This is a genomic window from Pseudomonas sp. 7SR1 (genome assembly GCF_900156465.1).
GTDB lineage: Bacteria > Pseudomonadota > Gammaproteobacteria > Pseudomonadales > Pseudomonadaceae > Aquipseudomonas.
Map to the genome: position 1 here is coordinate 5,948,015 of NZ_LT707064.1, position 115,343 is coordinate 6,063,357.

Annotated in this window: 93 protein-coding genes, 1 tRNA gene and 1 pseudogene (1 of these 95 cut by a window edge); 41 read left to right on the plus strand and 54 right to left on the minus strand. The window is 61.2% G+C overall.

Translation table 11 applies throughout. The annotated features are described in order from the left end of the window. Positions 1-297: 297 nt before the first annotated feature. The 4 genes from BW992_RS26135 to BW992_RS26150 all read left to right on the plus strand — a co-directional run bounded on the left by BW992_RS26135 (position 298) and on the right by BW992_RS26150 (position 7,272). Positions 298-885, plus strand: coding sequence for a UPF0149 family protein (locus tag BW992_RS26135; RefSeq protein WP_072389588.1), 588 nt, complete (start codon positions 298-300; stop codon positions 883-885). Positions 886-893: 8 nt separating this feature from the next. After that, positions 894-1,289: a YbaN family protein gene (locus BW992_RS26140; protein ID WP_072389590.1), complete on the plus strand. Its 396-nt coding sequence runs from the start codon at positions 894-896 to the stop codon at positions 1,287-1,289. Positions 1,290-1,500: 211 nt separating this feature from the next. Continuing rightward, entirely contained in the window at positions 1,501-4,083 is a 2,583-nt protein-coding gene (locus BW992_RS26145) for a hypothetical protein (RefSeq protein WP_076407278.1), read from the plus strand. Positions 4,084-4,353: 270 nt separating this feature from the next. Beyond that, the gene (locus tag BW992_RS26150) at positions 4,354-7,272 is read left to right on the plus strand and encodes an RCC1 domain-containing protein (RefSeq protein WP_076407279.1); all 2,919 of its coding nucleotides are present in this window, start codon (positions 4,354-4,356) and stop codon (positions 7,270-7,272) included. Between the two features lie 170 nt (positions 7,273-7,442). Here BW992_RS26150 and BW992_RS27665 read toward each other — a convergent pair whose 3' ends face one another. Further along, on the minus strand, positions 7,443-7,952 hold the full coding sequence (locus tag BW992_RS27665; protein ID WP_442961969.1) for a type I secretion C-terminal target domain-containing protein: 510 nt from the start codon (positions 7,950-7,952) through the stop codon (positions 7,443-7,445). Beyond that, positions 7,844-14,557, minus strand: a complete 6,714-nt coding sequence (locus BW992_RS26155) for a retention module-containing protein (protein WP_442961961.1) — start codon at positions 14,555-14,557, stop codon at positions 7,844-7,846. Before BW992_RS26155 ends, BW992_RS27665 begins: the two co-directional genes overlap by 109 nt. 450 nt (positions 14,558-15,007) lie before the next feature. Between BW992_RS26155 and BW992_RS26160 the strand changes: the two genes are divergently transcribed. The 3 genes from BW992_RS26160 to BW992_RS26170 all read left to right on the plus strand — a co-directional run bounded on the left by BW992_RS26160 (position 15,008) and on the right by BW992_RS26170 (position 19,991). Next, positions 15,008-16,366, plus strand: coding sequence for a TolC family outer membrane protein (locus tag BW992_RS26160; RefSeq protein ID WP_053154814.1), 1,359 nt, complete (start codon positions 15,008-15,010; stop codon positions 16,364-16,366). Positions 16,367-16,385: 19 nt separating this feature from the next. Further along, entirely contained in the window at positions 16,386-18,545 is a 2,160-nt protein-coding gene (locus tag BW992_RS26165) for a type I secretion system permease/ATPase (RefSeq protein WP_072399190.1), read from the plus strand. 81 nt (positions 18,546-18,626) lie between these two features. Beyond that, entirely contained in the window at positions 18,627-19,991 is a 1,365-nt protein-coding gene (locus BW992_RS26170) for an HlyD family type I secretion periplasmic adaptor subunit (RefSeq protein ID WP_072432316.1), read from the plus strand. A gap of 75 nt (positions 19,992-20,066) precedes the next feature. Here BW992_RS26170 and BW992_RS26175 read toward each other — a convergent pair whose 3' ends face one another. Continuing rightward, the gene (locus BW992_RS26175; RefSeq protein ID WP_072432317.1) at positions 20,067-20,663 is read right to left on the minus strand and encodes a tRNA-uridine aminocarboxypropyltransferase; all 597 of its coding nucleotides are present in this window, start codon (positions 20,661-20,663) and stop codon (positions 20,067-20,069) included. A gap of 7 nt (positions 20,664-20,670) precedes the next feature. Further along, a complete protein-coding gene (locus BW992_RS26180) occupies positions 20,671-21,564 on the minus strand; it encodes a LysR family transcriptional regulator (RefSeq protein WP_072399184.1) in 894 nt (297 codons plus the stop codon). 192 nt (positions 21,565-21,756) lie between these two features. On the opposite strand from BW992_RS26180, the gene speB reads away from it, so the two are divergent. From speB to BW992_RS26200, 4 genes are all read left to right on the plus strand, one after another. Next, positions 21,757-22,707 carry an agmatinase gene (gene speB, locus BW992_RS26185; RefSeq protein WP_072399182.1) on the plus strand — a complete coding sequence of 317 codons (951 nt, stop codon included), beginning with the start codon at positions 21,757-21,759 and terminating at the stop codon, positions 22,705-22,707. Between the two features lie 7 nt (positions 22,708-22,714). Next, positions 22,715-23,140, plus strand: coding sequence for a YybH family protein (locus tag BW992_RS26190; RefSeq protein ID WP_076407280.1), 426 nt, complete (start codon positions 22,715-22,717; stop codon positions 23,138-23,140). A 51-nt stretch (positions 23,141-23,191) separates the two neighbouring features. Next, the gene (locus BW992_RS26195; protein ID WP_231991150.1) at positions 23,192-24,748 is read left to right on the plus strand and encodes a purine-cytosine permease family protein; all 1,557 of its coding nucleotides are present in this window, start codon (positions 23,192-23,194) and stop codon (positions 24,746-24,748) included. A gap of 153 nt (positions 24,749-24,901) precedes the next feature. Beyond that, positions 24,902-26,290, plus strand: a complete 1,389-nt coding sequence (locus tag BW992_RS26200) for a sodium:solute symporter (protein ID WP_072432320.1) — start codon at positions 24,902-24,904, stop codon at positions 26,288-26,290. A 204-nt stretch (positions 26,291-26,494) separates the two neighbouring features. On the opposite strand, the gene BW992_RS27400 is transcribed toward BW992_RS26200, so the two are convergent. Next, a complete protein-coding gene (locus BW992_RS27400) occupies positions 26,495-26,623 on the minus strand; it encodes a PA1414 family protein (RefSeq protein ID WP_003184145.1) in 129 nt (42 codons plus the stop codon). 139 nt (positions 26,624-26,762) lie between these two features. Continuing rightward, complete coding sequence (gene ptrR, locus BW992_RS26205) at positions 26,763-27,656, minus strand: putrescine utilization regulator PtrR (protein ID WP_076407282.1); 894 nt, start codon at positions 27,654-27,656, stop codon at positions 26,763-26,765. A 103-nt stretch (positions 27,657-27,759) separates the two neighbouring features. Between ptrR and BW992_RS26210 the strand changes: the two genes are divergently transcribed. Beyond that, positions 27,760-28,932, plus strand: coding sequence for an MFS transporter (locus tag BW992_RS26210; RefSeq protein WP_076407283.1), 1,173 nt, complete (start codon positions 27,760-27,762; stop codon positions 28,930-28,932). On the opposite strand, the gene BW992_RS26215 is transcribed toward BW992_RS26210, so the two are convergent. Then, entirely contained in the window at positions 28,933-30,387 is a 1,455-nt protein-coding gene (locus BW992_RS26215) for an NCS1 family nucleobase:cation symporter-1 (RefSeq protein ID WP_076407284.1), read from the minus strand. It abuts the gene before it with no gap. Positions 30,388-30,692: 305 nt separating this feature from the next. After that, on the minus strand, positions 30,693-31,529 hold the full coding sequence (locus BW992_RS26220; protein ID WP_076407285.1) for a CvfB family protein: 837 nt from the start codon (positions 31,527-31,529) through the stop codon (positions 30,693-30,695). A 350-nt stretch (positions 31,530-31,879) separates the two neighbouring features. On the opposite strand from BW992_RS26220, the gene BW992_RS26225 reads away from it, so the two are divergent. The 3 genes from BW992_RS26225 (at position 31,880) to BW992_RS26235 (ending at position 33,919) form a co-directional block, all read left to right on the plus strand. After that, positions 31,880-32,068, plus strand: coding sequence for a hypothetical protein (locus BW992_RS26225; protein WP_016702300.1), 189 nt, complete (start codon positions 31,880-31,882; stop codon positions 32,066-32,068). A 186-nt stretch (positions 32,069-32,254) separates the two neighbouring features. Beyond that, positions 32,255-32,971 carry a TorF family putative porin gene (locus tag BW992_RS26230; protein WP_076407286.1) on the plus strand — a complete coding sequence of 239 codons (717 nt, stop codon included), beginning with the start codon at positions 32,255-32,257 and terminating at the stop codon, positions 32,969-32,971. A gap of 81 nt (positions 32,972-33,052) precedes the next feature. Continuing rightward, the gene (locus tag BW992_RS26235) at positions 33,053-33,919 is read left to right on the plus strand and encodes a DUF6279 family lipoprotein (protein WP_072432324.1); all 867 of its coding nucleotides are present in this window, start codon (positions 33,053-33,055) and stop codon (positions 33,917-33,919) included. Between the two features lie 139 nt (positions 33,920-34,058). Here the strand turns inward: BW992_RS26235 and BW992_RS26240 are convergent, their stop codons facing one another. Next, positions 34,059-34,451: a transcriptional regulator gene (locus tag BW992_RS26240; protein WP_072399162.1), complete on the minus strand. Its 393-nt coding sequence runs from the start codon at positions 34,449-34,451 to the stop codon at positions 34,059-34,061. A gap of 175 nt (positions 34,452-34,626) precedes the next feature. Between BW992_RS26240 and BW992_RS26245 the strand changes: the two genes are divergently transcribed. The 4 genes and pseudogenes from BW992_RS26245 (at position 34,627) to BW992_RS26260 (ending at position 36,476) form a co-directional block, all read left to right on the plus strand. Beyond that, positions 34,627-35,358 carry a DUF899 domain-containing protein gene (locus BW992_RS26245; RefSeq protein ID WP_076407287.1) on the plus strand — a complete coding sequence of 244 codons (732 nt, stop codon included), beginning with the start codon at positions 34,627-34,629 and terminating at the stop codon, positions 35,356-35,358. 256 nt (positions 35,359-35,614) lie between these two features. Then, positions 35,615-35,887, plus strand: a complete 273-nt coding sequence (locus BW992_RS26250; RefSeq protein ID WP_072459693.1) for a hypothetical protein — start codon at positions 35,615-35,617, stop codon at positions 35,885-35,887. Continuing rightward, positions 35,888-36,190 (plus strand): annotated as a pseudogene (locus tag BW992_RS26255) (type II toxin-antitoxin system RelE/ParE family toxin). It begins immediately after the preceding gene. Further along, a complete protein-coding gene (locus BW992_RS26260; protein WP_072459694.1) occupies positions 36,183-36,476 on the plus strand; it encodes an addiction module antidote protein in 294 nt (97 codons plus the stop codon). The pseudogene BW992_RS26255 and the gene BW992_RS26260 overlap by 8 nt, the downstream one beginning before the upstream one ends. A 158-nt stretch (positions 36,477-36,634) precedes the next feature. On the opposite strand, the gene BW992_RS26265 is transcribed toward BW992_RS26260, so the two are convergent. The 6 genes from BW992_RS26265 to BW992_RS26290 form a co-directional block, all read right to left on the minus strand. Next, the gene (locus BW992_RS26265) at positions 36,635-36,817 is read right to left on the minus strand and encodes a BrnA antitoxin family protein (RefSeq protein WP_072459695.1); all 183 of its coding nucleotides are present in this window, start codon (positions 36,815-36,817) and stop codon (positions 36,635-36,637) included. Between the two features lie 80 nt (positions 36,818-36,897). Beyond that, the gene (locus BW992_RS26270; protein WP_076407288.1) at positions 36,898-37,290 is read right to left on the minus strand and encodes a hypothetical protein; all 393 of its coding nucleotides are present in this window, start codon (positions 37,288-37,290) and stop codon (positions 36,898-36,900) included. 477 nt (positions 37,291-37,767) lie between these two features. Continuing rightward, the gene (locus BW992_RS26275) at positions 37,768-38,079 is read right to left on the minus strand and encodes a hypothetical protein (RefSeq protein WP_371304281.1); all 312 of its coding nucleotides are present in this window, start codon (positions 38,077-38,079) and stop codon (positions 37,768-37,770) included. Between the two features lie 591 nt (positions 38,080-38,670). Continuing rightward, on the minus strand, positions 38,671-38,934 hold the full coding sequence (locus BW992_RS26280; RefSeq protein WP_072399145.1) for a MafI family immunity protein: 264 nt from the start codon (positions 38,932-38,934) through the stop codon (positions 38,671-38,673). Between the two features lie 6 nt (positions 38,935-38,940). Further along, complete coding sequence (locus BW992_RS26285) at positions 38,941-51,597, minus strand: hemagglutinin repeat-containing protein (protein WP_076407289.1); 12,657 nt, start codon at positions 51,595-51,597, stop codon at positions 38,941-38,943. Positions 51,598-51,621: 24 nt separating this feature from the next. Then, entirely contained in the window at positions 51,622-53,328 is a 1,707-nt protein-coding gene (locus tag BW992_RS26290) for a ShlB/FhaC/HecB family hemolysin secretion/activation protein (protein ID WP_076407290.1), read from the minus strand. 285 nt (positions 53,329-53,613) lie between these two features. Between BW992_RS26290 and BW992_RS26295 the strand changes: the two genes are divergently transcribed. After that, complete coding sequence (locus tag BW992_RS26295; protein WP_072432381.1) at positions 53,614-53,889, plus strand: hypothetical protein; 276 nt, start codon at positions 53,614-53,616, stop codon at positions 53,887-53,889. Between the two features lie 241 nt (positions 53,890-54,130). Here BW992_RS26295 and BW992_RS26300 read toward each other — a convergent pair whose 3' ends face one another. Beyond that, a complete protein-coding gene (locus tag BW992_RS26300; RefSeq protein WP_072398747.1) occupies positions 54,131-55,477 on the minus strand; it encodes a DEAD/DEAH box helicase in 1,347 nt (448 codons plus the stop codon). 193 nt (positions 55,478-55,670) lie between these two features. Here BW992_RS26300 and BW992_RS26305 point away from each other — a divergent pair, with 193 nt between their 5' ends. Next, positions 55,671-56,969, plus strand: coding sequence for a mechanosensitive ion channel family protein (locus tag BW992_RS26305; RefSeq protein ID WP_072398746.1), 1,299 nt, complete (start codon positions 55,671-55,673; stop codon positions 56,967-56,969). A 107-nt stretch (positions 56,970-57,076) separates the two neighbouring features. Here the strand turns inward: BW992_RS26305 and BW992_RS26310 are convergent, their stop codons facing one another. Further along, a complete protein-coding gene (locus BW992_RS26310; RefSeq protein ID WP_008018228.1) occupies positions 57,077-57,721 on the minus strand; it encodes a hydrolase in 645 nt (214 codons plus the stop codon). A 156-nt stretch (positions 57,722-57,877) separates the two neighbouring features. On the opposite strand from BW992_RS26310, the gene BW992_RS26315 reads away from it, so the two are divergent. Beyond that, entirely contained in the window at positions 57,878-58,786 is a 909-nt protein-coding gene (locus BW992_RS26315) for a LysR family transcriptional regulator (RefSeq protein WP_072432382.1), read from the plus strand. A 13-nt stretch (positions 58,787-58,799) separates the two neighbouring features. Here BW992_RS26315 and BW992_RS26320 read toward each other — a convergent pair whose 3' ends face one another. From BW992_RS26320 to BW992_RS26335, 4 genes are all read right to left on the minus strand, one after another. Further along, positions 58,800-59,666 carry a carboxylate/amino acid/amine transporter gene (locus BW992_RS26320; RefSeq protein WP_072459275.1) on the minus strand — a complete coding sequence of 289 codons (867 nt, stop codon included), beginning with the start codon at positions 59,664-59,666 and terminating at the stop codon, positions 58,800-58,802. A gap of 65 nt (positions 59,667-59,731) precedes the next feature. After that, positions 59,732-61,600 carry an ATP-binding protein gene (locus BW992_RS26325; RefSeq protein ID WP_072398743.1) on the minus strand — a complete coding sequence of 623 codons (1,869 nt, stop codon included), beginning with the start codon at positions 61,598-61,600 and terminating at the stop codon, positions 59,732-59,734. A gap of 322 nt (positions 61,601-61,922) precedes the next feature. Next, positions 61,923-62,522 (minus strand): FMN-dependent NADH-azoreductase, encoded by a 600-nt coding sequence (locus BW992_RS26330; RefSeq protein ID WP_072432384.1) that lies wholly within the window; start codon positions 62,520-62,522, stop codon positions 61,923-61,925. 150 nt (positions 62,523-62,672) lie between these two features. Further along, entirely contained in the window at positions 62,673-62,987 is a 315-nt protein-coding gene (locus BW992_RS26335; RefSeq protein ID WP_072398741.1) for a 3-phosphoglycerate kinase, read from the minus strand. A gap of 50 nt (positions 62,988-63,037) precedes the next feature. Between BW992_RS26335 and BW992_RS26340 the strand changes: the two genes are divergently transcribed. The 4 genes from BW992_RS26340 to BW992_RS26355 all read left to right on the plus strand — a co-directional run bounded on the left by BW992_RS26340 (position 63,038) and on the right by BW992_RS26355 (position 67,264). Continuing rightward, complete coding sequence (locus BW992_RS26340) at positions 63,038-63,961, plus strand: LysR family transcriptional regulator (protein ID WP_072398740.1); 924 nt, start codon at positions 63,038-63,040, stop codon at positions 63,959-63,961. 14 nt (positions 63,962-63,975) lie between these two features. After that, on the plus strand, positions 63,976-64,779 hold the full coding sequence (locus tag BW992_RS26345) for an alpha/beta fold hydrolase (protein ID WP_072398739.1): 804 nt from the start codon (positions 63,976-63,978) through the stop codon (positions 64,777-64,779). Between the two features lie 4 nt (positions 64,780-64,783). Further along, a complete protein-coding gene (locus tag BW992_RS26350) occupies positions 64,784-65,350 on the plus strand; it encodes a peptidylprolyl isomerase (RefSeq protein WP_072398738.1) in 567 nt (188 codons plus the stop codon). Between the two features lie 81 nt (positions 65,351-65,431). After that, entirely contained in the window at positions 65,432-67,264 is a 1,833-nt protein-coding gene (locus BW992_RS26355) for an ABC transporter ATP-binding protein (protein WP_072432386.1), read from the plus strand. 197 nt (positions 67,265-67,461) lie between these two features. Here BW992_RS26355 and BW992_RS26360 read toward each other — a convergent pair whose 3' ends face one another. The 7 genes from BW992_RS26360 to aceK all read right to left on the minus strand — a co-directional run bounded on the left by BW992_RS26360 (position 67,462) and on the right by aceK (position 78,571). Beyond that, positions 67,462-68,586 (minus strand): GNAT family N-acetyltransferase, encoded by a 1,125-nt coding sequence (locus tag BW992_RS26360; RefSeq protein ID WP_072398736.1) that lies wholly within the window; start codon positions 68,584-68,586, stop codon positions 67,462-67,464. Positions 68,587-68,725: 139 nt separating this feature from the next. Continuing rightward, positions 68,726-70,036 (minus strand): OprO/OprP family phosphate-selective porin, encoded by a 1,311-nt coding sequence (locus BW992_RS26365; protein ID WP_072398735.1) that lies wholly within the window; start codon positions 70,034-70,036, stop codon positions 68,726-68,728. Between the two features lie 278 nt (positions 70,037-70,314). Continuing rightward, on the minus strand, positions 70,315-70,551 hold the full coding sequence (locus BW992_RS26370) for an anti-sigma factor family protein (RefSeq protein ID WP_072398734.1): 237 nt from the start codon (positions 70,549-70,551) through the stop codon (positions 70,315-70,317). Beyond that, positions 70,545-71,156 (minus strand): RNA polymerase sigma factor, encoded by a 612-nt coding sequence (locus BW992_RS26375; RefSeq protein ID WP_072398733.1) that lies wholly within the window; start codon positions 71,154-71,156, stop codon positions 70,545-70,547. The genes BW992_RS26370 and BW992_RS26375 overlap by 7 nt, the downstream gene beginning before the upstream one ends. 90 nt (positions 71,157-71,246) lie before the next feature. Then, positions 71,247-72,368, minus strand: a complete 1,122-nt coding sequence (locus BW992_RS26380) for a beta-ketoacyl-ACP synthase III (protein ID WP_076407291.1) — start codon at positions 72,366-72,368, stop codon at positions 71,247-71,249. 338 nt (positions 72,369-72,706) lie between these two features. Next, complete coding sequence (gene hrpA, locus BW992_RS26385) at positions 72,707-76,618, minus strand: ATP-dependent RNA helicase HrpA (protein ID WP_076407390.1); 3,912 nt, start codon at positions 76,616-76,618, stop codon at positions 72,707-72,709. Positions 76,619-76,849: 231 nt separating this feature from the next. After that, a complete protein-coding gene (aceK, locus tag BW992_RS26390) occupies positions 76,850-78,571 on the minus strand; it encodes a bifunctional isocitrate dehydrogenase kinase/phosphatase (protein WP_072398731.1) in 1,722 nt (573 codons plus the stop codon). A 131-nt stretch (positions 78,572-78,702) separates the two neighbouring features. Here aceK and BW992_RS26395 point away from each other — a divergent pair, with 131 nt between their 5' ends. Then, entirely contained in the window at positions 78,703-79,614 is a 912-nt protein-coding gene (locus BW992_RS26395) for a DMT family transporter (RefSeq protein WP_072398730.1), read from the plus strand. A 95-nt stretch (positions 79,615-79,709) separates the two neighbouring features. Here the strand turns inward: BW992_RS26395 and BW992_RS26400 are convergent, their stop codons facing one another. The 3 genes from BW992_RS26400 to cysK all read right to left on the minus strand — a co-directional run bounded on the left by BW992_RS26400 (position 79,710) and on the right by cysK (position 83,064). Further along, the gene (locus tag BW992_RS26400) at positions 79,710-80,573 is read right to left on the minus strand and encodes a DMT family transporter (protein ID WP_072398729.1); all 864 of its coding nucleotides are present in this window, start codon (positions 80,571-80,573) and stop codon (positions 79,710-79,712) included. 337 nt (positions 80,574-80,910) lie between these two features. Next, positions 80,911-81,849, minus strand: coding sequence for an aspartyl/asparaginyl beta-hydroxylase domain-containing protein (locus BW992_RS26405; RefSeq protein ID WP_072398728.1), 939 nt, complete (start codon positions 81,847-81,849; stop codon positions 80,911-80,913). A gap of 240 nt (positions 81,850-82,089) precedes the next feature. Further along, positions 82,090-83,064 (minus strand): cysteine synthase A, encoded by a 975-nt coding sequence (gene cysK, locus BW992_RS26410; protein WP_072398727.1) that lies wholly within the window; start codon positions 83,062-83,064, stop codon positions 82,090-82,092. 144 nt (positions 83,065-83,208) lie between these two features. On the opposite strand from cysK, the gene BW992_RS26415 reads away from it, so the two are divergent. From BW992_RS26415 to BW992_RS26425, 3 genes are all read left to right on the plus strand, one after another. Beyond that, complete coding sequence (locus BW992_RS26415; protein WP_072398726.1) at positions 83,209-84,285, plus strand: DUF748 domain-containing protein; 1,077 nt, start codon at positions 83,209-83,211, stop codon at positions 84,283-84,285. A gap of 193 nt (positions 84,286-84,478) precedes the next feature. Beyond that, complete coding sequence (locus BW992_RS26420) at positions 84,479-85,324, plus strand: AAA family ATPase (protein ID WP_053155966.1); 846 nt, start codon at positions 84,479-84,481, stop codon at positions 85,322-85,324. Between the two features lie 34 nt (positions 85,325-85,358). Continuing rightward, the gene (locus BW992_RS26425; protein WP_072398725.1) at positions 85,359-86,537 is read left to right on the plus strand and encodes a vWA domain-containing protein; all 1,179 of its coding nucleotides are present in this window, start codon (positions 85,359-85,361) and stop codon (positions 86,535-86,537) included. A 105-nt stretch (positions 86,538-86,642) separates the two neighbouring features. Here the strand turns inward: BW992_RS26425 and BW992_RS26430 are convergent, their stop codons facing one another. From BW992_RS26430 to BW992_RS26460, 7 genes are all read right to left on the minus strand, one after another. Further along, positions 86,643-87,563, minus strand: a complete 921-nt coding sequence (locus BW992_RS26430; protein ID WP_072431930.1) for a biotin-dependent carboxyltransferase family protein — start codon at positions 87,561-87,563, stop codon at positions 86,643-86,645. Continuing rightward, a complete protein-coding gene (pxpB, locus tag BW992_RS26435; protein WP_072398723.1) occupies positions 87,560-88,264 on the minus strand; it encodes a 5-oxoprolinase subunit PxpB in 705 nt (234 codons plus the stop codon). The genes BW992_RS26430 and pxpB overlap by 4 nt, the downstream gene beginning before the upstream one ends. Beyond that, complete coding sequence (locus BW992_RS26440; RefSeq protein ID WP_072398722.1) at positions 88,261-89,013, minus strand: 5-oxoprolinase subunit PxpA; 753 nt, start codon at positions 89,011-89,013, stop codon at positions 88,261-88,263. Before BW992_RS26440 ends, pxpB begins: the two co-directional genes overlap by 4 nt. Before the next feature lie 54 nt (positions 89,014-89,067). Then, on the minus strand, positions 89,068-90,354 hold the full coding sequence (locus BW992_RS26445; RefSeq protein ID WP_072398721.1) for an MFS transporter: 1,287 nt from the start codon (positions 90,352-90,354) through the stop codon (positions 89,068-89,070). A 336-nt stretch (positions 90,355-90,690) separates the two neighbouring features. Next, positions 90,691-91,233, minus strand: coding sequence for a DUF2937 family protein (locus tag BW992_RS26450; RefSeq protein ID WP_072398720.1), 543 nt, complete (start codon positions 91,231-91,233; stop codon positions 90,691-90,693). A gap of 12 nt (positions 91,234-91,245) precedes the next feature. Next, positions 91,246-92,022, minus strand: coding sequence for a class II glutamine amidotransferase (locus BW992_RS26455; RefSeq protein WP_072431928.1), 777 nt, complete (start codon positions 92,020-92,022; stop codon positions 91,246-91,248). A gap of 33 nt (positions 92,023-92,055) precedes the next feature. Continuing rightward, entirely contained in the window at positions 92,056-92,553 is a 498-nt protein-coding gene (locus BW992_RS26460; RefSeq protein WP_076407292.1) for an MFS transporter, read from the minus strand. Positions 92,554-92,708: 155 nt separating this feature from the next. Here BW992_RS26460 and BW992_RS26465 point away from each other — a divergent pair, with 155 nt between their 5' ends. Continuing rightward, positions 92,709-94,763 (plus strand): S9 family peptidase, encoded by a 2,055-nt coding sequence (locus BW992_RS26465; protein ID WP_076407293.1) that lies wholly within the window; start codon positions 92,709-92,711, stop codon positions 94,761-94,763. A 286-nt stretch (positions 94,764-95,049) separates the two neighbouring features. Continuing rightward, positions 95,050-95,523 carry a cyclic nucleotide-binding domain-containing protein gene (locus BW992_RS26470; RefSeq protein ID WP_072398716.1) on the plus strand — a complete coding sequence of 158 codons (474 nt, stop codon included), beginning with the start codon at positions 95,050-95,052 and terminating at the stop codon, positions 95,521-95,523. Between the two features lie 110 nt (positions 95,524-95,633). Here BW992_RS26470 and BW992_RS27325 read toward each other — a convergent pair whose 3' ends face one another. Beyond that, positions 95,634-95,921 carry a hypothetical protein gene (locus BW992_RS27325; protein WP_076407294.1) on the minus strand — a complete coding sequence of 96 codons (288 nt, stop codon included), beginning with the start codon at positions 95,919-95,921 and terminating at the stop codon, positions 95,634-95,636. 145 nt (positions 95,922-96,066) lie between these two features. Here BW992_RS27325 and BW992_RS26480 point away from each other — a divergent pair, with 145 nt between their 5' ends. The 3 genes from BW992_RS26480 to BW992_RS26490 all read left to right on the plus strand — a co-directional run bounded on the left by BW992_RS26480 (position 96,067) and on the right by BW992_RS26490 (position 97,581). After that, on the plus strand, positions 96,067-96,441 hold the full coding sequence (locus tag BW992_RS26480; RefSeq protein WP_003184246.1) for a YajD family HNH nuclease: 375 nt from the start codon (positions 96,067-96,069) through the stop codon (positions 96,439-96,441). 214 nt (positions 96,442-96,655) lie between these two features. Beyond that, on the plus strand, positions 96,656-97,126 hold the full coding sequence (locus BW992_RS26485; protein WP_072398714.1) for an RNA methyltransferase: 471 nt from the start codon (positions 96,656-96,658) through the stop codon (positions 97,124-97,126). Between the two features lie 77 nt (positions 97,127-97,203). After that, complete coding sequence (locus tag BW992_RS26490; protein WP_072398713.1) at positions 97,204-97,581, plus strand: YgaP family membrane protein; 378 nt, start codon at positions 97,204-97,206, stop codon at positions 97,579-97,581. A 127-nt stretch (positions 97,582-97,708) separates the two neighbouring features. Here BW992_RS26490 and BW992_RS26495 read toward each other — a convergent pair whose 3' ends face one another. Both BW992_RS26495 and BW992_RS26500 read right to left on the minus strand, forming a co-directional pair. Next, positions 97,709-98,938: a hypothetical protein gene (locus BW992_RS26495; RefSeq protein ID WP_076407295.1), complete on the minus strand. Its 1,230-nt coding sequence runs from the start codon at positions 98,936-98,938 to the stop codon at positions 97,709-97,711. 32 nt (positions 98,939-98,970) lie between these two features. Then, on the minus strand, positions 98,971-99,420 hold the full coding sequence (locus tag BW992_RS26500) for a YcgN family cysteine cluster protein (RefSeq protein WP_072398711.1): 450 nt from the start codon (positions 99,418-99,420) through the stop codon (positions 98,971-98,973). 159 nt (positions 99,421-99,579) lie between these two features. Here BW992_RS26500 and BW992_RS26505 point away from each other — a divergent pair, with 159 nt between their 5' ends. Next, positions 99,580-100,173, plus strand: coding sequence for a nitroreductase family protein (locus BW992_RS26505; protein WP_072398710.1), 594 nt, complete (start codon positions 99,580-99,582; stop codon positions 100,171-100,173). 50 nt (positions 100,174-100,223) lie between these two features. Here BW992_RS26505 and BW992_RS26510 read toward each other — a convergent pair whose 3' ends face one another. The 4 genes from BW992_RS26510 to BW992_RS26525 all read right to left on the minus strand — a co-directional run bounded on the left by BW992_RS26510 (position 100,224) and on the right by BW992_RS26525 (position 104,568). Next, on the minus strand, positions 100,224-101,156 hold the full coding sequence (locus BW992_RS26510; RefSeq protein ID WP_072431923.1) for a D-2-hydroxyacid dehydrogenase: 933 nt from the start codon (positions 101,154-101,156) through the stop codon (positions 100,224-100,226). Between the two features lie 122 nt (positions 101,157-101,278). Further along, complete coding sequence (locus tag BW992_RS26515; protein ID WP_053155846.1) at positions 101,279-101,572, minus strand: YcgL domain-containing protein; 294 nt, start codon at positions 101,570-101,572, stop codon at positions 101,279-101,281. Next, the gene (gene rnd, locus BW992_RS26520; protein ID WP_072398707.1) at positions 101,569-102,702 is read right to left on the minus strand and encodes a ribonuclease D; all 1,134 of its coding nucleotides are present in this window, start codon (positions 102,700-102,702) and stop codon (positions 101,569-101,571) included. The genes BW992_RS26515 and rnd overlap by 4 nt, the downstream gene beginning before the upstream one ends. Positions 102,703-102,918: 216 nt before the next feature. Then, positions 102,919-104,568: a phosphoethanolamine transferase gene (locus tag BW992_RS26525; protein WP_076407296.1), complete on the minus strand. Its 1,650-nt coding sequence runs from the start codon at positions 104,566-104,568 to the stop codon at positions 102,919-102,921. 341 nt (positions 104,569-104,909) lie between these two features. Between BW992_RS26525 and BW992_RS26530 the strand changes: the two genes are divergently transcribed. Further along, positions 104,910-105,842 carry a LysR family transcriptional regulator gene (locus BW992_RS26530; protein WP_072398705.1) on the plus strand — a complete coding sequence of 311 codons (933 nt, stop codon included), beginning with the start codon at positions 104,910-104,912 and terminating at the stop codon, positions 105,840-105,842. A 3-nt stretch (positions 105,843-105,845) separates the two neighbouring features. Here BW992_RS26530 and BW992_RS26535 read toward each other — a convergent pair whose 3' ends face one another. Beyond that, the gene (locus BW992_RS26535; RefSeq protein ID WP_072398704.1) at positions 105,846-106,211 is read right to left on the minus strand and encodes a 5-carboxymethyl-2-hydroxymuconate Delta-isomerase; all 366 of its coding nucleotides are present in this window, start codon (positions 106,209-106,211) and stop codon (positions 105,846-105,848) included. Positions 106,212-106,309: 98 nt separating this feature from the next. Further along, a complete protein-coding gene (locus BW992_RS26540) occupies positions 106,310-107,242 on the minus strand; it encodes a LysR family transcriptional regulator (protein ID WP_076407297.1) in 933 nt (310 codons plus the stop codon). A 147-nt stretch (positions 107,243-107,389) separates the two neighbouring features. Between BW992_RS26540 and BW992_RS26545 the strand changes: the two genes are divergently transcribed. Continuing rightward, complete coding sequence (locus tag BW992_RS26545; protein WP_041023896.1) at positions 107,390-107,581, plus strand: YegP family protein; 192 nt, start codon at positions 107,390-107,392, stop codon at positions 107,579-107,581. A 100-nt stretch (positions 107,582-107,681) separates the two neighbouring features. Continuing rightward, the gene (locus BW992_RS26550; protein WP_076407298.1) at positions 107,682-108,050 is read left to right on the plus strand and encodes a cupin domain-containing protein; all 369 of its coding nucleotides are present in this window, start codon (positions 107,682-107,684) and stop codon (positions 108,048-108,050) included. 18 nt (positions 108,051-108,068) lie between these two features. On the opposite strand, the gene BW992_RS26555 is transcribed toward BW992_RS26550, so the two are convergent. The 7 genes from BW992_RS26555 to dapA all read right to left on the minus strand — a co-directional run bounded on the left by BW992_RS26555 (position 108,069) and on the right by dapA (position 114,404). Beyond that, positions 108,069-108,839: a phytanoyl-CoA dioxygenase family protein gene (locus BW992_RS26555; protein WP_072398701.1), complete on the minus strand. Its 771-nt coding sequence runs from the start codon at positions 108,837-108,839 to the stop codon at positions 108,069-108,071. Positions 108,840-108,852: 13 nt separating this feature from the next. Continuing rightward, complete coding sequence (locus tag BW992_RS26560) at positions 108,853-110,487, minus strand: methyl-accepting chemotaxis protein (protein WP_072398700.1); 1,635 nt, start codon at positions 110,485-110,487, stop codon at positions 108,853-108,855. Between the two features lie 229 nt (positions 110,488-110,716). After that, positions 110,717-110,806 (minus strand) — tRNA-Ser (locus tag BW992_RS26565). An 83-nt stretch (positions 110,807-110,889) separates the two neighbouring features. Beyond that, entirely contained in the window at positions 110,890-111,603 is a 714-nt protein-coding gene (gene purC / locus BW992_RS26570) for a phosphoribosylaminoimidazolesuccinocarboxamide synthase (protein WP_016963914.1), read from the minus strand. 26 nt (positions 111,604-111,629) lie between these two features. Further along, positions 111,630-112,388 (minus strand): MBL fold metallo-hydrolase, encoded by a 759-nt coding sequence (locus BW992_RS26575; RefSeq protein ID WP_076407299.1) that lies wholly within the window; start codon positions 112,386-112,388, stop codon positions 111,630-111,632. 4 nt (positions 112,389-112,392) lie between these two features. Then, entirely contained in the window at positions 112,393-113,508 is a 1,116-nt protein-coding gene (bamC, locus tag BW992_RS26580; protein ID WP_076407300.1) for an outer membrane protein assembly factor BamC, read from the minus strand. 17 nt (positions 113,509-113,525) lie between these two features. Beyond that, positions 113,526-114,404 carry a 4-hydroxy-tetrahydrodipicolinate synthase gene (dapA, locus tag BW992_RS26585; RefSeq protein ID WP_072398697.1) on the minus strand — a complete coding sequence of 293 codons (879 nt, stop codon included), beginning with the start codon at positions 114,402-114,404 and terminating at the stop codon, positions 113,526-113,528. 317 nt (positions 114,405-114,721) lie between these two features. Between dapA and BW992_RS26590 the strand changes: the two genes are divergently transcribed. Together BW992_RS26590 and BW992_RS26595 are read left to right on the plus strand one after the other, a co-directional pair. Beyond that, positions 114,722-115,282: a glycine cleavage system protein R gene (locus tag BW992_RS26590; RefSeq protein ID WP_003184325.1), complete on the plus strand. Its 561-nt coding sequence runs from the start codon at positions 114,722-114,724 to the stop codon at positions 115,280-115,282. A gap of 10 nt (positions 115,283-115,292) precedes the next feature. Further along, positions 115,293-115,343: the beginning of a peroxiredoxin gene (locus tag BW992_RS26595; RefSeq protein ID WP_072398696.1), read on the plus strand. 423 nt of this gene lie beyond the right edge of the window; 51 of the gene's 474 nt are visible here — the first part of the coding sequence; it begins with the start codon at positions 115,293-115,295; its stop codon lies off the right edge, out of view.

Sequence of the window (115,343 nt, forward strand, 5' to 3'; positions counted from 1 at the left end):
GTATGTGTGGCAAGGGGCTTCATTCCCGCCGAGCTGCGCAGCAGCCCCTCTCGGTTTATCGATTGGATCGCACACTCAAGTGACATTGGGTCTGCTGCGCAGCCCAACGGGACGGTGCGACGTTTCGCTGAATCCCCTCGCCACAGGAGCCAGGCCGGGCCTTCCTTCTTCGGTATGTCCCCCGGCTTCTTGGGCAACCCAGCCCTTGCCGACAAGGCAAATGTGCCACGCGGCTGGCCTGGGCGCTCAAGAAGGCCTAGAATTCCCGCATTGTTTATTCCCCCAAGGTAGCCCGTAATGTCCTTCGCTGAGCAACTGACCCGCCTGCAAGTCTTCCTCGACGCCGATGAGCTGCACGACGAAGCGCTGGATTACGTGGCCGCTCATGGCTATCTGACCGCCCTCTCGATCTGCTCCGAGCAGGTGCCTGACCGGGAGTGGATCGACGCCCTGTTCGCCGAAGAGCCGCATTACACCGACGAAGCCCAGCGCATCGAGATCGAAGCCACCCTGGTGGGCCTCAAGGCCCATATCGCCCGCCAACTGGCCTCGGACGAAGAATTCGAACTGCCGTGCGAACTGGACCTGGGCGACGACCCGGACGACTCGGAACTGCGTGGCTGGTGCATCGGTTTCATGGAAGGCGTGTTCCTGCGCGAAGCGGCCTGGTTCGAAACCGCCGAAGAGGAAGTCAGCGAAATGCTGCTGCCGATCATGGTCGGTTCCGGCCTGTTCGACGAACAACCGGAGTTTTCCGACATCGCCGCCGATCCGAACCTGATGGACGACATGATCGTGCAGATCCCGGAAGCCCTCACCGCCCTGTACCTGCTGTGCAACGCCCCGGACGAGAAACCGGCGATCCTCAAGCCGCGCCATCACTGAGCGACCGGGTGCCCGCGCCCATCGGCAAGCGCCCGCTGATCCTGCGTTACGCTCTGCTGGCCATCGGCTGGTTGAGCGTGGTGCTGGGGGTCATCGGTATCTTCATTCCCGTGCTGCCCACCACCCCTTTCCTGCTGCTGGCCGCCGCGTGCTTTGCCCGCAGTTCGCCGCGCTTCTATCGCTGGCTGGTCGGCCATCCGCGACTCGGCCCCTGGATCGCGGATTACCTCAGCGGCAACGGCATTCCCCTCAAGGGCAAGGTCTACGCCATCGCGCTGATGTGGGCGAGCATCCTTTTGTCCTGCTACCTGGTGCCCTTGCCTTGGGCGCGAGGGTTCATGTTGACCAGTGCGGTGCTGGTGACGATCTACATCCTCAGGCAGAAGACGCTGCACAAACCCTGAAGCAAATGTACCCCGGTCCAGCCCCGACAATTAGCTGCTTGCCGCCCTTACCACAGAGGCTCGTTACCTTCCTTTACTAGCCGACCCAGGGCATCCCCCATCCGCCCGTCTTAAACCTGCTCTCACCTGTCAGTCCTGACAGTAGCCACCCTTCATGCATCGGCGCTCTCATATCACACGCCCTGACGCGGCACTTATGAGGACCCCGACCATGCCCCTTCCATCGACACCCGCCGACCAGACCGTCCTTCTGGAGAAACCCGACCTGCCGCGCGCCACTCGCCCCGTGGTGGGGGGCGATTTCGGGGTGCCCAAGCATATCTATGACCAGGAGCCCGCGGGCTGCAAGGTCGCGGTGTTGCCTTATACAAACCAGACAGGCGGGGAGAATGTCTCGATCAACCTCAATGGCGAGACGAACATCGACAACCGGAACACGCTGGGCACCGACGACACGGTGGAGCTGTACATTCCCCATGGAAAACTATTGGCCAACGCAGTCAATCGACTGACCTACACCATAAGGCGCCTCAGCGGTATCCCCGAAACCTCTGACCCTCCTGCAGAGATCCTCTACAACGAGTTCCGACCAGGCCTTTACGATCGCACGCCTGGTGATGGTGCGCATTCCGAGCTGGAATTGATCCTGCCGGATGAAATCAAGAACGGAGTAGGGCCGGGGTTCACCAGGGCGACGGTGTGCGTGAGCTACCCCTATTGCCGGGCACATGACCGTATCTGGCTCAACTGCAACGGCAAGCCCAAATACCATACGGTGCCTGATACCGAGGCCCCATTGCCGCCGGACCCCGGCTCGCCGACACCCACCACGATCTGCTTCGATGTCACCAGCGCCGACCTGGGCGATGACCATGCCCAGTTCATGTTCTCCTTCACGGTCACCGACCAGTTGGGCAACTCGCCGGATCTCAACTCGCCCTGGTCCGCTGTGCAGACGGTTGACGTAGACCAGGCCGGTCTTCGACTGCCGGTGCCGATCCCGCGGGAAATCGCCAGCGACACGGCTGACGACCCCGGCATCATCGATCTCGAAAAACTGGGTACGAACCCGCTGCTGTTGATCGTTCTGACCAGCGACCCTCGTTTCCTGCCGGGAGATACGATCGAGGCGACCTACCTTGCGAAAGTGGTGGGCCAGCCGGAGGTCACCCACAGCGAGACGGGAACGGTCGAAACCGATGGTTTTGGGCAGAAGGTGGCCTGTGTGCTGGAGATTCCCAACGACAAGGTTATTTCGGGCAGCACAGTGCAGGCGTCTTACAAACTGTTCAGGGGCACGACGCTGGTCGGTACCTCAAAAACGGCCCATGCGACCGTGATCGGAGCGGCGCAGAACCTGTTGCCTCCTTCGGTGAAAGAGGCCAATGGCCCCATCCTGAACCCGGTCCAGGCCAAGGACGCGCTCCACATCGTTGTACCGGCCAACGCCGCGCTGCTGCCCGACGACAAACTCAAAGTCACTTGGACCGGCGCAGCGGGCACGCCGGCAGGTGGTTCACACACCTCGGGCGAATGGCCGGTCAGGGATGGGTGGGAAGTACCGATTCCCAACAGCGTGGTGGCGTTCAACCTGGGCAAGGCGGTGACGGTGACCTACACGGTGATCCAGAACGGCGTGGAGTCGCCGCCGTCGGATCCGTTTGTGCTGAATGTGCAGGCGCTCAGCCAAGACGATCTGCTGGTCGCCAGACCAAGGATCCTGCAAGCCACCAACAATGGCGAAGGGGCGGAACTGGATGTAGCAACCTTTACAGGCAACGCCACCGTGCGTATCGACGCCTGGCCCCTTATTGCCCAAGGGCAGTACGTGTGGTTACGCCTGAAGGGCAAAAACAACGATGGCACGGATTATGAACGCGTGCTTTGGAGCAGCGCCCTGGGCAGCCGAGTTTCGGCAAGCTGGGTCTCGGATGGATTCGCGACCAACACCGTGCCATTCACTGAACTGCAGGGGCTGCGCAATGGCAGTACGCTCACGGTGGAGTTCAAGGCCACGTTAAACCAGAGTGCCGAGGAAGGTCTTGCCGATACTTTTCCGTTGCGTACTTATACGGTCACGGTGATGACGGCGTTAAGAGTTGTCTCTCTAACAGCTTCGCCTCGTGGCGCGGAGCATTTGTTTTTGCCTGAGAGCGGATTTCCGAAGACAGGTTTCAACCATGCTCGATTTACAATAAATGTGGATGGTGGGCAGCCTCCTTACTCGTTTTCTGCATCGAACTCCGCGTACGCGTCCATTCATGCCCAAACAGGCGAAGTTCAAAGAACAACTTATCATGAAGTTATTTTTACGATTACAGACGCGGCGCAACCGAACCCTAATCGCGCAACTTTTATAATGAAGCAGGCGGCGCTATGGTTTACAGGACTCTATGGTTATGAGACATGGTCCACCGCCGCTGACCGTGGCAGGCTGCCTCAGGTAGGGCACTTGACTTTAGGGCAGGGTGTTCGGGGAATAGGGACTCTCTTCGGGGAATGGGGGGATATGCAAGTTGGGTATAACTGGCCTAGTGGCGCGACAAACGAACATGGTGCTCCTGACCCAAACATTACGGAATATTGGACGCATGAAAACTCAGGGGATGGTAGCTATTACACTGTCAGCCTTAAACACGGTTATCCCTATAAACGCCCTCACAACTGGTTTATACCTCACATCGGAGTTGTAGCTCTAGGACCTGCCCCGCTACTCTTGGACGCCTTTGGGTTTCCTCCGGGGTTGCGTCCTCCAAAGGATTATCCCGATATTTGCGAACTGGAAAAGGCTTGACGACATAAGTCGCAGAATGCTGGGCAAAATCGACCACACCAACCAGCACAACAATGCCCATGACGAGAGAGTTCGCTCCCGCTGGACTGCGAAGCAGCCCCTTTGATGGGGCAGTCGCTGCGCAACCGAGCAGGAGCAGACTGCCATGAAAACAGCTCGCCGCCCGTCTTAAATCTGCTTTCACCTGTCAGTCCTGACAGTAGCCACCCTTCATGCATCGGCGCTCTCATATCACACGCCCCTGACGCGGCACTTATGAGGACCCCGACCATGCCCCTTCCATCGACACCCGCCGACCAGACCGTCCTTCTGGAGAAACCCGACCTGCCGCGCGCCACTCGCCCCGTGGTGGGGGGCGATTTCGGGGTGCCCAAGCATATCTATGACCAGGAGCCTGCGGGCTGCAAGGTTCTGGTGTTGCCCTATACGAATCAGACAGGTGGGGAGAACGTCTCGATCAACCTCAATGGCGAGACGAACATCGACAACCGGAACACGCTGGGCACCGACGACACGGTGGAGCTGTACATTCCCCATGGAAAACTATTGGCCAACGCAGTCAATCGACTGACCTACACCATAAGGCGCCTCAGCGGTGTCGTTGAAACCTCCGATCCTCCTGCGGAGATTCTGTATAACCAGATCCGCCCTGGTAACGAGGATCGCTCGCCCGGCGATGGTGCGCATTCCGAGCTGGAATTGATCCTGCCGGATGAAATCAAGAACGGCATAGGGCCGGGGTTCACCCGGGCGACGGTGTGCGTGAGTTACCCCTATTGCCGGGCGCACGACCGCATCCGGCTCAATTGCAACGGCAAGGATGTGATTCGTACCGTACTGGAAAGCGAGGCTCCTGCGCCGCCGGACCACGGCTCGGCAACGCCTACCACGATCTGCTTCGATGTCACCAGCGCCGACCTGGGCGAGGACCATCCCGAGTTCATGTTTTCCTTCACGGTCACCGACCAGTTGGGCAACTCACCGGACCTTGACTCGCCCTTTTCGGCAGTACAGATCGTGGACGTGGACCAGGCCGGCCTTCGACTGCCGGTGCCGATCCCGCGGGAAATCGGCAGCGACACGGGCGACGATCCCAGTACCATCGACCTCGACAAGCTGGGCACCAACCCGCTGTTGTTGATCATCTTGACCGGTGACTCACGCTTCCTGCCGGGGGATACGATCGAGGCGACCTACGTCGCGAAGGTGGCAGGCCAGCCGAATGTCACCCACAGCGAGACGGGAACGGTCGAGACCAATGGCTTGGGGCAGAAACAGGCCTGTGTGCTGGAGATTCCCAACGACAAGGTTATTTCGGGCAGCACGGTAGAAATGTCCTACAAGCTGTTCAGGGGCACGACCTTCATGGGCTCCTCAAAAATAGCAAAGGCGACCGTTGTCGGGTCACGACAAGACCCGCTTCCTCCAACCATCGACCAGGCCCTGGGAGACCAACTCGACCCTGCCAATACTCCCAATGGCGCCACGGTTCGGATACCGGCCGAGACTAATCTGCTGGACGGGGATTCGGGCGAAGTGCGTTGGGTAGGTCTGCCCGGTGCGGGCACTATCAACGTGCCTTATACCGTCTCGGCCAGCGAAGCGGGCCAGTCGAAGGCAGTGACCGTGCAACAGTCGGTGGTACTGGCGAACGTTGATCGAACCATCACGTTGGACTATACGTTGCGGCGTCAGGGTAGTTCGCCCATCCCCTCGCAACCGGCGGTCTACGATGTGCGGCGACAAGTGGGAACAGGACAGTTGCAGGTCATGGGCGCGCGCGGTACATCGAACTCGATGCACTGGTCCACGGTGGGGAGCAGCCGGCTGCTGACAGCGCTGAATGTCACCACCCAACAGCCGCTTGAAGCACTATGGCAATACGAGGGCGACGGTGGCGCCCCCATCCAGGCCGCGAGGTTCAATGACAACCAGCCCTGGCGGCTACTCCGTGTGCGCACCAGCCAGGATGAGGTCCGTATCAATCCTGCCAACCTGTTCGGAGCAGGCAACTTCAAAATCGCTGCTCCATCGCAACCATGGGGCGCATTCGTAGCTCGCCGCACCCAAGGCAACCTGGTTGGCTGGGGAGTGGTTGGGCATGGCGGCGACGTGCCGCCGGAGATTGCGACGATCACCGACATAGTCGGCGTTGCCCATGCCGCCTATGCCTTTGCCGCATGGCGCGCCAACGGCCAGGTGGTCGCCTGGGGCTGGGCAGAGCGAGGCGGTGAAGTACCACGGGATATCGGCAATCTGAGGGATATTGTCGAGGTGGTCGGGACAGGACACGCTTTTGCCGCGCGACGGGCAACGGGGCACCTGGTGGCATGGGGAGAGACCGGCTTGGGCGGTGATATTCCTGAAACCATCGCGCAGTTCGATGACTTCGTAGAAGTAGCCGCCACAGCCCATGCCTTTGCGGCACGGCGGGCCAACGGCACCGTCGTGGCGTGGGGAAGGCCGGACCTGGGGGCGGCGGTGCCGGATGATATTGCCTTGCTCACCGATATCGTGGACTTGAGCAGCGCCTACTACGTCTTCGCGGCGCGGCGAGCCAATGGATCCGTGGTGGCGTGGGGCACTCAACCTAACGCGGGGGGCATGGTGCCAGGCGATATTGCGCGCCTCACGAACATTGTCGAGGTCGTTGGCGCAAGCACAGCTCTGGCCGCCCGACTATCCGATGGATCAGTCGTGGCATGGGGAGACGCGAACGCCGGCGGTAGTATTCCGGGCCCGATTGCAAGACTCGACGACGTGGTTCAGGTTGTCTCGACTTCAAGTTCCTTTGCCGCACTCAGGGCCAGCGGTCATGTCGTGACCTGGGGACATCCGGATTACGGAGCACCAGTGCCTCCTACCATCGAAGTGTTCGATGACTTCGTTCAGGTCGCAGCCACCGCCGGGGCATTTGCCGCGCTGCGCCGAAACGGCACCGTAGTGGCTTGGGGGCACCCAGCGTGGGGAGGCGTGGTGAACGCAAGTGGGCTGACAAACGTGCGAGCACTTTATGCCAACAGCCAGGCTTTCATCGCACTCACGAGCGATGCGCGAGTGGTTACCTGGGGTCTTGCCGGTGCGGGAGGCAACAGCGACCCGGTCCAGGGATTGCTGAACGGCCATGTGTCCTACTACGCCACTGCCGCCACGCGCGGTGCTGCGCTGAGGCGGCCGGCCGCCGGGTGAGCCTCCATTGCTTGATCGGGTCGGAGGATGACTGGATGAGTGCGGAATGATTTCCTGCCCGGCCATTTCAGCCCAGCCCACTCGAGTCATCCGCTTATCAGGTCGCTGGAAGATATAAAACCCGCCATCCCCCTCCACGGGGATGGCGGGTTTCGTCGTTTCAACTCACCTTACACCGTATCCACCTTCAACGAATGATCGTTCAGCATCCCGTTGATGATGGTTGCCGTGTCCGCGCCGGCGATCATGCCGTCCACGCCAGGCGTGACACCGTAGTGGCTGGCGAGGTTGACGCCGGCCAGGTCGATGGTCTGGTTCGGCGCGGCGCCGGCGATGGCGCTGACGTCGATGCTGGTGGTGACCGATGCGCCGCTGCCCGTCACGCTGAAATGCAGGTAGTCGTCCAGTGAAGCGCTAGTGCCGTTTTCGCCCAATAGCAACTGGGACAGGTCGAGCTTGTCCACGCCCGGGGTAAAGTCCGTGATCACGTCATGGCCGCTATTGCCCGCCAGCCATTTGAAGGTGTCGGCGCCGCTGCCGCCGGCGAGGGTATTGTTGCCCAGGCCGCCGATCAGGATGTCGTCGCCGCCACCGCCATTGAGCACGTCATGGCCCAGCCCACCGTCGATGCGGTTGTTGGCGCCATCGCCACTGAGGGTGTCGTTGAAGTTCGATCCGATGAGGTGCTCGATCCCCCCAGGGTATCGGTACCGGCGCCGCCGGTGTCCTGCGCGGCCAGCAGGCCCAGGTCGACCGTGACGCCAGCCGTGGCGTGGGCGTAGCTGGCGGTGTCGTTACCCGTGCCACCGTCCAGCAGATCGTTGCCGGTGCCGCTGTAGAGCAGGTCGTCGCCGGCACCACCGTGCAAGGTGTCATTGCCCGAGCCCGCGCTGAGGATATCGTTGCCGTCACCGGCGTTGAGGATGTCGTCACCGGCACCGGCCATCAGCACATCGTCCCCCGCAGTGCCCGTCAGGGTGTGACCGGCCTGGTAACTGATGCTCACCGCCCCGCTGTCGCTGCCGCCATGGTTGTCGCTGGCGGTGTAGGTACCATGGTAATCCGGCGTACTCTCCTGGGCGCCGGCGTAGTTGACGGTCAAGGTCAGCTGGTAGTTTTCCGAGGCATTGACGTTGCCATTGCCGGGGTTGGGAATGTTGGTGACGTGGATCTGATAGTTGCCGTCCGCCGCGGCAGTGAACGAGGCACCGTCATTGACGGCAATGAACGGTCCGCCATTGAGGGAGTACTCCAGGGCGATGCGCCCGGACGCCAGATTATGATCCAGGGTGAGGGTCTCGCCCTGCTTGAGGCTGATATTGAGCCGGTCTTCATCGTTGGCATTGTTGTTGGACACCGCCCCCAGCGCCCCACTGACTACCAGCGCCGCGGTCATGGTCGCGGTGTTGGCGACGAAAGCGCTGCGGTTGAGGTTGATGGACTGCACGTTGTTACCGGTGAAACTGAGCGTGCCGGCGGTGCCGGTGAAGTCTGCTCCCCTGGCGACCCAGCCGGTATTGAAGCTGGTGGGCGACGCAGTCAGCGGATCGCCGTTGGCGTCGCTGTCGTTGCCCAGCAACAACTCTCCCGGCACTACGATATTGCCTGACAGCAGGTTGGTGATGATGTGGTCGTCCATCGCCACGGGAGGGCTGTTGGGCGTGACATTGACCACCAGGCTGGCGCTCGCCAGGTCGCCGTCGTTGTCGCTGACGACATAGCCGATGGTTTCGGTGATCAGGCTGCCGGTGGTGGTTTGGGAGGTGTAGCTGTATTCACCGGTGTCGAGGTTGACCACCAGGGTACCATCGTGGTCGGTGGCGATACTCAACGTATTGTTCAGGCTATTGAAAGTGCCGTGGTTGGACCCTCCGCTGGCAACCAGTGCCCCCTGCCCACCGTTGGCGGTCGGGTCATAGCTGTAGGTGGTGCCATCCACCAGCAGGCTCTTGATAAACCCGCCGTCGGCGCCGAACGAACCGCCCTCGCCTAGCAGATTGCCGGTCACCGGCACCCCTTGCACGGTACCGGAAAGCACCGAGCCGAGCTGGTTCAGATCGGTGACCACCACCGCGTTGGTGTCGGTGTGGGCGCTGCCGTCATAGGCCAGTGGGTCGAGATGGGCATTGCTGACGCCGCTGCCCAGGCCGATGGCGTAGTTCTTGATGCCGTTGGCGTCGAGGAAGGCTTTCCACGCGGCCTCGTCCGCCGCACCGGTTTCCTGGCCCGTGGTGGGCTTGCCATCGGAAAAGAAGTAACCGATGTTCTGTGCCCCGGTCAGTTGCCCGGAGGTGGCGAACGCCGTCTTGGCCGCCGCCACCGCAGCGTCGTAGTTGGTGCCGCCGTCCGCCGACAGGCCGCTGAGGAGCGACTTGGCGGTGGCCACGTCCACCCACACGGACGTCTGGTCGGTGGCGCTGCTGCTGAATGTCACCAGTTGGACTTTCACATCACCCAGGTCATCGTACTTATCCAGCAAGGCGCTGATGGCCTGCTTCGCCAGGTCCAGCCGCGAGAGGCCGGGCACACCGGAGGGATCGGCCATGCTGCCGGACACATCGAGCACGATCAGCAGGTTGGAATCGATTTCCACGGCGGTCACCGAGCGCTCGGTCGCGATGGCAGTAGGCACGTCATCGACGATGCTGACCACCAGGTTGCCGGTCACCTTGTTGCCCAGGGAATCCGTGGCCTGGTAGGTGAAGCTCTCGCTCAGGACATTCGGACCGTCGTTGGCATGGGGCGTCGTGCTGGCCGGGGACGTCAGCGTGTAGGTGTAGGAGCCGTCCGGATTGAGCAGCAGTTGGCCGTAGGCGCCAGTGGCATTGCCGACCAGGGCGAACGTCACGGCGCCAGTGGCACCGCTGACCGATCCCACGAGGCTGCCGCTGGCGGTTTCGCCGGTGGTGCCGGGGTCGCTGCCGGTGACCGTGCCGGGGGCCAGGTCCTGGCCGTCCTGATTCAGGTCGAGGGCTTTCTCGTAGACGGTAATGTCCTGATCGGGCTCGGCCACGAGGCAACTGTTGTGCACTTCGATGGTGATGGTGGTGGTGCTTTCATCGCCGTCGGCGTCGCGCACGGTGTAGGTGAACACATCGGTGGCGCCGGGTGCGCCAACGGCGTCCGGGTTGCTGTGATAGACCGCGTTGCCGCTGGCATCCAGGGTGAGGTAACCATAGGTGCCGTTGATCTGGATATTGAGGCCGCCCACCGCCGGGGACGAAGTATCGCTGCCAACGCGCACACCAATGACGGTACCGCCGTCGGCGCCGAGTACGTCGTTGTCCAGTACGTTGCCGCTGATCGTACCGCCCTCCACCACCGAAGCGGCGTCGCAATGCGCCTCGGGCATGTCATCGACGATGTTGATGACGATGGTGCTGGTGACCGAGTTGCCCAGGGAGTCCGTGGCTTGATAGGTGAAGCTTTCGCTCAGGACGTTCGGGCCGTCATTGGCGTTGGGCGTGGTCGTGGCCGGTGATGTCAGCGTATAGGTATAGGAGCCGTCCGGGTTGAGCAGCAGTTGCCCGTAGGCGCCAGTGGCGTTGCCGACCAAGGCGAACGTCACGGCGCCGATGGCACCGCTGACCGATCCCACCAGGCTGCCGCTGGCGGTTTCGCCAGTGGTGCCAGGGTCGCTGCCGGTGACCGTGCCGGGAGCCAGGTCCTGGCCGTCCTGGTTCAGGTCGAGGGCCTTTTCATGGACGCTGATGTCCTGGTCCGGCGTCGCGACGAGGCAGCTTTCATGCACGTCGATGGTGATGGTGGTGGTGCTTTCATCGCCGTCGGCGTCGCGCACGGTGTAGGTGAACACATCGGTGGCGCCAGGGGCGCTGACCGTGTTCGGGTAGCTGTGATAGACCGCGTTGCCGTTGGCATCCAGGGTGAGGTAACCGTAGCTGCCGTTGATCTGGGTATTGAGGCCGCCCACGGCCGGGGTCGAAGTATCGTCGCCGGCACGGACACCGATCACCGCGCCGCTGGTGGCCGGGCCGTCGGCACCGCCCACATCGTTGTTCAGTACGTTGCCACTGACCGTCCCTCCCTCGTCCACCGAAGCGGAGTCGGCGTGGGCAGTGGGCAGGTCATCGACGATGTTCACGTCCAGGTTGCCGGTGGCGGTGGTGCCGTTGTCGTCGGTAACCACCACGGCAAACTGCTCGCTCAGGCTGTTGGCGCCGCTGGCATTCGGGTGGGCCTCGTTATCCAGCAGGGTGTAGCTGTAGCTGACCACGCCGGTGACGGCGTTGAAGCCGGTGATGGTCAGGGTGTTGCCCAGCGCCGTGGTAATCGATTGAGGGAAACCGGCCGCCACGCCACCGCTGACCACGGTGATGCCGCCGACGCTCAGGTTCTGCACACCGTCCAGCGCTGTCACGGTGAACGTGCCGCTCTGGGTCAGGGCCGGTGCATCCGGGCTGGTGCCATCGGCCAGGTGTTGTTCCCGGACGGTCAGCTCGCCGCCTTCAGTGTCCAGCCCCTGGATGATCACCGGATCGTCGTTGTTATGGACCTGCAGCACCAGGTTGGCGGTGCTGGTATCGCCGTCGGCATCGGTCAGGGTGTAGGTGAAGGTTTCCGTGCCGCTGCCGCCGCCGTGCAACGCGACGAACTGCGGATCGCTGGTGTTCAACGTATAGGTGTACGACCCGTCGGCGTTGAGCACCAGGGTGCCGTAGGTACCGGTGAACGTGCCGGGGGTGATGGGGCCGGACGCCACGGTGTCGGCGCCTTGGCTGTCATTGGTCAGGACGCTGCCGCTCAGGGTCAGTTGGGTCTCCGAGGCGGTACCGGCGTTGCTGTCGTCCACGGCCTGAGGCAGGTCATCGACGATGTTCACGTCCAGGTTGCCGGTGGCGGTGGTGCCGTTGTCGTCGGTAACCACCACGGCAAACTGCTCGCTCAGGCTGTTGGCGCCGCTGGCATTCGGGTGGGCCTCGTTATCCAGCAGGGTGTAGCTGTAGCTGACCACGCCGGTGACGGCGTTGAAGCCGGTGATGGTCAGGGTGTTGCCCAGCGCCGTGGTAATCGATTGAGGGAAACCGGCCGCCACGCCACCACTGACCACGGTGATGCCACCGACGCTCAGGTTCTGCACACCGTCCAGCGCTGTCACGGTGAACGTGCCGCTCTGGGTCAGGGCCGGTGCATCCGGGCTGGTGCCATCGGCCAGGTGTTGTTCCCGGACGGTCAGCTCGCCGCCTTCAGTGTCCAGCCCCTGGATGATCACCGGATCGTCGTTGTTATGGACCTGCAGCACCAGGTTGGCGGTGCTGGTGTCGCCGTCGGCATCGGTCAGGGTGTAGGTGAAGGTTTCCGTGCCGCTGCCGCCGCCGTGCAACGCGACGAACTGCGGATCGCTGGTGTTCAACGTATAGGTGTACGACCCGTCGGCGTTGAGCACCAGAGTGCCGTAGGTACCGGTGAACGTGCCGGGGGTGATGGGGCCGGACGCCACGTTGTCGGCGCCTTGGCTGTCATTGGTCAGGACGCTGCCGCTCAGGGTCAGTTGGGTCTCCGAGGCGGTACCGGCGTTGCTGTCGTCCACGGCCTGAGGCAGGTCATCGACGATGTTCACGTCCAGGTTGCCGGTGGCGGTGGTGCCGTTGTCGTCGGTAACCACCACGGCAAACTGCTCGCTCAGGCTGTTGGCGCCGCTGGCATTCGGGTGGGCCTCGTTATCCAGCAGGGTGTAGCTGTAGCTGACCACGCCGGTGACGGCGTTGAAGCCGGTGATGGTCAGGGTGTTGCCCAGCGCCGTGGTAATCGATTGAGGGAAACCGGCCGCCACGCCACCGCTGACCACGGTGATGCCGCCGACGCTCAGGTTCTGCACACCGTCCAGCGCTGTCACGGTGAACGTGCCGCTCTGGGTCAGGGCCGGTGCATCCGGGCTGGTGCCATCGGCCAGGTGTTGTTCCCGGACGCTCAGCTCGCCGCCTTCAGTGTCCAGCCCCTGGATGATCACCGGATCGTCGTTGTTATGGACCTGCAGCACCAGGTTGGCGGTGCTGGTGTCGCCGTCGGCATCGGTCAGGGTGTAGGTGAAGGTTTCCGTGCCGCTGCCGCCGCCGTGCAACGCGACGAACTGCGGATCGCTGGTGTTCAACGTATAGGTGTAAGTGCCATTGGGGTTGAGCACCAGGGTGCCGTAGGTACCGGTGAACGTGCCGCCAATGATCGGCCCGCTGTCGGGGCCGGTGGGGATACGATCGGCCCCCTGATGGTCGTTGGGCAAGACGTTGCCGGTGAGGGTGACCAACGATTCCGACGCTGTGCTGACGTGGCTGTCGTCGATCGCCTGGGGCACATCGTCGGTGATATTGACGTCCAGGGTGCCGTTCGCGCTGTCACCGTCGTTGTCCACGGCCACGACCGGGAACTGTTCAGTGAGGGTATTGGGGCCGGCACCGGCAGGATGGGTTTCGTTGTCCGTGAGGGTGTAGCTGTAGCTGACGACACCGGTGGCGGGGTTGTAGCCCGTGATGGTCAGGGTGTTGCCCAGTGCCGTGGTGATCGATTGAGGAAAACCTGCCGGTACGCCGCCAGCGATGACGCTGATGCCCCCGATGCTCAGGCTGCTCAACCCGTCGGGGGCGTTGATGGTGAAGGTACCGCTTTGCACCAGCGCCGCCGGGTTGCTGGCCGAACCGTCGGACAGGCTGGCCTCGTCTGCCGTCAGCTCGCCGCCCTCCACGGTCAGCCCGTCGAGGGTCACCGGGTTATCAGACGTCTCGGGGGTCACTGGCGGTACGGTTCCATCGTCACCGTCATCCGCATCCCCCGCCAGGCGCAGCAGAGGAAATTCGGGAATCCCGTTGAATCCCGCCGTAGGGAATCCGATGCTCGGGTCAACCGCCCCGCCCACCTCTTCCAGCAGCACAAAACTGTGCCCGCCCCCAAGGCCGCCCGGGGCATTGCCAGCACCGGGGCCGGCAGCCGTGGCTTCGCCGGTCTGGGTCGGGTCGGCACCGGCGGCGATGGCTTGTTGCAGCTTCTGCACATCGGTCAGTTGCGCATCACTCGGTGCCGCGGCCTCAGGCGTCTCGACGCCAGGCGCCTGCCGGGCCAGCAACTGCGAGGTCAGGGTCAGGTCGCTTTCACGTCCGAGGGTCAACTCCTGGCCATTGGCAAGCTGCACGGCCACGGCCCCCTCGGCACCGGTCACCAGATGCTCACCGGCATACAGTCGATCTCCCTCCACCAGCGGGCGTCGCAGGCCCCCGGTCGCTTGCGCGAAAACCTGCCCGATTACCTTGCTGACGGTACCGATGAGCGCTGCCATGTGCATTCCTCCGTTGCCAACCCGCGGTCGGCATGTCTGGGTGAAGAAGCGATGCCTGATGAGCCCCCGGAAAATCTGGAAAATCTGCCAGGTTTCACAGGATCCGAAGGGCTAGCTCTTTGCCACAATGACAAAAAACCGTCGCAAAACATCACCCTTCATTCCGTTCTTTCGACCACTTCCCCACGTCGTTCAAAAATTTCCATGGAACTTTTATTGACGCCTAAAAGCCGTCAGAACCCGCATTTTCAAAGGCTTTCGCTTTGAACAATGTGCCGCTTTTTTCCAAGCACATAAGTTTTTTTCGGAATAAGCGCTATGAGAAATTCTTCTTAGGTTTCTCGCAGGATGTTCTTAGCTGTGTTGTTACAAGGTTGAAACGGTTTTGATCTTAAATACGTCAAGATTTTGGCGACACAGAAGCACAACAGACCTCAGGAGATGCACCCCATGCGCGTTCTATCCCCCCTCTGCAGCGCGGTTTTGCTGGCCATGGCCTGCTCTTCTCACGCCCAGGCCATGTCATTGACCGAAGCGATCCAGAGCACTATCGCGACTCATCCGGAACTGGCCCAACGAGTGGACAGCCGTCTGTCGGCCAATGAAGACGTCAAGGTCGCCAGGGGGGGCTTTTTCCCGTCGGTGGATTTGAATGCCGGCTACGGCCGGGGCTACAGCGACAACCCCAGCACTCGGGGACAAGGCGACCACCACACCAATGTCCTGACTTACACACAGTCGGAGTTGCGCCTGCGGCAGATGCTCTTTGACGGTTTCAACACCACCAACGAAGTGGAACGCACCAAAGGCGTGGTCAACTCCCGCGCCTATTACGCCCAGGGCACCGCCCAGGATCTGGCCCTGCGCACCATCGAGGTCTATCTGGAAGTGCTCAAGCGCCGCGAACTGGTGACCCTGGCCAAGAACAACCTGCAAGCCCACCTGCGAGTCAACGACCAGATCGGCCTGCGCACCGAGCGCGGGGTGGGCAGCACCGCCGATTCCGACCAGTCCAATGCCCGCCGCGCCCTGGCGGAAAACAACTACGACACCGCCCAGGTAGACCTGGCCGACGCCGAGGCGAACTTCTACAGCGTGGTCGGACGCATGCCCGACGAGCTGGAAACGCCCCCCTCGACCCGGGGCGAGATCCCCGCAGACCTGCGCCAGGCCCAGCAAAGCATGGTGGAGAACAACCCGTACCTGAAATCGGCCCAGGCCGACATACAGTCCGCCCAGAGCCAGTACGAGTCGGCCAAGTCGCCGTTCTACCCACGTTTCGACGCCGAAGCGGCGGTGGGTGCCAATAACAACATCGGTGGCGAAGAAGGCCATGACAACAACTGGCGGGTCGGCGTGGTGATGAACTACAACCTGTTCCGCGGCGGTAGCGACAAGGCACGCCTGGCCTCCAACTCCCATCAGATCAACCAGGCCATGGACATCCGCAACAACGCCCTGCGCCAGCTCAACGAAGACACGCGCCTGGCCTGGAACGCGATGAACAATGCCCGCAAGCAGACCCCCACCGCCCGGGAATACGCCGACACCACCGCCCGCGTACGCGCCGCGTACCAGGACCAGTTCGGGCTGGGCCAGCGGACCCTGCTCGACCTGCTCGACAGCGAGAACGAGCTGTACAACGCCAATCGCCGCTACACCGAAGTCCGGTACACCGAGGAGTACTCGATGTACCGCGTGCTGGCGAACATGGGCGTGCTGTTGAGCAAGCAGCGGGTGGTACTGCCCGCCGACGCCGTCGCCCAGACCGAGGTCAAGAACGAAGCGCGACTGCCTGAACTGAAGTAGTCCCGGGGGAACGATCACCATGACCAGCATGGCACCCGCAACACCCAGCGCCGATCCGCGCCTGAATGTCGATGACCCATTGCTGGATGGTCTGCTGATCCTTTGCAAACTCCATGGCGCGGCAGTCAGTCGCGCCAGCCTCAGCGCCGGGCTTCCAATGGCGCACCAACGGCTGAGCCCGGACCTGCTGCCACGCGCGGCGGCCCGGGCCGGTTTGCAGGCGCGGGTGCTGCGCCGCAAGCTGGCCGAGATTTCCCCCCTCAACCTGCCGGTGATGCTGATCCTGGCCGGTGGCCGTTGTGCGGTGCTGCGGCGTTGGCGCGAAGATGGCCAGGCGCTGATCCTGCCCAGCGAAGCCGATGGCGGCGAACAATGGGTCAGTGGCGAGGAACTGGCCCTCGATTACAGTGGCCAGGCCCTGTTCGCGCGGCCGCGACATGAACTCGAGGATTTGCGCGCGCCACTGGTGCCGAGGGTCGAGGCCTGGTTTCGCGACACCCTCAAGTTGTCCCGCTGGCTGTACAGCGACGCGATCCTGGCGAGCCTGCTCATCAACCTGCTGGGGCTGATGGTGCCGTTGTTCGTCATGCAGACCTACGATCGCGTGGTGCCGAACCAGGCGACCTCCACATTATGGGTGCTGGCCGTAGGGCTGTTGATCGGCACTGGCTTCGAACTGGTGCTGCGGGTCGTACGCGCCCACCTGCTGGACGCCGCCGGCAAGAAGACCGACGTGATTCTTTCCGCCACCCTGTTCGAACGCATCACCGGCATGGCGATGAAGGCCCGGCCGGTGACCATCGGCGGATTCGCCCAGAGCATCCACGACTTCCAGGGCCTGCGGGAATTTCTCACGGCCGTCACCTTGACCAGCCTGATCGACCTGCCCTTCGCCTTGCTGATGCTGGTGGTGATCGGCCTGCTGGGTGGATGGCTGGTGGTGATTCCGGTGGTGGCCTTTCCGATCACCATCGTCTTCGCGATGATCATCCAGGCGCGCCTGAGCGATACCGTACAGAAAAGCCTGGCCCTGGGCGCGCAGCGCCAGGCCTTGTTGATCGAAACCCTCGGCGGTTTGGAAACCCTCAAGGCCTGCAGCGCCGAAAGCGAGCGCCAGCATCAATGGGAAAGCACCCATGGCGCCCTCACCCGCCTGGACAGCCATGCGCGCAACCTCTCGGCCCTGGCCACCAACGGCACCCTGTTCCTGCAACAGCTGGCCGGCATGACCACCATCGTCGCCGGGGTCTACAGCATCATTGCCGGCAACCTCAGCGTCGGCGCGCTGGTGGCGACCTACATGCTGGGCAGCCGGGTGCTGGCGCCACTGGGACAGATCGCCGGGTTGATCACCCGCTACCAGCAGGCCCGGCTCACCATGCGCAGCACCGACGCCTTGATGGCCTTGCCCCAGGAGCGCGAAGCCGGGCAGCGACCGCTGGACCGCACCCAATTGCAGGGCGCGCTGGACGTCAACGGCGTGACGTTCCACTACAACGGTCAGGACACCCCGGCGCTGGCACACGTGAGTTTCAGCCTCAAGCCCGGTGAGCGGGTCGCAATCATCGGGCGCAGCGGCTCGGGCAAAAGCACCCTGGCACGCCTGGTGATGGGGTTCTATGCGCCCCAGGAGGGCCAGCTGTTGCTCGATGGCCTGGACCTGCGGCAGCTGGATGTCGCCGACCTGCGCCAACAGATCGGCTATGTCGCCCATGACCTGCCGTTGCTGGCCGGCAGCCTGCGGGACAACCTCACCCTCGGCGCCCGCTATGTCAGCGACGCGCGCATGCTGGAAGTGGCGGAACTGACCGGTGTCACCGAACTGGCCCGCCAGCATCCCCAAGGCTTCGACCGGCCGGTGGGCGAACGTGGCCAGTTGCTGTCCGGTGGCCAACGCCAAGCCGTGCTGCTGGCCCGGGCCTTGTTGCTCGACCCGCCGATCCTGCTGCTGGACGAACCCACCAGCGCCATGGACAACAGCAGCGAAGACGTCCTGCGGCAGAAGCTTCACACCCATGTACAGGGCAAGACGGTGCTGCTGGTCACTCACCGCACTTCGATGCTGAGCCTGGTGGACCGGTTGGTGGTCTTGGACAACGGACGGATCGTGGCGGATGGGCCGAAGGACGCAGTCATCGATGCCTTGCGCAAGGGACGGGTAGGCTCTGCGGCGGTTTAAGCGCAATACCGCTCCCACACAAGCTCGCTCTCACGGGTTCTTGGTTCGGCTTTATTTTCTCTCACTGAAGGGTATCGCCCCATGTCTGCTCAAACACCGGATTCAGCCGCCCGAAGCTACTTCGGCAGTTTCAGCAAAAGCGCCGAAAGCGAGTTCATGTCGGAAACCGCAGGCGCCGCGCTGCAGGACTCGCCCCGCCGTTTGCGCATTACCGTGTGGCTGGCCGCCGGGCTGATCGTCGCCGCGCTGGTGTGGGCCAGGCTTGCGGTCCTGCAGGAAGTCACGACCGGTGAAGGCAAGGCGATTCCATCGAGCAAGGTGCAAGTGATCCAGAACCTGGAGGGCGGTATCGTCAGCGAGATCTTCGTGCGCGAAGGCCAGATGGTGAACAAGGGCGATACCCTGCTGCGCCTGGACGACACGCGTTATCTGTCGAACAAGGGCGAAAGCGAGGCCGACCGGTATGCCTTGATGGCCCAGGTCGAGCGCCTGTCGGCGGAGGCCGAGGGCCGGCCGCTGCAGATGTCCGCCGAGGTGACTGGCAAGGCCCCGCAAGTGGCCGAGGATGAGCGCTCCCTGCACGAACAACGCCAGCGGCGCCTGGCCAGTGAACAACGGACCCTGACCGAACAACTGCGCCAGAAGACCCAGGAGCTGGCGGAGTTCCGCTCCAAGCAGAGCCAGTTCAGCTCAGCCCTGAGCCTGCTGCAGGAGGAAATGAACATGTCCGCGCCGCTGGTGCGCACCGGGGCGGTTTCACCGGTGGAAATCCTGCGGCTCAAGCGCAGCGCGGTGGAGATCCGCGGCTCGCTCAACGCCACCACCCTGGCGATTCCCCGGGCGGAATCGGCGATCAACGAGATCAAGAGCAAGATCGACGAATCGGAACAGACCTTCCGTTCCGAGGCGGCCAAGGAGCTCAACGAAAAACGCACCGAGCTGTCGAAAATCACCGCGTCGAGCATCGCCATCGACGACCGCGTGACCCGAACCACCGTGGTCTCGCCGGTGCATGGGGTGATCAAGCAACTCAAGGTGAACACCATCGGCGGCGTGGTGCAGCCGGGTAGCGACATGGTGGAAATCGTGCCTCTGGAGGACAACCTGCTGATCGAAGCCAAGGTCCGCCCGCAGGACGTGGCCTTCCTGCACCCTGGGCAGAAAGCCATGGTCAAGTTCAGCGCCTACGACTACACGATCTACGGCGGGCTGAGCGCCAGGCTCGAACTGATCGGTGCCGACACCATCACCGACGACAAGGGCAACAGCTTCTACCTGATCCAGGTGCGTACCGACAAAAACCACTTGGGCGGGGATGCCAAGCCGCTGCTGATCATTCCGGGAATGGTAGCGACGGTGGATATCATTACCGGCGAGAAAAGTGTTCTGGATTACTTGCTCAAGCCGGTGCTGAAGGCCAGGACTGAGGCGATGCGGGAGCGGTAGTTTCTGGCTGGGATTTCATCGACAGGGCTACCGCTATCGCGAGCCTGCTCGCGATGAGGCCAGTAAAAACCGCCACTATTTTCGGACATGGTTACGCTGGAAAACCTCCTCCCCCATCGCCGCAATCTGCCCCTCGATCAACGCCTCGAACGGCCTGAGCAACGGCTCGAAACTGTTCGGTGCTTCAAGCACCTGCAACGCCTGGACAATCGCCTCCACCGTCGACAACGCTCCCGGCCCCGGCGCCTTGCGCAGGCGATAACGGGACACGCCGCCTTCGGCCAGGGTCACCCTCGGCAGCGCCGCCAGCAACGGATTGAGGTGCAGCAACTTGCGCGCCTTGCGCCAGGTGCCATCCGGGACGACCAGCAGGATCGGCTCATCGGACGGGGTGCAGGTCTGCAACGGTAGCGCCTCGTCGCCAGGAAACAACAGCCGCGCCTGATAACCCGGTTGATTGAGCAGCCGTGGCAAATCCTCGAACACCTCACCCACCATCAGCTCGGCATTGGTCAGCCCCAGCGCCGCCAGCCGCGCGGTGTTCAGGGCGTGGTTCACTTCGCTGGGATGCTGCAACAACAACACCCGGGTACGGCTGTCGAGACTGGGGATCAACGGGCACAGGCAATGGCTCTGCGGCCGCTGGCACCGTGGGCAATGGATTCTGGGCATCGGCACCTCAGGCCTGGTTCAACTGCGCCTTGAGCAGGTCGCGGAATGTCTGGATCAGCGGCTCGCGACTGCGGCCACGGCGCATGATCATCGAAAACGGTGCCTGGTAGCCGAACGTGGCCGGCAACAGCACCCGCAGGTCACCCTTGTCGACCCAGGCCTGGGCATAGTGTTCGGGCAGGTAACCGATGTAGGCGCCGGACAGCACCAGGATCAGTTGCGCCTCCATGCTTTCCACCGTCGCCGCACTGTGCTTGAAGCCGTGGCGGGCCAGTTCGGCCTGGCTCCAGTAACCACGCCCCACCATGCGCTGCTGGGTGATGAGTTGTTCGGGAATGCGCCGCTCGCTGAACAGCGGGTGACGGCTGCTGCAGTACAACCAGTGTTGTTCGCGGTACAGCGGCATGTAGACCAGCCCGCTCATGCGCGTGGAAAACGCACCGATGGCCAGGTCCAGGCGATTGTCCTGGACCCCGAGTTGCAGCTCGTAGGGACTCATGACCGACAGATGCAGGTGCACCGCCGGGTGTTCCTGGCTGTAGGCACCGATGGCTTCGGCGAACGGCAGGGCCTTGTCACTGACGGTTGAGTCGATCACCCCCAGGTTCAGCGTGCCGCGCAACTCGCCTTTCAGCGCGGCGGCATATTGCTCGAAACCTTCGAGCTCACCCAGCAGGCGCAGGGTTTCCTGATGGAACAGCTCCCCCTTGCTGGTCAGGCTGAACCCACCCCGGCCACGGTGACAGAGCACCAGGCCCAGGGCCGATTCGAGCTGGCTCATGTAGGTGCTGATGGCCGATGTGGACAAGTTGAGCTCATGCTGTGCGTTGGCGAACCCCTGGTGCCGGACCACGCTGACAAAAATGCGCAGCAGTTTCAGGTCGGGTAAAGCGTTGGCCATCGGATGTCTCCATACAGGCGGGTCACTGCAAACTTTGTGGCGAGGGGATTGCGCTGGGCGAGAGTCTATCGCCCTGCCCCGCATTAGTTTAGAAAAATCTGAACTAAGTATTTGCCACCAGCGATTTTTCCCCACGCACGCTTTTCGCAGAATCGGCCCCTGATAACTAAAACAAACGATGAGGCCCTAGCCGTGGACAAGATTCTTCACCAACCACTGGGCGGCAACGAAATGCCGCGCTTCGGCGGCATCGCTACCATGATGCGACTGCCCCACGTGCCCACCGCCGCCGGCCTGGACGCTGCTTTCGTCGGTGTACCGCTGGACATCGGCACCTCCCTGCGCGCCGGTACCCGTTTCGGGCCCCGGGAGATCCGCGCCGAATCCGTGATGATCCGCCCCTACAACATGGCCACCGGCGCCGCGCCGTTCGATTCGCTGTCGGTGGCCGATATCGGCGACGTGGCGATCAACACGTTCAATCTGCTGGATGCCGTGCGAATCATCGAGCAGTCCTATCACAAGATCCTCGAACACAACGTCATTCCCCTGACCCTGGGCGGCGACCACACCATCACCCTGCCGATCCTGCGGGCCATCCACAAGAAACACGGCAAGGTCGGCCTGGTCCATATCGATGCCCATGCCGATGTGAACGACCACATGTTCGGCGAGAAAATCGCCCACGGCACCACCTTCCGCCGCGCAGTGGAAGAAGGCCTGCTGGATTGCGACCGCGTGGTACAGATCGGCCTGCGGGCCCAGGGCTATACCGCCGACGATTTCAACTGGAGCCGTCGCCAGGGTTTCCGGGTGGTCCAGGCCGAAGAGTGCTGGCACCATTCCCTGGCACCGCTGATGGCCGAGGTCCGCGAAAAAGTCGGCGGCGGCCCGGTGTACCTGAGCTTCGACATCGATGGCATCGACCCGGCCTGGGCGCCGGGTACCGGTACTCCGGAAATCGGTGGCCTGACCACCATCCAGGCGATCGAGATCGTGCGCGGTTGCCAGGGCCTCGACCTGGTGGGTTGTGACCTGGTGGAGGTCTCGCCGCCCTACGACACCACCGGCAACACCTCGCTGTTGGGCGCCAACCTGCTGTACGAGATGCTCTGCGTACTGCCTGGCGTGGCTCATCGCTGAGGTTGCCATGAACGAACGGGAGCAAGTGCTCGAGGCCGCCGCGCAGCTGGTGGCGGCCTTCGTCCGCAATGACCGCGACGCTTACTTCGGCGCCTTCACAGCCGATGCGAGCTTCGTGTTCCACACCCTCGAACAGCCCCTGCTGTCGCGCGATGCCTACCAGGCATTGTGGGATCGCTGGCGGTCCGAGGATGGCTTCGAGGTGCTCTCATGCACCTCGAGCAACGCCTTCGTCAGCCTGCAAGGAGACGTGGCGGTGTTTATCCATGACGTGGCCACCGAGCTGCGCATGCAAGGGGAGCGACACTTTAGCCAGGAACGCGAAACCATCCTGTTCCGCCGACAGGACGGACACCTACAAGAACAACAGGGCCTATGGCTGGCCTGTCACGAACATTTATCCGCCATGCCGGAAGGGCTGCCACCCCCTTAGCCAAACAGGCAGCGCTCACATCCGATGAGCGCGCCTCGATGATCGGAGCAGATCATGAATAACAATAACGATAAAAGCCTTACGCAAATCGAAACCTACGGGGTCGAGCAGATCCCGGACCATGAACGCACCGCCGGTCCGGGGGATCTGTTTCGACTGATCTTCGGCGGCGCCAATACCTTCGCCACCGCTGTGCTCGGCAGCTTCCCGGTGTTGTTCGGACTTTCGTTCCAGGCCGGGGTCTGGGCCATCGTGCTGGGGGTGTTGCTGGGCGCGATCATCCTCGCACCGATGGGCCTGTTCGGCCCGCTCAACGGCACCAACAACGCCGTTTCCTCCGGCGCACATTTTGGCGTGCACGGGCGGATCGTCGGTTCGTTCCTGTCGTTGCTGACGGCCATTGCGTTTTTCTCGCTGTCGGTATGGAGCTCGGGGGATGCGTTGATCGGCGGCGCCAAGCGCCTGGTGGGCGTACCGGAAACCGACCTGAGCCTGGGCCTGGCCTACGGCCTCTTCGCCCTGCTGGTGTTGACAGTGTGCATCTACGGCTTCCGCTTCATGCTGTGGGTCAACCGCATCGCGGTATGGGCGGCCAGCCTGCTGTTCCTGCTGGGCATCGTCGCCTTCGCCCCAACCTTCGACAGCCAGTACGCCGGCACGGTTGCCCTTGGCCAAGCGGGCTTCTGGGCGGCGTTCATCGGCGCGGCGCTGGTGGCCATGAGCAACCCGATCTCCTTCGGCGCGTTCCTGGGCGACTGGTCGCGCTACATTCCCCGCAATACGCCCAAGCGCCGCATCATGCTGGCAGTGATCGCCGCGCAGCTTGCCACGCTGATCCCGTTCCTGTTCGGCCTCGCCACCGCCACCATCGTGGCGGTCAAGGCGCCGGACTACATCGCGTCCAACAACTACGTGGGCGGCCTGCTGGCGGTGTCGCCGGGCTGGTTCTTCCTGCCGGTGTGCCTGATCGCGGTGATCGGCGGCATGTCCACCGGCACGACATCCCTGTATGGCACCGGGCTGGACATGTCCAGCGTGTTTCCGCGGGTGCTGTCGCGGGTCAAGGCGACGCTGCTGATCGGTGTGCTGTCGATTGCCTTCATCTTCATCGGACGCTTCGCTGCGAACCTGGTGCAGAGCGTGTCCACCTTCGCCGTGCTGATCATCACCTGCACCACCCCATGGATGGTGATCATGATCATCGGCCTGGTGGTGCGCCGCGGCTTCTACTGCCCGGATGACCTGCAAGTGTTCACCCGGGGCGAAACCGGCGGACGCTACTGGTTCACCCATGGCTGGAACTGGCGCGGCCTGGGCGCATGGATTCCCAGCGCACTGGTGGGGTTGTGCTTCGTCAACCTGCCCGGACAGTTCGTCGGGCCACTGGGCGAGCTGGCCGGTGGTATCGACATCAGCCTGCCGGTGACCCTCGGCCTGGCCTCGGTGGTGTACCTGGCGTTGCTGGGACTGTTTCCGGAACCGGCGGCGGTGTATGGGCCGGATGATCCGCGTGGCAAGGGTTTGGAGCCCGACACCGCGGAGTCGGGCCCCGAACCTGTGGCGAGGGGATTCGTATCGGCTGGAGCGCGAAGCGGTCCCACCCCCTGATACCTCGGTGTACCAGACAGATCGAATCGACTGTTCCGGGAGGGCTGCTTCGCAGCCCAGCGGGGCGGTGCGACGTTTCGCTAAACCTCCTCGCTACCAGGGCATGACTCATCCCGACTTTCTTATAAAAAATACAACCGGAGACACGCCACCATGGCTTTGGATTTAATCGTCGTCCTCATTTACGCCGCCGGCATGATCGCCCTGGGCTGGTACGGCATGCGCCGCGCCAGGACCCGTGACGACTATCTGGTCGCCGGTCGCAACCTCGGCCCGGGCTTTTACCTGGGCACCATGGCCGCCACGGTATTGGGCGGCGCGTCCACCATCGGTACCGTGCGCCTGGGTTATGTCCATGGGATTTCCGGCTTCTGGCTGTGCGGCGCCATCGGCCTGGGCATCGTCGGCCTGAGCCTGTTCCTGGCCAAGCCGTTGCTCAAGCTGAAGATCTACACCGTCACCCAGGTGCTGGAGCGTCGCTACAATCCGGCGGCGCGGCACGCCAGCGCGGTGATCATGCTGGTGTACGCACTGATGATCGGCGCCACGTCCACCATCGCCATCGGTACCGTGATGCAGGTGCTGTTCGGCCTGCCCTTCTGGGCTTCGATCCTGGTGGGCGGCGGCGTGGTGGTGCTGTATTCCACCATCGGCGGCATGTGGTCCCTGACCCTCACCGACATCGTGCAATTTCTGATCATGACCGTTGGCCTGGTGTTCCTGTTGATGCCGATGTCCATCGTCGATGCGGGTGGCTGGGACGCCATGGTAGCCAAGCTACCGGCCAGCTACTTCGATTTCACCGCCATTGGCTGGGACACCATCGTCACCTACTTCCTGATCTATTTCTTCGGCATCTTCATCGGCCAGGATATCTGGCAGCGGGTGTTCACCGCCCGCAGCGAAGGCGTGGCGAAGGTGGCCGGTACCGCCGCCGGCCTGTACTGCGTGCTGTACGGCCTGGCCGGCGCCCTGATCGGCATGGCCGCCAAGGTGCTGCTGCCGGACCTGGAGAACGTCAACAACGCCTTTGCCAGCGTCGTCCAGACCAGCCTGCCCAACGGTATCCGCGGGCTGGTGGTGGCCGCCGCGCTGGCGGCACTGATGTCCACCGCGGCGGCGGGGTTGCTCGCAGCCTCCACCACCGTGGTCCAGGACCTGCTGCCACGCCTGCGCCAGGGACGTGAAGGCGGCAGCGCCGATGTCCACGAAAACCGCATCGCGACGCTGTTGATGGGCGTGGTCGTGCTGGGCATCGCCCTGGTGGTCAGCGACGTGATCAGCGCCCTGACCCTGGCCTATAACCTGTTGGTAGGCGGCATGCTGATCCCGTTGATCGGCGCGATCTACTGGAAACGCGCCACCACCGCCGGCGCGATCACCAGCATGTCCCTGGGCTTCGTGACAGCGCTGTTCTTCATGTTCAAGGACGGCCTGGATGCCAATACGCCGATCTATTACAGCCTGGGCGTGGCGCTGGTGAGCTTTGTGCTGGTGAGCCTGTTGTCGCCACGGCCGAAGGTAGTGGCCAAGGCGGTTTGACCGCCAACGCTCGACAATGAGATCCCTGTGGGAGCGAGCCTGCTCGCGATGACGGCAGTACATTCAACAAAAATGCCGGTCCACCGCTATCGCGAGCAAGCTCGCTCCCACAGGTTCTGTCTTCAGAAATAAAAAGATCGCAGTTCCGGGCCATCTCACTTGAAATGGTCCGGAACTGCGATCTCTCCAGGCTCGGCGATGTATTTACCGACGACGCGGCTGGCGGCGGCGTTGCTCATCATCGGTGCGGATCGGAACCGGTTGCAGGGGTGGCTCGATCAAACCGAGTGCGACACCCAGGTCATGAAGCCAATTCTGGATTTTCTCTTTCATCGTGGTGCCCCCTCAGGGTGGTGCGAGCGGCAGATTTCTGTGGCCCCTTCGCACTGATAATAGTCCGATGTGCTACGCAATGCTCGTCACATATTGCAATGATCTGTTACTGGATTGATCCAAATCCGCTGCCGGTAGTTCAAGCCGATTGAGCCTCCCTCCTGGCCACTGGCGGCCAGGCTCGCTGTTGCAGTTCGATCCAGGCGTTGAGGTTCGCCCCGACCATCCCTTTTCGCCACATCAACCAGGTCGTTGCGCTGGCAAACGGCTCGGCCAGCGGGTGCACTGCCACCTGTTCGCGCCCCGGCAGGCTGGCCAGCATCGACTCGGACATCAGCGCCACGCCGGAGCCGGCAATCACGCATGCCAGCATCCCCTGGTAAGACTCGATCTCCATCGCCCTGCCCATGGTCGCATGGTCGTGGGCAAACCAGGCCTCCAGACGCATCCGATACGAGCAACCCCGTCGGAACGTGAAGACCGAACGGCCTTGTACATCCAGCGCACTGCGCACCGGCGGGTGATCGGCCTCGCTGATCAGCACCAGCCGTTCATCGCACAACGGCACACCGTCCAGCCCCGCCAGGTCCAGCGGGCCATCCACCAGCGCAGCATCGAGGCGGCCGGTCAGCAGGCCTTCGAGCAACTCACCGCTGGGCCCCGATTGCACCTGCAGGTTCACTGCCGGATACGTCCGGTGGTAGGTGGCCAACAGGTCCGGCAGGTAAATCGCCGCAGTGCTGTACATCGTACCCAGGACAAAATCCCCGGCCGGCTGCCCCCCTTGCACGGCAGCATGGGCTTCGTCATGCAAGGCAAACAGCTTGTTCGCATAGTCCAGCAGGACTTTTCCCGCGGGTGACAGCTGCAAACGCTGCCGTTCGCGCCGGAACAGATCCACCCCCAATTGCTCTTCCAACTGCCTCAGCCGAGTCGATAGATTCGACGGCACCCGATGCATGCGCTCGGCGGCCCGGGTGATGGAGCCCTCCTCGGCCACGGCCTGGAAGATCCGCAATTGGCTGAACTCCATGACATTCTCCAAAAAAGAACAAGTTACTCACTATTATTCAATTTTATTGAAAGTCAATCGATCCTAGCCTGACGGTCATTCGCCTCGATACCGGAGAACGACCATGTCGCCCTTTATCCGCCTGCTCGCCAGCTTCATTGCCCTGATGATGGCCATGGGCATCGGCCGCTTCGCCCTTACGCCCCAGTTACCTCATTTGATCGGCGAAGGACAGGTCGACTTGACTGCCGCCGGTCTGATTGCCGCCGCCAACTACCTGGGTTATTTCGTCGGCGCCCTGGACGCGATGTTCGCTCGGCGTCCGAAGCAGGTACGGCGGCGTTTACTCGGTGGGCTGTGGCTGTGCGTGCTGCTGACCCTGGCATCCTGCTGGGCCTGGGGATTCTGGCCGCACCTGGCGCTGCGTTTTGGCACCGGTGTCGCCAGTGCCTGGGCGCTGGTGATGATCACCGCGCTGAGCCAACCCCTGGCAGCCGCGGCGGGACGGCCACGGCTTGGCGCGCTGGTGTTCGCCGGGCCGGGCCTGGGAATCTTCCTTACCGGCTTGCTGGCCCTGGGCTCCAACCTGTTGGGCCAGACATCCGCGACTTTGTGGCTGGTGTACGCCGGTGTGGCGCTGGTCATGCTGTTGGTGATCCTGCCGATCCTGCCGCAACCCAGCCCAACCGCGACCGTCGTGGCCCCGGCCAGCCCGTCGTCGCCCCCGGGCATCGCCCGGCTCGGCGTGGTGTACGCGTTGTACGGCGTGGGTTACATCATTCCCGCGACGTTCCTGTCGCAAATGGCCTCGGCACGGTTCCAAGGGCAATGGCAAGCCGATCTGTTCTGGCCCTGCTTCGGCCTCGCCGCCGCTATCGGTGTGTTGTTGGTGAGCCTGCGCCGGCCCGCGCCAAACACCACCGGCCGCTGGTTGATCGGTACCTTGTGGCTGCAGGCTGCCGGTGTGTTTGCCTGCCTGTTGGGCAGCGGACCGGGGCTGGCGTTGGGAGTGATCCTGTGCGGCACGCCGTTCCTGGCCTGCATGCAACTGGTGATGTTGCGCTCCCGGGAACTGGCGCCCCATGCCACCCAACGCAACGCCGGTCTGTTGACCGCCTGTTTTGCCATGGGCCAACTCAGCGGGCCGTTGCTGGCGGCGTTGAGCAGTCATTTCAGCGGTGGCCTGCAGCCGGCGCTGATCATCGCCGGCAGCGGCCTGGTGCTGGCCGGAGCACTGTTGCTACGGCCCGCCAGCCAGGCCGCCCGAGTGCACTGCACCCAGAGCGCCCTGCGTTGATCAGGCTTGCCCGGCGGCGCTGAACGAAGGTTTCAGATGCGTGCTCAGCTCGCGCCGGGCCAGGGCGAAATACAACACGCCCCCCAGGAAGCAACCGGTGAACCAGGCGAAGTTGGCCATCGGCTGCAACATCGGGGTGAAGGTGATCGCCACGCCCATCAGCGTCGCAGGGATCAAGGCCTTGACCGCCGTCCAGTTGATGCCGCCGCTGTAGTAATAGCGCCCGCTCGGCCCGTCGTTGAACAGCGCATCCACATCGATCTGCTGTTTCTTGATCAGGTAGTAATCCACCAGCAGGATGCCGAACAGCGGCCCGATGAACGCCGCCAGCACGTCCAGGGTGTAGTGGATCACTTCAGGGTTGTTGAACAGGTTCCAGGGCGTGATGAAGACCGATGCCACCGCCGCGATCATGCCGCCGGCGCGCCAGCTGACCTTGCTGGGCGCGACGTTGGCGAAGTCAAAGGCCGGGGACACGAAGTTGGCCACGATATTGATACCGATGGTGGCCGTCACGAAGGCGAAGGCCCCCAGCAGGACCGCCACATCGTTGTCGATGCGCGCCACGGTAGCGATCGGGTCATGGAGCATTTCACCGAACACCGGCAAGGTGCCGGAAACGATCACCACGGTCACCAGCGAGAAGGCCAGGAAATTCACCGGCAGGCCCCAGAAGTTGCCTCGGCGCACGTCAGACATGCTCCGGCAATAGCGGCTGAAATCACCGAAGTTCAGGGTTGGGCCAGAAAAGTACGACACCACCAGGGCCGTCGCGACGATCACCTGGCCGAACGCCTGCCAGCCGGACAAGGACTTTTCCGCCAGGGTGAAACTGATGTTGCTCCAACCGGCCTTCCAGACGATCCAGCCGGCCAGCAGAAACATCACTGCGTAGACCACTGGCCCGGCCCAGTCGATAAAACGCCGGATCGACTCCATCCCGGCCCAGAACACCAAGGCCTGAACGCACCACAGGCTGAGGAAACCGAACCAACCGAGGTAGGACAGACCGGCAAAATGCGGCGTTGCGTAGACTTCCATCGACGGAAAGAACCGCAGCACCACGATGATCAGGGCGCTGGAGGCCAGATAGGTCTGGATGCCGTACCAGGCCACCGCGATCAACCCGCGGATGACGGCAGGAATGTTCGCGCCGAACACGCCGAACGCTAACCGACAGATCACCGGATACGGCACCGCCGCCTGTTGGCTCGGCCGGGCTACCAGATTGGCGATCAACTGCACGATACAGATCCCGCCCAGCAAGGCGATAAGCACCTGCCAGCTGGCCAGGCCCAACGCGAACAGGCTGGCGGCGAAAACGTAGCCGCCGACGCTGTGCACATCGCTCATCCAGAACGCGAAGATGTTGTACCAATTCCATTTCTGCGGCAGCGGGCCCAGGTCCGCGTTATAGAGACGGGGGCTGTAGCCGGTGGGCAATTGCTCGGACATTGCGGGGCTCCTTTTTTATGAAACCGGGCCCCCGAATAAACTGTTCACCATACTGCGCACGGGAGCCGGCATGGTTTGTATACGAAGCTCCACGCAGAATGCGTGCCATAGGGATTGAACATGAGACAAACCGCGGTGTGCGGCCAGGTTCAAGGCAAGCAAAAAGCTGCCACGCGCCCATGAACAGGGCGTGAATGCATGCTAAAGGTGCAAAAATCTTGTATACACGAGGTGGTTGAACAGCACCTCTGTGGTGAGGGGATTTATTCCCTCACCACAGGGTTTCTCACCTATAAGTAAAGGGTTCAGCTCAGCTCGATACGATCGGGATGAATGACGATCTGCCCATTCTTGTACAACGCACCAATGGCTTTCTTGAAGTTGCCCTTGCTCACGCCAAACAGGCTGCTGATCAGCGCTGGGTCGCTCTTGTCGCTCACGGCCAGCGTGCCGTTGTTTTCACGCAGCTTGGCCAGAATCTTCGCATTCAGACTGGTGGCGGCTTCCTGGCCCACCGGCTGCAGGCTCAGGCTGATCTTGCCGTCCGGGCGGACTTCCTTGATGAAGCCCTCTTCCTGTTTGCCGGCCCGCATGAACTTGAAGATTTCGTTCTTGTGGATCAAGCCCCAATGCTTGTTATTGATGATGGCCTTGAACCCCATGTCGGTGGCTTCGGCGACCAATAAATCTACTTCCTGGCCGGGCTTGTAGTTGGCCGGCGTCTTGTCCAGATAACGGTCCAGGCGCGCCGTGGCAGTGATGCGGCGAGTGTGCTTGTCGAGGTATACATGCACCACGCAGTAATCCCCGGCGCTCATCTGGCGCTTTTCTTCCGAGAACGGCAACAGCAGGTCCTTGGGCAGTCCCCAGTCAAGGAACACGCCGATGCTATTGACTTCAACCACTTTCAGGCTGGCGAATTCCCCCACCTGGACTTTGGGCTTTTCCGTAGTCGCGATCAGTTTGTCGTCACTGTCCAGATAAACGAAAACATTCAGCCAATCTTCATCTTCAGTGGGAATATCCTTGGGGATATAACGGTTGGGCAACAGAATTTCGCCATCGGCACCGCCGTCCAGATATAAACCGAAGTTAGTGTGTTTAACCACTTGCAAACTGTTGTAGCGCCCGACTAAAGCCATTTCCAATACCCTCATTGCGTGGGCGGCATTCTACCTGTTTTTACCGGACGATTCGTGGACGCTGGCGGGCCTGCTGGAAAAGACCTGCGCAAGCCTTGATTTTCCTGGGGTTTCGACCTGAGCAGGGCCATTCGTCAGACAATTGATGGCCGTTGCAAGCGTCTGGCCTCGCTTGTCCGACGATATATTTTGCGCACGGTTGTTATTTAAAACAGGAGGTTAGGCGTTTGATCACGGTATGAATCCGCCTTCGTGTCTGGCGTTGCCGGGATATTTGGCGCAAATATCAGCCAAGCAATGGCCAGGTATTTCCTGTACGATGCCTGGCCCAATTAATTATCTACAGGTTAATGGCCGCCATGCGCGTAAAAGCATCCAACAGCAAAGCAAAGCCAGCTCCAGCCGTTGAAACCAGCGAGTCGATCAACGACCAGATCGCTGCATTCCTCAAGTCCGGCGGCGAAATCCAGCAAATTGCCAAGGGCGTCAGCGGCCAGACCTTCGGCCCGTCCAAGCAGATCAGCCTGGGCAAGAAATAATCCCCGCACCGCCTGGTCCCAAAGCGCTTTGAGCTTCGAAGCGCTTGGACTGGAAGTCTTTTCTCCCCCCCTCGATAAGTAAAAATCGACGAACGGCCTTCGATGCCGGATATTCGTCGGTATGCTTGCGCCTCTCTATTTCAAGTGTTCCAGCTTGAATGCTCCTCGCTATTCATGGAGTGAAGCATGCGTATTCCCAATGCCCTGCTGATGATCGGCCTGCTGATCGGCCCCCTTGCCCATGGGCAGGTTTTCCAGCGCGAGCTCGGCGACTTCGACCTCAAGCTCGGCACCACGCCCAGCCGCAGCATGGCCCAGGGCCTCGTCACCCCTTCGAGCACCGGTTCGTTCCATGGCGGCCTGGACCTGAGCCATGACAGTGGCTGGTACTTCGGCCAGTGGTCCCCCAGCGCCGGGCTGACCCCATCCACCAACCTCGAAGTCGATTCCTACCTGGGCTTCAAACAGCCTTTCGACCAGACCCTGGGCTACGAAGTCGGCCTTATCCACTACAGCTACCCCACGGTCGACACCCTCGACAGCCAGGAGCTCTACGGCGGCCTGACCGTGCTGGGCAGCCGTTTCGGCGCGGCGTTGAGCAACGACCCGGACAAACAGAACAGCACCCTGTTCGCCGACCTGGGTGGCAACGTGCCGTTCGGCATCGGCATCAGTGCCAAATACACGACCCACCAGCTCAACACACCCGTTTCCGTGGGAGATGGCTACGTAGGCAGTTTCAGCGACTGGTCGCTGAAAATCTCCCGTCCGTGGCGAGGCATCGACCTGGACCTGATCTACAGCGACTCCAGCCTCAACGGCAGCGGTTGCTCGGCCTATTCCGGCCACAACAGCGAATGCGACGGGTTGGTGACCCTGAAGATGGCCCACCCATTTTACTAAGCGTTACGCTTTAATCGGCTGAACTGCCGCGCGCCTGCCATGCTCAAACAAGACACCTGATGGCTTCGCAAGGACTCGCCCATGTCGCGCTGGTTGACCCGCACCGCCATGTTCATCGCCCTGTTGCTGACACTCACCGCCTGTAGCCGTATCGGCCTGGCCTATCGCAACCTCGACCTGATCATCCCTTGGACGCTCAACGATTACCTGGAAATCAACGGCGAGCAAAAGGACTGGTTCAACGAGCGCCTCAAGGAGCACCTGAGCTGGCATTGCACCACGCAACTGCCCGGTTACCTCGATTGGCTGGACCGCTTGAAGACCATGGTGCAGACCGATCAGGTCACCGACGAAGCCCTGCAGCAACGCACCCGGGAAGCCAAGGCCGCCATCGCCGAAACCGCCCGGGCGATCACCCCGTCGGCCATCGAATTGCTGCAGGGGTTGAACGACGACCAGGTCGCGGACATGGACGCCGCGTTTATCAAGGACCAGCGTAAACGCCAGCAGCAGTATCTCAAGCCGACCTTGCAACAGCAGATCCAGGAACGCAGCGAACGCATGGAAAAGCGCCTGAACGACTGGCTCGGTCCCCTCAACATCGCCCAGCGCCAGCGGGTGGTGGCCTGGTCCACCGCCCTGGGCGACCAGAACCAGCAGTGGATCGCCAATCGCGCCCATTGGCAAAACCAGTTCAGCGCCGCCGTGGCCCAGCGCCACAGCCCGGACTTTGCAAAACGCATCGAGCAACTGCTGGTGGACCGCGAGAGCCTGTGGACACCGGCCTACCGTGAGGCCTACAACAAAACCGAAGCCCAGGCCCGCAGCCTGCTGATCGACCTGATGGCCGACAGCACGCCGCCCCAGCGCGAACGGCTGTTGAAGAAAATCGACGGAGTGAAAAAAGACTTCAGCGATTTGAAGTGCCTGAAGGCTGCACGATCTTGAAACCACTGAAGATCCAACGTGGGAGATCAAATGCGGGAGCGAGCTTGCTCGCGATAGCGATCGAACAGGCAATACATCCGTTGAATGCCAGACCGCCTATCGCGAGCAAGCTCGCTCCCACAAGGTTTGTGCCTGGTTCCTAGGCAATCTGCGCCTTCGAAGCCAAGTCATCAAACGTAAACTCATCCAGCGCATCTTCCTGCTCATCCAGTACCTGGCGCGGATGATCATTACCAGGGATGCTGCTGTCGATCAGGCTCAGCAACCGCGAGCCACGGGGCGTCAGCACGAAATTCTCACCGTTGCCGCCCTCCTCCTCCGGCCGGGGTTCGATGAAGCCCCGCTCCAGCAACACCTTCTCATACTCCCCGGCGACCGCTTTCAGATGATCGAGGTTCTCGATCTCCTCGCCCGCAGCCGCTTTCTGCGCCGCGTACTGCTCCGCATAAGGCCGGGGGGTGAAGCTGTGGCCGGCGCCGTTCTGCACTTCGTGCAACAACTTTTCGATCAAGTCCCAGTTATAAGTCGTCATCCTGGTCCATCCTCTGAAGAGTGAGATGCCTACTCAAGGTGTGACCGAGACGCTACGTCACCGTTCAGCCGGGGTTCCGGGCGGGTCATTTCACACGCCGACCAACGGTCTGTCGAATCCGGCCAGGGCCAAACGACCACTTGCTGAAGCGCCTTTGCCTACAGGAGAAATCGCCATGAACGTAGAAAATCATCCCGTCGTCTCGCGCGAAGAATGGCTCACCGCCCGCCGCGAACACCTGGCCCACGAAAAAGCCTTCACCCGCGAACGGGACAAACTCAGCGCCGAACGCCGCGCCCTGCCCTGGGTCAAGATCGACAAACCCTACCGCTTCCAGGGCCCTCACGGCGAACTGAGCCTGGCCAACCTGTTCGGCGGTCGCAGCCAACTGATCATCTACCACTTCATGTTCGGCCCCGGCTGGACAGAAGGCTGCCAGGGCTGCTCGTTCCTCTCCGACCACATCGACGGCGCCAACCAGCACCTGGCCCACCACGACGTCGCGGTGGTCGCCGTTTCCCGCGCCCCGTTCGCCGAATTCCAACCGTTCAAACGCCGCATGGGCTGGGCCTTCGACTGGGTCTCTTCAAACGGCTGCGACTTCAACTACGACTTCGGTGTCAGCTTCAAAGCCGAAGACACCGCCGGAGGGAAAGCCACCTACAACTACGAAACAACCGACACCAGCGAAGGCGAACTCCCAGGCCTGAGCGTCTTCTATCGCAATGAAGCCGGCGACATCTTCCACACCTACTCCACCTATGCCCGCGGCCTGGACATGCTGGTCGGCACCTACCACTACCTAGATCTAACGCCCAAGGGCCGCAATGAAGACGAACTCATGGATTGGGTGCGGCATCACGATAAGTATGACGAGGCCAAGCCTCATAGCTGCTGCCACAGCTAAAATCCAAGTCAAACACCGCCCCCTGTGGCCAGGGGGCTTGCTCTCGATCGACTGCGCAGCAGGCGCCTACATTGCCTACGCCGCCGCAGTCACAAAGTCGAGCGCAAGCAGGTCAAACGTCCTACATGAAACTCGGAAAGCGGTAGCTTGTGGCTCAAGAACGGCGGGGCCTATAGTCCATCTTCGCCAAAGCGGCGAACAGGTTTGGCGACCTGACTTACAGAGAGACTCATTAATTTTTCGCGAGGCTCTGACCATGACCCGATACATGCCCATCACCGGCATCGACTGCACCCCCGCCACCCTGCTCATCGACACCGAAGCCCCCCTCGACGTCCTCTTCGAAACCGCCGACTACCGCATCCGCACCGTGACCCAGGTACTGGAAAACATTGCCTTTCGTTCGGATATCGACTCGGAGACGGTGGTACTGACCGACTTCTGCAAGATGCTGACGATAGCGCTGCGTGATGGGTGTGATGTGATGGATGTGATTGGGAGGCGGTTGCGGGCACAGGCTGGGGAATAAATGGAAACGGGCGGCCTGCGAGTCGCCCGTTTCACATTTCTAGTGGACAAGGATGAAACCGGTAGAGCGCGTATCACAGCGCGGATCAATTGACTGATGGAGGGATTACCCGGCGATGTCGCGCCAGTCGGGCACGGCGTCAGCGAGCTACGAATTTACTATGGGCCTGGCGATAGGGTGTATTTTCACCAACAGGGCGACCTGTTGGTAATTCTGCTGTGCGGCGGCAACAAAAGCAGCCAGGGCCGCGACATCGACACCGCCCACCAGATAATGCAAGCGTGGAGAGCACAAAATGAGTGAGACCTTTACGGAATTTGACCCTGCTGAGTACCTCAACCCCCCCGAGTCCATTGCTGAATTCATGAGCGATGCCCTTGAAACAGGGGATGCAGGCTATATCGCCAAAGCAATGGGAGTAGTCGCACGCGCCAAGGGAATGACCGAACTGGCCCGGGAAACTGGCCTATCCCGAGAACAGCTATACCGATCCTTCAGCGAACAGGGCAATCCCACCCTAAAGACACTCCTGGCGGTCATGAAAGCGCTTGGCGTCGACATGGCGGCTCGGCCTCACATCGCTCACTGATTCGCAGAGGGTGGTGCTGACCGACTTCTGCAAGATGCTGACGATACCGCTGCGTGATGGGTGTGATGTGATGGATGTGATTGGGAGGCGATTGCGGGCGCAGGCTGGGGAATAAATGGAACGGGCGGCCGCCGGTCGCCCATTGCAACGCCAGTTGTTCAGTGCCGGTGGCTCTGCTGAGCCTGCATGTACTGGCGCAGAAGCTGATTGATACGTGTCTGATAACCTGTGCCCTGCCCCTTGAGCCACTCAAGCACATCGGCGTCGAGGCGAATAACTACGTGATGTGGGTAATTCGGTAAAACAATACGTCCCATCCTGAGCATATTGGGCTCCTCCATCCTTGGAAGCCTTAAGCGTTGCAGAGGATTGAAAAATAAATCTGTCCCCTTTTCTTTTCTTTTTTTCTCAACACTTGCATTCACTCAATCATTCTTTTATACACCAGAAGCTCACGATTTTTTATTGCATATATAGATTCATACTGAAAGGACAGCAAAAATCTAACATCAACAGCACTTACCAACATACTCATAAACGCATCCAACTCTTCCGCACTCTCTGCCAGCGCACTAATCGGACAATGCACAACAAGTCTCGAGCCAACTTTCCAACCCAAGGGTTTTACTTGATCAGCGGCTATTTCTTCCAAAAATTCGTTTTGGCTATAAACAAAAAAAGCATTTGATTTTGAACCCCCCCCTGAAAAGCCCGTCCCTTCGACTTTAACATACGCCCCAAGCGCTCCTAGAACACTCAGAATTTTTTTAACAGAAGGAAAACCCTCAAACTCGAACACCATCATTATGCTCATGGCTTATTTACCTTAATCACTCTAAACTCTCCGCCTTTCAACAAATAAAGCGTTTTAAGTTCTAAGAAAAAGGGGACAGATTTATTTTCCCGACTCACCCCTCAGCCGCCCCTGCTTTCTTCTCGCTATTGTACTAACACACCGACCATCTGCTCTATCTCATCCGCAAAACGACTTGTGCCTTACACTGCGTTAGATAGGTAGCTCGGTAAAACAATATACCCTACTCAGCCCCCCATCCCTGGAAGCTTTGAGCGTAGCAGATGATTGAAAAATAAATCTATCCTCTTTTTCTCTTTTCTCGTTTTTTGCAATTCTTTAAATTTTTAAACCACATAAAGCCACGTCATCAGAAACTCGAACCACACCATCAACGATAGACAAACCATCCTCAGATTCAAAAATCTCTAAATCCACAATTCCCAAAATCAAAATACACACAGAAAAAGCAGAAAAAGCACGAAAAAGGGGACAAATTTATTTTCCAGCCTTGGCCCACCGCCGCCCCTGTCCTCGCTGCTCTACCCTCACACCAACAATCCGCTCTACTTCATCTACGAAACGGTTTTTACCCGTCAATTGGCCTCGTTGCAAAGCGTCGCGGATCAATTGAGTTTGATCAGTCGGAATGGCTTGGCGCACAAACTCTTCATACCGAAGCCGCCGCTCCATCGAGGTATCACCCAACGCCATGAAGCATGGATCAGCATCTAACAGGCACCCACTAGGCTCATCATTTACCCGGCTTCGATAGCTCGACCATGCATAATCTGCGACGTTGGCGAGCATGCGAGCGCGCACAGGATTCAATTCAATTTAACGACTACAAGCGAGAAAATATGAATCCGACTGTGAAAAATAAATCCGTCCCTTTTTTTCTATACGAGAGCAAAAGGGGACATCTATTAGCCTTGACTTGAGACCGGCTAATGGGTGTCCCTTTTTTCTCTTTTCGCTGCCTAACTTGTGATTCTTGGCCTCATCCTATTGACAGCGTCCAGAAGCGATTCCAATTCAAGGCCATAACTATTAGGCTCAAAACTCTCCTCTATGCCCCTCATCAAAAACTCATTCGAAATCAATTCGCATAGCTCATCTATTTCACTCGACGATATCGAACCATAAAGTACTTTATCAGGTAGGAGTTTGATTTTTTCCTCAAAAAAACATAACGCGACTAAAAGCTGCGTTTGGGCATCAGTTAATACTCCGGTCATTTTCCAGTCCCCGAAGATGATTTCCCCCAACCTGTAACCACTTTACCTTCAGTATTGACCACTATAACTGCATCCGTCCCTGTACACCTCAAAAAGGGGACACCCATTAGCCTTGACTTGAGACCGGCTAATGGGTATCACCTTTTCTACCCTACCCAGCTCTTTATATTTCAGGCATCGTCAACGCCTGCAAATACTTAAAAGGAGCGTTTCCGAGATCAAACCCCATGACTGACGCTAACAACTGGATCTCTTTAAGCTCATCAATAGACAGAGCCACGTCGTATTCACAAATATGGTCGCAGAGAATCTCTAAAGCTAAATTTTCCTCGTTATATTTCACATAGTCCAATGCACCATCAAGAAGGACCGCCTCCAATCGCCCTTTGAATTTCGCACCTAGATTTAATATCTGTTGAGAGTACATATCAACCTACTTTATCGGTTTATAAGGGGGTATAGGCGCATCGTCAGGAAATGCAGTTATGACATTCTGCACCGCCGGTTGATATACAACACGCATACGAACCCCATCCCGCGTTTCGTAAGAAACCCACTTAGCTGGATCGCCATTTTTTGTATACAATCCACCCGTTCCGGTCTGTGCATACCACTTTGTATCCGGCGAAGTCAGAATATCACTTACTTCATGAATAATTTTCTCCGCAGACCAGCTTTCTGGGAATACAGTTTTCCCCGGTTGTCCGGGCCAGAGATGACCACCGCTTCCCGGCCCATCACCATACAAAATATGCTTCTTCGATTCATCCGAGAGCAGATCGACGTAATCCGATGAATTTGTAATCTTCGGCGGCGTTACTGGCTTCGGCGGATCAAGATCCGGCACATCCGAATCCGGATTAAGCTCCTCCAGCTTATTGATCCGAGTCTTGATGACGTCAATATCAACCGAAGCCTCAATCCTCTTGACCGTGTTGACCGAAACGTCAATCCCCATCCGCGACAGCGCCAACGCGCTCTCGGCGGAACCACTCCCCCCGCCAACCATCAACTGCACGACAAGCGCTACAGCCTGCCCCATCTGCTTGCCGAGATTCTCTGCGTTTGCATCGCCCCCTTCGACGATCGCTGTTCCAATCTGGTCGATCTGGGACTTGAACGCAGCCGCGACGGAATCACCCAGCAGTGCCCTGGCCTCTTCGGAGGATGCAAACTCCTTGACAGCTTCCCAGCTCTGCATAGGGTCGGTCATGAATGTGACCGCACTATCCAAGGCGCCTAAACCCGCACCGGCCATTCCATCAGTGAATCCTTTAAGAATCCCCGAGCCCGTCAGCAAATCCTGCTTCAGGGAAGTGATCTGCCACTTTGTAGCGATCGCCAATTTTTTGAGCGGATTAGGTTCGGCATCGATTTCTTTCTTCGCCTGCACGTACTGCTGGGTCGCCAACCAATTGTTATCGACGTTCGCCGTCGCCGCGTTATTCGCAGTAGCCGCACCGTTCGGGTTGCTCATGGTCGCAATGCCGGTCACGAGGCTGGTAATCAGGTTACGTTTGGCTTCTCGCTCCACTGCGGTTTCGTTTGGATCGGCGTCATCGAACAATCCAGCCAGCAAGCTGGCGGCAGAGCCACCCAAGGCGCCGGCCGAGCAACTCTGATTGCTGGCGGCAGCGCCTGCACAACCGAGAATGGCATGCAATGCCGCATGTTCTGGGCCACCTTCCTTCAATCCCTTTTTCACCAGCTCGCCGATATAGGCCGAGCCTTGCTGCTGGACGTAGTTGACCACCATGCTTTGCGCGAACTGGGCGCTGCTGCCAGTCACGTTGCCACTAATACCAGCGACCAGGGCTGTAGCAATTTGCCGATAGGTGCCCCCTGCGCCCCAATCCTTATCGATCTCCTTGATTTGCTGATTGAGCTTCAGGTAATTCTCGTGGTGGGCTGTCCGGTCCTCGACAGACAAGCTCTGATCCTGAGCGGCAGCTTTTTCCTTGTTGGCCTGCTTTTTCTTCTCATCAATTTCCCGCGCACGACTCTCGATGTACTCAGAAGCGTTTTGAACAAACTTGCCGACGATTTCGAAATCCACGCCGATTTCTTGCGCGTTGAAAATCGGTTTGAGTTTGTTGCTGCCATCACGATCGCTGGAAACATCGCTATTGATCGCGGCAACCGTTTGCTCGGCTGTCTGGCCGGTCAGCTCCTGCTGCTTGGCAGCATTAGTGATCGTGACGGCTGCACCGCTGATACCGCTACGGGTGGTGCTGCTGGAGTCGTCACCGGCGTACAGCACAACTGGGGTCGAAATACTGACACCATCCTTACCTGGCACGTTAGGGCCATTTGCATTGGACGTGGCACTGGTGTTGCCATCAACATCACGGCCTATGGCACCGCCATAACCACCGCTGAGGTTAATGCTGGTGGCGTCATACTCAGCCTTGTTCTTGATATCGGAACTGGTCAGTGTCCCGGTATCCAACGTATTTTTTCCATCCGCAACCGCCTTGTCGGTGCTGGCGATGACGGCGCCCTTGAGGTCGGTATTGCCGATAACCTCGACCTGGAATCCACCATCACCGGCCTTGATTCCCGATTGCTCGCCGACGCTGGCGTATTCGCTGTGCATATTCTGCGAGAAGACACCACCGCTAACCGTGCTCATGCCGGCACAGATCGGTGGAACGCAGATATTGACACCGATATTTGCGGCCATCTGTTTGGAGGTGAAAGTACTGGTGTCCTGCAGGCTTTCAATATTCAGGTCGCCGCCCACCTTGACCTTGACCTGATCAGCGGAGACCACTGCTCCTTTGATGTTGGTGTCCTTGCCACTCTCCAACTTGACGCTTTTACCACCCTTGATATACGTGTTGGTCTGGGTAACGTCATCTCCATCAGACATACCGCGTCCCACGTTGGCCGCCAGCTCAAACGAAACGCCGTTTTGAGCACCGCCAAAGCCGATACCGATCCCGGCACTCCATCCAGAATTGCCGTTAGTGCTTTCCTGATGGGCAGTGTTTTGCGCCGACAGCAGATTGATTTCGCCGTCAGCCTTAAGGCTTACATCCCCGCCGCCCTCGATCCTGCTGCCAATTACGTTAATGTCGCTGTCTGCACCATCCCCTATGGCAACGACCTTGACGTTGCCGCCAGCCACCACATCGCTGCCAACCACATTGCGACCACTTTGGCTGCTTTCACTGTGACTGCGGCTATCGCTGAGATTCACGCTGATCCTGATTCCGGTATTCGGAGCATCCATCAATGCCTGACCGGCGTCCAACGCTTGCTTGGCATTCATTGCCGCATTCACAGCAGCCAGTGCGACCATTCGCTCATCACTGGTTTTCTGTACCGCCTCTCCCATCTGCTGGATGCCCTTCAACGCATTCAGCAAAGGTATGCTTACCGACCCACCAACTGCGGTACGGCTGGTACTAGCGGTTCTGGTGGAGTTGAGGCTGTCAAAACCGGCCTCTATATCGACGTGTTTAGCGGTAATACCCACATCACCTTCAGGGGTCACTAGCTGACTGGCAGTTTGGGTGTAACGATCACCGGCTATGAGGTTGATATCGCCGCCCAGTGAAGCGATCTGACTACCCGACTGTCGAGTGGAAGTGTATTGAGCGGCTTCTTTCTGTTTGAGAATGCCTGTCGCCCCCTGCCACCAGGAACCGATTTCACCAACCTTTTTACTGCCGGACTTGGAGCTTGAAGTTTCGGTGTTTTCAGCGCTGGTGATCTCCAGGTTGCGACCCGCATCGATGCCGATGTTCTTGTCGGCAACCAACGTACTCCCCTCGACAACCGTATCGCGGCTACTCTTTATTTGAATACTGCCGCCGCTGATATCACTGCCGACGTTTTGGGTTGAAGTCGTTTGTGCTTGTTGCGTCTTCCGAGTGGCTGTCAGCAAACCCGAGAAGTTAACGCCGGTTTTGCTTGAGCTTTTCGATTGACTGGTTGTTTGAGTTTCCTCACCTGCACCAATCAATACGTCATTACTGGCGGTGAGCTTCACGGTTTCTTCGGCACGCAGCGCAGCGGCCGTCAGCGAAATGTCATTATCTGCTTTGAGTTCAATGTTCTTCGCGACCAGCTCAATACTGTTCAAGCGAGTTTGCGTAACTTTCGAGGCACTCGATTTACTAGAGGTCCATCCCTTCTTGGAGGACGCGCTCGCCTGGCTCGCATAGTTTTCGGCGGCATCAAAAGTAATGTCGCGGCCAGCGGTGGCGAGCAATGTTCCATCGCTGTTCAGCTTGGCGCCAGTGGCGTTGAAATCTTGGCCGGCAGAAATCGCCAGCTTGTTCCCTGCCTCGATACTCGAACTTACTGACACGACTTTTTCGGTTTCAGTCATCGTCGACTTTTTCTTGCCGAATGATCCCTTCTTAGTTTTCGAGTAATAGGAGTAGTCGACATTGTCTGCTGTCTCCAGATTTACGTTATCGCCTGCATACAGATAAGCCTCATCCCCAGCACTCACCCGACTAGCAATCAGCTCCAAGTCCTTTCCGGCGTTCAGGGTCACATTCCCACCCGCCGTCAGCGCGGTACTCACTTGAGTGACATGGTCCTCCTGGCTGGTCACTCTTTTGCTGCGGCTATAAACGTGCTGCTCATCTGCCGCTGAAGCCAGTGTCAGGTCGCCTGCTGCACTCATGCTGACGTCACGTTTGGCGTCGATTTGGCTGGCAACTGCGCTGAGGTCTCGACCCGCACTAACCGCCAGGTCCCGCCCTACGTCGAGGGTGGAACCATGCTGGGTAATGCTGGAACTTTGCTTCCCGAGATTTGAGCTACTGCGCTGCTCCACCGTGGCGATACTGACATCGCGGCCCGCGCTGATGGTCGTATCTCGCCCACTGTCCAGCACACCGCCGGTACTCACGAAGTCACGGCCAGCTTTGATACTCAGATCATTTGCGGCCTCGATACGTGCTGCGCTGTCGACGTATTCCAAGTGCAAATGCTTGTTGTCACCGGTAGCGGTAATCGAGCGCTCATTGATCACATCACCCGAGGTTGTGGTCAGGCTCACATCCCGCCCCGCAAGTACCCCCCCAGCCTTGTTAACAATGTTATTCCCCGCCAACAGATCCAAGCGCTCTCCCGCCTCGATCAGCCCACTGTTAACAATGTCGTTACCCGCCGAAGCATCAAGGTTATTGCTTGCCCGCAAAGTGCCGGAGTTCTTGAGATCCTGACCGGCAATCAGCTTGACATCCGCCCCCTGAATCAACGCCCCGTTCGGCGCCAGACGATTGTTCACCTGAGCCATGTACAGCACCGGCACCAGCACTTTCTCGCCGTTCACCTCATGCTCTTCCAGCCAGACGATGTCATGGGTCAGCGCGGCGACTTGTTCAGAAGTCAGCGTCACGCCTACCGACAAATCCAGTTCCTGTTTACTGGCGACAGCGTTGTCCATCAGATACTTGAACAAGCCTTCATTGGACGTCTGTCCGTCGATGAAGCGCTGGCCCGTGCGGGCGACGACGGCTTCCTGGATCAACTTTTGCTCGTAGAAACCATCGCCCAGGCGTTTGGCGCTTTGGTCCGGGTCATAGCCGAGGTTCTGCAACAGGTAGTCCGAGCTCATGAACGATTTCAATTCGGTCAGCGCCGGATTGGTTTCGATCAGGTATTTCTGTGGATTTGATTTGAATGAGGCGTCCGGTAATCCTTTAACCCGCTCCAACGTCTGGCTGGTTATGGTAGCGATGCTGGTGCTGCCGATCGGACGACTCGGAAATGGAAACGAGTGCTCGGTATTTGCGACAGGAGGCGCGTTGGAGTTGTCGACGGTATGAGCATCGATCGGTGTTAGCTGCCGGTCATCGAAGATCGCTTGGGCTGTCTCTTTTATCTGGACACTTCCCGCCTGAGAACCAGACAGGTCCTGTTGACGCTGGGCCGTGCTGATCGAGGCGCTGCCCATGCTCCAGTTCTGTGAGCCTGCCTGTTGTACCGAGCCACCCTGGCCGCTCAAGCGAAACAGGCCGTTCTGCCCGGTAGGCAAGCTGAAACCCGGCAGGGTCAGCGGGTTGAGCTGTTGTTGCGCGAGGTTGGGTGGGAGTTGTCCATTGATCTGTATGACTGCCGGAGTCACCTGGCCGCTGAGTTGAATCGAGCCAACTTTGGATTCGCCGCCATTTAGAGTGACGCCTTCACGGACGACACTGTTGGTGAGGTTCTGAGTTGCATTGATGTGCACCGCTCCGCCGGCCTGTACGACGGCACTGGCAAAGTTCGAGGGGCCATCGTAGGTGATGGTGTTTTCGAAGAAGGCGCCGTTCTTGACGAAAGCGGGAGCATCGGTGCGCACGCCGTCGCTGTAATGTGCAGGGGTAAAGCTGTAATGCCCACCGTCAAACTCTGCCCATATGCCGCCGAAGTTGAAGAAACGCATCGCTTCGCCCCCACCGAGGCGTCCCCCTACACGAGAGATGGACTCGACGCCCTGGCTGTTCCATACATGCAAATTCGGGCTGATAAAATCACCATCCCGATACCCGGCGGCTCCCGAGTCATAGGAAGGGTCATTGGCGGCGTTGTAATCCATGATTTGTCGCCACCGAAACAAATCCTCAGGGGCCGAGAGAGAGCGTCGCACGGTGTAATCGCCCACCGCCGCGCCCTGGTTGGTGAAGCTCTGCAGATTCAACGTCAGGTCGTTACCTGCGCTGATGCTCGAGGCGTTGTTGAGCAGCTCTCGACCGTTGCCCGTAAAATTTCGACCTGCGGCCATACTGGCAGATGCCGAGTCCTGGACGATTCGTGAGTGGTAGTTCTCTACCCAAACCAGGTACCCGGGAAAGTGCGGTTGAAAACCATCAAACGAAGAACACGAGTAGCACTGAACCCCGATAGCACCCGATACGAACCCACCCATAGCCTCGAACACATCCTTGCGGTTCTCGATACGATCCGCCGCCAGAGTCAAGTCGCCGCCGCTTTCAATCGATGCCGAGATATTGGCAATCGAAGCGCTCCAGGCGTTGCTGTCATCGCGACTGATGCTGATGTTGCCCGTGCCATAGACGTCGGCAAAACGGTTGGTGAAGTCGTTGACGCGCAACGCCATGTCCGCGCCGCTGAAGATCAAGCCGTTCTGGTTGAGCAGGCTGGACGCGCCCAAGCGCAGATTACCTCCGCTGCCCAGCGTTCCGAAATTGTTGATTGAGCTGGCATTGACGGTCAGGGCGGAGGCGGCAGTCATGCGGCCGTAGTTGTTGAGTTGCCCATTAATCTTGAACGTGGCGTCTGCCCCGCTGGCAACGCTCCCCGTGCTGCCCAGATTCATCGAGGCTGCGCTCAGGGCCAGATTACCCAGGCTGCTGTAGCGCCCGTTACCACCATAGCTCCCTCCCAACACCAGACTGATCGAACCATCACTGGCAATCAGCCCATCGTTACTCCAATTTTCCCCACTCCCCTCCAGGCTGGTAGAAGCCAGCAACTGCCCAGTCCCGGTCTGTGTCAGATTGTCCACATTGACGGTCAGTCGCCCGGCCTGGATGACGCTACTGTTGGTCCAGTTTTTGGCAGTCAGCGTTAATCCGCCACGTGTGACGAGGTTGCCGCCGGCGTTGGTGAGGTTGGCGGTGGAGATATCAAAGTTGCCGCTGCCCACGTGTAACAGGCTGCCGCCCTGGTTCTGGAAGTTGGCGGCGTTGAGGATCAGGTCATTGTTGGCGGTTTCCAGCGTGCCGTTGCGGTTGTCGAACAGGCCGCCAATCTGGAAGTTGGTTGTACCGCTCCCACCCAAGGCACGCAACTGTCCGGTCTGGTTATCCAGGCTCGCCGCTTTAATCGCCAGGGTGCTGTCACTCTCGATAATCCCCAGGCGGTTGTTCAACGCGCCGGTGAGATCCAGGTCGATCTGGCTGCCGGCGATCTGGCCGTCGTTGTCGCCACTGTTGTCAAAATCGTTGGCGCTGACGTTGACCTTGCCTTTGGCATAGAGGCCGCCGTTGCGGTTGTCGAAATTGCGGGTGGTGACGCTGGCGTCGCCGGTCTCTGCGGATATGCGCCCGCCGTAGTTGTCGAGGCCGCCGAGGGCGATCAGGTTCAGGCGCTGGGCCTGGGTGATGCCGCCTTGGCGGTTGTTGTTCAGGTCGTAGCCGTTTCTCAGCACGCCGGTCAGTTGGGTGGTGAGCATTCCTTGCAGGCTGGCGAGCACGCCGCCTCGGTTATCCAGGTTGTGCCCGACGACTGTCACGTCACCAGTCTTGGCTTGGAGGCGGCCGCTCTGGTTATCGATGTCCGCATCGACAGTGAGTTTCAACCCTCCTTGGCTTTGCACCACACCCTTGCCGTTGGTAAGACTGGCTGCGTCGATTTCCACGCCGCCGTTCTGGCTGTAGATCAAGCCATCGGCATCATTCTGGACGGTGCCAGAGGTATTCAGGACCAAAAAATCATTGGCCGCGACGGTGCCGCGATTGCGGTTGTCCAGCCCCCCCGTGAGCAAGGTCAACAGGCCTTGGCTGGCAATTTGGCCGCCCTGGTTGTTGATCTGCGTGGCGCGCTCGACCCGCAGCGGGCCGACGCTGGCGATCTTGCCGTTAGTGTTAGTCAAGGCACCGAGCAGGTCCAGGGTGACGGCGGCGTTGCCGATCAGGTTGCCGCCGCTGTTGTCCAGGCTGGTGCCGGTGAAGTTCAGGGCTTGTTGCGCATTGATGGTGCCGCTGGTGTTGCCCAGGGTCATGGCGTTCATGACCAGGGTGGCGCCGCTGTTAATCAGACCGCCTTGGGCGTTGTTCAGCAAACCACCAGTGACGGTCAGGGTCTGGTCGGCGCCACTGGAAAAAATGCCGCCACGGTTGTCGAGGCTTGACGCGATGATGGTGAGTTTTTTCTGGCCAACCAGGGCACCGGCGTTGTTGTTGAGCAACGTCCCACCGAGGATGACGTTGACGTCTTCGTCGCGGCTCGACAGGGTGCCGGTGTTTCGGTTGTCCAAGTTCGTGGCGGTCAGGTCCAGCCCCTTGAAGCCGGACATCAGGCCGCCCTGGTTAATGACGTCCCGGGCGGCCACGGTCAGCAGGCCGTTACTGATGAGTTTGCCGGCGCTGTTATCGAGGTCGCGAGCGGTCAGATCCAGGCTTTGGCTGCTAGAGATTTCGCCGCCCCGGTTGTTCAGGTCCCGCAAGTGCTTGAGGTTGAGTACACCGGCGGTGGTGATCAGACCGGCGTGGTTGTTCAGGTCACCGGTGTCGGCGCCAAAATCGATGGCGATGGCGCTGCCCAGCAACGAGCCTTGCTGGTTGTTCAGATCGTTGCTGGTAATGGTCAGGTTGTCGGTGGCGTTGATCAGCCCCTGGTGCCGGTTATCCAGCGCGCCGCTGAGCTTCAGGTCGAGGTTGGCGCGGCTGGTCAGGATGCCACCTCTGTTGTCCAGGCTCGCCGCCTCGGCATCCACCGCTGCGGCAGCTATCAAGCCCTTGAGGTTGCTTAGGGCGTTGTCGATGCGCAGGGTCAAGGTTTGGTTGCTAAGCAATTTGCCGTTGTCGTTGTTCAGGTTTTGCGCAGCGAGAGTGAAGGCTTGGGCGCTGGAAATTTCACCGCTATCGTTGTCGACACCCTTGAGATTCTTGAGGACGAGCAAGGGTGCGTTAATCAGGCCATTCTGGTTGTTCAAATGTCCGCGGTTCAGGTCCAGGGTCATCGCCGTATTGCTGAAAAGTTGGCCGCCCTGCTGGTCAAGATCGGTGACGCTGACGGTCAACGCGCCGTTGCTGGCAATTCGACCACCGTCCTGATTGGTCAGCTTTTTAGTGGTCAGGTCGATGCGGGCATCGCTGGTCAGGCGCCCCGACTGGCTATTGTCGAAGGCACCGGTTTCGACGATCACCGCCTGCTTGCCGCTGAGGTTACCGTTATTGCGGTTGTCGAGGCTGGCGCTTTTGACGGTAAGGCCGCCATCTGTGACGATTGCACCGCCCTGGTTGAGCAAGGCATCGTCGAGGGTCAGCACCAGCACGCCGGCACTGGAGAGATTACCCAGGGTGTTGGTGAGTTGGGCCGCATTGATTTGAAGCACGCCTTCGGCGCTTAGCGTACCCCGGGTGTTATCCATATCGCCGGAAAGATCGACGGTGAGCTCTTTCTGGCTCAGCATTGAGCCGCCGTTGTTATCCAGCGTCTGTCCCTTCAGGGCCAGTCCGGTCTTGCCCGACAACAAACCTCTGGTGCGGTTGAGCACATCCTGCACCGTCACGACCAATGCGCCATTGGCGAATACCTGACCACCGTCACTGTTGTCCAAGGCATGACCCGTGAGGGAAACATCGGCTTGGCTCGAGAGTTCGCCGCTACGGTTGTCGATCGAATCGACACTCAGTGTCAGCTTGTCCGTCGCACCTACCAGCCCTGCGCCGCGGTTGTCCAACGAAGTACCGGTGAGGGTTAGCCCGCCGAGGGCTATCATCTGACCACTCTGGTTGTTGAAGGAGGCGACATCGGCCGTGACGTTGATTTTTCCGGCGATTTGGCCGGCACTGTTGTCCAGGTTCGCCGCCTCGATGTACAGGTCACTATCAGCGATCACCGCCGCATTTCGATTGAGCAACTGACCGTCCACAGTCAAAACCAGCGCGCCACGACTGCTGATCAGGCCGTCGGTGTTGTTTAGGCTGGCGCTGTGGCTGTCGATGGACTGAGCGGAGATCAGCCCCTTTACGCTGTTAAGCACCTGATCGATGCGCAGGGTCAAGGCCTGGTTGCTGATCAGTTTGCCGTTACTGTTGTCCAAGTTTTGCGCCGTGAGCGTGAAGGCTTGGGCACTAGAGATTTCACCGCCCCGGTTGTCCACGTCCTTGAGGTTTTTCAACACCAGGACCGGCGCAGTGATCACACCCTTGAGGTTGTTCAACCGGGCATGGTTCAGGTCCAGAATCAAAGAGGTATTGCTGAACAGCTCACCGCCCCGCTGATCCAAACCGCTGACGCTGGCGGCCAATGCCTTCTCGCTGGCAATTCGACTGGCGATGCCGTTGCTGACCTGGGTGGCGGTCAGGTCGAGAGTATCGCTGCTGACTAGGTATCCGCCCTGGGTATTGTCGAAAGTGCCTGTGTTCAAGGTCAGGCTACCATCGCTGCTGATCAGGCCCGCGACGTTGGTCAAAGCGTTATCGAGGCGAATGTCCAAGGCTTGGCGGGTGATGAGGCTGGCGCCGCTGTTGTCCAGACTTTGCCCAGTCACGGCGGTGGACCCCGTACTGAACAGCAGGCCTTTGTTCTGGTTGATGATCGCCGCGACATTCAGGCTCAGGTCGGTACCGGCCAGGATCTTGCCACTATCGCTGTTATCCAGGTTCTGGCCGGTGATATTGACCCCGACTGCGCTGGACATTCTTCCGCCCCTGTTATCCAGGCGAGCGACCTGCAAGTCGACGACACCTTTGGCGTCGAGGCGGCCTTGTTGGTTGTCGAATAGACCACCGATGCGCGTGCTCAGGCGGCCGTCACTGACGAGGCTGCCTTCGAGAGTGTTGTCCAGGCTGGCGGCCGTGACCGTCAACAGGGCACCAGCCCCCAACACGCCCTTCCGGTTGTTCAACGCACCGATCAGACCGATGTTCAGCGCCACGTCGCCGGACAGCAAGCCATCGCTGTTATCCAGGGTGTTGCCGGTCAGTTGGAGAGTCGCAGCGCTGGAGACTTCACCGTCGTGGTTATTCAACTGCCCGACGTTGGCCGTCAGGTTTCCACTGCTGCTGACGATACCTTGGGTATTGAGCAGCTTGTCGGCGGTGACGTTCAGCGCGCCGTTGCTCAACACGCGGCCCTTGTTCTGGTTATTCAACGTTCCGGCTTTTACCGCGGCGGTTTGCCCAGCGCTGAGGGTGCCGCCCTGGTTGTTCAAGGTCTGCGCGACGTTCGCCGTCAGGTTACGGCTGGCAACGATGCTCTTGCCGTTATTGTTCAAGCTCTGCGCCGTGAAACTCACATCTCCCGAAGTATTACGCGTGTTGTCCGAATTGACCCCGGCTTCGATGATCCCGTTGTTACGCAGGCTGCCGCCGCTGTCCAGACGAATGCTGTCGCGGGCCACCAGGTTGTTCTGGTTCGTCAGGTCGCCCTGGGTTTTCACAGTCAACTCGGTGCCTGCATATACCGCTCCCCGGGCATCGAGGCTCGCAGCCTTGACGTTGACCGCGCCGCTGGCCGAGGTGTCGGCCAGGCTCAAATGCCCATTGGCATCGAGCTGGATATCCCCCCCACTGGCAATCAGCTTGCCGTCCAGTTTCACCCCGACCCCGGCCTCGGTGCCCACCAGCTTGATCGCCCCGGCATACATACCGCCCAAGGCCGAGGAGTCGATGGCCAGTTGCGGTTTGTCGCTGCCGTCATCGGCGCGGGCGGTGGCGTTGAGGGTGGCGGCATCGACGTCATTGCGTCCGGCGACGATGGTCAGGTTTTTCGCCTGGATCTCGGCGTTGATCCTGGCGCTGCGGGTGATGATTTCGAAGCGGTCGACGTTGTTCGCATTCAGGCCCGCGCCTTCGATGGCGACGCTGCCCTGGTCCACCTGGTAGCGGCTCAACTGGCCATTCTCGACGACCGGCTTGCCGGTGGTCAGGGTCGCCCGTGGGGTATTGATGAAGCCGCAGCCGTTGCAGGTGATGCCATAGGGGTTGGCGACGATGACATGGGCCGACTTCCCCGCCACTTCGGTGTAGCCGCGCAACTGGCTGGGATTGCCGCCGTTGACCTCGTTGAGAATGACCTTGGCCGCCGTGCCGTTGAGGTTCGGGTTGCCGAGGATGATCCCGCCCAGTTGCGTGGACTGGGTGCGGTTGGTGGCGTTGTTGAGGATCACGCCGTTGCTGCCGACGTTGTAGTCCTTGAACTGGTTGTGGGACAGGCCGCTGCCATTGGGCTTGGCGATGTTGACGATGGGCACGCCATTGCCCGCCTGGCCGAGGCTGGTGCCCGGACGACTGACCACGATGCCATCGGCCTGGGCCCACAGCGGTTGCCAGAACATGACGTTGGCCAACAGGAACGCCAGGCCGCGCTTGGGCATGCCCCAGAACAGGTTGCGGTTTTGCAGGGCAGCAGAAGGCTGGCGGGCCAGGAAGGCGTATTGGCGGTCGTCCATGATCAGGTCTCGTTGCAGCAGAAATTAGAGGAAAACATCCAGGCGCAAGTAGATCGGCGCTTCGCGCTCGGTCAGAGCATCCGGACGTTCCAGGGAATGGGCGAAGGTCACGCTGGCGCTCAGGTGTTCGCCGCGGGCGAACAGCTCCAGCGAGTGGCTGGACATGCGCCCATGCTCGTCGCCGTTGTAGCGGGTCCCGGTGATGACACCCTGGTCGTAACCCAGGCTGGTGCCGTACTCGGCGAACACCGGGCGCAGCCACTCCAGGGTGACCGGGCGGCTCCAGCGCAGGTCGTTGCGCCAGTAACCGCCGCTGTCGCCGGCCAGCGACTGGTCCTTGTAGCCCCGGATCGACGATTGCCCGCCCAGGCTCATGCGCTGCGGGCTGAACAGCACGTCTTCGCTGCGCTGCCCGGTCATCAGGCTGCTGAAGCTGAAGGACTCGCCCCAGAGCTGGAAGGGTTGCAGGTAGCTGAGGGTGGCGGTGTATTTGCGGTAGCGCGCGTCGGGCTGGCCGGGGCGTGGATTATCGTCGCCCTGGGCATCGAAGGCACCGATGCCTTGCTGCAGGCCCAGGTCCAGGTTGACGAAGGCGCTGCCGACTCGCCGTCCGTGGTTGATGCCGAACTGCGCTTCACTCAGGCGATGGCTGCTCACGGCGAGCTTGCTGTCTTCGATGAAGTTGCTGGTGCGCAGATAAGCGAGGCCGGTGTTGAGGGACGTCTTGCTCATCGCGTCACGATGGACCACCCGCTCGACCCGCACCTGGTGGTTCTGGCTGTCGCCGGTCTGCTTGAAATTGAACCCGTCGACCGTGCCCCGCGAGCGGTATTCGCTCTGGCTATAGGTGTAGCTGACGTTCCACCAGCCAAATGGCAGGTTGTAATACAGCATGGCATTGCGCGAAGTGCGTTGATGATCGCTGACGGCATCGTGACCACCGCGCAAGGACAATTGATCGGCCAGCCCCAAGGGGCTGTCCCAATCCAGGGACGTGCCCCATTGCTGTTCGCCCGTGCTCCGCTGGCCGTCGTTGTGCCGCGACAACCCGACGCGCCAGGGTTTTTGCGGGGTGTTCTGCACCAGCACTTCACTGCCGCCGACATGCTGCCCGGGCATCAGCTCCATCTGCGCCTGGTTCGATGGCAGGCGGTTGAGCTGGTCCACCATCTGCTCGATCTCCCGCAGGTTGACCAAGTCGCCGACCTTGCCGGGAAACGCCATCGCCAGTTCTCCTTCCGAGAGTCGGCTGTTTTCGGCGCCCTTCAAGCCCTCGAGGCGCCCCTCCACCACCAGCACCTGCAAGTGACCGTCGGACAGATCCTGCTGCGGCAGGTAGGCACGACTGGTGACCAGGCCTTTCTCGATGTAGCGGTCGGTGATGACCTTGAGCAGTTCGTTGAGTTGCGGCACGCCCAGGCATTGGCCGATGTAGGGCGCCAACAGGCGCTCGCGCTCAGCGGAGGAAAGGCTGTCGGCGCCCTTGAGCTCGATGGTGCGGATGGGGAAGCAGCGGGTATCGACCGGCGCCGTCGGCTGGGCCGGCTTCGCCTCCTGGCCGGGCAGGTTCTTCAGATCCTCCAGGCGCCGGCGCTGTTCCTCGAGCAAACGGTTCTGGCGTTCGCGGATCAGGTCGGTGTCACCGGGGGTGGGGGCAGCGTGAGCGGGGGGCAGCGGAGAAAGGCACAGCAAAGCCAAGCACAACCTCGCCCAACGGGCGGGTGAGAACATGTTCGATCCCTCGAGCAAAATGACATCAAAATAGTGGCGCGATACTAGTTAGCCATCATTTTGACGTCAATTAAAAAGCTGGACCCTGAGGGTATGGCCGGAACCGTTTGTCGGAAATCAGACGATTCTGTCTTTCGGTACGAAACGTCTCGTGAGGAAGCCGGACGCTTCTCTTGAAGCCCAGAAATAATTCGATCCAATCGTCCGGCTTCCTTGGGTCGCTGAACTTTCAACCCCGCGCAAGCCTCAACCCCTTACAGCCCAACAAGGAATACGAGGCCCGCCATGAAGACCCTGATGAAACTCACCTTTGCCGCCACCCTCGCCTGCGCCCTTCCGGCCGGGGCCACCTGCACACCCGAAGAAGCCACCATCAAGCGTGAGCAACTGGCCCAGGAAGTGACCAAGCTCACCGAGCAGAACCCGGCCAAGGCCAAGGAAATCAATGATGAGTTGCAGGCCATGGACCTGGAGACGGCCAGCAAGGATCTGCCGGATAAGTGCCAGTTGATCGATAAGCGCCTGGAAGAGTTGAAGCATGCAGAGAAGAAGGCCGACTGATCGATCCAAACCTCCCTCCGCTTCTGTGGCGAGGGAGCTTGCTCCCGCTGGGGGCGAAACACCTGTGAAACCAGCGTGGCTGATGTGTCAGGCAGAACAGTAGTGGGGCTGTCATGCAGCCCAGCGGGGCGGTGCGACGTTTCGCTAAATCCCTTCGCTACAGTTCTGGTCGAACTTCTGAAGTTCATGCATAAAAAACCGGACTCAAGGTCCGGTTTTTTTATGCAGCGCTACTGACCACTCATTCAGCCGCCGGCGCCTGGGGCTTGCGGCGTTTGAGCGGGGCCATGCCGTCCTTGCTGACCAGGGCCGGGGCCTCGGTCTTCGGGCGGTTGGCGGTCTTGCGCTTGGTCGGGGCCTTGGCGGCGGATTTCTTCTTGTCGCCCTTGGCATCGACTTTTTTCTTCTTCGCGCCAACGGCCTTGCCCGAAGCCTTGACCTTTTTCGGTCCGCTGTAGGTGCCTTTGACTTCCTTGATGGTGCGGCGCTCGAAGCTCTGCTTGAGGTAGCGCTCGATGCTCGACATCAGGTTCCAGTCGCCATGGCAGATCAGCGAGATCGCCAGGCCATCATTGCCGGCGCGGCCGGTACGGCCGATGCGGTGCACGTATTCGTCGCCACTGCGAGGCATGTCGAAGTTGATGACCATGTCCAGGCCTTCGACATCCAGGCCACGGGCGGCGACGTCAGTGGCCACGAGGATTTTCACCCCGCCCTGCTTGAGGCGGTCGATGGCCAGCTTGCGGTCTTTCTGGTCCTTCTCGCCGTGCAGGACGAACGCCTTGTATTCCTGGGCGACCAGGCGACCGTAGATGCGGTCGGCCATGGCCCGGGTATTGGTGAACACGATGGCTTTTTCGTAGGTTTCGTTGGCCAGCAACCAGTTCACGATCTGCTCTTTGTGCTGGTTGTGGTCGGCGGTGATGATTTGCTGGCGGGTGGTGGAGTTCAGCTGGCTGACCGCGTTGAGCTGCAGGTGCTCGGGATTGTTCAGCACCTTGGCCACCATTTCCCGCAGGCCCGAGCCGCCGGTGGTGGCGGAGAACAGCATGGTCTGTTGACGCTGGCTGCACTCGTCCACCAGGCGCTGCACGTCTTCGGCAAACCCCATGTCCAGCATGCGGTCGGCTTCATCCAGCACCAACACTTCGACTTCCTTGAGGTCGAGGTTGCCGGCGTTCAGGTGCTCGATCATCCGCCCCGGCGTGCCGATCAGGATGTCCGGTACCTTGCGCAGCATGGCGGCCTGGACCTTGAAGTCTTCGCCGCCGGTGATCAGGCCGGACTTGATGAAGGTGAATTGCGAGAAGCGCTCCACTTCCTTCAAGGTCTGCTGGGCCAGTTCGCGGGTCGGCAGCAGGATCAGGGTCTTGATGCTCACTCGAACCTTGGCCGGGCCGATCAGGCGGTTGAGGATCGGCAGCACGAACGCGGCGGTCTTGCCGCTGCCGGTTTGCGCCGTCACCCGCAGGTCACGCCCCTGGAGCGCGAGCGGAATAGCCGCGGCCTGCACCGGCGTCGGCTCGACAAATTTAAGCTCGGCCACGGCTTTGAGCAGGCGTTCGTGCAGGGCGAATTGGGAAAACACGGGTGCTACCTCGAAGAAATGCAAAAAAACAGCTGCATAGGGTAACGGTTTCGAGCGCGCAGGCCGAGTTTCTTTGTGCAAAGCGCGACAAAACAGTGTGTTTTTATCAACGAAACCGTCATCAACGGTCACTTCACCGGGCTTAAATGCTCTAATTCGCCTTCGTCGCGCTCACAGAAGAACCGTTTCGTCCATGGATATCAAACAGCTCTGGCTCAATCTTCAAGACCTCTGGGGTGCCCTCGACCAGCATCCGCTCCTGCATTGCGGCCTGGCCCTGGCGCTGCTGCTGGTCATCGCCCTGGTACTGGGGCGCGTGGCGCGCTACGTGATCCTGCATGGTGCCAAGCTGCTCGGGCGCCAGCCGGCCCTGAACTGGGTCAACGACCTGCGCCAGAACAAAGTCTTCCATCGACTGGCACAGACGACGCCGTCGTTGATCATCCAGTTCGGCCTGCACCTGGTGCCCGGGCTGAGCAAGACCAGCCTGGTGTTCCTCGGCAATGTCGCCCTCTCCTTCACGATCCTGTTCATGCTCCTGGCCATCAGCGCCCTGCTCAGCGCCCTGCTGGACGTCTACGCCCGCACCGAACATGCGCGTACCCGCTCGATCAAGGGGTATGTGCAACTGACGAAAATGGTGCTGTATGTGTTCGGCGCGATCATCATCGTCGCCACCCTGATCGACCGTTCGCCGCTGTTGCTGCTGTCCGGCCTGGGTGCGATGTCGGCGGTGATCCTGTTGGTCTACAAGGACACACTGTTGTCCTTCGTCGCCAGCGTGCAGTTGACCAGCAACGATATGCTGCGGGTCGGCGACTGGATCGAGATGCCCCAGGTCGGCGCCGACGGCGATGTGGTGGACATCACGCTGCATACGGTCAAGGTGCAGAACTTCGACAAGACCATCGTCTCGATCCCCACCTGGCGCCTGATGTCCGAATCGTTCAAGAACTGGCGCGGCATGCAGCAGTCCGGCGGGCGGCGGATCAAGCGCAGCCTGTTCATCGACGCCAGTGGCGTGCGCTTCATCAACGACGATGAAGAACGGCACTTGACCCAGGTACGCCTGCTGACCGACTACATCACCCGCAAACAGGCCGAGCTCAAGGCCTGGAACGAAGCCCAGGGCAATGTGGCGGCAATGTCGGCCAACCGGCGGCGGATGACCAACCTGGGCACGTTCCGGGCCTATGCGTTGGCCTATCTCAAGAGCCATCCCGAGATCCAGCCGAACATGACCTGCATGGTCCGGCAACTGCAGACCACGGCCCATGGCATCCCCCTGGAAATCTACTGCTTCACCGGCACCACCGTGTGGGCCGATTACGAGCGGATCCAGGGGGACATCTTCGATTATCTGCTGGCGGTGATGCCGGAGTTCGGCTTGAACCTGTACCAGCAACCCAGCGGCATGGACCTGCGTTCCGGCTTGCTGCCGGCAGTGCTGGGGGCCAGTCATCTGCCCGAACAGGAAAAAGACCTGGCGTAGCGCCAGATAAAGACCTGCCCCTTTCCACAGCGCCATAACGCTGAAAAAGGAAAAACCCCGGCGGGAGCGAGCAAGCTCGACTCCCACCAGGGTGATGTCCCGCCGGGTTACTTGACCTGGCGCTGCGGTGCCTTGTGCACCATGGTGTAGGCGTAGTCCACGCCCATGCCATAAGCGCCGCTGTGTTCCAGCACCAGTTCCATCACCGCCTCGTACGTGTCCTTGTGTGCCCAGTCGCGTTGGTATTCCAGCAGCACTTGCTGCCAGGTCACCGGCACCGCACCTGCCTGGATCATCCGCTGTACCGACATGTCGTGGGCTTCCTTGCTGGTACCGCCGGAGGCGTCGGTGACGATGTACACCTCGTAGCCTTCAGCCAGTGCTTCCAGTGCCGGGAAGGTCAGGCAAACCTCGGTCCACAGCGCCGCGATGATCAGTTTCTTGCGGCCGGTGGCTTTCACCGCATCCACCAGGGCCTTGTCTTCCCAGGAGTTCATCGAGGTGCGCTCGATAGGCTTCTGGTCCGGGTGGACCGCCAACAGCTCAGGCCAGATGTAACCGCTGAAGCTTTCGGTTTCGACCGATGTGTAGATGGTCGGCACGTTGAAGATCTTCGCCGCCTTGGCCAGGCCCACAGTGTTGTTCTTCAGGGTCTGGCGGTCGATCGATTGCACGCCGAAGGCCATTTGCGGCTGGTGGTCGATCAGGATCAGGGCGGAGTTGGTTGGGTTCAGCAGTTCGCGGATAGACATGGTGTGTTCCTTTTAAATGTCGATATTTCAATGGTTTGGGTCAGTAGCGCTTGCCTTCGTCGGTGTTGTCGTCGGCATGGGTGTACTTTAGGGGCTACCAATAAAAGGGACAATTACCTAAAATAGAGAATCATTGATTCTAAAATAGGGACAATAATGGATCGCATCGACTGCATGCGTGCCTTCGTCGTCACGGTCGGAGAAAACGGCTTTGCAGCCGCCGCCCGCGCCATGGACGTACCGAGGTCAAAGGTCAGCAAGCAAATCCAGGCGCTGGAAGAAGCGATTGGCGTGCAGCTGCTGCAACGCACCACGCGCAGCCTGCATCTCACCGAAGCGGGGGCCGAGTATTTCGAAGCGGCGCGGGAAGTGTTGGCGGCCCTGGATGAAGCCGAGCAACGGGCACGGGACGGGATTGGCGAACTGCGCGGGGTGTTGCGGGTCAACGCGCCGATGTCGTTCGGCCTGCGCCGGCTGGGCAAGTTGATCCCGCTGTTTCATGAACGGCATCCGAACATCGAGCTGCAGGTGGTGCTCAGCGACCAGCAGGTGGATCCGGTGCGCGGCGGTTTCGACGTGACCATCCGCATCGCCAGCATGCCCGACTCGACCATGATCGCCCGGCAACTGGCACCGGCCCCGCGAATCCTGGTGGCCGCCCCCGCCTATCTCGAGCGGGCGGGCGTGCCGCAGAACCCTCAGGACCTGCGCGCCCATCAATGCCTCAACTACGGCTACCTGCAAAGTGGCGCGAGCCTGCAACTGTGCAACGGCAAGGAGACGCAACGGGTCAATGTCACCGGCCCCCTGCATGTCAACAACGGCGACTTGCTGGCACAGGCCGCCGAGGCCGGCATGGGCATCGCGCTGCTGCCGGACTTCATCGTTGAAGATGCCCTGGCTGCCGGACGCCTGGTGCCGGTCCTGTGCGACTGGAAGGCGCCGGCGATCAGCATCAATGCCGTGTACTCGTCGGCACGGCGGCTACCGCAGAAAACCCGGGCGTTCATCGAATTTATGGTGGAGCAATTGGCGATCAAGCAGGGCGCTCCGGGCGCTTGCTGAGATCGCCGATGATTCACCTGGCAACCAGCGGTCTGCGCAAGCTCAAGCGGCTCATCCAGACCGCCGCCAGGATCACGCCCCCGCCCAGGAACAGCCGCCCCAGCTCCTCGTGCTGATTCCAGATCAGCAGGTTCAACAACAACCCCACCGGCACATGCAGGTTGTTCATCACCGCCAGCGTCCCGCCCTGTACCAGGCAGGCGCCTTTGTTCCACCAGTAAAGTCCCAGCGCCGTGGAGACCAGGCCAAGGAAAACCAGCACGCCCCATTGCAACGCAGCTTCAGGCCAGAAATCCGCCTTGCCGAACAGCAGGAACGCCGGCAGCACCACCGCCAGCGCACCGAGGTAGAAGTAGCCGAAACGCCGATAGTGCGGCAGATCGCTCGGGTAACGCGCCACCAGGTGCCGGTACAGGACCTGCCCGGCCGCGTAGGTGAAGTTGGCCAGTTGCAGCAGCAGGAAGCCCATGAAGAAATCCGGGCTGACCCGGTCATAGCGAATCACTGCGGCTCCCGCCACGGCCACCAGCGCCGCGATCAATGCCCAGGGATTGAATCGGCGGTTCAGTGCGTCTTCGATCAGAGTCACGTGCAATGGCGTGAGGATGGTAAACAGCAACACCTCGGGCACCGTCAATACCCGGAAGCTCAGGTACAGGCAGACGTAGGTCACGCCGAACTGCAAGGCGCCGATCAGCAGCATGCCGCGCATGAACGACGGTTCCACCTGGCGCCAGCGCGTCAGTGGAATGAACACCAGCCCGGCCAGCAGGACCCTTACCAGCACGGCAAAGTAGCTGTCGACATGCCCGGCCAGGTATTCGCCAATCAGGCTGAAGGAAAATGCCTGGATCAAGGTTACAAAAAGTAGATAGCCCATACGCCCCTCGTTTCGAATGGCGGCGAAGATAGCCGTTTTGACGCAGGGGGGCGAGCCTGGGCGGATTACGGACCGGGGATGGGAGCTGCGGCCGAGTGGCTGGCACCGCGTTGCCAATGGGCATTGGTCGCGCGCTGCAGCACTCGGGTCAGCGCTTGGAAGTTCGCCGGCTTGGTCAGAACGTCATCGGCGCCAGCGGCTCTGAAACGCTCGATCTCGCTGGAAAACGCGCTTGCGGTAAATGCAACGACATAACAGGTATCGCCACATGGAAGTTCGCGAATCCTGCGGATGGCCTCCAGACCGTCCATGACCGGCATGTTGATATCCATGAAAATGATCCCCGGGATCGCCGCCATGCACCGGTTGATCGCCTCCTGGCCGGTTGATGCCAGGTCCGGCGAATATCCCAGCTCCTGCAGCATCGCCATGGCGACTTTCTGGCTCACGGGATGATTCTCCACCAGAAGAATATCGAGCGGGTACTGGCTGGCAAAGGATGAGTCGTAACCCGCCTGCGCCTCCTCCTCGAGGGGGATTTGCGAAACTGGAAAGATTTCCATCGGGAGCGAGAAGCTGAACGTCGACCCCACCCCGGGCTGACTGGTGAACGACAACGTTCCGCGCTGCGCCTCCACCAGGTTCTTGCAGATGGAAAGCCCCAGGCCACTCCCGGCGAAGCGCTGGTTGCTCGCCCTTGCGAGCTGGGAGAACGGCTGGAAGAGGTTGTGCTGCAGCTCCTCGGGAATGCCGATGCCGGTATCACGAATGGAAAAATCCAGCCAGGCCTGGGGGCCATGACCACTGGTCGTGACCTTGAGGGAGATCTTGCCGCTGTCGGTGAACTTGACCGCATTTCCCAGCAGGTTGATCAGTATCTGGCGAAGACAATCGCTATCGGTCTTGATCAACGATGGCACATCCGGCGAAACCTGGGCCTCGAGTACCACTGGCTTGTCCTGGATGTTCTGGCGGGTGATGTCGATACAGGACGAAACCAGCGCCCTGAGTTCGAAAATAGAAGGCTTGAGCTCCAGCTTGCCGGCTTCGATCTTCGCCAGGTCGAGCACGTTATCGATCAGGGAGAGCAGGGTTCGCCCGCTGGCATGAATCGTTTTCAACAGGCGGCTTTGCTCCGGATCCAGGTCGGATCGAGCCAGTAATTCGGTCGCGCCGATGACGCTGTACATCGGCGTGCGGATTTCATGGCTCATGGTCGCCAGGAACCGGGTTTTCGAACGATCGGCCTCTTCGGCGGCCTGTTTGGCCTGGTTCAACAGCCGTTCGTTCATGTGCAGTTCCTGGAGGTGGCCGCGCATGCGCAGAAGAATGAGCGCGAGAAAGACCAGGATGGCCACGACGATGTGATACAGCGAATCGTGGTTGAGCTGCTGGTAGTAATCCTCCAGGGTAATCTCGGCCCCGGCCACATAAACCGTTCCATCCCTTGATTTCATGGGGACGAAGACAGCGCGAAAGTCCCCCCAGTGATCCGAGTAATCGATCCAGGTGGGCTGCGTACGCTCGAAGCTGTCGAGCAGCGCCTGGCTGGCATCCGGGTAAGGATCGAAGAACCGCACGAAATTCTTCTCTCGGATTTCCTTTTCCGATGCGCTGGAGCTGATCAGGATGGCCTTGGCGTCACGCTTGATCACGCTATAGACGAAGGCGGTGCCCATGGACTCGTTGAAGCTGGAAAGCCGCTGGATGGCGTCCCAGTCCTGTTCCGGGGTCTTGGACTGCTTGTCGACCAGATTGTCATGGTAGCGGTCGCCCAGGATCGCCGAAGCGCCCAACGCGGCATGCAACAGCTTGTTATTGATGTTCTCGGTGAGTACGCCCTGGGTCTGGACATAGAGATAGTAGATGTACCCACTGGCACCTAGGACATAAGCCAGAAGTAAAGCCCATGTCTTTCGTTTGAGTTTGAACATCTATGACAGCCTCCCTACTGCGCGCGCCCAAGCATAGGTTGATGACCGGCGGGAAACAATTCTTATCTCCCTGGGCTCGATCATGAAGGGCCGGTGTCGACTTGACCGAGCGCCCCGTTTCCCTTCCTCGGCCGGTGTCGCAATCGCTGCAGAACTCAAACCTCAGGTGAACAGGCAAAAAAAAGCCCGATGTCGCTAAAGCGTTCGATCGGGCTACGGCACTCAGGAGCAATAAGTGCAAAGGGAGGTTCGATGCGCAAAACGGTTTGAAGGGAAGCGCCAGGTCACTAGACCACCTGGCGATTATCCGAGGATTAACGGATCAGGCGACCTCGGCCAGTCTGGCATTGGCCTGGTTCAAGCCCTTCTCCTGGAAGTCGCCGCCCAGGTTCATGCCCTCGGCGTGGATGAAGGTCACATCATGGATGCCGATGAAGCCCATGACCTGGCGCAGGTAGGGTTCCTGATGGTCCGAACTGCCGCCGGCGTGGATCCCGCCACGGGCGGTCAGTACGAAGGCACGCTTGCCTACCAGCAGGCCCTGCGGGCCGGTGGGGGTGTATTTGAAGGTCACACCGGCGCGCAGCACATGGTCGAGCCAGGCTTTCAAGGTACTGGGGATAGCGAAGTTGTACATCGGCGCGGCCATGACCAGCACGTCGGCGGCGAGCAATTGATCGGTGAGCTGGTTGGAGCGCTCCAGCGAAGCAGTTTCCACTTCGTTGCGTTGCTCGGCAGGCTTCATCCAACCGCCCAGCAGGTTGGCGTCCAGATGAGGCACCGGGTTGACGGCCAGGTCCCGCACGCTGATTTCATCGCCGGGGTGGGCGGCTTGCCACTGCTTGATGAAGGTCTGGGTCAGTTGACGGGAAACCGAGTCTTGCTGGCGGGCACTGCTTTCGATGATCAGAACGCGGGACATGGGATGTAGCCTCCATCGGAAAATGTTGTCAGTCGATGGAGTGAAGGTTAAACGTGACCATATCGATGAAAAAGCGCAAATAACTGCTGCAAACCATCGATAATTTCGTTTATAAGCAAGGCACGCGTTGCAGCGCCGCCTTGCACCCGATCATTTCGGCTTGCAGGTCAGCACGATCCGCAGCTTGATGATGTCGCGATTGAACTTGGCGGTCACGTTCTTGAACTTGCCCGCGGCGACTTCGATCTTGCGAGTGCGAGGTGCCTCGGGACCATTGCGGAACAGCACGGTACAGGCCGCGTCGGTGTTGCCATAGTTGTTGACCTGGATGGAGCCGATATCGGCGTCGGTGTCGTAGGGGGTGTAGTCGATGCTGACGCCTTCGAGGTGTTTTTCCACGTCGATGGGGTAGGCAAAGGCAGTCAGCGGCAGCAGGGCCAGCAACGCACAACAGGTTTTTTTCATTCGGCAGTCTCCACCCGGGGACCGCCAGCTTAGGACAAGAGGAGCTCAATATGAAAGCGCCCCGTGTGACCCTTGATCAATGGCGAACGTTGCAGGCGGTAGTGGACCACGGCGGCTTCGCCCAGGCCGCCGAAGTGTTGCACCGCTCCCAGTCATCGGTGAGCTACACCGTGGCCCGCATGCAGGACCAGCTCGGCGTGCCGCTGCTGCGCATCGATGGACGCAAGGCCGTGCTGACCGAAGCCGGGGGCGTGCTGTTGCGTCGTTCCCGGCAACTGGTTAAACAGGCCAGCCAACTGGAGGACCTGGCCCATCACATGGAACAAGGCTGGGAAGCGGAAGTGCGCCTGGTGGTCGACGCCGCCTACCCCACCGCCCGTCTCGTACGGGCGCTGACGGCATTCATGCCCCAGAGCCGCGGTTGCCGGGTGCGCCTGCGCGAGGAGGTGCTGTCCGGCGTCGAAGAAGTATTGCTCGAAGGCGTGGCCGACCTGGCCATCAGCGGTTTCAGCATTCCCGGTTACCTGGGGGCGGAATTGAGCGACGTGGAATTCGTCGCGGTGGCCCATCCCGAACACGCCCTGCATCGGCTCAATCGCGAACTCAGTTTCCAGGACCTGGAAAGCCAGCTGCAGGTGGTGATCCGCGACTCCGGTCGCCAGCAGCCCCGTGACGTGGGCTGGCTCGGCGCCGAGCAGCGCTGGACCGTCGGCAGCCTCGCCACCGCCGCCACCTTCGTCAGCAGCGGCCTGGGCTTCGCCTGGCTGCCCCGGCACATGATCGAACGGGAATTGAGAGAAGGCACGCTTAAGCGGCTACCCTTGGACCAGGGCGGCAGTCGCAACCCGAGCTTCTATCTGTATTCGAACAAGGAAAAACCCTTGGGGCCGGCCACGCAGATTCTCATCGAACTGCTGCGCACCTTCGACACCGCGCCGCTGGATGCGCCCTTTGCCGCCCCTGAACAAGCCTGACAAGGATTTCGCCGATGGCCTATTTCGTTCATGAAGATTGCAACCTGCATTACGAGGAATATGGCCACGGCGCCCCGTTGGTCCTGGTCCACGGGCTGGGCTCCAGCACTCAGGACTGGGAAAAGCAGATCCCGGTGTTATCCGCCCATTACCGCCTGATCGTCGTGGACGTGCGCGGCCACGGCCGTTCCGACAAACCCCGCGGGCGCTACAGCATCGAAGCCTTCAGCGCCGACCTGGTGGCCCTGATCGAGCACCTGGCCCTGGGCCCGGTGCACTTGGTGGGTTGGTCCATGGGAGGCATGATCGGCTTTCAACTGGCCGTGGACGAACCCCGCCTGGTCAGGAGCCTGTGCATCGTCAACAGCGCTCCCCAGGTCAAGATCCGTACCGCGGACGATTGCTGGCAATGGTTCAAGCGCTGGAGCCTGATGCGCATCCTCAGCCTGGAAACCATCGGCAAGGCCCTCGGTGCCAAGCTTTTCCCCAAGCCCCACCAGAGCGCCCTGCGACTGGAAATGGCCCGGCGCTGGGCAACCAATGACAAACATGCTTATCTCGCCAGCTTCGACGCCGTCGTGGGCTGGGGGGTCCAGGAACGACTTTCCCGGATCGCCTGTCCAACCCTGGTCATCTGCGCCGATCACGACTACACCCCGGTGGCAGTCAAAGAAGCCTATGTAAAGCTGCTGCCCGATGCGCGGCTGGTAGTCATCGCCGATTCACGGCACGCTACCCCGCTGGATCAACCCGAACACTTCAACCAAACCCTGCTCGACTTCCTGATCGCAGTCGACTCCACCCCTCAGGATCATTGAACCCATGCTGAAAAACATCGCCCTCGCCGTCGGCTCCGTCCTGTTTGCCGCCAACCTGATGGCCGCGCAGCCGGCCAAGGCGCCCCACGTAGTGCTGGAGACCACCAACGGCCAGATCGAAATCGAACTGGACCCGGTCAAGGCTCCCGTCAGTACGCAGAACTTTCTCGAGTACGTGGACAGCGGCTTCTACAACGGCACGATCTTCCACCGGGTGATCCCGGGCTTCATGGCCCAGGGCGGTGGCTTCACCCCGCAGATGCGACAGAAGGACACCAAGGACCCGATCAAGAACGAAGCCAGCAACGGCCTGCATAACGTACGCGGCACCCTGGCCATGGCCCGCACGTCCAACCCGAATTCGGCCACCAGCCAATTTTTCATCAACGTCGCCGACAATGCGTTCCTCGACCCAGGCCGCGACGCCGGCTACGCGGTCTTCGGCAAAGTGGTCAAGGGCATGGACGTGGTGGACATCATCGTCAACTCCCCCGCCGCTACCAAACAAGGCATGCAAAACGTGCCGATCGATCCTGTGATCATCAAGTCGGCCAAGCGCGTCGACCAATAAAGGCACAGGGCAAGCCTGAGCGGCGGCTGATCGAGCGCCGCTCACAGCAGAAAGGAGAGCCCTCGCCCGGGCTGTTTATCCATGGTTTACCGCCGTTTCGAAAAACTGATCGACATCTTCCGCGACGCGCCGAGCGCCGCTCCACCTGACCGCGTCCTGCCCTTCTACACCTACTACCTGAAGCAGGTCTGGCCAAGCTTCGCCGTGCTGCTGGTGGTGGGCTTGATCGGCGCCCTGATCGAAGTGGCGCTGTTCAGCTACCTGAGCCGCATCATCGACCTGGCCCAGGGCACGCCCAACGTCGACTTCTTCAAGATCCACGGCCTGGAGCTGGCGTGGATGGCAGTGGTGGCGTTGATCCTGCGGCCCATTTTCGTGGCCCTGCATGACCTGCTGGTGCACCAGACCCTGAGCCCCGGCATGACCAGCCTGATCCGCTGGCAGAATCACAGCTATGTGCTCAAGCAGAGCCTGAATTTCTTCCAGAACGACTTCGCCGGACGCATCGCCCAGCGCATCATGCAGACCGGCAACTCCCTGCGCGATTCGGCGGTACAGGCCGTGGACGCGCTGTGGCACGTGCTGATCTACGCCATCAGTTCGCTGGTGCTGTTCGCCGAAGCCGACTGGCGCCTGATGATCCCGCTGCTGCTGTGGATCAGCGCCTACATCGGCGCGCTCTACTACTTCGTGCCACGGGTCAAGGAACGCTCCGTGGTGTCCTCCGATGCCCGCTCCAAGCTCATGGGCCGGATCGTCGACGGCTACACCAACATCACCACCCTGAAGCTGTTCGCCCATACCCATTTCGAACAGCAGTACGCACGCGAGGCCATCGAGGAGCAGACCGAAAAGGCCCAGCTGGCCGGTCGCGTGGTGACCAGCATGGACGTGGTGATCACCAGCATGAACGGGATGCTGATCGTCGGCACCACCGCCTTGGCGCTGTGGCTATGGACCCAATCGCTGATCAGCGTCGGCGCCATTGCCCTGGCGACGGGGCTGGTGATTCGTATCGTCAACATGTCCGGCTGGATCATGTGGGTGGTCAATGGCATCTTCGAGAACATCGGCATGGTCCAGGACGGCCTGCAGACCATCGCCCAACCAGTTACCGTCACCGACCGCGACCACGCCAAGCCCCTGGAGGTGGCCCGTGGTGAAGTGCGCTTCGAGCATGTGGATTTCCACTATGGCAAGAAGAGCGGCGTGATCAGCGACCTGAACCTGACCATCAGGCCAGGGGAAAAGATCGGCCTGATCGGCCCGTCCGGCGCGGGGAAATCCACCCTGGTCAACCTGTTGCTGCGCCTGTATGACGTACAGGGCGGACGCATTCTCATCGACGGCCAGGACATCGCCGAAGTGAGCCAGGAAAGCCTGCGCGAACGGATTGGCATGATCACCCAGGACACCTCGCTGCTGCACCGCTCGATTCGCGACAACCTGCTCTACGGCAAGCCCGACGCCACCGATGCGCAGCTATGGGAAGCCGTACACAAGGCCCGGGCCGATGAGTTCATCCCGTTGTTATCCGATGCCCAGGGCCGTACCGGTTTCGATGCCCATGTGGGCGAGCGCGGCGTGAAACTGTCTGGCGGCCAGCGCCAGCGCATCGCCATTGCCCGGGTGCTGCTCAAGGATGCGCCGATCCTGATCATGGACGAAGCGACCTCAGCCCTGGACTCCGAAGTGGAGGCCGCCATCCAGGAAAGCCTGGAGACGCTGATGCAGGGCAAGACCGTGATCGCCATTGCCCACCGCCTCTCGACCATCGCTCGCATGGACCGCCTGGTGGTACTGGAAAACGGCCGCATCGCCGAAACCGGCAGCCATGCCGAACTGCTGGCCCACGGCGGGTTGTATGCGCGGTTATGGCAGCATCAGACCGGAGGGTTCGTGGGGATCGACTGAGCTGAGAGGTGTGGCTTGGCCCCATGAACAAGGAGCTGACGGCTTGCTCACTGTGGCGAGGGGATTTATCCCCATCGGGCTCCTGGCAGGCTGAACCCGGCTGGCCTGACAGAGCGCAGTCTCAGGTTTTTGGGTTGCTGCGCAACCCAGCGGGAATAAATCCCCTCGCCACAGGGGCCGGTGTCGGTCAGCCGATATCAGCACTGCCGATACGGCAGTGCCATCCTGGCCTCTTCGGCATAGGCCAACACGCCTTCATGCTCGCGGGCGAGGAAATCCGCCACTGCCGCTTTCAACCCGGGGTGGCGCAGGTAATGCCAGGAGCGGGTGATCACCGGCTCGAAACCGCGAATCAGCTTATGCTCGCCCTGGGCACCCGCATCGAAACGCTGCAAACCGTGGGCAATGGCGTAGTCCATGCCCTGGTAGAAACAGGTTTCGAAATGCAGGCGGTCGAACTCCGCCAGGCAGCCCCAATAGCGCCCGTAGAAGCTGTCGCCCCCCACCAGGCTGAATGCCATCGCCACCGGCCGGGTGCCTTGCCTGGCCAGGACCACGCGAATGGCCTCGGGCATGCGTTCGGCCAACAGGCTGAAAAATGCCCGGGTCAGGTACGGCGCCTGCCGGCGTATCGCATAGGTATTGGCGTAACAGGCATAGACAAAATCCCACGACGCCTCATCCAGTTGATGCCCCTCGAGCCATTCGAACTCGATGCCCTGCCCTGCCACCTGCTCGCGTTCCTTGCGCATCTGCTTGCGCTTGCGGGAACTGAGCACGTCGAGGAAATCCTGGAAATCCCGATAACCGCGATTCTGCCAGTGGTACTGGCAGCCGATTCGCTGCAGCCAGCCCTCCTGCCCGGCCAGCGCCGAGTCGGTGAAGGCGTCGGTAAAGTTGATATGGGCGCTGGATAGCCCTTCGATTTCCAGGTAGCCCGGCAGGCTGGCCAGCAACTCCAGGCCGTCCTCGACCCGAGCCGCCAGCAGTCGCGGACCGCTGACCGGGCTGAACGGCACCGCCGTCAGCAGCTTGGGGTAATAGTCGATCCCGGCACGGGCACAGGCGTCGGCCCAGCCATGATCGAACACATATTCGCCGTAGGAATGCCACTTGCGATAACTGGGCAAGGCGGCCAGCAGACGACCCTCTTCGATATGCAGCAGATGTTCCGGCCGCCAGCCGGATTGCGCGCCCAGGCTGGCGCTGTCTTCCAACGCGCCCAGGAAGGCGTGGCGCAGGAACGGTTGGTTGGCGGGCACCAGTGCGTCCCACTCTTGAGGCGCGATGGCGGACAGGTTGTCCAGGACGTGTAGCGGCATGCGGTTCCCCGATCTCCAGACTGCGGATGGGGCGAGTATCGCCGATCTCGGCCTGCGCACCATAAAAAAACCCCGCCGGAGCGGGGTCGAAAGGAGCTTTAACGGATGAAGAAAGAGCTCTGTATCAAGTCAGCGCGATTCAGAACACGTACTGGGCACGGACCACGAAGCCGTCACCGTCGTCATCGCCATTGGCGTTGGTGACCTTGTCGGTCTTGGCCTTGATGTAGGCACCGGTGATTTTCACGGCTTCGTTGGCGTACCAGTTCACACCCAGGTTGTGCACCTTGGCTTCGGCATCGCCCACTTCACGGGTGGCCGAGGCCGTGGTGATGTTGTCGTCCTCGACGGTCAGGCTGTCGAAGCGATAGAACAGTTCCCAGGCACCGATGGACTTGTTCTGAGGCTTGATCGAATCGAATTTGCCGACCTTGTAGCCACGGGACTCACCGGTGAGGGTGTAGGCGCCCTGCACGTAGAAACCGTGGCCCTTGATGTCTTCGAAACCGTCGGCGTCAGCCTTGGTCTTGCGGGTGACGTATTCACCCTGGATCGAGGCCGGGCCCATGGCGAAGGCGGCTTCCAGGCCGAACGCGGTGTCACGGTCGTAGGAGCCGGCCGGCGAGTTGTTGGCACCGCCCAGTACCGGACGGTTGCCGTTCGGACCGGCATCGTTGCCGCCGAGGGTTTCCACGCCACGCATCCCCAGGCGGGAGCGATAACGCGCGTCGAACACGGTGTCGGACACGTCACGGGAAGCCACGTTCACACCGAAGTGCAGCACGTTGCCGGCGTCATGCATCGGCGCGAACACGAAACGGCCGTTGACTTGCTTGACGCTGTCGCCGTCGGTGTCGTCGGTGTCCTTGCTGAACACACCGGCCGAGGCATAGAACGAATCGGCGAAGGTGCTGGAGGCTTGCAGGCCCAGGCCGTTCTGGTGGCTGTTGGTCCAGTCGATCAGGTCGTAGGCAGCGTTGCGCTCAGGTGCGGTGACCCACTTGGAGCTGGTGGCTTTTTCCAGGCCGAAGTCGGGGTCGAAACGACCGACCTTGATCGAAACCGGCTTGAAGCCGTTGTAGGCCAGGGACGCTTCGTCGAAATAGCCGTTGTCGGAGTCGCCGCTGTTGTGGGACATGTCGTAGTTGATGGTGTAGGCCCAATCCGTGTACAGCACGCCGGACAGTTCCAGGAAGGCGCGGCGGATGTAGGCGGCATCGGCCGAATTGCCGTTGTCGGTGTAGATGCCGTCGAACTGGCTGTAGTCAGCCTGCAAACGACCGCCAAGCTTGAAGCTGAACTCTTTGTCAGTGGTGGCGACTTCAAGGCCGCCCTTGGTTTTGACCACGATATCGGCGCCGTCGGTGGTGACGGTACCGGCGAAAGCCTGGGCGGTTACTGCCATTGCCAGCGCGCTGGCGGCAAAACCTGCGAAGTGCTTACGGATCATCGAAGAATTCCCCTGTTGGTAGTCTATGCGTTAGAAAACACGCGGAAACGGGCCCGCTGGTGTTGGGAGGGGATCTTGGCGGCGGGTTGTGTCAGGCAAGTTGCCATCACATAAAGATTTCATGACAGCGGAACTTTTTACTTCGAATTGAAATAACCAGTACCACGGCCAGCCCTTGTGGGAGCGAGCTTGCTGGCGCTAGCGGTATGTCAGTGACAGCTTTTTGCCTGATACACCGCCATCGCGAGCAAGCTCGCTCCCACAGGGGCTCTCAGGACTCAGCGGATGTTTCGGCGACGCTCGGCGGCAAGCTTTTCGGCGAGGTGATCCAGATCGGGAATGGGGGGTTGGGGAAGACGCTTGAGCGTCGCCTGCATCAGGCGCATCTGGCGGATAAAACGCCGGCAGTTGGGGCAGAACATCAGGTGATGGCGCACCATCAGGCGCTCACGAAAGGTCAATTGACCATCGAGGTAATCGCTGGAGCGCGCTACTTGTTCCTTGCAGGTCAGCATTCACCGGTTTCCTCGAAATGTTCCACCGTCGCAAAGACCTTCAGCCGTGCGCGATGCAACAGCACCCGTACATTGGAGAGCGTCAGGTCCAGAAGATTACAGATTTCCTGCAACTCCAGCCCCTGCCGCTCCCGCAGGTCCAATACGCTGCCCTGCAGTTGCGACAGGCTGAGCAGCGTGTGTTCGAGGCAATCACGTAACTCGCCTTCGGTAAGCAAGGCCTCGGGCGAGTCCTGATGCCAGGCGAACGGCGCCAGCAGCCAATGGCCATCGGCGGCGAAACGATCATCCCCCACGGTGCCGTGAGGCGACGGCAGGTCATCGAGCAGCACCTCGCGACGATTCTGCTTGTAGCGCCCTTTGGCTGTGTTGGCGGTGATGGTCAACAGCCAGGTCTTGAGACTGGAGCGCCCCTGGAACCCGCTGAGATTTCGCACCACCGACAGCCAGGCGTCCTGTACCACTTCATCGGCATGACGGCTGCCGACGATGGCATAGGCCACGGCGCGCATCGGCCCCTGATAGGTGCCGACCAATTCCTTGTAGGCCTGCTGCTCGCCCGCCAGCAGGCGCTGGAGCAGCTGGGTGTCATCGATGGCCGTCATTCAATCCCCCGCTGCCTGGCAAGACTGACGATGTATTCGTGGCGAGGGGATTTATCTCCTCGTCAATGAACCGTCTCGCCGAAGTGTGGATCAACGCTTGCGCAGGATCACGCTGCCGATCGAATAGCCGGCGCCGAACGAGCTGAGCACCGCGACCGAGCCGCTGGGCAGGTCGTCCTGATACTTGTGGAACGAAATCACCGAACCGGCCGAGCTGGTGTTGGCGTAGGTATCGAGAATCACCGGTGCTTCCGCCTCGGTGGCCTCGCGCCCCAGCAGCTTGCGCACGATCAGCTGGTTCATGCTCAGGTTGGCCTGATGCAGCCAGAAACGCTTCACTTCGCCGACGTTCAGCTGGTTTTCTTCCAAGTGAGCCCCGATCAGCTCGGCCACCATCGGGCAGACGTCACGGAAGACCTTGCGACCTTCCTGGACGAACAGCTTGTCCCGGGTGCCGATGCCCTCTTCTGCCGCACGGTTGAGGAAGCCGAAATTGTTGCGGATGTTATTGGAGAACTTGGTGAGCAGCTTGGTGCTGACCACATCGAACTGGTACGGCGACGTCGCCAGGTCCGCCCGCTCGATGATCACCGCGGTGGCGGCGTCACCGAAAATGAAGTGGCTGTCGCGGTCGCGAAAGTTCAGGTGGCCGGTGCACACCTCGGGGTTGACCATGAGGATGGCCCGGGCCTGGCCCAGTTGCACGCTGTTGGCTGCCGCCTGGATGCCGAATGTGGCCGAGGAACAGGCCACGTTCATGTCGAAGCCGAAGCCCTCGATCCCCAGGGCTTCCTGGACCTCGATGGCGATGGCCGGGTATGGGCGCTGCAGGTTGGAACAGGCGACGATCACCCCGTCGATGTCGGCGGCCGTGCGGCCGGCGCGTTCCAGGGCCTGACGGGCGGCACCGACGGCCATTTCGCACAGCACCGACCACTCTTCGTTGGAGCGCTCGGGCAGGCGCGGGGTCATGCGTTGCGGGTCGAGGATGCCGTCCTTGTCCATGACAAAGCGGCTCTTGATACCGGAAGCCTTTTCGATGAACGCTGCGCTGGATTCGGTCAATGCCTCCACTTCACCCCGCTCGATGGCCTCGGCATTGTCGGCATTGAACTGCGCGACGTAGGTGTTGAAAGATTGCACCAGCTCTTCATTGGAAATGCTGTTGGCCGGGGTGTACAGGCCGGTGCCACTGATGACGACGTTATACATGGTCGTGTCTCTGATCTGTTCAGGCAGAAAGCATTGGTACAACCGTACCAATACGCAAAGGGTCTTTTCCCATCCTGGGGAAGCAGACCTGGCATCGCTTTATTCCGATCCGCCCGTGGCATTGAAGCTCAAAACCACGGGACCGGCATTTATAGGCGCGAAGTTTGCCATAAACGCTGGCGTTTGGCCCATTCTCCCTCACTTACAACACAAAACCTGTGGGAGCGAGCTTGCCCGCGATTGCGGTGTATCAGTCAACATCAATGCAAGCTGAACCACTGCTATCGCGAGCAAGCTCGCTCCCACAGGGGTCATGGGGCTACCCCCTGATTCTGCGATCAGCCCTCTACCACGCTCCACTGCTTGCCCAGGCGCTTATCGGAAATCGGCACCTTGGTTCCCAGTTGCTGTGCGAACAGCGATACCCGGTACTCCTCCAGCCACCAGCGATACACCTCCAGCTGCGGATCGCGCTTGCCTTCCTGGGCGTGCTTGGCGGCACGGGCCTGGTACTGCGCCCAGAGGTTCGACAACTCGCCGCTCCAGACCCGATCCTTCTGCACCTGGCTGCCCAGCTTTTCGAAGCGCTGCTCGACGGCCCTGAGGTAGCGCGGCAACTCCTTGAGCCACTGGTGCGGGGTTTCGCGCACGAAACCGGGGTACACCAGATGACTGATTTGCTGCTTGATGTCGTTCAGGGCCACGGCCTGGGCCAGGTCGATCTTGCCCTTGAAGCGCTTTTGAAGACCGTGCCAGAGCTTGAGGATGTCCAGGGTCAGCTTCGCCAGGCGTTCGGCGTGCTCGGTCCAGCCGCCGCGCTTGCGCTCGGCCAGGGAAGCCAGCGCGGCGCCGTCGCGGGGCAGGTTCGCTTCGCCTTCCAGTATGCAGCTGTCGAGGCTGGCCAGCAGGATGTCTTCCACCAGGCTATCGATACGGCCCAGCTCGCGATACAGCAGGCCCAGCTCCGTCAGGCCCGGCAACTTGCCTCGCAGGAACTTCGCCGTCTCGGCCAGTTGCTGCATCAGCAGCCGTTGCAGGGCGCGGCGATGCTGGAATTCGGCTTCGGCGGGGGTCGGGAAACGACCTTCCTTGACCACGCCTCCCTCTTCCACCAAAGCCGGGTAGACCGTCATCGACAACCCGGCGATCTGCTGCTGGGTTTTCTCGGCCACTGGCGCGAACACCTTGGCTTGCACCGGCGCCTGGCTTTTCGCCGTCTGGGGCACGGCCAGGGCCGCCTGGCTGGCTTCGGCAAATCGCGCCGTCAGCTCGGCCAGGTCACGGCCTTCGCCCAGGAACTTGCCCTGGCCATCGACGATTTCCAGGTTCATGCGCAGGTGGCTTTCCACCTGCTGCGCGGCTTCCGTCCAGGCTTCGTCGCTGACCCGCGCACCGGTCATGCGCAGCAGTTCACGGCCCAGCGCTTGAGGCAGCGAACCTTCGGCGAACGTGATGCGTTGCAGCGCGGCCTTGACGAAGTCCGGCACCGGTACGAAGTTCTTGCGCAAGGCCTTGGGCAGGTTGCGCACCAGGGCGATGCACTTGGCCTCGAGCATGCCGGGCACCAGCCATTCCAGGCGCTCCGGCGGCAACATGGGCAGCAGCGGCGCCGGTACGCGCAGCGTCACGCCGTCGCGCGGATGATTGGGCTCGAAGTGATAGCTCAACGGCAAGGTCAGGTCGCCGACACGCAATGTGTCGGGGAAATGCGCGGCAGTGACCTCACTGGCCTCGCGCGCCAGCACGTCCTCTTCACGCATGATCAGCAACTGCGGGTCTTTCTGGCTGTTGATCCGGTACCAGCTGTCGAAGGTCGCCGTCTGGTGGGTCTCGGCGGGCAGCCGCGCGTCGTAGAACGCGAACAGGGTTTCCTCATCCGCCAGGATGTCCCGCCGGCGGGCCTTGGCCTCCAGTTCGTCGAGCTGCTCCAGCAAGCGGGTATTGGCCCCCAGGCATTTGGCCCTGGACTGGATCTCGCCGCGCACCAGGGCCTCGCGAATGAACAGTTCCCGGGACACCACCGGGTCCACCGGGCCGTAGTGCACTGGCCGACGCCCGACCACGATCAACCCGAACAGAGTGATCTGCTCATAGGCCACCACCTGCCCACGTTTCTTCTCCCAATGGGGCTCGAAGTGGTTCTTCTTGATCAGGTGCCCGGCCAGGGGTTCGATCCAGTCCGGCTCGATCCTGGCCACCATGCGCGCGTACAGCTTGGTGGTTTCCACCAGTTCGGCGGTCATCAGCCACTGCGGACGCTTCTTGCCCAGGCCCGATGACGGATGCACCCAGAACCTTCGCTGACGGGCGCCAAGGTAGTCACCGTCCTCGGTTTTCTGGCCGATCTGGCTGAGCAGGCCCGAGAGCACCGCCTTGTGCAGTTTCGGGTAATCCGCCGGGTCCTTGTTGAGGCTCAGCTGCATGTCGCGGCAGATCAGGCTCAACTGGCGGTGGGAATCGCGCCACTCTCGCAGACGCAGGTAATTGAGGAAGTTCTTCCGGCACCAGTTGCGCAACGGGCTGGCGGTCAGGGCCTGGCGCTGTTCTTCGAAACCACGCCACAGATTGACCAGCCCGGCGAAATCCGAATCCGGATCCTTCCACTGGGCGTGGGCCTGATCGGCCGCCTGCTGGCGCTCGGGCGGACGCTCCCGCGGATCCTGGATCGACATGGCGCTGGCGACGATCAGCACTTCCTGCAGGCTGCCCAGCTTCGCCGCCTCCAGCAACATGCGGCCCATACGCGGGTCTACTGGCAGGCGCGCCAGCTGACGACCCAGTGCGGTCAATTGGCCGTTGCGGTCCACCGCCGACAACTCTTGCAGCAGGTTGAAACCGTCGCTGATGGCCTTGCCGTCCGGCGGCTCGATGAACGGAAAATCGGTGATTTCACCCAGGCGCAGGTGCAGCATCTGCAGGATCACCGCCGCCAGGTTGGTGCGCAGGATCTCCGGGTCGGTGAACTCCGGCCGCCCGAGAAAATCCTCCTCGCTGTACAACCGCACGCAGATCCCCGGCTCGACCCGCCCGCAGCGCCCCTTGCGCTGGTTGGCGCTGGCCTGGGAAATGGCCTCGATGGGCAGGCGCTGGACCTTGGCCCGATAGCTGTAGCGGCTGATGCGCGCGGTGCCGCTGTCGATCACGTAGCGGATGCCCGGCACGGTCAGCGAGGTCTCGGCGACGTTGGTCGCCAGCACCACGCGCCGGCCCGGGTGGGACTGGAAGATCCGCTGCTGTTCGGCCGGCGACAAGCGGGCATAGAGCGGCAGGATCTCGGTGTGCTTGAGCTGGGCCTTGCGCAGCATCTCGGCCGCGTCGCGAATTTCCCGCTCGCCCGGCAGGAAGACCAGCACATCCCCAGGGCTGCGGCGTTCGCTGCGCTCATGGGCGGCGATTTCATCCAGCGTGGCCAGGATGGCCTGGTCGACGGTCAGGTCGTCCTCGACCCGGTTGCCTTCCTCGTCCTGCTCCAGGGTCAGGGGCCGATACCAGGTTTCCACCGGGAAGGTACGGCCCGAGACTTCCACGATCGGAGCGTTGTCGAAATGCCTGGAGAAGCGCTCCAGGTCGATGGTGGCCGAAGTGATGATGACCTTGAGGTCGGGACGACGGGGCAAGAGGGTCTTCAGGTAGCCGAGCAGGAAATCGATGTTCAGGCTGCGCTCGTGGGCTTCGTCGACGATGATCGTGTCGTAGCGCTCGAGGTAACGGTCGTTCTGGGTTTCGGCCAGCAGGATGCCGTCGGTCATCAGTTTGACCAGTGTGTTGGCATCGCTCTGGTCTTCGAACCGCACCTGATACCCCACCAACGCTCCCAGCGGCGTCCCCAGTTCCTCGGCCACGCGGCTGGCCACGCTGCGGGCGGCGATCCGCCGTGGCTGGGTGTGGCCGATCAGGCCATGCTGGCCGCGACCGATTTCCAGGCAGATCTTGGGCAACTGCGTGGTTTTGCCCGAGCCGGTTTCGCCGGCGATGATCAGCACCTGGTGTTTTCGCAACGCGTCCTTGATTTCATCGCGCTTGGCGGCGATCGGCAGACTGTCGTCATAACGGATCACCGGCAGGCTGGCCTTGCGCGCCAGCACCTGGTCGCACGACGCCTGCATCCGCGTCACCCACTGGGCCAGTTTCGCCTCGTCGGGTTTCTTGCGCAGCTCGAGCAACTGACGCCGCAACCGGTGACGGTCGGCGAGCATGGCGTGGTCGAGGTTCTTCAGCAGTTTGTCGATAGCGGGGGCTTGGTCAGTCATCAGGTACGCAAGGGTCATCGGTTTGAGCAAGGGGCGATTGTCGCAGATTTGCGGCCATTGCGCCGAACACGCAAAGCAGCCCACCGCCACATCCTTGTGGGAGCGAGCTTGCTCGCGATAGCGGTGGTTCAGCCTCAATTGATGTTGACCGATATGCCGCCATCGCGAGCAAGCTCGCTCCCACAGGAGATTTTCGTCAAGGCTGCTTTTGTGGCGAGGGAGCCTGCCGGGTTACTCGTTGTCCAGGTCCTTGCGCCGATACGGGAACACATCGATCACCTTCCCTGCCCGGATCGCCTCTTGCAGGCCTTTCCAATAGTCGGCGTTGTACAGCTCGCCATGCATCTGGTCGAACAGTTTGCGTTGCCCGGCGTCGGCGAACAGGAAGGGCGGGAATTCCTCGGGGAAGACATCCAGCGGCCCGATGGAATACCAGGGCTCGGAAGCCATTTCGTCTTCCGGCGTGCGAGGCTGGGGGATGTGGCGGAAGTTGGCTTCGGTCAGGAAACAGATTTCATCGTAGTCATAGAACACCACGCGACCGTGGCGGGTCACGCCGAAATTCTTGAGCAGCATGTCGCCGGGAAAGATATTGGCGGCCGCCAGTTGCTTGATGGCCAGGCCATAGTCCTCCAGGGCTTCGCGCACCTGGGCTTCGCTGGCATTTTCCAGATAGAGATTGAGCGGTGTCATGCGCCGTTCGGTCCAGCAATGGCGGATCAACACGGTGTCGCCCTCGACCGACACCGTGGATGGCGCCACATCCAGCAGCTCCTCCAGGCAGGCCGGCTCGAACTTGCTCAACGGAAAGCGGAAATCGGCGAACTCCTGGGTATCGGCCATGCGCCCCACCCGGTCGACGCTCTTCACCAACCGGTACTTCTCGATCACCGTGGCGCGGTCGACGTTTTTCGACGGCGAGAAACGGTCCTTGATGATCTTGAAGACCGTGTTGAAGCCCGGCAAGGTGAATACGCTCATGACCATGCCCCGCACCCCGGGGGCCATGATGAAGCGGTCGTCGGTGTTCGCCAGGTGATTGATCAACGCGCGATAGAACTCCGACTTGCCGTGCTTGTAGAAACCAATGGACGTGTACAGCTCGGCAATATGCTTGCCCGGCAGGATGCGCTTGAGGAAGCCGATGAATTCCGCCGGCACCGGCACATCCACCATGAAGTACGACCGGGTGAACGAAAAGATGATCGACACCTGTGCCTCGTCGGTGATCAAGGCGTCGATCTGGATGCCCCGGCCCTCGCGGTGCAGCAACGGAATCACCAGGGGCCATTGGTCATCGCGGGTGAAGATCCGGCCCACCAGGTAGGCGCCCTTGTTGCGATAGAGCACCGAGGAAAACAGTTCCACTGTCAGTTCCGGGTCCTTGCAGACCCAGTCCGGCAGGTTCTCTCGTAGCTGGGCCTCCAGGCGCTGCAAGTCACCCGGCAGATCGGCGTAGTCCTCGCTGAAACGGTAATCGGCGAAGATGCTCGCCAGCATCCGGTCCAGTTGGCCCTGGGGCTTGTAGGTGCGGGTCTGGGCAGCGCGGGCCCGGCGCAGGCTGGGCCGGGTGGTGTGGATGAACATGGTGCCGTCGCTGATCAGGTCGTGGCTGAACAGGCCGCAGAAGATCGAGTTGTACCAGGTCTCCGACAGCTCGTCGTCGAAGCGCAGGTCGATCAGGCTGATGTAGGCGCTTTTCACCAGCGGCCAGCAACTGACGTCCATCAGCGCTTCGGCATCGAACGCCTGGCGCAGGCGGGTCACGGTTTCGAAGACTTTTTCTTCGTACAGGTTGATTCGTGCCGCTGACGCCGCCTGTGCCTCCTGCCACCGGGCCTGCTCGAACCGGGCACGGGCGCCGTCGGTGATCTGCCGGAAATGCTCCCGATAATCGTCGAAGCCTTCGAGGATCGAACGGGCGATATCGATGGCGGGCCATGGTTGCGGCATAGGGTGAACCTCGGCGGGTCATATTTATTGTTGGCGACTGAGCTTAGAGGCCAATCGCGCGGCAACGCAACCATTGCCATCGGTCTTCGCGGGGGCGACACTTGCCAGCCAACCACGGAAGGAACCCCCTCTTGAACCTCGTCGATCTCCTGCGTCTGCTGTCACTGGCCGCCATCTGGGGGGCGAGCTTTCTGTTCATGCGCATCATCGCCCCTGTCATCGGTACGATCCCCACCGCATTCTTTCGTGTGTCCATCGCCTTCGTCGGGTTGCTGGTGATCCTGGCGCTGATGCGTATCGACTGGAATTTTCGTGGCAAGCTGAAAGTCGTGATGGGCCTGGGCCTGATCAACTCCGGCATCCCGGCCACCTTCTATTCCCTGGCGGCCCAGGTGCTGCCGGCCGGTTATTCGGCGATCTTCAACGCCACGACACCGCTGATGGGGGTGCTGATCGGCGGACTGTTCTTCAGCGAGCAACTCACCGTGGCGAAAGTCAGTGGCGTGTTCCTCGGCCTGTTGGGCGTCGGCATCCTGACCGGCGCCGGTCCGGTGGCCTTCGACCTGCAATTGCTGATGGGCGCCCTCGCCTGCCTGATGGCGACCACCTGCTATGGCTTCGCCGGTTTCCTCACCCGGCGCTGGCTCGATCATCAAGGCGGGCTGGACAGCCGACTCTCGGCGCTGGGCAGCATGTTCGGCGCCACGGTGTTCCTGCTGCCGCTGTTCGGCTACAGCGTCATCAGCCAGCCACCGGCCAGCTGGGGCGGCTGGAGCGTCTGGCTGTCGCTGCTGGGACTGGGCCTGGTGTGTACCGCCCTGGCGTACATCCTCTACTTCCGCTTGCTCAGCGCCATCGGTCCGGTCAAATCCATGACCGTCACGTTCCTGATCCCGCCGTTCGGCGTGCTGTGGGGGGCGCTGCTGCTGGATGAGCCGTTGGGCATGGCACACCTGTATGGCGGGGTGTTGATTGCGGCGGCGTTGTGGCTGGTGTTGAAACCGGCGGCCCAGACGTCCGTTCAGGTGCCTCAGCGTCGCTGAAAATGCCATCGCCAGCAGACCCACTCCCACAAGGATCACCCTGTGGGAGCGAGGCCGCTGCGATGGCGGTCGTACAGTCACTCTCGCGCTGGTGGTCAGCGGCTTTTACGAAACACGAACGCCAGCCCGATGATAATCAGCACCATCCCCAGCACGCTCAACAACGCCAGCCGGTTGCCGAATACCAGGTAATCCATGATGGCCGTCACCGCCGGCACCAGGTAGAACAGGCTGGTGACATTCACCAGGTTGCCCCGTGCGATCAAGCGGTACAGCAACAACGTCGCCAGTACCGAGACCACCAGCGCCATCCACAACACCGGCACGATGAAACCCGCGTTGTGCTCGAAGTGAAACGGCTGGAACGGCACGAACACCGCACACAGGACAAGCCCGGCCAGGTACTGGACAGGCAGCGTGCCCAAGGGATTGTCGGTGATGCGTTTCTGCATGATCGAGCCGGCCGTCATGCTCAACAGCGCCAGCAGCCCGCACAGCATCCCGGCCAGGGACATACCGGCCAGGCCGATGCCCTGGTACACCACCATGACCAGCCCGGCCAACCCCAGCATCAGGCCGAACATCCGCTGCCAGGAGCGCTGGCGCTCCATGAGCACCACGGTAAGGATCGGCTGCACACCCATCAGCGTCGCCATCACCCCGGGCGTGACGTTCATCTGCAGCGCCAACAGATAGAAAATCTGATAGGCGCCCAACAGCACGAGCCCGGTGGCCGTTGCGTACAACATCGGTTGGCCCGCCTTGGGCAACTTGAACTTTAACACCGGGATCAAGACCACCAAGGCGCACAGGGCGATGGCAAAGCGGATCAGCAGGAACGCGAAGGGCGAAGCATGGGCCAGGCCCAGTTTGGAAAAGATCGCCCCGCTGCTCCACAGCAGGACGAACAGGCTCGTGGAAGCCGCCGCCAATAAGGCGTTTCTGGAAAGGAAAAACATGAATACCACCTGTTATCAGGCAAAGAGCCAACTCAGCCGAAGCTGAAGTCCAGTAGTTTTTTCAGGCGGGCACAGGGAACGGCAACGACGGCCGATCAGCCCTGAACGCCAACACCTGGCGGTGATACGACGGCGTACACCGCAGGGCTACTGACAGGTGGAGGGTATTGACCGATCTGCCCACGCTGCTGGTCCCCGCACGGCACGACGCCAGCGTTCAACGCTGGAACCACAACCGCGATGACAGGGGATACAGACATGAGTCGATCTCTGGAAGGATGGGTTTGATAACCCGAGAGCGCCGACTATAACCAGCGCTCGAGGTGCAATGCAATGCTCAGACGAACAACCAGTAGCCCAATGCCGTCAGCACCGCTACCGCCAGGACGGGTCGCATCACGCGGTAGGCCTTGGGATGCTGGCGCTTCCACTGCTTGACCCGGCCACTGATACCGTCGCTGAACGACTTGCTCCAGGCATAGGCCCGGTTGATACCGCCGACATGTTCGTCGTCCAGGTTCTGCGGCGCGGTGGCACGTCCCAGGAAGGCGCTGATGGTGCGGTTGAGGCGCGTCATCAGTTGGCTTTTCAGCGGCCGCTCGACATCACAGAACAGGATCACGCGGGTCTGGGGTGTTTCATTCTTGACCCAATGCACATAGGTTTCGTCGAACATCACGTCTTCGCCATCGCGCCAGGCGTAGATCTGGCCGTCGACAAAGATCCGGCAATGTTCGGAGTTGGGTGTGGAAAGCCCCAGGTGGTAGCGCAGCGAGCCGGCAAACGGGTCGCGATGGGGATTCAAGTGGCTGTCACCCGGAAGCAGGGCGAACATGGCGCCCCGGACGTTGGGAATGCGGTTGACCAATTCCACGGTCCTGGGGCACAGCTGCTCGGCCGACGGTAACGGCTTGTCGTACCACTTGAGGTAGAACCGCTTCCAGCCCTTCTTGAAGAACGAGCCGAAGCCGGCGTCGTTGTTCTTTTCGGCAGCCCGGATGTATCCCTCGTCGAACAGGCGCATGGCCTCGTCGCGAATGACCTGCCAGTTGTCCTTGAGCACATCCAGTTCCGGGAACTTGCTGCGGTCCAGATAGGGTTTGGAAGGCACTCCGGAGAACAGGTACATCAAGGCATTGTAAGGGGCGAACAACGCCGAGTGGTTGACGAACTGGCGCAACACCGGCAGGCGTGCCCTGCCGCGCAGGTGCACATAGAGGGTACTGCCTATGAACACCAGCAAGACCGACGCCTTGGCGACGAACGAAACGGTCATTTTCAAACTCCTTGTCAAAAACTTAAGCGACGCCAATTGCCCGACGTAGCCGAAGGCCATAGTAAAGATTCATGGCCCGGGTAAAAACCGTCCGACGCAACATTCTCTGTTGAGTAAAACGCAATAAACCCTTCTAGCATGCGTCAGCTGAACCAAGGCTGACGCCAGCAAACATTGTCCTCTGGTTCTCGCGGCGAGGGGATATCCCCTCGTCGCCTCAGGCTTGCTTTCAACCCGACGTCACTGCTGGGTCTCCTGTTCGGTGAACAGGTCGCTGAACAGCATGCTCGACAGGTACCGCTCGCCGGAATCCGGCAGGATCACCACCAGGGTCTTGCCCTGCATCTCCGGTTTTTCCGCCAGGCGCACAGCCACGGCCATCGCCGCGCCACAGGAGATGCCGCAGAGAATTCCCTCCTCCTGCATCAGTCGCAAAGCCATGGCCTTGGATTCGTCGTCGGTGACCCGCTCGACCTGGTCGACCATCGTCAGGTCGAGATTCTTCGGCACGAATCCCGCCCCGATTCCCTGGATCTTGTGGGGGCTTGGCTTGATTTCCTGGCCTGCCATCGCCTGGGTGATCACTGGCGAACTCTCGGGCTCCACCGCCACCGACAGGATCGGCTTGCCACAAGTGTTCTTGATATACCGTGAAACCCCGGTAATGGTTCCGCCGGTGCCCACGCCCGCGACCAACACATCCACTGCGCCATCGGTGTCGTTCCAGATTTCCGGGCCGGTGGTTTTTTCGTGGATGGCCGGGTTCGCCGGGTTATCGAACTGTTGGGGCATGAAATAGGTGTCGGGGTCGCTGGCGACGATTTGCGTGGCCTTCTCGATGGCCCCTTTCATCCCCTTGGCCGGCTCGGTCAGCACCAGCTCGGCGCCAAGGGCCTTGAGCACCTTGCGTCGTTCGATGCTCATGGACGCCGGCATGGTCAGCATCAGCTTGTAACCACGGGCCGCAGCCACGAACGCCAGGCCGATGCCGGTGTTGCCCGAGGTGGGCTCGACAATGGTCATGCCCGGCTTGAGCCGGCCCGTGCTTTCCGCGTCCCAGATCATGTTCGCACCGATCCGGCACTTGACCGAATAGCCCGGGTTACGCCCTTCGATCTTGGCCAGGATGGTCACGCCCCGCGGGGCGATGCGGTTGATCTGCACCAATGGCGTATTGCCTATGGAATGGGCGTTATCAGCGTATATACGGCTCATGGCTGGGTCCTTAATGCGGCGTGAATTCAAGCGACTAAAGGTATGCCTGTTGCCCCTGGGCGTCCAGTTGCACCGAACGTCCGCCTGTCACGACAGTCAATGGCTTTGGGGGTGTTCTCAAGAACAGGCTGGAGACTCAATGACATGAAACGTCGATACAGCTGGCCACTGTGGGCCGTCGCCGCCATCGTTGCGCTGCTGGTGACCCTGCACCTGGCCCTGCCTTACCTGGTGCGCGACTACCTCAACGATCGGCTGGCCGACATGGGCGACTACCGTGGCCGGATCGCCGATGTGGACCTGGCGCTCTGGCGCGGGGCCTACCGCATCAACGGCCTGCAGATCGTCAAGGTCGACGGCAAGGTCCCGGTGCCGTTCGTCGATGCACCGTTGATCGACTTGTCGGTGAGCTGGCATTCGCTGTGGTACGACCATGCGGTGGTGGCACAGGTGGAGTTCACCCACCCCGAGGTGAACTTCGTCGACGGCGGGGCCAACCGCCAGAATTCCCAGACCGGCCGGGGCACCGACTGGCGCGAACAACTGGGCAAGCTGCTGCCCATTACCCTCAACGAGGTAAGGCTAAACGACGGCAAGGTCACCTTCCGCAATTTCAATTCAAAGCCACCGGTCAACCTGCGGGCCACCAACGTCAACGCCAGTTTCTATAACCTGACCAACGTGGTGGACACCGAGGGCAAGCGCGACGCCCGCTTCGAGGGCAAGGCGCTGGTGGCCGAGCACGCCCCGCTGGAAGTCCAGGCCACGTTCGACCCGCTGAGCAATTTCGAGGAATTCGAGTTCCGCCTGCGGGCCAGGAACATCGAACTCAAGCGCCTGAACGACTTCGCCGCGGCCTACGGCAAATTCGATTTCAATGCCGGCCATGGCGACCTGGTGATCGAGGCGCAAGCCGAGAACGCCAGGCTCAGCGGCTACATCAAGCCCTTGCTGCGGGACGTGGATGTGTTCGACTGGCAGCAGGATGTGGAGAACGAAAAAAAGAACATCTTTCGCTCGGTCTGGGAAGCCTTGGTGGGCACGGGCGAGACGGCGCTCAAGAACCAGCGCAAGAACCAGTTCGCCACCCGGGTGGAACTCAGCGGCAACGTCCACCAGCAGGACATCAGCGCTTTCGAGGCCTTCCTGCAGATCTTGCGCAACGGTTTCGTCCAGGCGTTCAACGCCCGCTATGAACAACCGGCACCCTCGACCGAGTAAGGTCTGCGTCTTTCTGTGGCGAGGGTAGCCCCATGCAGATACGCCGAGACCGAGTCAGCATGTGACGCTCCATTCAGAGACTGAATACAGCGTCTGCGTTCACAGTCGGCGGGACGTCGCGTTATAGTCGGGCATGGCATTTATTTCGCGCCCCGCCTCGTCCAGGCCGGCGCTCCCGTTCGAGGAATCGCAGATGAAGTTCGAAGGCACCAGCGCCTATGTGGCTACCGATGACCTGAAACTGGCCGTCAACGCCGCCATCACCCTGGAGCGGCCACTGCTGGTCAAGGGCGAACCGGGCACCGGCAAGACCATGCTGGCCGAACAACTGGCGCAGTCCTTCGGGGCGCGGTTGATCACCTGGCACATCAAGTCCACCACCAAGGCCCACCAGGGCCTGTACGAGTACGACGCGGTCAGCCGGCTGCGGGATTCGCAGCTGGGCGTGGACAAGGTCCACGACGTGCGCAACTACCTGAAGAAAGGCAAGCTGTGGGAAGCCTTCGAGTCCGAAGAACGGGTGATCCTGCTGATCGACGAGATCGACAAGGCCGACATCGAGTTCCCCAACGACCTGCTGCAGGAACTCGACAAGATGGAGTTCTACGTCTACGAGACCGACGAAACCATCAAGGCCAAGCAGCGCCCGATCATCATCATTACCTCCAACAATGAAAAGGAGCTGCCGGACGCCTTCCTGCGCCGCTGCTTCTTCCATTACATCGCCTTCCCCGATCGCGCCACGCTGCAGAAAATCGTCGACGTGCACTACCCGGACATCAAGAAGGACCTGGTCAGCGAAGCGCTGGACGTGTTCTTCGACGTGCGCAAGGTGCCGGGCCTGAAGAAGAAACCTTCCACCTCCGAACTGGTGGACTGGCTCAAGCTGCTGATGGCCGACAACATCGGCGAAGCGGTGCTGCGCGAACGCGATCCGACCAAGGCCATCCCGCCGCTGGCCGGCGCACTGGTCAAGAACGAGCAGGACGTGCAACTGCTGGAGCGCCTGGCGTTCATGAGCCGTCGCGGTACTCGCTGATCCGCTTCGGTTAACAAGAGCGAGGGCGATTGCCATGCTGCTGAACCTGTTCAATGAGATGCGCGCCGCCAAGGTGCCCGTGTCCGTGCGTGAACTGCTGGACTTGATCAACGCGCTGAAGCAGCGGGTGATCTTCGCCGACATGGACGAGTTCTATTACCTGTCCCGGGCGATCCTGGTGAAGGATGAACGGCACTTCGACAAATTCGACCGGGCGTTCGCCGCGTACTTCAATGGCCTGGAAAAACTCGACGACCATCTCCAGGCCCTGATTCCCGAAGATTGGTTGCGCAAGGAGTTCGAGCGTTCGCTGACCGACGAAGAGCGCGCGCAGATCCAGTCCCTGGGTGGCCTGGACAAGCTGATCGAAGAATTCAAGAAACGCCTGGAAGAACAGAAGGAACGCCATGCCGGCGGCAACAAGTGGATCGGCACCGGCGGCACCAGCCCATTCGGCTCCGGCGGCTTCAACCCCGAAGGTATCCGCGTCGGCGACGCGGGCAAGCGCCAGGGCAAGGCCGTGAAGGTCTGGGACCAGCGCGAATACAAGAACCTCGACGACCAGGTCGAGCTGGGCACCCGCAATATCAAGATCGCCCTGCGCCGGCTGCGCAAGTTCGCCCGCCAGGGCGCGGCCGAAGAGCTGGACATCGATGGCACCATCGACCACACCGCCCGGGATGCCGGTCTGCTGAATATCCAGATGCGTCCGGAACGGCGCAACACCGTCAAGCTGTTGCTGCTGTTCGACATCGGCGGTTCCATGGATGCCCATGTGAAGATCTGCGAGGAACTGTTCTCGGCCTGCAAGACCGAGTTCAAGCACCTGGAGTATTTCTACTTCCACAACTTCGTGTACGAATCGGTGTGGAAAAACAACCTGCGCCGCACCTCGGAACGCACGTCGACCCTGGACCTGCTGCACAAGTACGGTCCCGACTACAAGGTGATCTTCATCGGCGACGCCGCCATGGCGCCCTATGAAATCACCCAGGCTGGTGGCAGCGTCGAACACTGGAACGAAGAAGCCGGCTACGTGTGGATGCAGCGCTTCATGGAAACCTACAAGAAGCTCATCTGGATCAACCCTTATCCCAAGGACACCTGGGGTTATACCGCCTCGACCAATATCGTGCGGGAACTGGTGGAGGATCGGATGTATCCGCTGACCTTGCGGGGGTTGGAAGAAGGGATGCGGTTTCTGTCCAAGTAGACGCTTTGGTGCCTTTCAGGGCCTCATCGCGAGCAAGCTCGCTCCCACACGGGATCTTCATCACACAAAAGATCCCCTGTGGGAGCGAGCCTGCTCGCGAAGCTTTTAGCGCTTGGCAAACACCTGCAAACACTCCACCTGCTGGCGATGCGCGACCTCCTGCACCATCGGCCGCAGCCGTACCTGCGTACCGGGCAGGCACTGCGCCAGGCGAGCCAGGGCCAATGGCGTCAAGGCACCCAGGCGCGGGTAGCCGCCGATGGTCTGCCGATCGTTGAGCAGCACAATCGGCTGGCCGTCCGGTGGCACCTGCACGGCGCCCAGGGGGATGCCTTCGGAGATCATCGAGGGCCCCTGATATTCCAGCGCCGCGCCCAGCAACCGGATGCCCATGCGGTCGGCGCGACTGTCCAGCGTCCACGGGGTATTGAACGCGTCGAACAGGCTTCGCCCACTGAATGCGCCATTCTGCGCCCCCAGGATCAAGTCCAGCGGCTGCGCTTGCTGGAAGTCCGGGATCAGCGAGTGCGGCATGGGCCGCGGCGCCGCCACGCCGGAGTAAGCCAACCGAGCCCCGCGCTCCAGCGCCCGCCCGCGTCCATCCAGGCCGCCAAGCTCTTCGCGCACTACCGTCGCTCGGCTACCCAGCACCGCCGGCGCATCGAATCCGCCGGGGGCCGCCAGGTAGGCGCGGGCACCGAGCACCGGCTGAGTGAAGCTCAGCGTCTGGCCCCTGCGCAGGCCGAAATAGCGCCATGACGCCACGGCCTGACCGTCGATCCGCGCCCCCAGGTCCGCCCCGGCGATCGCCAGCACGCAATCACCTTCGGCCACCACGGTGAAACCACCCAGGGTGATCTCCACCACCGCTGCGTCCAGCGCATTGCCCAGCATCCAGTTGGCCCAGGTCATCGACAACCAGTCCGCCGCCCCGCCCTGGGTCACACCCAGATGGCGGACACCGAAACGGCCGGCGTCCTGCAACAGGCACAGCGCAGTGCTGGCCTCGATCGATAGGCGACTCATGCCTGCGCCTCCAACGGTGTGTCGTCGCCACCCAGGGCGATGAATTCGGCATGGCCCACGGCCTCGAAACGCACCGTGTCACCGGGCCGCATCAGGCTGTAGCCGTCACGTTCGCGGTCGAACAGCCTGGCCGGCGTGCGGCCGATCAGGTTCCACCCTCCCGGCGACACCACCGGGTAGGCCGCGGTCTGCCGCTCGGCGATCCCCACGCTACCCGCCGCCACCCGTTTGCGGGGCGTATCCAGGCGCGGCGCGGCCAATACCTCGTCCACCAGGCCCATGAAGGCGAATCCCGGGGCGAATCCGAGGGCGAAGACCTGGTATTCGCGTTCGCTGTGACGACGGATCACCTGCTCCACGCTCAACCCGCTGCGACGGGCCAGCAGTCCCAGCTCCGGACCGACACTGGGGTCGTACCAGACCGGCAATACATGGCGCTGGCCGACGGAGCGGGCGTCCGGCGACAGGTTGTCCAGCGCCTGGACGATCAGTTCCCGTGCCTGGGCCGGGCTGAGGGCCAGCAGGTCGTAATGCACCATCAAGGTGGTGTAGGACGGCACCAGATCGATCAGGTGCCCGCCGAACCCCTCGCGCAGACGCTCGCTGGCGGCGAGCATCCAGGGCATGTTGTCTTCGGCGATGGCATCGAACAGGCGCACCATCAGGCAGTCCACCGCCACCACTTCCACGCGTGGCTTCATGGCGTGCTCTGCCGGTCCAGAGCCTCGCGGATGCGTTGCACGGCCGCCACCGAACTGGCGTTGTCACCGTGCACGCACAAGGTGTTGGCCCGCAGGTGCAAGGCGCTGCCGTCGCTGGCGGTCAGCGCATCGCCACGGGCGATGGTCAGGGCCTGGGCGATGATGACCTGGGCATCGTGGTGCACAGCCCCAGGCAGTTGCCGCGAGACCAGGCGACCGGCGCTGTCATAGGCGCGGTCGGCGAAGGCCTCGAACCACAGGGTCACGCCATATTCATCCCCCAGGGCCTGCGCGGCGCTGTTGTCCCGGGTGGCCATCAGCATCAACGGCAGTTCCCGGTCATAAGCGGCCACCGCCTGGATCACGGCGCGCAGTTGCGCCGGGTTGGCCATCATGTCGTTGTACATCGCCCCGTGGGGCTTGACGTAGCTGACCCGCCCGCCCTGGGCCCGGCAGATACCATCGAGGGCGCCGACCTGATAATGCAGCAGATCCTGCAGTTCCTGGGCGGTGTAGGCCATGGAACGCCGGCCGAAGCCCACCAGGTCCTGATAGGCCGGATGCGCACCGATCCTGACGCCGTGGCTCAGGGCCAGGCCGACGGTCTTGCGCATGATGCTCGGGTCACCGGCGTGGAACCCGCAGGCGATGTTGGCGCAGTCGATGAAGGGCATCACCTCCGCGTCCAGACCCATGGTCCAGCTGCCGAAGCTCTCGCCGATGTCGCAGTTCAATAGCAGGCGGTTCACGTGAACGCTCCTGTAGATTTTGAGCACTGGGGCCTGTGCCCCACAGATTAACAGTTACTCGGCTTCCAGCTGCTTGCCTTGGGTTTCCGGCAGGCTCAGGGCTGCCAGGATCACCACGCCGTAGGACACCGCCGCGAACGCACCGATACCCACGCTCAGCGGTACTTTCTGGCTGAGCAGGCCGATCAACAGGGGGAACAAGGCCGCTACCGCACGCCCGATGTTGTAGCAGAAGCCCTGTCCCGAACCCCGGATTCGCGTGGGAAACAGCTCGGTCAGGAACGAGCCCATGCCACTGAACATGCCGGAAGCGAAGAACCCCAGGGGAAAGCCCAGCCAGAGCATCACGTCGTTGCTCACTGGCACCTGGGTGTACAGCAACACGATGGTGAACGAGCCGATGGCGTAGAGCACGAAGTTCTTCTTGCGCCCCAGGATGTCCGACAGGTAGGCACTGATGACATAGCCGATGTAGGAACCGACGATCACCATCGCCAGGTATCCGCCGGTGCTGAGCACGCTCAAGCCACGCTCATTCTTGAGGAACGTCGGCAGCCAGGAAGTGATGGCGTAGTAGCCACCCAAGGCACCGGTGGTCAGCAGGGAGGCGCGGATCGTGGTGAACAGGATGCCGGGAGCGAAGATCTCGTAGAACTTCGCCGGGTTCTGCGGCGTCAGCCGGGCCTTGGTCTGGTTATAGACTTCCGGGTCCTTGACCAGCCGACGGACGAAAATCACGAACACCGCCGGGACGATGCCGAGGATGAACAGTGCCCGCCAGGCATCTTCCGGTGGCAGCACCGAGAACAGCAGAGCATACAGGATCGCCGTCATGCCCCAGCCCAGGGCCCAGCCCGACTGCACCATGCCGACGGCCTTGCCGCGGTCCTTGGCGCGGATCACCTCGCCCATCAATACTGCGCCGGCGGTCCATTCGCCACCGAAGCCGAAGCCCATCAGCGTGCGGGCGATCAACAGTTGCTCATAGTTCTGGGCGAAGCCACACAGGAAGGTAAAGAACGCAAACCACAGCACCGTCAGTTGCAGGGTACGCACCCGGCCGATACGGTCCGAGAGAATCCCCGCCACCCAGCCGCCGATCGCTGAAGCGATCAGGGTACTGGTGTGGATCAGCCCGGCCTGGCCGGTGGTGATGCCCCACATCGCGATCAGGGTCGGCACCACGAAACTGAGCATCTGAGTGTCCATGCCATCCAGGGCGTAGCCGATCTTGCAGCTCCAGAACGTGCGGCGCTCCTGCTGGTTGATGTTGCGATACCAGTCGAACGGGCCGGACCGGGCCTGGGGCTGGGGGACGCCGAGGGTGTCGGGTGCACTCATGGTGGTTCTCCACGGTTTTATTGTTCTAAGCCTCGACGATGCACGCAGAGACCGGTTGCCCTCGATTCTTGAGCGCGCACGCCATCGCGTCCAACGAATAAAACCTTGGCCGGGTCATAAGAAAAATTTGATTGGTCAGGATGTGGGCCTGGCTGGCAAGTCTGCCCGGGCACCCTTGTGGCGAGGGGATTTATCCCCGCTGGGGCGCCAAGCGCCCCCTGTAAGGCCACCACAGTGTGTCAGGCAGGATCATTTCCATTGCTGCATCGGGGGGGGGCCGCTTCGCTGCCCAGCGGGGATAAATCCCCTCGCCACAGGAGTACTACGAACGCGATGTCAGAGCCCGCGCAGGTCCCGCTCTTCGATCGGCCGGCTCTGGCGCAGGCGCTTGCCGCCCAGCACCACCCAGTCGATCAGACGGAACAGGCATTCGAGGCCGAAAGACAGCAGCATGGCCCCGCCGATGCCCCAGAGCATGGCTTCGGGGGTCAGCAGGATCTGGTAGCTGTAGCCGTTCCAGGTTTCCTTGCGAATGTCCGGATCGGCGGCCAGCGCCACCTGCAGCACTCGGATGTACCACGGCCCCTGCATCGCCTGGAACTGTTTGTCCAATGCCTGCTGGCGCACCAACAGGGTGTTCAGACTGTCGGCATCGCTGCGAAAGATCGGGTCTTCGCTGGCGCGATAATGGGCCACCAATGCCTGCATGTCGCCTTTGAAAAACTGGTTGGCGGTGTCCTGGAAGCCGCGCAGGCCCGTCTGGGCTTCGATCAGGTGCGCCTCGACCCGCTTGGCGTAATCGTTGACGAACCCCGGCACCTGCACCCCCACCAGCAGGCCCACCGCAAACAACACAAGCCGTAGATAACTGAGCAACATAACGTGACGTCCTTATTCGGTATGGCCATGGCTGACACATTCGCCGCGCCGCCACAGGCTCCATTGGCCCGGTTCGTAGCGGGTCCAGGTTTCGTTTTCGGTCAGGGGTTCGGTGGCGATCACCGTGACCACGTCGTTGGGCGTGGTTTCGGCCTGGAAATCCACGATCACGTCCACATCCTTGAGGCGCGCCGGGCCAAACGGTGCACGACGGGTGATCTGGGCCAGTTTGGTCGAGCAATAGCAGAACAGCCAGTCGCCATCGCTGAGCAGGCAGTTGAACACACCCTTGCTGCGGTATTCGCTGCAGGCCTGGATCAAGGACGGCAGCAACGACTCCACCTCGACCGGCTCCGGAAAGGCCTGGCGCACGCGGTTGAGCAGATCGCAGAACGCCGCTTCGCTGTCGGTATCGCCCACCGGCCGATAGAAACTGGCCTGGGGCTGGAAATCGGCGAGCTGGCCATTGTGGGCGAAACACCAGTTGCGCCCCCACAACTCACGCACGAACGGGTGCGTGTTGGACAGGCAGACCTTGCCCACATTGGCCTGGCGGATATGCCCGATCACCACTTCGCTCTTGATGGGATAACGTTGCACCAGGTTCGCCACTTCCGATTCGCTGCTGGCGGCCGGGTCCTGGAACAGACGCAGGCCACGCCCCTCATAAAAGGCGATGCCCCAGCCATCCCGGTGCGGGCCGGTCTTGCCGCCGCGCTGCATCAGCCCCGTGAAGCTGAACACGATGTCGGTCGGCACATTGGCGCTCATGCCCAATAACTCACACATGCTCGGACTCTCGCTTGAAGGGGGCAGGCCTGGCTACAGACGCGGTTCGATACGCGAACGCTGAGGGTTTCCCGGCACCGGCGGGCGACCGTAACGGTCATCCCCGGCCACGCCGAACGGGGGTGCATCCTCCAGGTCATCGGCGGCGGCAGCGGCTTTCGCGGCAGCGGCCCGCTCCTTGCGAGCGTTGGCGGCACGCTCGATGGGGAAACGGATCAGTACCACGATCAGGTAGAGGCCGAAGGCAATCATGCCGTACATGAACAGATCGGACACCGCCCGCCAGGCGTTGTTGCCGACCTTGAACAGCACGTCCAGGGCCACGATGGCCAGGGCCGGGGCGACCTTTTCCTTTACCGGGTCGACGATGGTGGGGCTGAACAGCAACACGGCCATCAGCAGCCGCAACGGCTCGCGCAACCAGCGCCACATGAAACGCGTCATGCGCATCCATACCAGCAGGCAGCCCAGCGCGGCGAAGGCGTATAGGCCCCAGGCGATCAGATAGTCGTTCTCGGTCATGGTGTCCATGGCAAGGCAGGCAAATAGGCGCTTATAGTAACGGCTTTTCGCGCTTGAGGCTGCCCCGGCGTCTGCCCGGTGAGCTGTGTGGACAGTCCGACCGGCCAACAGAACTAATCGCACAGGTCACCTGTCCTTTTTCGTACAACGTTCGAGAGTCTTTCATGCCCCTATCTGCCCACGTTTCCAACGCCCCGATTGCCCGCAGGGACATCGGCGTCGACCCGTATGCCTGGCTGCAGGAGCGCGACACCGAGGCGGTGCTCGACTATCTCAAGGCCGAAAACAGCTACCAGGAGGCGCAACTGGCCGACCAGGCCGAACTGCGCGAAACCCTGTTCCAGGAGATCAAGGGGCGGATCCTCGAGACCGACCTGTCCCTGCCCTCCCCTTGGGGGCCATACCTGTACTACACCCGCACCACCGCCGGCGATGAGTACCCGCGCCATTACCGCTGCCCGCGTCCGGCCGACGACAGCCTGACCGTGGACGAGAGCCGCGAGCAACTGCTGCTGGACCCGAACGAACTGGCCGGCGGCGGGTTCTTTTCCCTGGGTGCGTTCAGTATCAGCCCCGATCATCAGCGCCTGGCCTACAGCCAGGACACCTCGGGCGATGAGATCTACACCCTGTTCGTGAAGGAGTTGTCCAACGGCAAGGTCAGTGAACTGTCCTTCGAAAACTGCGACGGCAGCATGACCTGGGCCAACGACAGCCTCACGCTGTTTTTCGGCGAGCTGGACGATACCCATCGGCCTCACAAGCTCTGGCGTTATCGGTTGGACGGTACCGCCGCCGAGGAAGTGTTCCATGAGCCGGACGGGCGTTTCTTCCTGCATTGCTACCGTTCAAGTTCCGAGCGGCAACTGATCCTGTCCCTGGGCAGCAAGACCACCAGCGAAGTGTGGGTGCTGGACGCGGCGCAGCCCCAACAGCCCTTCACATGCCTGGCGCCCCGGGTGGAAGACCACGAATATGACGTGGACCACGGCCTGCTCGAAGGTCAATGGACGTGGTTTATCCGCAGCAACCGCGACGGCATCAACTTTGCCCTGTACCAGGCACCCGACACCGGCGTGGCGCCGGTCGAGGCCGATTGGCAGAACCTGATCCCCCACAGCGACACGGTGATGATCGACGGCCTGAGCCTGAACGCCGGCGCCATGACCTTGAGCTTGCGCGAGGGCGGGCTGCCCATCATAGAAGTTCACCCACAGGGTTTGCCGGCATATCGGGTGCAATTACCGGACGCAGCCTACAGCCTGCATGTGCAAAACAGCCTGGAATTCGTCAGCGAGCGTATCCGCCTGCGCTATGAGGCCCTGAACCGTCCGGCGCAGATCCGTCAGTTGCAGTTGGCCAGCGGCGAACAGGTGGTGCTCAAGCAAACCCCGGTGCTGGGCCCGTTCGATGCGGACGCCTATGTCAGCCAGCGGCTTTGGGCGAGCGCGCCGGACGGCACGCAAGTACCCATCAGCCTGGTGATCAAGCGCGAAGCCCTTGGCCGGCCGGTGCCTTTGTACCTCTATGGCTATGGCGCCTACGGCGAGAGTCTCGATCCGTGGTTTTCCCATGCCCGGCTGAGCCTGCTCGATCGCGGTGTGGCGTTTGCCATCGCCCATGTACGCGGCGGCGGCGAACTGGGAGAAGCCTGGTATCGCGCGGGCAAACAGGAGCACAAGCACAACACGTTCAGCGACTTCATCGCCTGTGCCGAGCACCTCATCGCCCAGGGTTTCACCACGGCCGAGCAGCTGGCAATCAGCGGCGGCAGCGCCGGAGGCCTGCTGATCGGCGCGGTGCTCAACCAGCGTCCGGAGCTGTACAAGGTCGCCATTGCCGAAGTGCCGTTCGTCGATGTGCTCAACACGATGCTCGACCCGGACCTGCCATTGACCGTCACCGAATACGACGAATGGGGCAATCCCGAGGAGCCGGCGGTCTATGATCGGATCAAGGCCTACGCCCCGTACGAGAACGTCAGCGCCCAGGCCTATCCGGCGCTGCTGGTGATCGCCGGGTACAACGACAGCCGCGTGCAGTATTGGGAAGCGGCCAAGTGGGTGGCGAAATTGCGTGCCACCAAGACCGACGACAATCCGTTGCTGCTCAAGACTGAACTGGGCGCTGGCCACGGTGGCATGAGCGGTCGCTATCAGGGATTGCGTGACGTAGCGCTCGAATATGCGTTTGTGTTGAAGGTTTTGGGGCTGGTCTGAGGAACTCTGTGGCGTGGTCGGGTCTTAGGCTCTGTACGAAAAGTCTCGAAACACAGGTCAGGCGAGGCAGTTATTCAACGCAGCATGAACGAGTATCAAGGCTTTTCGTACAGAGCCTGGCTCCCTGTACCACTCCCCCCAAGGCGATATAGGGTTTGCCCGCGATAGCGATGTGTCAGTCAATATCGATGCCGACTGATTCGGCGCCATCGCGAGCAACTCGTTCCCACACGGGGTCTTCTTCAATCCGAAACCGCAACAGACACAAGAAAAAGACCGTGAAGACATGCCAGAACCGACCTTACTGAACAATGAAATCCGCGACTGGCTGATGGACTGCGGCCTGTTCGACCAACTGTTGCCCGTGGATTTCGCCGCAGCCTCAGGCTATTTCAGCATCAGCGCCATTGCCCAGGGCGAAGCCATTTTCCGCGAAGGCGATGCCGGCAGTTTCATGTGCATCATCCACACCGGCCAGGTGGCCGTGCAAAAAGCCGGCCCCGACGGTCAGCCCGTGACCATCGCCACCCTGCGCAGCGGCCGGGCATTCGGCGAGATGGCCGTGCTGGACGGTGAACGGCGTTCGGCCAGTTGCATCGCGGCCAGTGATTGCCAGCTGCTGAACCTGGGCAAGGACTCCCTGGAAAAAATGCTCAACGACGCCCCGAAGGTCGCCGCCAAGATCATCCGCGCCCTCGCCGTCTCCCTGTCCAAGCGCCTGCGCATGGCCGATGGACAACTGTTGTCGCAGCAGGTCTAGCACCCTTTATCAGGCCCTTGAAAATCGCTGGCAGGACCAATATGGGCCTGGCTGATCCGATGCCATCGCGAACAGGGTTATTGCCATTGCGCAAGCCAGGCGACTCAGGGCTAACCCCCCGGCGACTTAGCCTTTGGCGGTTTCGGCTCCATCCCCGGTAGAGGCTGGTCCTTGGGCGGCCTGGGCATCTCGATGGGCGGCAGCAACGGCGGCCCACCGCTGCCGGGCCCCGCCTGGGGCGCGCTGCGAGGAACCACAGGCGGGTATGGCATGGGTGTAGCGGTACCGGGCGAACCGGGGATGCTCGGCGGACTCACCGGGATCGTCGGCTGCTGGCTGTGTGCCCAACCGATCGAAAGTATCGCCAGGACGACCGCCGTTAGCAGGGTGCGCTTCATCAATGGCTCCGTGGCTATTGTCCATGTAAGGCTAGCTGCTGCTCGGGGGTTTGCCTTGCCGGTGCATCAACCGGCATCGCGAAGGCCGGCAGTGCTGAGCTAAACTCTGTTCAACCGTCATCAGTCTTCTCCAAAAGGTGAACCCATGAGTTCGTCCACACCGCCGTCCAATACCGCCAAGCTGGACCGCATCCTCGCCGACGCCCAGCGCGACCGGGAAATGGGTTATCGCGACAAAGCCCTGAAAATGTATCCCCATGTCTGCGGCCGCTGCGCGCGTGAATTCTCTGGCAAGCGCTTGAGCGAACTGACCGTTCATCACCGCGACCACAACCACGACAACAACCCGCAGGACGGCTCCAACTGGGAGCTGCTGTGCCTGTATTGCCACGACAACGAGCATTCGCGCTACACCGACCAGCAGTATTTCGGGGACGGTTCCCTGAGCACGCCGAAGATCGCGAAGGCGACCCACAACCCTTTCGCCGCGCTGGCCGGGTTGATGAAAAAGGACGAGTGAACGCTGCCACCCGAGAGATCTCACCCCAGTGTTCCAAGGTCCGTCGAGCGTTTTTCAGGGGGCAGGCCCGCTCTCACAGGTGAGCGGGCCATAGCAGCGCCAATGTGGAAACGAACCTGCTCGCGATAGCGATGCAAGAGCTTGCCCCATCGCGAACTCACCCCACTTCCGCATTCCCCGTATAATCGCGCCTTTTACCAAAGGCATCCTGCCCGTGGCCAACAAACGCTACAGCTGCATCGGTCTGTTCAACCCCAAGTCGCCGGAAAACGTCGGTTCGGTCATGCGTGCCGCCGGCTGCTACGGCGTGGCGTCGGTGTTCTACACCGGCAAGCGCTATGAACGCGCCGCCGACTTCGTCACCGACACCAAGAAAGTGCATTACGACATTCCCTTGATCGGCATCGACGACCTGAAAAAAATCCTGCCCCTGGGCTGCGTACCGGTGGCCGTTGAGCTGGTGGAAGGCGCCCGCCCCCTGCCCGAATACACGCATCCGGACCGGGCCCTGTACATCTTCGGCCCCGAAGACGGCTCGCTGGACAAGGACATCCGCGACTGGTGCGAGGATGTGGTGTACATCCCCACCAACGGCTGCATGAACCTGGCCGCCACCGTCAACGTCGTGCTCTACGACCGCATGGCCAAGGGCAACAACACACGCTCGGGGCCGCAATTCCGCTGACCGGTGCGAAATTCCATTGAACGACGGATCTGCTCCGACAGTCAGTTTTATACAAATTCCCATACCGGAGACAGATCATGAGCGATAACAATCCGTTCGAGCCGATTGAGTCCACCCCTTTTCAGTCCCGTCCCGTGCAAAACGTACATGGCTGGGAGCGCGCGGGCTCCCTGGCCGGCGGTGTGCTGATGATGGGCAAGGGCCTGCGTCGTGGCGGCATCATCGGTCTGGCTCAGTTGGCCATCGGCGGCATGGCGCTGGCCCGGGGCATCACCGGGCATTGCTCGGCCAAGACGCTGCTGGAAAAGAATCGTCAGAACCTGCGCAACGCACGCGCGCGGATCGAGCAGGCCGGCGATGAACTGACCCGCATGAAGGCCAACGCCGAAGCGGCGACCCACACGGCCACGGTGACGGGGAATGATTCGTTGAGTTCGCCCAAGGCGGGGCTTTGATCGGGCAGATGCAACTGCGCTGATGGCCTTGGCGCCAACAGGCTCGCTCACACATTGATCGGATCGGACACAGATGATGTGCCCCTGAAGAACCAACGTGGGGACGAGCCTGCTCGCGATGGCAGTGTCACTGGAGCAAACGTGTATCCAGCACCGTAGAGCCCGCCCCCAGGATATTTTCGCTGAGCTGGACAAATTCCTCGGTATCGACCGTTTCCAGGCGCATCGCCGCTTGCAGGACATCGTCCAGGGAGCGTTTGTTACGGGTCTTCAAGCGAATCTCCCGATCCAGCTCCTGCAGCAACAACACCGCCCTGGCCACCGTCGCCGGGTTGACCTGCTCGCCGCGCAACGTCGTCACGCCCTTGCTGTCCCGGGCTAGGCGTTCATTCAGGGCCTGATAGCGGTCATCACTCATGCCGCCGGCGCGGCGCAGCAATTCCACGCCGTAATACTCGGCCAGGCCTTCGCTGATCCAGTCGCTGCGCTCGCTGTCGTTGATGCGCACGAGCGCCTGCACCAACTCGCGCAGCAACGGGCTGTTGCCCCGTTCGCTGACCAGCGGCGGCCGGCTGTGCAGATAGATCGACTCATGACCGGCCTGGGCTCCCCGCCAGAAAGGATCGGCCGCGCCAACGATCAACAGCTTCGGCGGGTGCCGCGGGATCAGCGCCTGCACCTGCGGCCAGACGAACGTCAGCAGGGTCAGGACGTCCATCCGGCGCATGCCCTGGCCCTGGGGCGATGCGACTGTCACTTCGGTTTCGCCCAGGCGCGCGCGGCGACTGCCGAGCTTGCCGGCAAGTATCCAGCCCGTGGGACGGTCGAACAGGCGTGACGGGTTATCGATGCGAAAGCGTTGCTTACCGATGCGCGGCCAAGGCGTTTCGACGCTTTTCCAGCCATCGGGCAATGCCACTTCCAGGCGGGCTACCAGTTCCACACCGTCCTGCTGGTCGAGCCGGGCCGCCGGCACCAGGTCGTCGCCGCGCAACAACGCCCAGCCCGGGGTCATGCGGGTTTCGAAAGCGCCGCTCTTGCGCTCATGGCTGATGCGCACGCGATAGCTCAGGCTCGCCTTGTCGGGGCCCGGTTGCCAGACGCCTCGGGCCTCCTGGCCGGAGGTGAGCTGCCACTTCCCGTCTGCCTTGAAGTCGCTGTAGCGGCTACCGTCGCCCAGGTCGAAATCCAGGCTACGCACTGCCGAACCCCGTGCCAGGGTCAAGCGCACCTCGGCCTGGTCGCTTTTTGGCAACAGATGGACGTGATAGTCCAGGTCGACTTTCTGCGCCGCCCACAGCGGTCCGCTCAACGCCAGCCACCCAAGGACCAGCGTGCGTCTCAATCCTTCAGCCATGCACTTCCCCTGGTGTCGCGACGTCCGGTGGCTCAACCGGCGCGGAATATCAGATGGTCTTCCCAGTCATCTTCGGCCACGCTGCCTTCGGCCAGCATGCGCCCGGACTGGGAAATGCGCTCATGGTGCACGGCGTCGCGGTCGCCGCAGACCAGGTGATGCCACAGCGGCAGGTCCTTGCCTTCGCTGACCAACCGGTAACCGCAGGTCGGCGGCAACCATTTGAACTCGTCGGCCTTGCCCGGCGTGAGCTGGATGCAATCGGGCACGAAATCGCGACGGTTGGGGTAGTTGGTGCACTGGCAGGTCTTGAGGTCCAGCAGTTTGCAGGCGATGCGCGTGTAATAGACGCTGTTGTCTTCTTCATCCTCGAGCTTTTGCAGGCAGCAAAGACCGCAACCGTCACACAGCGACTCCCATTCCTGGGCATCGAGCTGATCGAGGGTCTTGCGTATCCAGAAGGGTTCGACTTTGGCGGCCATGGCTCGGGCATCAACATCAGGTGGTGAAAAGGCCGACAGTCTAGTGCCGGGGCCTCGCCAGGCCAAGCATTGGCGACTGTCGGTAGGCGGGGCTTGTCAGGCCGGGCAACGGGCAGTAGGTTGCGTCATTCCCGTCCCGAACCCGAGCAGGTCATCTTCATGAGCGCCAATCCCCGCATCGCCGATTACGCCATCCACCCGCAATTCATCGAACGCTGGTCTCCGCGCGCGTTCACCGGCGAGCCGATTGCCGAAGAAACCCTGATGGGCTTTTTCGAAGCCGCGCGCTGGGCGCCGTCGGCCTACAACTCGCAACCCTGGCGTTTCCTCTACGCACGCCGCGACACGCCGAACTGGGAGCGCTTCCTGGGCCTGCTCAACGAGTTCAATCGCAGTTGGGCCCAGCACGCCTCGGCATTGGTGATCGTCGTCTCGAAAACCACCTTCGCAGTACCCGGTGCCACCGAGGAAACCCCGGCTCAGAGCCACACTTTCGATACGGGAGCGGCCTGGGGTCACCTGGCGCTGCAAGCCAGCCTCAGTGGCTGGCATACCCACGGCATGGCCGGTTTCGACCACGAACTGACCCGCCAGGAACTGAAGATTCCCCAGGGCTACGCCCTGCACGCGGCCGTGGCGATCGGCAAGCTGGGGGACAAGTCCACCCTGGCCGAATACCTCCAGGCCCGGGAAACCCCAAGCCCGCGCCGGCCGTTGAGCGAGCTGGTGGCCGAAGGCGATTTCACCCTGTAGTCCTGCGCCAGCGTGGGGGCGAATGCGCTCCCACGACCGGTCCGGCCGTCTCAATAACCCCGGGCGAAGTCCACTTCCCCGCGCAGGGCTTCGCCCGCCTGATAGGCCCGCAGGTTTTCCAGGAACAATTGCACCAGCATCGGAGGCGATGTCGGTGCCGAGCTGTGACCGGTCAGCAACAGGCCCCATGCCGTCCAGAACGGGTGACGCTGTGGCAGCGGCTCCTGGCGGCAGACGTCGATCACCGCGCCGGCCAGGTGCCCGTCCTTCAAGGCCTGCACCAGGTCCGCGTCCACCACGGCCACGCCGCGACCGGCATTGATGAACAGCCCGGTAGGCTTGAATTGCCTGAACAGCGCCGTGTCATACACGTCGTGGGTCTGGGGCGTGTTGGGCAGCAGGTTGATGACGTAGTCCACCTCACCGACCAGGCGCGGCAGGTCCTTCATCGTCCCAACCTCGAGGAAAGGCGCCAGCTCCCGTGCCTCGCTGGCGATGCCATAGAGCTGCACGCCAAAGGGCACGAGGAACTTCGCCACACACTGGCCGATATCGCCGGTCCCTACAATCAACGCCTTGCGCCCCGCCAGGCCTTGCCCCTGGCGGTTGTCCCACTTGCGCTCCACCTGGCTGACCAACCGCGCCAGCACTTCGCGTTCATGGCCAAGCATGTAGGTGAGCACGTATTCGGCCATCAGCTGGCCGAAAATGCCCACGGCGCGGGTCAGACGATAGTCCCGCGTCAGGCCCTCGGCCAACAACGGCGTAATGCCTGCCCAGGTCGATTGCAGCCAGCGGGGTCGATGGCCCTGACGCAACAGCGTCGCCAGCAGATCGGGCTGGCCAAGCCAGACCGGACAGTCGCTGGCCAGGCGCGACAGTTCGGCGGAGTCGCCGCTGGTCAGGACTTCGAGATCGGGTGCAGCCTGGCGCAGCAATTGGGCATACACCGCGTGGTCGTGTTCGGCAATCAGAACGCGCATGAATCAAACCTTTCAAAAACAGTGCAGACGACTGCCGACAGAGTGTCGCTCCATCCATGCGGCAATCGCCAGGAAATCCAGTATCGTTCAAGAGGCGCCAGGACAGGCGCCCCTGGGGTGCGTCAGACCGGGTCGTTGCGGCGCAGCAACTCTTCGGGCAGATGCTCGATGTATTCGTCTTCGGCCGGTGGCATCTGCAAGTGATACCCCTGGGTGTCGAGGTTCTCCAGCACCTTGTTGATGTCCTCGCGGGACAGCTGTCGCTCGGGGCTCAGCACCAGGTCGAACACATGGGTCGCCTTGCCGAAGGCAGCCAGCAATGGCTCGGGTACCCGCGCCAGTGCATCGCTCTTGAGCACATAGAGGTACATCTCGTTTTTCTTCGAGCTGCGGTAAATGGAGCAGATACGTTTCAAGGCTGTTCTCCGGCAGTGGCCAGGCTATCGAGCAGTGCCTGGCCCATCAATTCGCGGCGCCAGCCACGCAGCGAATCGGGCAATTGGTAAGGACCCTCGGGGAAGCCGCTCTTGATCAGCGCTTCGAGGGTTTTCTTGCGCAGCATCAGTTCCGGGGCGATGCCCAGGCGTTCGGCCTCGGCCTGCCCCAGTGCCCGCAGTCGCTTGACCAGCGCCGAAGCCTCGATGGGCAACGGCTCTGGCACGGCCGGGGGCCATTGCTCGGGCGGCACGTTGGCGGCGCGTTTAATCAGGTCCAGCAAAAACTCGCCATCCTGGCGCACGGTACGTGGGTGCATGTCCTCGATTTTCGCCAGGGCACCGAGGTTATCCGGTTGGGTACGGGCCAGGGGCCATAGGGAATGCTCGCGTATGATCCGGTTGCGTGGCAGGTCACGGGCCCGCGCCTCCCGCTCACGCCAGGCGCATAGTTCCCGCAGCACGGCCAGTTGGGCGCGGGACAGTTTCCAGGCCAGCTTGGCTTCGCGGTAGACCTCGTAAGGATCGACTTCGCGGCGCAGGTTGGCGACCAGCTCGGCGCCGTCTTCCAGAACCCAGGCGTACTTCTCATCGGAAAGCTTCGGGCGCAGTTGTACGAAAACTTCCGCCAGGTGCACTGCATCTTCGGCGGCGTAGCTGATCTGCGTCTCGGACAAGGGCCGCTGCAACCAGTCGGAACGGGTCTCGCCCTTGGGCAGCTCGATGCCCAGCACGTCTTGCACCAACCGCGAATAGCCCATGGAGAAACCCAGGTTCAGGTAGGCGGCGGCCAACTGGGTGTCGAACAATGGAGCGGGCAGGCTGCCCGTCAGGCGCAACAGCACTTCAAGGTCTTCGCTGCAGGCGTGCAGCACCTTGAGCACCGCCGGGTTTTCCAACAATGCCGCCAGGGGCTGCCAGTTATCGATGGTCAAGGGGTCGATCAGATAGGCACGCGTGCCATCGCCGATCTGCAGCAGGCCGGCAATGGGGTAAAAGGTGTCGACCCGCATGAATTCGGTGTCGAGGGCGACGAATGGCAACTGTTGCCATTCGGCGCAAAACCGACCGAGGCTATCGTTGTCGCGAATCCAGTGAATATCGATGGCCACACGGCTCTCCCTTGAAGAATGGCGCGCAGTATATATCGCCGTCAGCGATTGCGAGCATCCATAGAGCAAGAGCCTGAGAGAAATCGCCTGCGCAACGGCAAGAATAGTCCTACATTTTGATTTATTGCTCGACAGCAGTCAGGGCGTCACTCGGACATGCCCGCCGCTAAAGGGGCGGTCCGATGAAAGATTGAACGCCCCGGATGAAAGCAAACATCATTGGCGAGCCAGCACTCCATCGATCACGGCGCCGCGACAGTTGGCGAACATGTCCAGATCCGGGTTGTAGACCTTGCTGTTGACCTCCAGCAACCCAAGCATCGAATGGAACAGGTTGTCCTGGGACAGGGGCTTTTCCCGACTCAGTTGAAGGCAATGGGTGTCGACCGAAAAGGACTTCTGATAGCTGTCGGAAAACCAGGCGAGCATTGCCACGTGCTTCTGCTGCTCAGGGGCCAGCATATAGGGCGTGCCATGCAGGAACAGGTTGTATTCGCCCAGGGACTCGCCATGGTCCGACAGATACAGCATGGCCGTGTCGACCTTGTCCTGATTGGCCCGCAACAGGTCGATCAAGGTCGATAGCACGTGATCGGTGTACACCAAAGTGTTGTCGTAGCCGTTGACGATGCTTTCGCGACTGCAATTGTTCAACGCGTTGCTTTCGCACACTGGGGTGAAATGTTCGTACTGCTTGGGATAACGCTTGAAGTATTCCGGCCCGTGGCTGCCCATCTGGTGCAAGACCAGCACCGTATCCTTGTCCAGGGTGTCGATGAAATGCTGCAGCCCCTGCAACAGGATCTCGTCGCGACATTCGCTATTGGCGCACAGGTCCGGGTCCTTGAGATTGCTCACGTCCTGAACGGTGACCCGGTCGCAGGTGCCCTTGCAGCCGGACTGGTTGTCCCGCCAGATCACTTCCAGGCCGGCGCGCTTGAGCACGTCCAACAGGCCTTCTTCGTTCCTGGCCTTGCTGGCGTCATAATCCTTGCGCCCCATGTTGGAAAACATGCACGGCACCGACACAGCGGTTTCGGTGCCGCAGGAATGCACGTCGGTGAAGGCGATCAGGCCGGCCTCGTGGTCCAGGTTCGGCGTGGTGTCGCGGTTATAGCCGAGGATGCCGAAGTTCTCGGCGCGGGCGCTCTCCCCTACCACCAGTACGGTGAGGGACTTGCGGGCATGGGTCTGCCAGGCCGGATCGCGACTCGCATCCTCCCCCAGCCTGATGAACGGTTGTTCGGCGGACGCGACCTGCTCACGCAGGTAGCCGAATGAGGCGCCGATGTAGTTGCTCGGCACGACCATCAGGCGCAACTCGTGGTGGTTGCGAAACAATGACGACAATCCTTGGTAATTGATCAACGCGACCCCACCGATGACGGCCGCAGAAACCATACCAACCAATAACTTGCTTAATAACTCCCTGGGCCACCGGCGATAGTTGATCGGCATCTTCCACAACAACCAGGACGGCAATACGCCGAGCAATCCTAAGTAGGCAAACAACTTCAATGACAATAGATCACGCACTTCCGTGGCGTTGGTTTCGGCGAAGTTGCGAAACATGCCGGCATCGATCAGCACACCGTACTGGGCCATGAAATAGGCAACGCCGGCGCTGATCAAGAACAGCAGTATCAACACGGGCTTGAGCACTGGACGGAACGCCACGAGGGTGAGCACCAGGTTGAAGGCACAGAAGATCATCACGACAAATGCCAGGCCCATCAGCATGCCCCGGCCATCGGTCGCCGTGATGCTCAGCAAGTGCTCCCATAGAACAGTGTTGAAGGCAACGAGTAAAAAGGCACTGGCGACCAGCGTCACCCACTCGGGGCGCACGGCTTTAATAGGCAGCATAATGATTGATGGCTTCCTGAAAGTTGCTCTTTGAAAAAGAACTGCCGAAACTAAGTGTGAAAATTCGTTTTTCACGACAACACAAACTTTAGGTAGGCCACCATCAATTTTTCGTGAAAAAGTTGCTACTAAATTATTTTTTAAGAGGCACACATCAAGTGTCGGGGCGGCAGCCGAAGCGGGCCGGACTCGTCTTCGTGCCTGTCGTGTTCCCTACACTATCTGTCCCGTTCCCGACCGTGAAACAGCCTGCGCGGCATTCACTTGGAACCATCGTTCCGCTAGGATCATCGGTCTGGTTTGCGCAAGATCCGCGCAAGGAGCACAGCGAGAAGCAACGGATGCTGAACAGTAACTCCCTCAGAAAGCTGGATATGCAGGACCTCATGGTGTTTAGCGCCGTGTACGAGCAAAGCAGCGTCAGCGGCGTGTCCGAGGCATTGTGTGTCAGCCAGTCAACGGTCAGCTACTGCCTGAAGAAATTGCGCACCTGTTTCAAGGACGAATTGTTCGTCAACACCCGCACCGGCATGCGCCCCACCTATAAAGCCGTAGGCATGTACGACCATGTGCGCAGCATCCTGCAAAGCATCAACCGGTGCCATGACGGTGCCCCCACCTTCGATCCCACCCGGCACGCCGTCACGTTCAACATCTGCGCGCCGGAATACTTCGAACAACTGATCCTGCCGAAGCTGCTCCAGGACTTCGACTATGCGGACCTGCCCGTGGCGATAAACATGCACAAGCTCGAGACGGACATCCCCGCCCAGGGCCTGCGCGACGGCAGCCTGGACCTGGTGATCTGCTTCGGCCCGCACTTCCATAGCGACCATGCCGACTTCAGATCCCGGCAATTGCTGGAAGATGACCTGGTCTGTGTGCTGGATAGGCAGGCGGCGCCACTGGAGCCGCAATTGAACCTTCGATCTTTCGTACAGCGCCGGCACGTTTTTCCGTCGCCCTGGATCTCATCCACCAACATGGTGGACGGCTGGCTGTCACGGCAGGCACACCAGCGACAGATTGCCGCGCGCGCCAATAGCTACAGCGCGGCCTTGAAGATGATCACCGGCACCCACTTCATCCTGACCCTGCCTCGCCGCATCCAGAGGCTGCTGGCCGACGAGGCAGTGTTCAGTCACTGCGAAGCTCCCAAGGGGCTGCCAGGGTTCACCTTGAACATGCAATGGAGCCAGGCAGCCGACCAGGACAGCGCCAATGCCTGGCTGCGAGAACAGATCGTCAAGGCTTGCGCCGGGCTTGATGCCTGAGTTTCAGTTTTCGATGACAGCCTTGGCGTAGGAGCCCCGGTCCATGTCCGCCATTTCCACGCTGCACTGCACGCTGAGCCCTGCCGGCCATGGGCCCAGCTCCTGGAGCACCGCCAGCAGGCTGTCGGCCAGTTGTTTCTTGATCTCCGGCGAACGGCCACTGAGCAAGGAGAGTTTCACATGCACGAAACCTCGCTCGCCCAGACCGGTGCCCACCCGAAAATGCTCGACTTTCCTGGCGCGGCTCTTGATATCCGACTCGGCCGCGAACTGACCGGACGCCACCAGCGCATTATTCAGGCGCAGCAAAGCCACATCGGCATTCAACTGGGGCAGATTGGGGGTGTACTCGAGGTGCAGGTGGGGCATGTTTCGACTCCGGTTCGAAATAAGGCGATGTGGATTCCAGCCGACGCAACCATACCCCGCCTGGCTTCCCGGGCACAGCCTTGCGTGACAAGAGGCGATCAGGAATGCTCGGGTTGTCCCGATGGCCCACGATTGCCCATGAACGCCTCCAGCCGTGAGCGCAACCAGCATTCGGCCGGGTCGTTGTCGACATGGCTCAGCCAGACCATCGACAGGTCCAGGGTCGGGGTCTTGAATGGAAAGGGCTCGTTGAATAACTGGCCCGAAGCCGCCATGGCGGTGGCGGTATAGTCCGGCAGGCTGGCGATCAGGTCGGTGCCCGCCAGCAACGCCGGCAACGCGCTGTACTGTGGCACCGAAAGCACGACCTGGCGCTTGCGCCCGATCTCGGCCAGCCATTCGTCAGCCAGACCGGCGACGTTCGCCGTGTGAGACACCAGCACGTGGGGCCTCGAGCAGTATTCATCCAGGGTCAGAGGCGAGTCCGACGCATCGGCTCGCAATACCCGCGGCTGAATCTGCCGTAGCAGCTTGCGCTTGGCGTTGGCCGGCAATCCCCGGGTCTGGCTGATTCCCACGGTGATATCACCCGCTGCCAGCAAATCGGGGATGCGCCAGTAATCGACGTGCTGGACCACGAACACGACCTGCGGCGCCTCCCGTCGCAAGCTGTGCAGCAGCGGCGGCAACAGGCCGAACTCGACATCGTCCGACAGACCGATGCGAAACGTCATGGTACTGCTGGCGGGATCGAAATCATGGGTCAGGCTCAACGCCGCCGACAGCGAATCCAGCGCCGGCGAAAGGTGCTGGAAAAGTTCCTCGGCCCGGGCCGTGGGCTCCATGCGATGACCGACACGAATGAACAGCGGATCATTGAACCGCGTACGCAATCGATTGAGGGCCGAACTGATGGCCGGCTGGCCGAGGAACAGCTTTTCCGCCGCCCGGGTCACGTTGCGCTCAAGCATCAGCGTTTCGAACACCACCATCAGGTTGATATCGGCCTTGCGTAATTCGCTACGGTTCATCCATGGTTCCCCAGAGGCTGTCATGAATAGCAATATCTCATAACCCTTGGAAACGTATTTGCGATAGCGAAAATTTTAAGCTTGGCTAGGCTTTCGACGACATGTTCAAAACATGTCTTGAATGAGTAAATCGCAGGGAGCGAATCGATGTATTTTGAGATCTACAGACAGACCCGAGGCACCCAGAGCAGCGGAAAAGGCCAATGGCGCTGGCGCTTGAGGGCCGGCAACCACGAGACGATCGCCAGCGGCGAGTCCTATGTGAACAAGGCTGACTGCCTGCATGTCATCGGACTGATCAAGAATGTCCAGGGCGAGACGCCTGTGAAGGAGATCTGAAGCAGCGTCGCGCGCACCGCCCATAAGCTGCTTCGCCGGGCCGCCCAGCCTGGGGAACAGCTTTGTGTGGCTTCCCCCACTCCAAAGCGAGCATTCCTCGATGGCCATACAGCATTCACCTGTCAACTTCGCTCAGAAATGCGCCCTGTTCCAGGATCGGTGGGCACCAAAAGTCGTGGCTGAAATGAACGACTACCAATTCAAGCTCGCCCGGCTCGAAGGCGACTTCATCTGGCATTCCCACGCCGACACCGATGAAACCTTCATCGTGCTGGAAGGCGAACTCCGTATCGACTTCCGGGACGGCTGGGTGACCATCGGCGCGGGCGAAATGTATGTCGTCAAGAAAGGCATCGAACATCGGCCCAGCGCCGCCCGGGAGGCGAAAGTACTGCTGATCGAACCTCGGGGCGTCATCAACACGGGCGAAACCCATGAGCGAACCGCGCAGAACGATGTCTGGATCTGACCGGACCACGAAACAGGGTCAATCGTATTCGGCTTCCAGATGATCGCCCAACAGGCGCCGTTGGCGAGGGGTCGCGGCCGCGAGCACGGCAGGGTTGAACTGCCAGTGCAGGTATGGAGAGAACTTCTGCGCCATCATGCGTCGGCCATAGTGCACTTGCAGCAGGTAACGCGAGCGGTCGACGGTCCGGTTGTCACTGCCGGCATGCCACAACTCGCTACGCAGCACCAGCACGTCGCCAGCCCGGCATAACACTGGCTGCGCGGAACGTCCCGCCCATTGCGTCTCGCCTGCCACGGGCGCGCGTCCCGCCCGGTGGCTGCCAGGAATGACGCGTGTCGGGCTCAGATCGGCATCGATATCGTCGAGGTAGAACTGGGCGGTGAAAATCTGCATCGGCAAGTCGAAGGCCGGATCAAGCAGCAGGCTCGGCGGCAACTCCATCATCAGGTAGTCCAGGTGCAACGGGGCACCGACGAAACCGGGGTGGCAGCGCCAGGCGGTCTGGCCGATGATATGGCAATCATCCCCCAGGGCCGCTTCCGCCAGTTCGATGACGCCGTCCACATCGAGATAGGGCAACCAGAACGGGTCGCGATTGAAGACGCATTTGTAGTGATCGATGACGCCGCTGTAGTCCCAATGCATGGGCTTCAGTGCGTCGATGGCCCGGCGCAGGTCGACAATCTGCGAACGGCCCAACACGGCGGGCAGCAGGACGAAACCGTCCTGGTGCAGGGCGCGCAGGCGCTCATGAGTGAGTGCCGCGTCAGACTTGGAAACAGGCACTGTCGCGTTTGCCTCAGGTGCGGAAACGGCCGGTCAGTTCCGCCAGGCTCCTCGACAGGCTGGAGAGCTGCTGGCTGGCGTGCATGCTCTGGGCGGAATTCTCTGCCGCTTCGTTGGACAGGTCACGGATATCGGAAATGTTCCGGGCGATCTCCTCGGTCACGCTGCTCTGCTCTTCACAGGCATTGGCGATCTGTGCGGCCATGTCGTTGATGCGCTCGATGGAGCCACTGGTGCCACTGAGCACCTGATCCACACCCGCAGCGCGCTCGACACTGTCGCGGGCCTTGCTGCTGCCGACCTGCATGGCTTGTACAGCCTTGGCGACCCCGCTCTGCAGGCGCTCGATACGCACCTGGATGTCCTTGGTCGAATCCTGGGTACGCGCCGCCAGGGCCCGGACCTCATCGGCCACCACGGCGAAACCACGGCCCTGCTCGCCAGCCCGTGCGGCCTCGATGGCAGCGTTGAGTGCAAGCAGGTTGGTTTGTTCGGCAATGCCGCGAATCACTTCAAGGACGGCACCGATGCTGGAGGTTTCCTGGGCAAGGGCCTCGATGGTGCCCGAGGCACTCTCCACTTCCTGGGCCAACTGGCGGATCGATTCGATCGTGCTGGTGACGACTTCGGCACCATCCCGGGAGCGGCTGCTGGCTTGCTGCGCGGCGTCCGAGGCACTCACCGCGTTATGGGCCACTTCGTGTACAGCCGCGCTCATCTGGGTCGCAGCGGTGCTGACCTGATCGAGGGCCGCATGTTCGCTGCTGATCAATTGATCGTTGGTGGCGGCCATGCTGGCCATGGCACGAGCCGCAGCCTCCACCTCTCCGGTCACCCGGCCCACCTCGGCGATCAGTGGCTGAAGCTTGTCGAGGAAACGGTTGAAGGCGGTGCCAAGCTGTCCCAGCTCGTCAGCCGAACGCACTTCAAGACGCCCTTTCAGATCGCCACCACCCTCGGCAATCTGCTCGACGCGGTGAAGCAGACGACGCATGGGCGTCAGCACCACAAGCGGCAGGACAAGAATCACCAGGATGCCCCCGAGCAGACCGACCAGCAGGATGCCGCCTTGAAAAATCCCTACGGCCTCACCGCGCTCGATCGCTGCGTCCCCTTCCCGGTGCGAGGCCTCTTCCTCCAGTTCGCCCAGCTTGTCGATATCATCGCGCATCGCCTCGAACAGACGCTCACTGTCAGAAAAACTCAAGGCGCTGGCCGCTTGCGGGTCCCCCACGGACAACTCGATCACGCGCCGGGAAACCTGGGTCCATTGGGCAAAGCGCTCGTTGAACTGACTCACCAGCGCCAACGCATCGGCCCCAGGCTGCATCGCTGCGTATTTCTGGACACGGTCATAGGCTTGCTTCGTATTTTCCCCATGGCTGGCGCTCAAGGCTTTCAAGTGCTCGTCCGCATGGCCGTCCAGCAGACTGCGCTCGGCCACGAAAGCCTGGTAGAGATCACGGTCAGCGTTGAGCAGCAGGCTGATGGCAGGCAGATAACGCTTGGTCAACTGCGTGCTGGATTCGGTGACCTCACCGATGCCCCGCATGCCAGACCAGCCCATGAGCACCAGCAACACCACGAGAAAAGCGATGGGCAGGGTAATTTTCCAGCGGAAGCCAAGGTCGGCAAAGAACCGCAACATGGTGTCGCTCCTTTCATGAGGATTGACTTGCCTATCGGCAGACATGTCTTGAGCTATAGACCATTTATCCAATTGTCACAAAACAAGTGACACTGCCGATCGCTCAACAACAAGGCTCGGAGGCCTGCCTCGGTGCGGATTTGCCTAGCGCTTGCTGCCCTTCGAAGCAGCATTTGCATCCCGGAAACGAAAAACCCCACAGACACAAATCTGTGGGGTTTTCGAATAATGGCGGAGAGATAGGGATTTGAACCCTAGGTACTGTTGCCAGTACAACGGATTTCGAATCCGTCCCGTTCGGCCACTCCGGCATCTCTCCAGTGGCGCGCATCATACCAGCACATTCGCCGGAAGCGAACCCCCGTGCGAATTTTTTTCCGTGCTATCAGATGCTTGCGTCGATTACAGCGGCACACCCAGACGCTGGGCGACTTCTTCGTAGGCTTCGATCACGTCGCCGAGGCCCTGGCGGAAGCGGTCCTTGTCCATTTTTTTCTTGGTGGCCTTGTCCCAGAGGCGGCAGCCATCCGGGCTGAATTCGTCGCCCAGGACGATGGAGCCGTCGCTGAACACGCCGAACTCGAGCTTGAAGTCCACCAGTAGCAGGCCGGCGTCGTCGAACAATTTGCTCAGAACTTCGTTGACCTTGAGGGACAGCTCCTTCATCCGGGCCAGTTGCTCGGCGGTGCCCCAGCCGAACGCCACGACGTGGGATTCGTTGATGAACGGGTCGCCCTTGGCGTCGTCCTTCAGGAACAGTTCGAAGGTGTAGGGGTTAAGCTTCATGCCCTCTTCCACACCCAGGCGCTTGACCAGGCTGCCGGCGGCGTAGTTACGCACGACGCATTCCACCGGGATCATGTCCAGCTTCTTGACCAGGCATTCGTTGTCGCCCAGCAGCTTGTCGAACTGGGTCGGCACGCCGGCTGCTTCTAGCTTCTGCATGATGAAGGCGTTGAACTTGTTGTTCACCATGCCCTTGCGGTCGAGCTGCTCGATGCGCTTGCCGTCGAACGCCGAGGTGTCGTTGCGAAACAGCAGGATCAAGCGGTCGGCGTCATCGGTCTTGTAAACCGACTTGGCTTTGCCGCGGTAGAGTTCTTCACGTTTTTCCATGATGGGCTCCGCTTGCTAAGTATGGGCTAGGCGATATGTCGCCAGTCGAGCCCTGAATCTTGATCGGCCAGTTGCAGCCAGTCCGGGTCGCACCCGAGGGTATCGACAAAACATTGCCGGGCCAGCTGCGGCAGGTTGTTCTTGCTGCTCAGATGGGCCAGGACCAGGTGTTGCAAGCCCTGCCAGCCCAACTCGGCCACCAGGTACGCCGCCTGGTGGTTGTTCAAATGTCCTCGCTCCCCGCCTACCCGCTGCTTGAGAAAGTAAGGGTAATAACCACGGGCCAGCATGTCGCGACAGTGATTGGACTCGATCATCAACGCATCGAGATCCCGGTAGCTGTCCATGATCCTGTCGCAATACGAGCCCAGGTCGGTCAGCAAACCGAAGCGCCGTTCACCGTCGCTGAATACATACTGCGTCGGCTCCAGGGCATCGTGGGCCACACTGACCACGCTGATATCCAGAGCACCTATGCGCAGCTGCTCGCCACCGGTCACGAAACCGGCCGGCTCGATGGGCTTGCGCAGACCACCCAGCGTACCGCGGCTGAGGTAGACCGGAAGATTGTAGCGCCGAGACAGCAAACCCACGCCATGCACGTGGTCGGCATGTTCGTGGGTCACGAGTATCGCGCTCAGTTGCGCCGGATGCACCCCAAGGCGCAACAGGCGCTTCTCGGTTTCCCGCAAGGAGAAACCACAATCGACCAGCACATAGGTCCCAGCGCTGGCTACCAGCGTGCCGTTCCCTTGGCTACCGCTGCCGAGAACGGCGAAACGCATCGGATCAGCCCAGGTTGTCCTGAATCACGCTCAACACCTTGCGGGCCACATCGGCCGGCGCCACGGTGTTGATGTTCTTCTCGACCGTCACCTGGACGTTGTCGCCCACCTTGCTCAGGCGAACCTGATAGCGCTCAGCACGGGCTTCGATTTCTTCCTTGTCCGGCTTGCTACCGAACAGGCCACTGAAGAAGCCGGGCTTCTCGTCTGGCTTGTCGGCTTTTTCGGCGAGGTTGATGTAGTACAGGCCCAGGCTGCGGTTGATGTCTTCGACCCGCCATTCGCCCTGCTCCAGCGCACGCCCCACACTGGACCAGGCACGGTCCAGGTCGGAACCGACGTTGAGCACCGGGTTGCCGCTGCCGTCTTCACTCAGGCTGACTAGGCTCGGCGTGTCGAAATCACGGGAGGCCAGCATCGAGACCGAACCGCCCTGTTCGGCGGAGCGGCTCATGCTGGCGAGCATGTCGTCCACCAGCGCAGCGTCGAGGCCGGTATTGACCGAACGGTTGGTGAATGCCACGTCGGCGGTGCTGCCGGCGGGACGCTCGGCGCTGACCACGTAGACTTCACTGGTGTTGCGCTGGACGCCAGGCTCGATGCGCACGCGAACGCGGGTTTCGCTGTCGGAGCCGACGCCGGCGGCGCCCAGGCGCTTGCCCATGGCGGCGGACAGCTCATCGGCACGTTGCCAGGATGTGGTGAATTCGCCGGTCTGCGGACGCTGTTCGTCCAGGCGGAAACCGTTGTCCTGGAAGAACTGGATCGCCACGGGCCAGACTTCGGCCGGCGGGTGCTGGGCCATGACCCAGCGAGTATCGCCGCTCTTCTGCAGGGTGTAGTCGCTGGCATCGGCCACGGCCGACAGGGGTTGTGGACGCGGGACGACGTACTCGCCCTTGACGCTGTCGTCAGCCACGTTGCGCGGGATCGGCAACAGCGGATCCAGGCGCTTGGCGACGTGGACATCCGGCGGCAGTTGCATCGGTGCAGTCTGTTGTGCGCTGAGGTAATCGCTACCACGGTCGCGGAAATAACCTTCCGGCCCCCAGATCCACCCGCAGCCACTGGTGCTGGAGATAATCAAGGCAAGTGCGGAAAGTCCGGCCATTCGCTTCATGCGTTGTACTTCCTCAATTAAACCAGGACGCCGGACTGGCGCATGGCCTGCCGCAGCGGTTCTTGACAGGTATTGCTGAGCCAGGTGAGCGGCAGGCGAATGCCCTCCTGCATCAGGCCCATTTCCACCAGCGCCCATTTCACCGGGATCGGGTTGGCTTCGATGAACAGGTCCCTGTGCAACGGCATCAGTTTTTCGTTGATTGCCCGAGCGGTGGTGGCGTCGCCCTTGAGTGCCGCCTCGCACATGTCGGCCATTTCCCGGGGAGCGACGTTGGCGGTAACGGAGATGTTGCCCTTGCCACCCATCAGGATCAGTTCGACCGCCGTCGGATCATCGCCGGACAGCAGGATGAAATCCTTGTCCACGCCATCGAGGATGGCCTTGGCGCGCTTGAGGTCGCCGGTGGCTTCCTTGATGCCGATGATGTTCGGGATGGTGGAGAGACGAATCACGGTCTCGGCCTGCATGTCGCAGGAGGTGCGGCCGGGAACGTTATAGAGGATCTGCGGGATATCGACCGCTTCGGCAATGTGCTTGAAGTGCTGGTACAGGCCTTCCTGGGTCGGCTTGTTGTAGTACGGGACCACCAGCAGGCAGGCATCAGCGCCGGCTTCCTTGGCGTTGCGGGTCAGCTCGACGGCTTCGCGGGTCGAGTTGGCGCCGGTGCCGGCGATCACCGGAATGCGCCCGTCGACCTGCTTGACCACGGCCCGGATGACTTCGATATGTTCATTGACGTCGAGGGTCGCCGACTCGCCGGTGGTGCCGACGGCGACGATGGCATGGGTACCGTTTTCAAGGTGGAAGTCCACGAGTTTGCTGAGGCTGACCCAGTCAAGACGCCCTTGTGCATCCATGGGTGTGACCAGTGCCACCATACTGCCCGCAATCATGAAACCGCTCCTGCCGGAAAAAGAGAGCCGTAATGGTACTGGCGCCAAGATGCTTGTACAAGCGAACTCCCATTCCCCTTGGCGATGGTTTTCGCTACCCTTCAGACTTTGATCGGTACCGATAAGCTCATATGCCGGTTCCCAGCCTCCGTTTTCGTCGCCACAAGCCCCGATCCTGCGTTTGCCCTGGTGCATTTCCCGTTGTTGCGGAACGCAAGGCAATCCCAGGCACAGGGCTTGAGCCGTTCGGTTTTCGTGGGCAGGGCATCGTGTCGAGTGACAAAGGTCCCGACCGCTCATCGCTTTAGGAATGCTGCATGTCCACCCCCACAGTCCGCGAACAATTCCTTGTTATCAGTGCCCTTGGCGCCAACCCCATGGAGCTGACTAACGTCCTGTGCCGCGCCAGCCATGAAAACCGCTGCGCCGTCGTGACCTCACGCCTGACCCGTCACGGCGAATGCAGTGCGCTCGTGCTTGAGATCTCTGGCAGCTGGGACGCCCTGGCCCGCCTGGAAGGCAGCCTGCCGGTGCTGGCCAAGAAGCATGCCTTCACCGTCAACGTGGTGCGCAGCGCAGCCCTGGAAAACCGTCCCCAGGCCCTGCCCTACGTGGCTTATGTGAGTTCGGCCTATCGCCCGGACATCATCAATGAGCTGTGCCAGTTCTTCATGGACCATCACGTCGAGCTGGAAAACCTGACCTGTGACACCTACCAGGCTCCGCAGACCGGCGGCACCATGCTCAATGCCACGTTCACCGTGACGCTGCCGGCCGGCACCCAGATCAGTTGGCTGCGCGATCAGTTCCTGGACTTCGCCGATGCGATGAACCTGGATGCGCTGATCGAACCGTGGCGCCCACAAAACCCAATGTAAGGAAGCGTTCATGGCCGTTGCCGTCGACCAGCCGGTTACCGATTTCCAGGCGCCCGCCACC

What these genes read in the sequence shown, in the direction of transcription:
- BW992_RS26135 (WP_072389588.1), top strand. Translation starts at nt 298, where the DNA reads ATGTCCTTCGCTGAGCAACTGACCCGCCTGCAAGTCTTCCTCGACGCC.
- BW992_RS26145 (WP_076407278.1), top strand. Translation starts at nt 1,501, where the DNA reads ATGCCCCTTCCATCGACACCCGCCGACCAGACCGTCCTTCTGGAGAAA.
- BW992_RS26150 (WP_076407279.1), top strand. Translation starts at nt 4,354, where the DNA reads ATGCCCCTTCCATCGACACCCGCCGACCAGACCGTCCTTCTGGAGAAA.
- BW992_RS26155 (WP_442961961.1), bottom strand. Translation starts at nt 14,557, where the DNA reads ATGGCAGCGCTCATCGGTACCGTCAGCAAGGTAATCGGGCAGGTTTTC.
- BW992_RS26160 (WP_053154814.1), top strand. Translation starts at nt 15,008, where the DNA reads ATGCGCGTTCTATCCCCCCTCTGCAGCGCGGTTTTGCTGGCCATGGCC.
- BW992_RS26165 (WP_072399190.1), top strand. Translation starts at nt 16,386, where the DNA reads ATGACCAGCATGGCACCCGCAACACCCAGCGCCGATCCGCGCCTGAAT.
- BW992_RS26170 (WP_072432316.1), top strand. Translation starts at nt 18,627, where the DNA reads ATGTCTGCTCAAACACCGGATTCAGCCGCCCGAAGCTACTTCGGCAGT.
- BW992_RS26175 (WP_072432317.1), bottom strand. Translation starts at nt 20,663, where the DNA reads ATGCCCAGAATCCATTGCCCACGGTGCCAGCGGCCGCAGAGCCATTGC.
- BW992_RS26180 (WP_072399184.1), bottom strand. Translation starts at nt 21,564, where the DNA reads ATGGCCAACGCTTTACCCGACCTGAAACTGCTGCGCATTTTTGTCAGC.
- BW992_RS26190 (WP_076407280.1), top strand. Translation starts at nt 22,715, where the DNA reads ATGAACGAACGGGAGCAAGTGCTCGAGGCCGCCGCGCAGCTGGTGGCG.
- BW992_RS26200 (WP_072432320.1), top strand. Translation starts at nt 24,902, where the DNA reads ATGGCTTTGGATTTAATCGTCGTCCTCATTTACGCCGCCGGCATGATC.
- BW992_RS27400 (WP_003184145.1), bottom strand. Translation starts at nt 26,623, where the DNA reads ATGAAAGAGAAAATCCAGAATTGGCTTCATGACCTGGGTGTCGCACTC.
- ptrR (WP_076407282.1), bottom strand. Translation starts at nt 27,656, where the DNA reads ATGGAGTTCAGCCAATTGCGGATCTTCCAGGCCGTGGCCGAGGAGGGC.
- BW992_RS26210 (WP_076407283.1), top strand. Translation starts at nt 27,760, where the DNA reads ATGTCGCCCTTTATCCGCCTGCTCGCCAGCTTCATTGCCCTGATGATG.
- BW992_RS26215 (WP_076407284.1), bottom strand. Translation starts at nt 30,387, where the DNA reads ATGTCCGAGCAATTGCCCACCGGCTACAGCCCCCGTCTCTATAACGCG.
- BW992_RS26220 (WP_076407285.1), bottom strand. Translation starts at nt 31,529, where the DNA reads ATGGCTTTAGTCGGGCGCTACAACAGTTTGCAAGTGGTTAAACACACT.
- BW992_RS26225 (WP_016702300.1), top strand. Translation starts at nt 31,880, where the DNA reads ATGGCCGCCATGCGCGTAAAAGCATCCAACAGCAAAGCAAAGCCAGCT.
- BW992_RS26230 (WP_076407286.1), top strand. Translation starts at nt 32,255, where the DNA reads ATGCGTATTCCCAATGCCCTGCTGATGATCGGCCTGCTGATCGGCCCC.
- BW992_RS26235 (WP_072432324.1), top strand. Translation starts at nt 33,053, where the DNA reads ATGTCGCGCTGGTTGACCCGCACCGCCATGTTCATCGCCCTGTTGCTG.
- BW992_RS26240 (WP_072399162.1), bottom strand. Translation starts at nt 34,451, where the DNA reads ATGACGACTTATAACTGGGACTTGATCGAAAAGTTGTTGCACGAAGTG.
- BW992_RS26245 (WP_076407287.1), top strand. Translation starts at nt 34,627, where the DNA reads ATGAACGTAGAAAATCATCCCGTCGTCTCGCGCGAAGAATGGCTCACC.
- BW992_RS26250 (WP_072459693.1), top strand. Translation starts at nt 35,615, where the DNA reads ATGACCCGATACATGCCCATCACCGGCATCGACTGCACCCCCGCCACC.
- BW992_RS26260 (WP_072459694.1), top strand. Translation starts at nt 36,183, where the DNA reads ATGAGTGAGACCTTTACGGAATTTGACCCTGCTGAGTACCTCAACCCC.
- BW992_RS26265 (WP_072459695.1), bottom strand. Translation starts at nt 36,817, where the DNA reads ATGGAGGAGCCCAATATGCTCAGGATGGGACGTATTGTTTTACCGAAT.
- BW992_RS26270 (WP_076407288.1), bottom strand. Translation starts at nt 37,290, where the DNA reads ATGAGCATAATGATGGTGTTCGAGTTTGAGGGTTTTCCTTCTGTTAAA.
- BW992_RS26275 (WP_371304281.1), bottom strand. Translation starts at nt 38,079, where the DNA reads ATGCTCGCCAACGTCGCAGATTATGCATGGTCGAGCTATCGAAGCCGG.
- BW992_RS26280 (WP_072399145.1), bottom strand. Translation starts at nt 38,934, where the DNA reads ATGTACTCTCAACAGATATTAAATCTAGGTGCGAAATTCAAAGGGCGA.
- BW992_RS26285 (WP_076407289.1), bottom strand. Translation starts at nt 51,597, where the DNA reads ATGGACGACCGCCAATACGCCTTCCTGGCCCGCCAGCCTTCTGCTGCC.
- BW992_RS26290 (WP_076407290.1), bottom strand. Translation starts at nt 53,328, where the DNA reads ATGTTCTCACCCGCCCGTTGGGCGAGGTTGTGCTTGGCTTTGCTGTGC.
- BW992_RS26295 (WP_072432381.1), top strand. Translation starts at nt 53,614, where the DNA reads ATGAAGACCCTGATGAAACTCACCTTTGCCGCCACCCTCGCCTGCGCC.
- BW992_RS26305 (WP_072398746.1), top strand. Translation starts at nt 55,671, where the DNA reads ATGGATATCAAACAGCTCTGGCTCAATCTTCAAGACCTCTGGGGTGCC.
- BW992_RS26310 (WP_008018228.1), bottom strand. Translation starts at nt 57,721, where the DNA reads ATGTCTATCCGCGAACTGCTGAACCCAACCAACTCCGCCCTGATCCTG.
- BW992_RS26315 (WP_072432382.1), top strand. Translation starts at nt 57,878, where the DNA reads ATGGATCGCATCGACTGCATGCGTGCCTTCGTCGTCACGGTCGGAGAA.
- BW992_RS26320 (WP_072459275.1), bottom strand. Translation starts at nt 59,666, where the DNA reads ATGGGCTATCTACTTTTTGTAACCTTGATCCAGGCATTTTCCTTCAGC.
- BW992_RS26325 (WP_072398743.1), bottom strand. Translation starts at nt 61,600, where the DNA reads ATGTTCAAACTCAAACGAAAGACATGGGCTTTACTTCTGGCTTATGTC.
- BW992_RS26330 (WP_072432384.1), bottom strand. Translation starts at nt 62,522, where the DNA reads ATGTCCCGCGTTCTGATCATCGAAAGCAGTGCCCGCCAGCAAGACTCG.
- BW992_RS26335 (WP_072398741.1), bottom strand. Translation starts at nt 62,987, where the DNA reads ATGAAAAAAACCTGTTGTGCGTTGCTGGCCCTGCTGCCGCTGACTGCC.
- BW992_RS26340 (WP_072398740.1), top strand. Translation starts at nt 63,038, where the DNA reads ATGAAAGCGCCCCGTGTGACCCTTGATCAATGGCGAACGTTGCAGGCG.
- BW992_RS26345 (WP_072398739.1), top strand. Translation starts at nt 63,976, where the DNA reads ATGGCCTATTTCGTTCATGAAGATTGCAACCTGCATTACGAGGAATAT.
- BW992_RS26350 (WP_072398738.1), top strand. Translation starts at nt 64,784, where the DNA reads ATGCTGAAAAACATCGCCCTCGCCGTCGGCTCCGTCCTGTTTGCCGCC.
- BW992_RS26355 (WP_072432386.1), top strand. Translation starts at nt 65,432, where the DNA reads ATGGTTTACCGCCGTTTCGAAAAACTGATCGACATCTTCCGCGACGCG.
- BW992_RS26360 (WP_072398736.1), bottom strand. Translation starts at nt 68,586, where the DNA reads ATGCCGCTACACGTCCTGGACAACCTGTCCGCCATCGCGCCTCAAGAG.
- BW992_RS26365 (WP_072398735.1), bottom strand. Translation starts at nt 70,036, where the DNA reads ATGATCCGTAAGCACTTCGCAGGTTTTGCCGCCAGCGCGCTGGCAATG.
- BW992_RS26370 (WP_072398734.1), bottom strand. Translation starts at nt 70,551, where the DNA reads ATGCTGACCTGCAAGGAACAAGTAGCGCGCTCCAGCGATTACCTCGAT.
- BW992_RS26375 (WP_072398733.1), bottom strand. Translation starts at nt 71,156, where the DNA reads ATGACGGCCATCGATGACACCCAGCTGCTCCAGCGCCTGCTGGCGGGC.
- BW992_RS26380 (WP_076407291.1), bottom strand. Translation starts at nt 72,368, where the DNA reads ATGTATAACGTCGTCATCAGTGGCACCGGCCTGTACACCCCGGCCAAC.
- hrpA (WP_076407390.1), bottom strand. Translation starts at nt 76,618, where the DNA reads ATGACTGACCAAGCCCCCGCTATCGACAAACTGCTGAAGAACCTCGAC.
- aceK (WP_072398731.1), bottom strand. Translation starts at nt 78,571, where the DNA reads ATGCCGCAACCATGGCCCGCCATCGATATCGCCCGTTCGATCCTCGAA.
- BW992_RS26400 (WP_072398729.1), bottom strand. Translation starts at nt 80,573, where the DNA reads ATGTTTTTCCTTTCCAGAAACGCCTTATTGGCGGCGGCTTCCACGAGC.
- BW992_RS26405 (WP_072398728.1), bottom strand. Translation starts at nt 81,849, where the DNA reads ATGACCGTTTCGTTCGTCGCCAAGGCGTCGGTCTTGCTGGTGTTCATA.
- cysK (WP_072398727.1), bottom strand. Translation starts at nt 83,064, where the DNA reads ATGAGCCGTATATACGCTGATAACGCCCATTCCATAGGCAATACGCCA.
- BW992_RS26415 (WP_072398726.1), top strand. Translation starts at nt 83,209, where the DNA reads ATGAAACGTCGATACAGCTGGCCACTGTGGGCCGTCGCCGCCATCGTT.
- BW992_RS26420 (WP_053155966.1), top strand. Translation starts at nt 84,479, where the DNA reads ATGAAGTTCGAAGGCACCAGCGCCTATGTGGCTACCGATGACCTGAAA.
- BW992_RS26425 (WP_072398725.1), top strand. Translation starts at nt 85,359, where the DNA reads ATGCTGCTGAACCTGTTCAATGAGATGCGCGCCGCCAAGGTGCCCGTG.
- BW992_RS26430 (WP_072431930.1), bottom strand. Translation starts at nt 87,563, where the DNA reads ATGAGTCGCCTATCGATCGAGGCCAGCACTGCGCTGTGCCTGTTGCAG.
- pxpB (WP_072398723.1), bottom strand. Translation starts at nt 88,264, where the DNA reads ATGAAGCCACGCGTGGAAGTGGTGGCGGTGGACTGCCTGATGGTGCGC.
- BW992_RS26445 (WP_072398721.1), bottom strand. Translation starts at nt 90,354, where the DNA reads ATGAGTGCACCCGACACCCTCGGCGTCCCCCAGCCCCAGGCCCGGTCC.
- BW992_RS26450 (WP_072398720.1), bottom strand. Translation starts at nt 91,233, where the DNA reads ATGTTGCTCAGTTATCTACGGCTTGTGTTGTTTGCGGTGGGCCTGCTG.
- BW992_RS26455 (WP_072431928.1), bottom strand. Translation starts at nt 92,022, where the DNA reads ATGTGTGAGTTATTGGGCATGAGCGCCAATGTGCCGACCGACATCGTG.
- BW992_RS26460 (WP_076407292.1), bottom strand. Translation starts at nt 92,553, where the DNA reads ATGGACACCATGACCGAGAACGACTATCTGATCGCCTGGGGCCTATAC.
- BW992_RS26465 (WP_076407293.1), top strand. Translation starts at nt 92,709, where the DNA reads ATGCCCCTATCTGCCCACGTTTCCAACGCCCCGATTGCCCGCAGGGAC.
- BW992_RS26470 (WP_072398716.1), top strand. Translation starts at nt 95,050, where the DNA reads ATGCCAGAACCGACCTTACTGAACAATGAAATCCGCGACTGGCTGATG.
- BW992_RS27325 (WP_076407294.1), bottom strand. Translation starts at nt 95,921, where the DNA reads ATGAAGCGCACCCTGCTAACGGCGGTCGTCCTGGCGATACTTTCGATC.
- BW992_RS26480 (WP_003184246.1), top strand. Translation starts at nt 96,067, where the DNA reads ATGAGTTCGTCCACACCGCCGTCCAATACCGCCAAGCTGGACCGCATC.
- BW992_RS26490 (WP_072398713.1), top strand. Translation starts at nt 97,204, where the DNA reads ATGAGCGATAACAATCCGTTCGAGCCGATTGAGTCCACCCCTTTTCAG.
- BW992_RS26495 (WP_076407295.1), bottom strand. Translation starts at nt 98,938, where the DNA reads ATGGCTGAAGGATTGAGACGCACGCTGGTCCTTGGGTGGCTGGCGTTG.
- BW992_RS26500 (WP_072398711.1), bottom strand. Translation starts at nt 99,420, where the DNA reads ATGGCCGCCAAAGTCGAACCCTTCTGGATACGCAAGACCCTCGATCAG.
- BW992_RS26505 (WP_072398710.1), top strand. Translation starts at nt 99,580, where the DNA reads ATGAGCGCCAATCCCCGCATCGCCGATTACGCCATCCACCCGCAATTC.
- BW992_RS26510 (WP_072431923.1), bottom strand. Translation starts at nt 101,156, where the DNA reads ATGCGCGTTCTGATTGCCGAACACGACCACGCGGTGTATGCCCAATTG.
- BW992_RS26525 (WP_076407296.1), bottom strand. Translation starts at nt 104,568, where the DNA reads ATGCTGCCTATTAAAGCCGTGCGCCCCGAGTGGGTGACGCTGGTCGCC.
- BW992_RS26530 (WP_072398705.1), top strand. Translation starts at nt 104,910, where the DNA reads ATGCTGAACAGTAACTCCCTCAGAAAGCTGGATATGCAGGACCTCATG.
- BW992_RS26535 (WP_072398704.1), bottom strand. Translation starts at nt 106,211, where the DNA reads ATGCCCCACCTGCACCTCGAGTACACCCCCAATCTGCCCCAGTTGAAT.
- BW992_RS26540 (WP_076407297.1), bottom strand. Translation starts at nt 107,242, where the DNA reads ATGAACCGTAGCGAATTACGCAAGGCCGATATCAACCTGATGGTGGTG.
- BW992_RS26545 (WP_041023896.1), top strand. Translation starts at nt 107,390, where the DNA reads ATGTATTTTGAGATCTACAGACAGACCCGAGGCACCCAGAGCAGCGGA.
- BW992_RS26550 (WP_076407298.1), top strand. Translation starts at nt 107,682, where the DNA reads ATGGCCATACAGCATTCACCTGTCAACTTCGCTCAGAAATGCGCCCTG.
- BW992_RS26560 (WP_072398700.1), bottom strand. Translation starts at nt 110,487, where the DNA reads ATGTTGCGGTTCTTTGCCGACCTTGGCTTCCGCTGGAAAATTACCCTG.
- purC (WP_016963914.1), bottom strand. Translation starts at nt 111,603, where the DNA reads ATGGAAAAACGTGAAGAACTCTACCGCGGCAAAGCCAAGTCGGTTTAC.
- BW992_RS26575 (WP_076407299.1), bottom strand. Translation starts at nt 112,388, where the DNA reads ATGCGTTTCGCCGTTCTCGGCAGCGGTAGCCAAGGGAACGGCACGCTG.
- bamC (WP_076407300.1), bottom strand. Translation starts at nt 113,508, where the DNA reads ATGAAGCGAATGGCCGGACTTTCCGCACTTGCCTTGATTATCTCCAGC.
- dapA (WP_072398697.1), bottom strand. Translation starts at nt 114,404, where the DNA reads ATGATTGCGGGCAGTATGGTGGCACTGGTCACACCCATGGATGCACAA.
- BW992_RS26590 (WP_003184325.1), top strand. Translation starts at nt 114,722, where the DNA reads ATGTCCACCCCCACAGTCCGCGAACAATTCCTTGTTATCAGTGCCCTT.